Origin of the sequence: Haloferax sp. Atlit-48N, assembly GCF_003383015.2 — an archaeon.
Taxonomy (GTDB): Archaea; Halobacteriota; Halobacteria; order Halobacteriales; family Haloferacaceae; genus Haloferax; species Haloferax volcanii.
The window spans coordinates 598454-706630 of record NZ_CP137689.1; the positions used below are offsets into that span (position 1 = coordinate 598454).

Annotated in this window: 118 protein-coding genes and 2 tRNA genes (1 of these 120 running past the window's edge); 63 read left to right on the top strand and 57 right to left on the bottom strand. The window is 68.8% G+C overall.

Annotated features, from left to right (window positions below; translation table 11 throughout):
• The first annotated feature begins 157 nt into the window (after window positions 1–157).
• From DEQ67_RS03310 to DEQ67_RS03325, 4 genes are read left to right on the top strand one after another with little or no spacing between them, the layout of a single operon-like run.
• Window positions 158–1120, top strand: a complete 963-nt coding sequence (locus DEQ67_RS03310) for a DUF4129 domain-containing protein (RefSeq protein WP_004044300.1) — start codon at window positions 158–160, stop codon at window positions 1118–1120.
• Entirely contained in the window at window positions 1117–1689 is a 573-nt protein-coding gene (locus DEQ67_RS03315; RefSeq protein ID WP_004065091.1) for a DUF7269 family protein, read from the top strand. The genes DEQ67_RS03310 and DEQ67_RS03315 overlap by 4 nt, the downstream gene beginning before the upstream one ends.
• The gene (locus DEQ67_RS03320; protein WP_115891362.1) at window positions 1686–2954 is read left to right on the top strand and encodes a DUF58 domain-containing protein; all 1269 of its coding nucleotides are present in this window, start codon (window positions 1686–1688) and stop codon (window positions 2952–2954) included. The genes DEQ67_RS03315 and DEQ67_RS03320 overlap by 4 nt, the downstream gene beginning before the upstream one ends.
• The gene (locus tag DEQ67_RS03325) at window positions 2942–3448 is read left to right on the top strand and encodes a DUF7519 family protein (RefSeq protein ID WP_115891361.1); all 507 of its coding nucleotides are present in this window, start codon (window positions 2942–2944) and stop codon (window positions 3446–3448) included. Before DEQ67_RS03320 ends, DEQ67_RS03325 begins: the two co-directional genes overlap by 13 nt.
• A 33-nt stretch (window positions 3449–3481) precedes the next feature.
• Here DEQ67_RS03325 and DEQ67_RS03330 read toward each other — a convergent pair whose 3' ends face one another.
• Window positions 3482–4432: an AAA family ATPase gene (locus tag DEQ67_RS03330; protein ID WP_004044296.1), complete on the bottom strand. Its 951-nt coding sequence runs from the start codon at window positions 4430–4432 to the stop codon at window positions 3482–3484.
• 198 nt (window positions 4433–4630) lie between these two features.
• Here DEQ67_RS03330 and DEQ67_RS03335 point away from each other — a divergent pair.
• A tRNA-Ser gene (locus DEQ67_RS03335) sits at window positions 4631–4715 on the top strand.
• Window positions 4716–5041: 326 nt separating this feature from the next.
• On the opposite strand, the gene bluB is transcribed toward DEQ67_RS03335, so the two are convergent.
• Window positions 5042–5698, bottom strand: coding sequence for a 5,6-dimethylbenzimidazole synthase (gene bluB, locus DEQ67_RS03340; protein WP_004065082.1), 657 nt, complete (start codon window positions 5696–5698; stop codon window positions 5042–5044).
• A gap of 105 nt (window positions 5699–5803) precedes the next feature.
• On the opposite strand from bluB, the gene DEQ67_RS03345 reads away from it, so the two are divergent.
• Together DEQ67_RS03345 and DEQ67_RS03350 are read left to right on the top strand one after the other, a co-directional pair.
• Complete coding sequence (locus tag DEQ67_RS03345; protein WP_170076453.1) at window positions 5804–5953, top strand: hypothetical protein; 150 nt, start codon at window positions 5804–5806, stop codon at window positions 5951–5953.
• A gap of 137 nt (window positions 5954–6090) precedes the next feature.
• On the top strand, window positions 6091–6270 hold the full coding sequence (locus DEQ67_RS03350; RefSeq protein ID WP_115802221.1) for a hypothetical protein: 180 nt from the start codon (window positions 6091–6093) through the stop codon (window positions 6268–6270).
• A gap of 69 nt (window positions 6271–6339) precedes the next feature.
• Here DEQ67_RS03350 and DEQ67_RS03355 read toward each other — a convergent pair whose 3' ends face one another.
• Entirely contained in the window at window positions 6340–7878 is a 1539-nt protein-coding gene (locus DEQ67_RS03355) for a (R)-citramalate synthase (RefSeq protein WP_004044292.1), read from the bottom strand.
• A 207-nt stretch (window positions 7879–8085) separates the two neighbouring features.
• Window positions 8086–8433, bottom strand: coding sequence for a DUF192 domain-containing protein (locus tag DEQ67_RS03360; protein WP_004044291.1), 348 nt, complete (start codon window positions 8431–8433; stop codon window positions 8086–8088).
• A 102-nt stretch (window positions 8434–8535) separates the two neighbouring features.
• Between DEQ67_RS03360 and DEQ67_RS03365 the strand changes: the two genes are divergently transcribed.
• From DEQ67_RS03365 to DEQ67_RS03375, 3 genes are all read left to right on the top strand, one after another.
• The gene (locus DEQ67_RS03365; RefSeq protein WP_115860354.1) at window positions 8536–9078 is read left to right on the top strand and encodes a DUF7097 family protein; all 543 of its coding nucleotides are present in this window, start codon (window positions 8536–8538) and stop codon (window positions 9076–9078) included.
• A 100-nt stretch (window positions 9079–9178) separates the two neighbouring features.
• On the top strand, window positions 9179–9730 hold the full coding sequence (locus DEQ67_RS03370) for a GMP synthase subunit A (RefSeq protein ID WP_004044289.1): 552 nt from the start codon (window positions 9179–9181) through the stop codon (window positions 9728–9730).
• 176 nt (window positions 9731–9906) lie between these two features.
• Window positions 9907–11820, top strand: coding sequence for a DUF2070 family protein (locus DEQ67_RS03375; protein ID WP_115891360.1), 1914 nt, complete (start codon window positions 9907–9909; stop codon window positions 11818–11820).
• Window positions 11821–11931: 111 nt separating this feature from the next.
• On the opposite strand, the gene DEQ67_RS03380 is transcribed toward DEQ67_RS03375, so the two are convergent.
• From DEQ67_RS03380 to DEQ67_RS03405, 6 genes are all read right to left on the bottom strand, one after another.
• A complete protein-coding gene (locus DEQ67_RS03380; RefSeq protein WP_144860029.1) occupies window positions 11932–12138 on the bottom strand; it encodes an HVO_0649 family zinc finger protein in 207 nt (68 codons plus the stop codon).
• Between the two features lie 180 nt (window positions 12139–12318).
• A complete protein-coding gene (locus tag DEQ67_RS03385) occupies window positions 12319–12573 on the bottom strand; it encodes a DUF3194 domain-containing protein (RefSeq protein ID WP_115891359.1) in 255 nt (84 codons plus the stop codon).
• Window positions 12574–12957: a prefoldin subunit beta gene (locus DEQ67_RS03390; protein WP_004044285.1), complete on the bottom strand. Its 384-nt coding sequence runs from the start codon at window positions 12955–12957 to the stop codon at window positions 12574–12576.
• 43 nt (window positions 12958–13000) lie between these two features.
• Window positions 13001–13270 (bottom strand): KEOPS complex subunit Pcc1, encoded by a 270-nt coding sequence (locus DEQ67_RS03395; protein ID WP_115860352.1) that lies wholly within the window; start codon window positions 13268–13270, stop codon window positions 13001–13003.
• Between the two features lies 1 nt (window position 13271).
• Window positions 13272–13406: a DNA-directed RNA polymerase subunit P gene (locus tag DEQ67_RS03400; RefSeq protein ID WP_004044283.1), complete on the bottom strand. Its 135-nt coding sequence runs from the start codon at window positions 13404–13406 to the stop codon at window positions 13272–13274.
• Between the two features lie 34 nt (window positions 13407–13440).
• Window positions 13441–13710, bottom strand: coding sequence for a hypothetical protein (locus tag DEQ67_RS03405; protein ID WP_004044282.1), 270 nt, complete (start codon window positions 13708–13710; stop codon window positions 13441–13443).
• A 102-nt stretch (window positions 13711–13812) separates the two neighbouring features.
• Between DEQ67_RS03405 and DEQ67_RS03410 the strand changes: the two genes are divergently transcribed.
• Window positions 13813–14838, top strand: coding sequence for an NAD-dependent epimerase/dehydratase family protein (locus DEQ67_RS03410; RefSeq protein WP_115802225.1), 1026 nt, complete (start codon window positions 13813–13815; stop codon window positions 14836–14838).
• A gap of 38 nt (window positions 14839–14876) precedes the next feature.
• Here the strand turns inward: DEQ67_RS03410 and DEQ67_RS03415 are convergent, their stop codons facing one another.
• Window positions 14877–15602 carry a DUF2103 domain-containing protein gene (locus tag DEQ67_RS03415; RefSeq protein WP_008609097.1) on the bottom strand — a complete coding sequence of 242 codons (726 nt, stop codon included), beginning with the start codon at window positions 15600–15602 and terminating at the stop codon, window positions 14877–14879.
• A gap of 125 nt (window positions 15603–15727) precedes the next feature.
• Between DEQ67_RS03415 and DEQ67_RS03420 the strand changes: the two genes are divergently transcribed.
• Window positions 15728–16540 carry a hypothetical protein gene (locus DEQ67_RS03420; RefSeq protein ID WP_115891358.1) on the top strand — a complete coding sequence of 271 codons (813 nt, stop codon included), beginning with the start codon at window positions 15728–15730 and terminating at the stop codon, window positions 16538–16540.
• A 43-nt stretch (window positions 16541–16583) separates the two neighbouring features.
• On the opposite strand, the gene truD is transcribed toward DEQ67_RS03420, so the two are convergent.
• Both truD and pth2 read right to left on the bottom strand, forming a co-directional pair.
• On the bottom strand, window positions 16584–17975 hold the full coding sequence (gene truD, locus DEQ67_RS03425) for a tRNA pseudouridine(13) synthase TruD (RefSeq protein ID WP_115860350.1): 1392 nt from the start codon (window positions 17973–17975) through the stop codon (window positions 16584–16586).
• Entirely contained in the window at window positions 17975–18313 is a 339-nt protein-coding gene (gene pth2 / locus DEQ67_RS03430; RefSeq protein ID WP_004065043.1) for a peptidyl-tRNA hydrolase Pth2, read from the bottom strand. Before pth2 ends, truD begins: the two co-directional genes overlap by 1 nt.
• Before the next feature lie 95 nt (window positions 18314–18408).
• Here pth2 and DEQ67_RS03435 point away from each other — a divergent pair, with 95 nt between their 5' ends.
• From DEQ67_RS03435 to DEQ67_RS03455, 5 genes are all read left to right on the top strand, one after another.
• Entirely contained in the window at window positions 18409–19149 is a 741-nt protein-coding gene (locus DEQ67_RS03435; RefSeq protein WP_115802228.1) for a Yip1 family protein, read from the top strand.
• 128 nt (window positions 19150–19277) lie between these two features.
• Window positions 19278–19865 carry a dCTP deaminase gene (dcd, locus tag DEQ67_RS03440; RefSeq protein ID WP_004065038.1) on the top strand — a complete coding sequence of 196 codons (588 nt, stop codon included), beginning with the start codon at window positions 19278–19280 and terminating at the stop codon, window positions 19863–19865.
• Window positions 19862–20761, top strand: coding sequence for a thiamine-phosphate synthase family protein (locus DEQ67_RS03445; RefSeq protein WP_004065036.1), 900 nt, complete (start codon window positions 19862–19864; stop codon window positions 20759–20761). The genes dcd and DEQ67_RS03445 overlap by 4 nt, the downstream gene beginning before the upstream one ends.
• Window positions 20762–20773: 12 nt before the next feature.
• A complete protein-coding gene (locus DEQ67_RS03450; RefSeq protein WP_115891357.1) occupies window positions 20774–21505 on the top strand; it encodes a class I SAM-dependent methyltransferase in 732 nt (243 codons plus the stop codon).
• A gap of 66 nt (window positions 21506–21571) precedes the next feature.
• On the top strand, window positions 21572–22039 hold the full coding sequence (locus DEQ67_RS03455) for a hypothetical protein (protein ID WP_115802231.1): 468 nt from the start codon (window positions 21572–21574) through the stop codon (window positions 22037–22039).
• A 103-nt stretch (window positions 22040–22142) separates the two neighbouring features.
• Here the strand turns inward: DEQ67_RS03455 and DEQ67_RS03460 are convergent, their stop codons facing one another.
• Window positions 22143–23066, bottom strand: a complete 924-nt coding sequence (locus tag DEQ67_RS03460; RefSeq protein ID WP_004065032.1) for a sulfide-dependent adenosine diphosphate thiazole synthase — start codon at window positions 23064–23066, stop codon at window positions 22143–22145.
• A 90-nt stretch (window positions 23067–23156) separates the two neighbouring features.
• Between DEQ67_RS03460 and DEQ67_RS03465 the strand changes: the two genes are divergently transcribed.
• On the top strand, window positions 23157–24677 hold the full coding sequence (locus DEQ67_RS03465; protein ID WP_115802232.1) for a 2-oxo acid dehydrogenase subunit E2: 1521 nt from the start codon (window positions 23157–23159) through the stop codon (window positions 24675–24677).
• 54 nt (window positions 24678–24731) lie between these two features.
• Here DEQ67_RS03465 and DEQ67_RS03470 read toward each other — a convergent pair whose 3' ends face one another.
• The 3 genes from DEQ67_RS03470 to DEQ67_RS03480 are packed head-to-tail and all read right to left on the bottom strand — an operon-like array spanning window position 24732 to window position 27787.
• Window positions 24732–25745, bottom strand: a complete 1014-nt coding sequence (locus DEQ67_RS03470; protein ID WP_008605292.1) for an NAD(+)/NADH kinase — start codon at window positions 25743–25745, stop codon at window positions 24732–24734.
• Window positions 25746–26756: an alpha-ketoacid dehydrogenase subunit beta gene (locus tag DEQ67_RS03475; RefSeq protein WP_115802234.1), complete on the bottom strand. Its 1011-nt coding sequence runs from the start codon at window positions 26754–26756 to the stop codon at window positions 25746–25748.
• Entirely contained in the window at window positions 26753–27787 is a 1035-nt protein-coding gene (locus DEQ67_RS03480; protein ID WP_004065025.1) for a thiamine pyrophosphate-dependent dehydrogenase E1 component subunit alpha, read from the bottom strand. The genes DEQ67_RS03475 and DEQ67_RS03480 overlap by 4 nt, the downstream gene beginning before the upstream one ends.
• 250 nt (window positions 27788–28037) lie before the next feature.
• Here DEQ67_RS03480 and DEQ67_RS03485 point away from each other — a divergent pair, with 250 nt between their 5' ends.
• Window positions 28038–29018 (top strand): glutathione S-transferase family protein, encoded by a 981-nt coding sequence (locus DEQ67_RS03485; protein ID WP_115891356.1) that lies wholly within the window; start codon window positions 28038–28040, stop codon window positions 29016–29018.
• Between the two features lie 99 nt (window positions 29019–29117).
• Window positions 29118–30191 carry a molybdopterin-dependent oxidoreductase gene (locus tag DEQ67_RS03490; protein WP_115891355.1) on the top strand — a complete coding sequence of 358 codons (1074 nt, stop codon included), beginning with the start codon at window positions 29118–29120 and terminating at the stop codon, window positions 30189–30191.
• A 42-nt stretch (window positions 30192–30233) separates the two neighbouring features.
• Here DEQ67_RS03490 and DEQ67_RS03495 read toward each other — a convergent pair whose 3' ends face one another.
• The 6 genes from DEQ67_RS03495 to aspS all read right to left on the bottom strand — a co-directional run bounded on the left by DEQ67_RS03495 (window position 30234) and on the right by aspS (window position 34740).
• Entirely contained in the window at window positions 30234–30365 is a 132-nt protein-coding gene (locus tag DEQ67_RS03495; protein WP_004044263.1) for a hypothetical protein, read from the bottom strand.
• 57 nt (window positions 30366–30422) lie between these two features.
• Window positions 30423–30923 carry a hypothetical protein gene (locus DEQ67_RS03500; protein ID WP_223173880.1) on the bottom strand — a complete coding sequence of 167 codons (501 nt, stop codon included), beginning with the start codon at window positions 30921–30923 and terminating at the stop codon, window positions 30423–30425.
• Window positions 30924–30969: 46 nt separating this feature from the next.
• The gene (locus DEQ67_RS03505) at window positions 30970–31722 is read right to left on the bottom strand and encodes a 4-phosphopantoate--beta-alanine ligase (protein ID WP_115860329.1); all 753 of its coding nucleotides are present in this window, start codon (window positions 31720–31722) and stop codon (window positions 30970–30972) included.
• Between the two features lie 55 nt (window positions 31723–31777).
• Window positions 31778–32611 (bottom strand): pantoate kinase, encoded by an 834-nt coding sequence (locus DEQ67_RS03510; RefSeq protein WP_004064999.1) that lies wholly within the window; start codon window positions 32609–32611, stop codon window positions 31778–31780.
• Between the two features lie 54 nt (window positions 32612–32665).
• Entirely contained in the window at window positions 32666–33085 is a 420-nt protein-coding gene (locus DEQ67_RS03515) for an SHOCT domain-containing protein (protein WP_115860327.1), read from the bottom strand.
• Window positions 33086–33435: 350 nt separating this feature from the next.
• A complete protein-coding gene (aspS, locus tag DEQ67_RS03520; protein WP_115891354.1) occupies window positions 33436–34740 on the bottom strand; it encodes an aspartate--tRNA(Asn) ligase in 1305 nt (434 codons plus the stop codon).
• Window positions 34741–34899: 159 nt separating this feature from the next.
• On the opposite strand from aspS, the gene DEQ67_RS03525 reads away from it, so the two are divergent.
• Together DEQ67_RS03525 and DEQ67_RS03530 are read left to right on the top strand one after the other, a co-directional pair.
• Window positions 34900–35451, top strand: a complete 552-nt coding sequence (locus DEQ67_RS03525) for a cupin domain-containing protein (RefSeq protein WP_006600623.1) — start codon at window positions 34900–34902, stop codon at window positions 35449–35451.
• Between the two features lie 77 nt (window positions 35452–35528).
• Complete coding sequence (locus DEQ67_RS03530) at window positions 35529–36296, top strand: DUF4013 domain-containing protein (protein WP_188148137.1); 768 nt, start codon at window positions 35529–35531, stop codon at window positions 36294–36296.
• A 23-nt stretch (window positions 36297–36319) separates the two neighbouring features.
• Here the strand turns inward: DEQ67_RS03530 and DEQ67_RS03535 are convergent, their stop codons facing one another.
• On the bottom strand, window positions 36320–37042 hold the full coding sequence (locus DEQ67_RS03535; RefSeq protein ID WP_004044255.1) for a phosphoglycerol geranylgeranyltransferase: 723 nt from the start codon (window positions 37040–37042) through the stop codon (window positions 36320–36322).
• A gap of 147 nt (window positions 37043–37189) precedes the next feature.
• Between DEQ67_RS03535 and DEQ67_RS03540 the strand changes: the two genes are divergently transcribed.
• Window positions 37190–38152 carry a restriction endonuclease gene (locus DEQ67_RS03540; RefSeq protein WP_115860801.1) on the top strand — a complete coding sequence of 321 codons (963 nt, stop codon included), beginning with the start codon at window positions 37190–37192 and terminating at the stop codon, window positions 38150–38152.
• Here DEQ67_RS03540 and DEQ67_RS03545 read toward each other — a convergent pair.
• Window positions 38149–40671, bottom strand: a complete 2523-nt coding sequence (locus DEQ67_RS03545; protein WP_004044253.1) for a DNA topoisomerase I — start codon at window positions 40669–40671, stop codon at window positions 38149–38151. The two genes, DEQ67_RS03540 and DEQ67_RS03545, sit on opposite strands and share 4 nt — an antisense overlap.
• 294 nt (window positions 40672–40965) lie before the next feature.
• On the opposite strand from DEQ67_RS03545, the gene DEQ67_RS03550 reads away from it, so the two are divergent.
• A complete protein-coding gene (locus DEQ67_RS03550; RefSeq protein WP_115860325.1) occupies window positions 40966–41661 on the top strand; it encodes a hypothetical protein in 696 nt (231 codons plus the stop codon).
• A gap of 66 nt (window positions 41662–41727) precedes the next feature.
• Here the strand turns inward: DEQ67_RS03550 and gatB are convergent, their stop codons facing one another.
• Complete coding sequence (gatB, locus tag DEQ67_RS03555) at window positions 41728–43218, bottom strand: Asp-tRNA(Asn)/Glu-tRNA(Gln) amidotransferase subunit GatB (protein ID WP_115860323.1); 1491 nt, start codon at window positions 43216–43218, stop codon at window positions 41728–41730.
• A 169-nt stretch (window positions 43219–43387) separates the two neighbouring features.
• Between gatB and DEQ67_RS03560 the strand changes: the two genes are divergently transcribed.
• The 7 genes from DEQ67_RS03560 to DEQ67_RS03590 all read left to right on the top strand — a co-directional run bounded on the left by DEQ67_RS03560 (window position 43388) and on the right by DEQ67_RS03590 (window position 51905).
• Window positions 43388–44272, top strand: a complete 885-nt coding sequence (locus DEQ67_RS03560) for a DUF3100 domain-containing protein (protein ID WP_115860321.1) — start codon at window positions 43388–43390, stop codon at window positions 44270–44272.
• A 1-nt stretch (window position 44273) separates the two neighbouring features.
• The gene (locus DEQ67_RS03565; protein ID WP_006600620.1) at window positions 44274–44738 is read left to right on the top strand and encodes a hypothetical protein; all 465 of its coding nucleotides are present in this window, start codon (window positions 44274–44276) and stop codon (window positions 44736–44738) included.
• Between the two features lie 46 nt (window positions 44739–44784).
• Window positions 44785–46119 carry an amidohydrolase gene (locus tag DEQ67_RS03570; RefSeq protein ID WP_004044248.1) on the top strand — a complete coding sequence of 445 codons (1335 nt, stop codon included), beginning with the start codon at window positions 44785–44787 and terminating at the stop codon, window positions 46117–46119.
• 105 nt (window positions 46120–46224) lie between these two features.
• A complete protein-coding gene (locus tag DEQ67_RS03575; RefSeq protein ID WP_115802246.1) occupies window positions 46225–46548 on the top strand; it encodes a DUF7518 family protein in 324 nt (107 codons plus the stop codon).
• Window positions 46549–46631: 83 nt separating this feature from the next.
• Entirely contained in the window at window positions 46632–50354 is a 3723-nt protein-coding gene (gene smc, locus DEQ67_RS03580; RefSeq protein WP_115891353.1) for a chromosome segregation protein SMC, read from the top strand.
• Complete coding sequence (locus tag DEQ67_RS03585) at window positions 50347–51396, top strand: segregation and condensation protein A (RefSeq protein ID WP_115860799.1); 1050 nt, start codon at window positions 50347–50349, stop codon at window positions 51394–51396. The genes smc and DEQ67_RS03585 overlap by 8 nt, the downstream gene beginning before the upstream one ends.
• Before the next feature lie 32 nt (window positions 51397–51428).
• A complete protein-coding gene (locus tag DEQ67_RS03590) occupies window positions 51429–51905 on the top strand; it encodes a hypothetical protein (protein WP_115860317.1) in 477 nt (158 codons plus the stop codon).
• Window positions 51906–51912: 7 nt separating this feature from the next.
• On the opposite strand, the gene mtnP is transcribed toward DEQ67_RS03590, so the two are convergent.
• From mtnP to DEQ67_RS03605, 3 genes are all read right to left on the bottom strand, one after another.
• Window positions 51913–52773, bottom strand: coding sequence for an S-methyl-5'-thioadenosine phosphorylase (gene mtnP, locus DEQ67_RS03595; RefSeq protein ID WP_006600617.1), 861 nt, complete (start codon window positions 52771–52773; stop codon window positions 51913–51915).
• Between the two features lie 45 nt (window positions 52774–52818).
• Window positions 52819–53814 carry an AEC family transporter gene (locus DEQ67_RS03600; protein ID WP_004064954.1) on the bottom strand — a complete coding sequence of 332 codons (996 nt, stop codon included), beginning with the start codon at window positions 53812–53814 and terminating at the stop codon, window positions 52819–52821.
• Window positions 53815–53955: 141 nt separating this feature from the next.
• Window positions 53956–54669, bottom strand: a complete 714-nt coding sequence (locus DEQ67_RS03605; RefSeq protein ID WP_004044241.1) for a phosphoribosyltransferase — start codon at window positions 54667–54669, stop codon at window positions 53956–53958.
• Between the two features lie 210 nt (window positions 54670–54879).
• Here DEQ67_RS03605 and DEQ67_RS03610 point away from each other — a divergent pair, with 210 nt between their 5' ends.
• Entirely contained in the window at window positions 54880–55050 is a 171-nt protein-coding gene (locus DEQ67_RS03610; RefSeq protein WP_199522542.1) for a DUF7563 family protein, read from the top strand.
• Window positions 55051–55171: 121 nt separating this feature from the next.
• Window positions 55172–56071: a PhzF family phenazine biosynthesis protein gene (locus DEQ67_RS03615; protein WP_006600616.1), complete on the top strand. Its 900-nt coding sequence runs from the start codon at window positions 55172–55174 to the stop codon at window positions 56069–56071.
• Window positions 56072–56116: 45 nt separating this feature from the next.
• On the opposite strand, the gene DEQ67_RS03620 is transcribed toward DEQ67_RS03615, so the two are convergent.
• From DEQ67_RS03620 to DEQ67_RS03640, 5 genes are read right to left on the bottom strand one after another with little or no spacing between them, the layout of a single operon-like run.
• On the bottom strand, window positions 56117–56884 hold the full coding sequence (locus tag DEQ67_RS03620; protein WP_004064950.1) for a proteasome assembly chaperone family protein: 768 nt from the start codon (window positions 56882–56884) through the stop codon (window positions 56117–56119).
• A gap of 54 nt (window positions 56885–56938) precedes the next feature.
• On the bottom strand, window positions 56939–57130 hold the full coding sequence (locus DEQ67_RS03625) for an RNA-protein complex protein Nop10 (RefSeq protein WP_006600615.1): 192 nt from the start codon (window positions 57128–57130) through the stop codon (window positions 56939–56941).
• Between the two features lie 4 nt (window positions 57131–57134).
• Entirely contained in the window at window positions 57135–57935 is an 801-nt protein-coding gene (locus tag DEQ67_RS03630; RefSeq protein ID WP_004044236.1) for a translation initiation factor IF-2 subunit alpha, read from the bottom strand.
• 18 nt (window positions 57936–57953) lie between these two features.
• Window positions 57954–58148, bottom strand: coding sequence for a 30S ribosomal protein S27e (locus DEQ67_RS03635; RefSeq protein WP_004044235.1), 195 nt, complete (start codon window positions 58146–58148; stop codon window positions 57954–57956).
• A 3-nt stretch (window positions 58149–58151) separates the two neighbouring features.
• A complete protein-coding gene (locus tag DEQ67_RS03640; protein ID WP_004044234.1) occupies window positions 58152–58433 on the bottom strand; it encodes a 50S ribosomal protein L44e in 282 nt (93 codons plus the stop codon).
• A 202-nt stretch (window positions 58434–58635) separates the two neighbouring features.
• On the opposite strand from DEQ67_RS03640, the gene DEQ67_RS03645 reads away from it, so the two are divergent.
• On the top strand, window positions 58636–58896 hold the full coding sequence (locus DEQ67_RS03645; protein ID WP_004044233.1) for an HAH_0734 family protein: 261 nt from the start codon (window positions 58636–58638) through the stop codon (window positions 58894–58896).
• Here DEQ67_RS03645 and DEQ67_RS03650 read toward each other — a convergent pair.
• The gene (locus DEQ67_RS03650) at window positions 58893–61256 is read right to left on the bottom strand and encodes a DUF2298 domain-containing protein (RefSeq protein ID WP_115860315.1); all 2364 of its coding nucleotides are present in this window, start codon (window positions 61254–61256) and stop codon (window positions 58893–58895) included. The two genes, DEQ67_RS03645 and DEQ67_RS03650, sit on opposite strands and share 4 nt — an antisense overlap.
• Window positions 61257–61351: 95 nt before the next feature.
• Between DEQ67_RS03650 and DEQ67_RS03655 the strand changes: the two genes are divergently transcribed.
• The 4 genes from DEQ67_RS03655 (at window position 61352) to DEQ67_RS03670 (ending at window position 63499) form a co-directional block, all read left to right on the top strand.
• Window positions 61352–62137, top strand: coding sequence for a glycosyltransferase (locus DEQ67_RS03655; RefSeq protein WP_115860313.1), 786 nt, complete (start codon window positions 61352–61354; stop codon window positions 62135–62137).
• Window positions 62130–62597, top strand: a complete 468-nt coding sequence (locus DEQ67_RS03660) for a GtrA family protein (protein ID WP_006600612.1) — start codon at window positions 62130–62132, stop codon at window positions 62595–62597. The genes DEQ67_RS03655 and DEQ67_RS03660 overlap by 8 nt, the downstream gene beginning before the upstream one ends.
• Before the next feature lie 60 nt (window positions 62598–62657).
• Window positions 62658–62732: transfer RNA gene (locus DEQ67_RS03665), tRNA-Met, on the top strand.
• A 341-nt stretch (window positions 62733–63073) separates the two neighbouring features.
• Window positions 63074–63499, top strand: coding sequence for a Rieske (2Fe-2S) protein (locus DEQ67_RS03670; protein WP_004064939.1), 426 nt, complete (start codon window positions 63074–63076; stop codon window positions 63497–63499).
• A gap of 30 nt (window positions 63500–63529) precedes the next feature.
• Here DEQ67_RS03670 and DEQ67_RS03675 read toward each other — a convergent pair whose 3' ends face one another.
• The 5 genes from DEQ67_RS03675 to DEQ67_RS03695 form a co-directional block, all read right to left on the bottom strand.
• Complete coding sequence (locus DEQ67_RS03675; protein WP_115860311.1) at window positions 63530–64522, bottom strand: aminotransferase class IV; 993 nt, start codon at window positions 64520–64522, stop codon at window positions 63530–63532.
• Window positions 64519–65238 (bottom strand): anthranilate synthase component II, encoded by a 720-nt coding sequence (locus tag DEQ67_RS03680; protein WP_115860309.1) that lies wholly within the window; start codon window positions 65236–65238, stop codon window positions 64519–64521. Before DEQ67_RS03680 ends, DEQ67_RS03675 begins: the two co-directional genes overlap by 4 nt.
• Complete coding sequence (gene pabB, locus DEQ67_RS03685; RefSeq protein ID WP_115860307.1) at window positions 65235–66746, bottom strand: aminodeoxychorismate synthase, component I; 1512 nt, start codon at window positions 66744–66746, stop codon at window positions 65235–65237. Before pabB ends, DEQ67_RS03680 begins: the two co-directional genes overlap by 4 nt.
• A 93-nt stretch (window positions 66747–66839) precedes the next feature.
• On the bottom strand, window positions 66840–67622 hold the full coding sequence (locus DEQ67_RS03690; protein WP_115891352.1) for a helix-hairpin-helix domain-containing protein: 783 nt from the start codon (window positions 67620–67622) through the stop codon (window positions 66840–66842).
• Window positions 67623–67666: 44 nt separating this feature from the next.
• The gene (locus DEQ67_RS03695; RefSeq protein ID WP_115802256.1) at window positions 67667–68476 is read right to left on the bottom strand and encodes a shikimate dehydrogenase; all 810 of its coding nucleotides are present in this window, start codon (window positions 68474–68476) and stop codon (window positions 67667–67669) included.
• 174 nt (window positions 68477–68650) lie between these two features.
• Here DEQ67_RS03695 and DEQ67_RS03700 point away from each other — a divergent pair, with 174 nt between their 5' ends.
• From DEQ67_RS03700 to DEQ67_RS03720, 5 genes are all read left to right on the top strand, one after another.
• The gene (locus DEQ67_RS03700; protein ID WP_004064932.1) at window positions 68651–69622 is read left to right on the top strand and encodes a calcium/sodium antiporter; all 972 of its coding nucleotides are present in this window, start codon (window positions 68651–68653) and stop codon (window positions 69620–69622) included.
• 196 nt (window positions 69623–69818) lie between these two features.
• On the top strand, window positions 69819–71138 hold the full coding sequence (locus tag DEQ67_RS03705; protein WP_006600608.1) for a D-aminoacyl-tRNA deacylase: 1320 nt from the start codon (window positions 69819–69821) through the stop codon (window positions 71136–71138).
• A 158-nt stretch (window positions 71139–71296) separates the two neighbouring features.
• Window positions 71297–72436 (top strand): cell division protein FtsZ, encoded by a 1140-nt coding sequence (gene ftsZ / locus DEQ67_RS03710; RefSeq protein WP_004064924.1) that lies wholly within the window; start codon window positions 71297–71299, stop codon window positions 72434–72436.
• Window positions 72437–72616: 180 nt separating this feature from the next.
• The gene (locus tag DEQ67_RS03715) at window positions 72617–72790 is read left to right on the top strand and encodes a protein translocase SEC61 complex subunit gamma (protein WP_004044219.1); all 174 of its coding nucleotides are present in this window, start codon (window positions 72617–72619) and stop codon (window positions 72788–72790) included.
• A gap of 1 nt (window position 72791) precedes the next feature.
• Window positions 72792–73244, top strand: coding sequence for a transcription elongation factor Spt5 (locus tag DEQ67_RS03720; RefSeq protein ID WP_004044218.1), 453 nt, complete (start codon window positions 72792–72794; stop codon window positions 73242–73244).
• A 180-nt stretch (window positions 73245–73424) separates the two neighbouring features.
• On the opposite strand, the gene DEQ67_RS03725 is transcribed toward DEQ67_RS03720, so the two are convergent.
• Window positions 73425–73727, bottom strand: a complete 303-nt coding sequence (locus tag DEQ67_RS03725) for a DUF7565 family protein (protein ID WP_004044217.1) — start codon at window positions 73725–73727, stop codon at window positions 73425–73427.
• A gap of 98 nt (window positions 73728–73825) precedes the next feature.
• Here DEQ67_RS03725 and DEQ67_RS03730 point away from each other — a divergent pair, with 98 nt between their 5' ends.
• Window positions 73826–74590 (top strand): PHP-associated domain-containing protein, encoded by a 765-nt coding sequence (locus DEQ67_RS03730; RefSeq protein ID WP_188148151.1) that lies wholly within the window; start codon window positions 73826–73828, stop codon window positions 74588–74590.
• Between the two features lie 56 nt (window positions 74591–74646).
• Here the strand turns inward: DEQ67_RS03730 and DEQ67_RS03735 are convergent, their stop codons facing one another.
• The gene (locus DEQ67_RS03735) at window positions 74647–75171 is read right to left on the bottom strand and encodes a metal-dependent hydrolase (RefSeq protein ID WP_004064917.1); all 525 of its coding nucleotides are present in this window, start codon (window positions 75169–75171) and stop codon (window positions 74647–74649) included.
• 70 nt (window positions 75172–75241) lie between these two features.
• Window positions 75242–75772 carry a CinA family protein gene (locus DEQ67_RS03740; RefSeq protein WP_004044214.1) on the bottom strand — a complete coding sequence of 177 codons (531 nt, stop codon included), beginning with the start codon at window positions 75770–75772 and terminating at the stop codon, window positions 75242–75244.
• A 149-nt stretch (window positions 75773–75921) separates the two neighbouring features.
• Between DEQ67_RS03740 and DEQ67_RS03745 the strand changes: the two genes are divergently transcribed.
• On the top strand, window positions 75922–77151 hold the full coding sequence (locus tag DEQ67_RS03745) for an ArsA family ATPase (protein WP_115860303.1): 1230 nt from the start codon (window positions 75922–75924) through the stop codon (window positions 77149–77151).
• Window positions 77152–77214: 63 nt separating this feature from the next.
• Here the strand turns inward: DEQ67_RS03745 and DEQ67_RS03750 are convergent, their stop codons facing one another.
• The 4 genes from DEQ67_RS03750 to DEQ67_RS03765 all read right to left on the bottom strand — a co-directional run bounded on the left by DEQ67_RS03750 (window position 77215) and on the right by DEQ67_RS03765 (window position 80945).
• On the bottom strand, window positions 77215–78060 hold the full coding sequence (locus DEQ67_RS03750) for an SDR family oxidoreductase (RefSeq protein ID WP_004064910.1): 846 nt from the start codon (window positions 78058–78060) through the stop codon (window positions 77215–77217).
• An 87-nt stretch (window positions 78061–78147) separates the two neighbouring features.
• Window positions 78148–78984 carry an endonuclease V gene (locus DEQ67_RS03755; RefSeq protein ID WP_115891351.1) on the bottom strand — a complete coding sequence of 279 codons (837 nt, stop codon included), beginning with the start codon at window positions 78982–78984 and terminating at the stop codon, window positions 78148–78150.
• A gap of 1 nt (window position 78985) precedes the next feature.
• Window positions 78986–79894 carry a rhomboid family intramembrane serine protease gene (locus tag DEQ67_RS03760; protein WP_115891350.1) on the bottom strand — a complete coding sequence of 303 codons (909 nt, stop codon included), beginning with the start codon at window positions 79892–79894 and terminating at the stop codon, window positions 78986–78988.
• 517 nt (window positions 79895–80411) lie between these two features.
• Entirely contained in the window at window positions 80412–80945 is a 534-nt protein-coding gene (locus DEQ67_RS03765) for an inorganic diphosphatase (protein ID WP_004044208.1), read from the bottom strand.
• A gap of 336 nt (window positions 80946–81281) precedes the next feature.
• On the opposite strand from DEQ67_RS03765, the gene DEQ67_RS03770 reads away from it, so the two are divergent.
• Window positions 81282–81641 carry a PadR family transcriptional regulator gene (locus DEQ67_RS03770; RefSeq protein WP_004044207.1) on the top strand — a complete coding sequence of 120 codons (360 nt, stop codon included), beginning with the start codon at window positions 81282–81284 and terminating at the stop codon, window positions 81639–81641.
• A gap of 35 nt (window positions 81642–81676) precedes the next feature.
• On the opposite strand, the gene DEQ67_RS03775 is transcribed toward DEQ67_RS03770, so the two are convergent.
• On the bottom strand, window positions 81677–82237 hold the full coding sequence (locus tag DEQ67_RS03775) for a DUF7108 family protein (RefSeq protein WP_004064905.1): 561 nt from the start codon (window positions 82235–82237) through the stop codon (window positions 81677–81679).
• Window positions 82230–82823 (bottom strand): ribonuclease HI, encoded by a 594-nt coding sequence (rnhA, locus tag DEQ67_RS03780; protein WP_004064903.1) that lies wholly within the window; start codon window positions 82821–82823, stop codon window positions 82230–82232. The genes DEQ67_RS03775 and rnhA overlap by 8 nt, the downstream gene beginning before the upstream one ends.
• 118 nt (window positions 82824–82941) lie before the next feature.
• Here rnhA and DEQ67_RS03785 point away from each other — a divergent pair, with 118 nt between their 5' ends.
• The 3 genes from DEQ67_RS03785 to DEQ67_RS03795 all read left to right on the top strand — a co-directional run bounded on the left by DEQ67_RS03785 (window position 82942) and on the right by DEQ67_RS03795 (window position 85477).
• Entirely contained in the window at window positions 82942–83922 is a 981-nt protein-coding gene (locus DEQ67_RS03785) for a transcription initiation factor IIB (protein WP_013035638.1), read from the top strand.
• Between the two features lie 83 nt (window positions 83923–84005).
• A complete protein-coding gene (gene nreA / locus DEQ67_RS03790; protein ID WP_006600604.1) occupies window positions 84006–85268 on the top strand; it encodes a DNA repair protein NreA in 1263 nt (420 codons plus the stop codon).
• A 35-nt stretch (window positions 85269–85303) separates the two neighbouring features.
• Window positions 85304–85477, top strand: coding sequence for a hypothetical protein (locus DEQ67_RS03795; protein ID WP_199522541.1), 174 nt, complete (start codon window positions 85304–85306; stop codon window positions 85475–85477).
• Between the two features lie 32 nt (window positions 85478–85509).
• Here the strand turns inward: DEQ67_RS03795 and DEQ67_RS03800 are convergent, their stop codons facing one another.
• The 3 genes from DEQ67_RS03800 to DEQ67_RS03810 all read right to left on the bottom strand — a co-directional run bounded on the left by DEQ67_RS03800 (window position 85510) and on the right by DEQ67_RS03810 (window position 87006).
• Complete coding sequence (locus tag DEQ67_RS03800; protein ID WP_115891349.1) at window positions 85510–85965, bottom strand: DUF302 domain-containing protein; 456 nt, start codon at window positions 85963–85965, stop codon at window positions 85510–85512.
• Window positions 85966–86050: 85 nt separating this feature from the next.
• Window positions 86051–86722, bottom strand: a complete 672-nt coding sequence (locus DEQ67_RS03805) for a CPBP family glutamic-type intramembrane protease (RefSeq protein WP_004044200.1) — start codon at window positions 86720–86722, stop codon at window positions 86051–86053.
• 2 nt (window positions 86723–86724) lie between these two features.
• A complete protein-coding gene (locus tag DEQ67_RS03810) occupies window positions 86725–87006 on the bottom strand; it encodes a DUF5789 family protein (RefSeq protein ID WP_004064895.1) in 282 nt (93 codons plus the stop codon).
• Between the two features lie 171 nt (window positions 87007–87177).
• On the opposite strand from DEQ67_RS03810, the gene DEQ67_RS03815 reads away from it, so the two are divergent.
• Window positions 87178–88170 carry a DUF7139 domain-containing protein gene (locus tag DEQ67_RS03815; protein ID WP_115802259.1) on the top strand — a complete coding sequence of 331 codons (993 nt, stop codon included), beginning with the start codon at window positions 87178–87180 and terminating at the stop codon, window positions 88168–88170.
• Between the two features lie 53 nt (window positions 88171–88223).
• Here the strand turns inward: DEQ67_RS03815 and DEQ67_RS03820 are convergent, their stop codons facing one another.
• The 3 genes from DEQ67_RS03820 to DEQ67_RS03830 are packed head-to-tail and all read right to left on the bottom strand — an operon-like array spanning window position 88224 to window position 90972.
• Window positions 88224–88790 (bottom strand): Mut7-C RNAse domain-containing protein, encoded by a 567-nt coding sequence (locus tag DEQ67_RS03820; RefSeq protein ID WP_004064891.1) that lies wholly within the window; start codon window positions 88788–88790, stop codon window positions 88224–88226.
• Window positions 88787–90535, bottom strand: coding sequence for a DNA polymerase/3'-5' exonuclease PolX (polX, locus tag DEQ67_RS03825; protein ID WP_115891348.1), 1749 nt, complete (start codon window positions 90533–90535; stop codon window positions 88787–88789). Before polX ends, DEQ67_RS03820 begins: the two co-directional genes overlap by 4 nt.
• Window positions 90532–90972, bottom strand: coding sequence for a DUF5788 family protein (locus DEQ67_RS03830; protein ID WP_004044195.1), 441 nt, complete (start codon window positions 90970–90972; stop codon window positions 90532–90534). The genes polX and DEQ67_RS03830 overlap by 4 nt, the downstream gene beginning before the upstream one ends.
• A gap of 254 nt (window positions 90973–91226) precedes the next feature.
• On the opposite strand from DEQ67_RS03830, the gene DEQ67_RS03835 reads away from it, so the two are divergent.
• Window positions 91227–92576, top strand: coding sequence for an alkaline phosphatase family protein (locus tag DEQ67_RS03835; RefSeq protein ID WP_004064887.1), 1350 nt, complete (start codon window positions 91227–91229; stop codon window positions 92574–92576).
• A 15-nt stretch (window positions 92577–92591) separates the two neighbouring features.
• Here DEQ67_RS03835 and DEQ67_RS03840 read toward each other — a convergent pair whose 3' ends face one another.
• Together DEQ67_RS03840 and cetZ2 are read right to left on the bottom strand one after the other, a co-directional pair.
• Window positions 92592–93701: a glutamate-cysteine ligase family protein gene (locus tag DEQ67_RS03840; protein ID WP_115891347.1), complete on the bottom strand. Its 1110-nt coding sequence runs from the start codon at window positions 93699–93701 to the stop codon at window positions 92592–92594.
• Window positions 93702–93906: 205 nt separating this feature from the next.
• A complete protein-coding gene (gene cetZ2, locus DEQ67_RS03845) occupies window positions 93907–94989 on the bottom strand; it encodes a tubulin-like protein CetZ2 (RefSeq protein WP_004064883.1) in 1083 nt (360 codons plus the stop codon).
• Window positions 94990–95110: 121 nt separating this feature from the next.
• Between cetZ2 and DEQ67_RS03850 the strand changes: the two genes are divergently transcribed.
• The 12 genes from DEQ67_RS03850 to DEQ67_RS03905 form a co-directional block, all read left to right on the top strand.
• On the top strand, window positions 95111–95737 hold the full coding sequence (locus DEQ67_RS03850; protein WP_004064881.1) for a DUF7310 family coiled-coil domain-containing protein: 627 nt from the start codon (window positions 95111–95113) through the stop codon (window positions 95735–95737).
• Complete coding sequence (locus DEQ67_RS03855) at window positions 95734–96195, top strand: DUF7311 family protein (RefSeq protein WP_115802263.1); 462 nt, start codon at window positions 95734–95736, stop codon at window positions 96193–96195. Before DEQ67_RS03850 ends, DEQ67_RS03855 begins: the two co-directional genes overlap by 4 nt.
• A gap of 32 nt (window positions 96196–96227) precedes the next feature.
• Window positions 96228–98210, top strand: coding sequence for an ATPase, T2SS/T4P/T4SS family (locus DEQ67_RS03860; protein ID WP_115860291.1), 1983 nt, complete (start codon window positions 96228–96230; stop codon window positions 98208–98210).
• Window positions 98204–99967, top strand: a complete 1764-nt coding sequence (locus DEQ67_RS03865; RefSeq protein ID WP_115802265.1) for a pilus assembly protein — start codon at window positions 98204–98206, stop codon at window positions 99965–99967. Before DEQ67_RS03860 ends, DEQ67_RS03865 begins: the two co-directional genes overlap by 7 nt.
• 54 nt (window positions 99968–100021) lie before the next feature.
• Entirely contained in the window at window positions 100022–100492 is a 471-nt protein-coding gene (locus DEQ67_RS03870) for a DUF7283 family protein (protein WP_004064877.1), read from the top strand.
• Entirely contained in the window at window positions 100470–100862 is a 393-nt protein-coding gene (locus DEQ67_RS03875) for a DUF7285 family protein (RefSeq protein WP_115860289.1), read from the top strand. The genes DEQ67_RS03870 and DEQ67_RS03875 overlap by 23 nt, the downstream gene beginning before the upstream one ends.
• Entirely contained in the window at window positions 100859–101743 is an 885-nt protein-coding gene (locus DEQ67_RS03880; RefSeq protein ID WP_115860287.1) for a DUF7284 family protein, read from the top strand. Before DEQ67_RS03875 ends, DEQ67_RS03880 begins: the two co-directional genes overlap by 4 nt.
• On the top strand, window positions 101731–104796 hold the full coding sequence (locus tag DEQ67_RS03885; protein WP_115860285.1) for a DUF7286 family protein: 3066 nt from the start codon (window positions 101731–101733) through the stop codon (window positions 104794–104796). The genes DEQ67_RS03880 and DEQ67_RS03885 overlap by 13 nt, the downstream gene beginning before the upstream one ends.
• A 58-nt stretch (window positions 104797–104854) precedes the next feature.
• Window positions 104855–105274 (top strand): DUF5791 family protein, encoded by a 420-nt coding sequence (locus DEQ67_RS03890; protein WP_004064871.1) that lies wholly within the window; start codon window positions 104855–104857, stop codon window positions 105272–105274.
• Entirely contained in the window at window positions 105271–106167 is an 897-nt protein-coding gene (locus DEQ67_RS03895) for an SDR family oxidoreductase (RefSeq protein ID WP_115891346.1), read from the top strand. The genes DEQ67_RS03890 and DEQ67_RS03895 overlap by 4 nt, the downstream gene beginning before the upstream one ends.
• Window positions 106168–106268: 101 nt before the next feature.
• The gene (locus DEQ67_RS03900) at window positions 106269–107453 is read left to right on the top strand and encodes a DHH family phosphoesterase (protein ID WP_115891345.1); all 1185 of its coding nucleotides are present in this window, start codon (window positions 106269–106271) and stop codon (window positions 107451–107453) included.
• A 91-nt stretch (window positions 107454–107544) separates the two neighbouring features.
• A protein-coding gene (locus DEQ67_RS03905) for an aldo/keto reductase (protein WP_115802269.1) crosses the window boundary here: on the top strand, window positions 107545–108177 show its 5' portion. The gene runs 459 nt beyond the window's last position; the window shows 633 of its 1092 coding nt (coding positions 1–633); it begins with the start codon at window positions 107545–107547; its stop codon lies beyond the right edge, outside the window.

The window sequence follows — 108177 nt, forward strand, 5'->3', positions numbered from 1 at the left end:
GTCTGTCCAGTCGCGTCGTCCGTGACCCTTCGGCACCGCCGACACGGCGCGACCGACGCTCCGCTCGACTCGACTGGTCGACGGGGTGACAGTCGTCCCGCCGGCGACGGCCCCGCCCCTCGAAATGTCTTTACCTCGGATGCTGTTACCTACCCCCGTGGACCGTTCCGCCCTCCGCGCGCTCGCACTGGCCCTCCTCGCGGTCGTCGCCCTCTCGGTCGTCGCCGCCACCATCGATTCGACCGTCGTCTCAAGCGGCGGCCCAGTCGGCTTCGGTGGCGGCGAGACCGGCGGCGCGGTCGCTGGAGACACAGACGAGACCGGCACCCAACCGTCCGGTGATTCGTCCGGCAGTCTCAGCATCCCGACGCCGTGTTTCCCGTGGTTGCTCTCACCCGGAGTCCTCGCGGTCGTCGCCCTCGTCTTCGTCCTCCTCGGCGCGTACGCCTACCGGGAGACCGGCTCTCTGCTTCCGCCCCTCGCAATCTTCGCGGCGGTCGGGCCGCCGGTCGTCCTGCTTTTCGCCCTCCTCACGGGATGTCGCCGCGAGTTCTCGTTTTCGTCTCGTGCCGCGGCCGCCGCGCGAAACGTGTCGTTTCTCCCCGCCGGCGGCGGTGGTAGTCTCGGCCAAGGCGGGAACGCGGCGCAGAGCGTCTCACCGCCCACGGTGCTGTTCGGCCTCTTGCTCGCCGTCGCCCTCGCCGTCGCGGCCTTCATGCTCGTCACCGGGACCGGCGACTCGCCCGCGGCCGACGACGAAGTCACCCCCGCCGACGAGGACGAGGGGTCGAACGTCGCCGCCGTCGGACGGGCCGCCGGGGCCGCGGCCCAGCGCATCGAAGACGGCGACGCCGACGTCGAAAACGAAGTGTTCCGCGCGTGGGGTGAGATGACCGCGCTCCTCGACGTGCCGAACCGTCGCGCTGCGACGCCCGCCGAGTTCGCCCACTCGGCCGTCGACGCCGGGATGGACCGCGACGACGTGGACGACCTGACGACGCTGTTCGAGGAAGTCCGATACGGCGGCTTCGAGGCGACGCCGGAGCGGGAGCGCCGGGCGGTCGACGCGCTCAGAAGCATCGAACGCGCCTACGCCGACTCACCGGAGGGCGACCGATGACGCTGACGCGTCGGCTGTTCTTGCTCGTCGGCGTCGTCGCCACGACCGCCGGACTTGCGGTCGTCGCAGGCGTCTCCTTCGGCCTCGAACTGACGGATATCTTCCTCGGACTCGTCGCGGCGCTCGCGGCGCTCCAGGGGCTTCGGTACGTCCAGTGCCGCCGCGATACGCCCTCGAACACCACGGTTACCGACGACCCGGAAGCGCGGATTTCGGTCCCGGTGCCCGGAGCCGACTTCGACGACGACCTCGTGTCTGCGATGGGTCAGGGCACCCGCTGGGCCGCCCGCGAGCGCGTCGTCGACCGCCTCGAAACGCGGGCCAAGGAGGCGCTCGTCGCCCGCGGCGGTCGCGCTCCCGAGGAAGCGGCCGCGCTCCTCGAAACCGGCGGGTGGACCGACGACCCGGTCGCCGCGCGCTTTCTCGGCGCGTCCGTCTCGATTCCGCTCCGACAGCGCGTCCGCCTGTTTCTGTCCGGCCGGTCGTCGCTCACCGACCGCGCCGAGCGAGCCGTCGCCGCGATAGAACAAGTCGGCACTACCGACGGCCCCGCGGGTGAGCGCCGATGAGCCGCGGGTTCGACACCGAACGCTGGACCGGCCTCGACGGTCTCGTCCTCGTGGCGGCCGCCGCGGGCGTGTTCACCCGCGAATCGTCGCTGCTCCTCGCGGCCGGCCTCGGCGTCGTCGTCCTCGGTTACGTCCGGGTCGCGGCGATTCCCGAGGTGTCGCTCCGAATCGAGCGCGACCTCTCGGACGCGACGCCCGACCCCGGCGACGAGGTCGAAGTCACGCTCCGCGTCACCAACGAGGGGTCCAGCACGCTGTTCGACCTCCGCGTCGTCGACGGCGTGCCGCCGGCGCTCGGCGTCGTCGACGGTTCCGCCCGACTGGGGACGGCGCTTCGACCGGGCGCGACCGCGACCGCGACGTACACGGTCACGGCCGTCCGCGGCGAGCATTCGTGGGACGAGACGGTCGTCGTCGTCCGCGACCCGAGCGGGGCCGTCGAGTCCCGCGAGACGGTCGACGCCGAGACGACGCTCCGGTGTGAGCCCGAACTCGCCGCGACCGCCGACCTGCCGCTTCGGGGCCTCACCTCGAAGTACGCCGGCCGCGTCGAGACCGACGTGCCGGGGTCGGGACTGGAGTTCGCCTCCATCCGCGAGTACCGCCACGGCGACCCGATTCGGCGCATCGACTGGAACCGCCGCGCCCGCACGGGCGAACTCGCCACGGTGGAGTTCAGAGAGGAGCGCGCGGCGTCCGTCGTCCTCGTCGTCGACACCCGGTCTGAGGCGCACGTCGCCCCCGACGACGAGGGGGAGACCGCGGTCGAGCGCTCCGTGGACGCCGCGAGCGTCGCCTTCTCGGCACTCCTCGACGGCGGCGACAGCGTCGGCGTCGCCGCGTTCGGCCCCGACGAGTGCTGGCTCGCCCCCTCGTCGGGCGTCGACCACCGCGCCCGCGCCCGCCGGCTGTTCGCGACCCACCCGGCGTTCGCGCCGACGCCGCCGGACGGGGCCTTTTTCCCCTCCGTGGCCGTGCGCCGACTCCGGCGTCGACTCGCCAGCGACGCGCAGGTCATCTTCTGCTCGCCGCTCGTGGACGACTACGGCGTCTCGGTCGCCCGTCGGTTGGAGGCCTACGGCCACGCCGTGACGGTCGTCTCGCCGGACCCGACGACGACATCGACCGTCGGCGCGCGCCTCGCACGCATCGAGCGCGACCTGCGGCTCCGCGAACTCCGGGGGAGCGGCCTCCGCGTCGTCGACTGGGGTGACGAGTCCCTCGGTGTCGCGCTCGCGCGGGCCGAAGCGGGGTGGTCGCGGTGAGCGAAATCACCCGCCAGCCGACCCGGACGGGGACCGCACTGGCGCTGTCGGCCGCCGGGTTCACCGTCCTCGCGCTCGGCTTCACCACGTCGACGGCGGCGGTCGGCGGCCTCGCCGCGACGGTCGCGCTCGCCGCCGGACTGTTCAGCGGCTCGCGGCGCGTCGTCGACGCCGCGGGCGGGCTGTTCTTCCTCTCGCTCCTCTTTGCGGGCGCGAGCGGGGCCGGGACGGAGGCGCTTCTGCTCGCCGCGGTCGGGTCGATACTCGCGTGGGACCTCGCGGACAACGCGCGCTCCGTCGGCGCACACCTCGGCCGCGAGACCGACACGCTCCGGCTCGAACTCGTCCACGCGGCGGCGACGCTCGTCGTGCTCGCGGTCGGCGCGGCCGTCGTCTACGGCGCTGACCGGGCGGCCGCCGGCGGCCAGCCCATCACGGCCGTCGTCTTACTGCTGGTCGGCGTCGTCGCGCTCGTGGCGGTCGTGGCGCGCTGAGCCGTGTCCGCTCCACGCCTCACGTCTCCCGCCTTACTCCAGCGTCGGCACGGTCACTCGACCGAGCACGTCGTCGACGACGTCCGATTTCCGCACGTCTTCGACCCGCGCGTCCGGAGTCAGGACGAGGCGGTGAGCGAGCACGGACTGCGCGACGCGCTTTACGTCGTCGGGCGTGACGAACTCGCGGCCCTCGATGACGGCGCGGGCGCGGGTCGCCTCGAACAGCCGTTGGGTCCCGCGGGGGGAGACGCCGATGCGGACCCGGCGGTCGGTTCGGGTCTCCCGCGCGAGCTTCGCCATGTATTCGAGCAGGTCGTCCTCGACGCGGACCGATTCGGGCGCGCGGCGGATGGCGGCGACGGCGTCGCGGTCGAGGACGCGCTCGACGCTCGGGCTCTGATCGCTCCGGCCCGCACGCCGGTGGAGGAGTTCGACCTCGCCGTCGAGGTCGGGGTAGCCGATGGCCGATTTCACGACGAACCGGTCGACCTGCGCCTCGGGGAGGGTGAACGTCCCCTCCTGTTCGACGGGATTCTGCGTCGCGATGACGAAGAAGGGGCTCGGGAGCTGGTGTGTCTCGCCGTCGACGGTCACCTGTCCTTCCTCCATCGCTTCGAGGAGGGCGGCCTGCGTCTTCGGCGGCGCGCGGTTGATTTCGTCGGCGAGGACGACGTTGGCGAAGATTGGCCCCGGCGAGAACTCGAAGGTCCGCTCGCGCTCGTCGTAGATGTTCGTCCCGGTCACGTCGGCGGGAAGCAGATCCGGGGTGAACTGCACGCGGGAAAACGACAGCCCGAGCGCGGTGGCGACGCTCCGCGCGGTGAGCGTCTTTCCGGTTCCCGGAACGTCTTCGAGGAGGACGTGGCCGCGGGCGAGGACGCCCGTCAGGACGGTTTCGAGGAAGGCTCGGTCGGCGATGACGGCCTCCGAGATGGCGTCGAGCACCTCGGAGCACGTCTCGCTGGCCGTGTCGATGTCCATACACCACCCGGGTCTGCGTGCGACTTATTCCCATTGGTCGGTGGCGCTCTGGTCGGTCGCTCGTCGGTCGTCGACTCCGCCCGTCCCGCCCGGACGCAGTTGGGCCAGAGACCCGCCGACCGCATCCGTGTGACTCTCCGCCGCGGCCCTCGGAAATCGAAACGGATTAAACTATCCGCGAGAGAGACAACGATGGAAGCCGAGGTAGCCTAGCCCGGCCAAGGCGGTAGATTCGAAATCTACTGTCCATTCGGACACGTGAGTTCAAATCTCACCCTCGGCGCTTCTCGCGGCCACAACGTTCCGAGCGGCGCGTCTCGTCGCGCCGCGACTCCGTGGCCGCGTGTGCAACGTCCTGAGATTTGAATCAAGGAGCGACCGCATGGGAGCGACTGCGGTTCAAATCTCACCCTCGGCGCTTCTTCCGAACGTCACCCCGCGAGAGACGTTCATGTCTCTCGCTCCGCGTGACGAGGCTGTGCGACGACCCGAGATTTGAACCAGCGAGCGAACGCAGTGAGCGAGTGAGGTTCAAATCTCACCCTCGGCGCTTCTCGCGGCCACAACGTTCCGGGCGGCGCGTCTCGTCGCGCCGCGACTCCGATTCTCTCAGTCCGACGTAGACTCCCACTCTCCCCAGTGAACGAGTTCGCTCGTGTCGATGCGCTCGCGCCAGCCCTCTCGTTGGAGGACCGGCTCCTCGGGAAAGCCGTCCTCGGGATAGCCGACGCAGAGATACGCAATCGGCTCGACGTGGTGCGGAATCCCGAGTACTTCGCGGACCTCGTGGGGGTAGAGAAACGACACCCAGCCGACGCCGACGCCTTCGGCCCGCGCGGCCAGCCAGAGGTTCTGCACGGCGAGACACGTCGAGTAGGCGTCCATCGCCTGCATCGTGTTGCGCCCGAGGACGTGCGGGGCGTCCCGCGTCGGGTCGCACGTGACGCAGACGTTCACCGGGGCGTCGGTGATGCCTTCCAGCTTCAACCGACCGAACTCCGACTTTCGAGGCTCTCGATAGCCCTCGCGGGCCGCCGCAATCGCACGCTCCGCGATGGACGCGACGGCCGCTTTCGTCTCGTCGTCCTCGACGACGACGAAATCCCACGGCTGCGAGAAGCCGACGCTCGGGGCGTGATGCGCGGCATCGAGCAGTCGCGCCAGCGTCTCCTCGGACACCGTATCGTCGCTGAACCGCCTGATGTCCCGCCGTGCGTAAATCGACTTGTACACGCCCGACCGCTCGCGCTCCGTGAACCCAACCATCGTTTCGATAGTCCTGACTGGCTCGCAAATCGGTTCTGATACGCCCGACGGAGCGCGCTTCACGCCACCAAAACAGTTACTAATTAGACACGAATGCCGGTCCGTATGGACACCGCGCTCAAATACAGACTCGACGTCATCATCGCCCTCCTGTTTTTGCTCGTGCTCATCGAGAGTTACCGGGTTGCCGGCTACTTCGGCGCAGCGTTCGTCGTGGTCGTCACCATCGTTCTCGTCGCCTTCGCGCCGGAGTGAGCGCTTCGAGACGCTTGCTTCGAGTGTCGTCCTCGCGTAAGGTGTGCGACACAGTGTCACGGGGCCGCGAAGTCCCTCGATTTCACTTTCACTCTCCTAGGATGCGATACATATCCCCTGCCCGCGTCAGCGAGAGTATGAGTGCGAACGCAGTAAGCGCGGACACGAGCGAACGGGACGGGACGCGACGCATCGACGTGACGACGGTCCGGACCGGCCGCGTCGCCGACTTCGCGGAGACGGAGCTCGGCGACGACGCTATCGGGTTCGAGCGCCGCGGCGGCTGGACCTACCTCGTCGCCAAAGAGACGCGGTAGTCCGGGTTCGGATTCAGTCGTCCCGGGAGCGGGAGAAAAACGCGGCCGCGACGCGACAGGGTCGTCTTCTCAGTCGTCGGCCGACGCGGGCGTCGGCGACGTGTGGTTCGGCGCGAGCAGTCGGTCCAGCGCGTCCACCATCGCCTGGACGCTCGCCCGCGTGATGTCGGCGTGCGACGCCGCGACGGAGACGCTTCGGTCTCCGAGCGACATCGTCACCTCGACGGTCACGACGGCGTCGGTGCCGCCGGTGATGGCGTCGACGTGGTACTCGTCGAGTTGGGCGTCGGCGTCGGGGCCGAGCGCCTCGCGGACGGCCTTCACCGCGGCGTCGACCGGGCCGGACCCGGTGCCGGAGGCGACGCGTTCCTCGCCCTCGACGCGGAGGCGGACGCTCGCGGTCGGCGTGCCGCCGCCCGAGGCGGCCGTGAGGTCGAGCAGTTCGACCTGTCGGGCGCGCTCGCGGCCCTGAACGTCCTCTGCGAACGCGAGGAGGTCGGCGTCGGTGACGCGCTTGCCGCGGTCCCCGAGTTCCTTCACGCGCTCGACGACGGCCGCGACTTCCTCGTCGGTGGCGTCGACGCCGTGTTCGTCCAGCGCGGCCTTGACGCCGGCGCGCCCGGCGTGTTTCCCGAGGACGAGGCGGCGCTCGCGGCCGACCGTCTCCGGCGGGTACGGCTCGTACATCGCGTCGTCCTTCAGCGTCCCGTCGGTGTGGATGCCGCTCTCGTGGGTGAAGGCGTTCTGGCCGACGACCGCCTTGTTCGGCGGGAGCGAGACGCCCGTGGCCTGTGCGACCTTCTGGGCCAGCGCGTACAGTTCGTCGAGCTTCACCGACTCCACGTCGTAGCAGTGGTCGAGCGCGATGGCGACCTCTTCGAGCGCGACGTTGCCGGCGCGCTCGCCGATGCCATTGACCGTGGTGTGGACGAGGTCCGCGCCCGCGGCGAGGCTGGCGTGGACGTTCGCCATCGCGAGGCCGAGGTCGTCGTGGGTGTGCGTCGAGGTCGGGCCAAGCTCGGAGAGTCGGGAGACGACCTCGTAGGTGTGTTCGGGGCTCGTGTGGCCGACCGTATCGGCGAAACAGAAGCGGTCGGCACCGGCGTCGTGGCTGGCGCGCGCGAGCGATTCGAGGAACTCCGGGGCGGCCCGCGAGCCGTCCTCGCCGATGACCTCGACCCAGAGGCCGTGGTCCTTGGCGTAGGCGACGAGTTCGTCGGTCGTCTCGACGACGTCCTCGCGGGTCGTCCCGACTTTCGACTCGACGTGGCGGTCGCTCGCCGGCACGACGAGCGTGACGCCGTCGACGTCGCAGTCGAGCGCGAGGTCGACGTCGTTCTTGACGCCGCGGGCGAAGCTCGTCACCGTCGCGTCGAGGCCGAGCGACGTGACGCGCTTTATCGTCTCGCGCTCGCCGGGGCCGGTGCAGGCGCTCCCGGCTTCGATGTAATCGACCTCCGCGCGGTCGAGCGCGCGGGCGATGTCGGCCTTCTGGGTCGGCGTCAGCGAGACCCCGGGGGCCTGCTCACCGTCGCGGAGCGTGGTGTCTAAGAGCTGTACTGAATCAGAAGTGCGTAGCTCGGGGGTCTTCCCGAATCGTTCGTTCACGGTAGAATCGTGTCCTTGTGGGTTAGAACCGTCGAATTTCACAGCCAGCCGTCTCGCGACGACTTACTCTATCCTCCGTCGGTGTGGTAGGTTCCGACATAGTAGTTGAACACATTTGTCGATGAAGGGATAAAAGAGATGGTTCCGACAGAAATTGGTGTCTCTCCGGGGACCGCGCTGGACGAGCGTTGCTTCGAGACCGTCGAGTCACTCCGCAATCTCGACCAGGTCGCCGGGTTCGACGCCGTCGGCCGCGCCCGCGGGGAGTTCGACGACGGTGTCGGCCATCCCGAAGCCGATACCCGTCCACGCCGACAGCCGCTTTTTCTTCGTCACCTCGTCGCCGACGAGCCAGAGCGCGTCGATGTCGAACGGGACGAACACCATGTGGAGGCTGTGGCGGTCGGCGTCGTCGAACCGGAAGACGAGGGCGTAGTCGTCCGGCACGGAGCCGCGGAACATCAGCCCGCGCGCCTGCGAGAGAAACGAGTCGGCAGTCTCGACGTTCGACGCGAGGGTCGATTGCGCTCCGTTCTGTCGGTGAACGAGTCTCACGGAGCCGGCTTCGACGGCGGACGTGATGAATCCACCGCCGGGCCGTCGGTTCGTCCGCCGTCGAGAGCAACGTTTAGGCCCGCCCCGCCCCGAACCCGGTCCATGGAGCGGACGCCGACAGGGACGCCCGTGGGGGTCGACGACCCCTACGACCACGCCGGCCGCTGCGACCACCTCACGAGCGACGGCGCGTGCCGGCTCGCCCGCGAGTACGCCGACCGCGACCCGGCGTTCGCCCGCGAGCGCCGCCGCGCGGACTACGACTGCGTCGCGGCCGCGGAGGGCTGTGACTTCCGCGACTGCCCGCACTACGCCTCGACGACGAGCGGCCGCGAGTGCGTCCGCTGCGGCCTCGAAGAGGTCCGCATGGCCCACGATTCGACCGCTCGCCCGCTCCTCGAAGCACACCACCTCTCGTACGGCGGCCGCGGCGGTGACGGCAGCGGCGACGGCGACGAACCATCCCACGAAATCACGGTCGCGCTGTGTCGGTGGTGTCACACGAAGGTTCACAAGTCGTTCGCCCGCATCGACGACGACGCCGCCCCGGACGTCGAAGCACTCGCCGAGCGAGAGGGCCGCCGGACGAAGGAACTCGACGAACTCGGGTTCCAGACGGCGCGGGACCGCGCCGGCGACGAGTGAGGCGCGACCCGACCGGCCCGACGCGCCAATCTGATGCACGGATACGCGCATCTCGACCGTTCTTCGATTGACTTTTAGGCACGGTGGTCCAATCCGGGACATGACCCGCATCGTCGTCATCGACAACCACGGGCAGTTCACCCACCTCGAACGGCGCGCGCTCCGCGACCTCGGCGTCGACACCGAACTCGTCGACAACGACACCGACCCCGCGGACATCGACGCGGACGGTATCGTCCTCTCCGGCGGCCCCGACATGGACCGCATCGGCCGCTGTCCCGACTACCTCGACCTCGACGTGCCCGTCTTGGGCATCTGTCTCGGCATGCAGATTCTCGCGGAAGAACTCGACGGCCGCGTCGGCTCCGGCGACTACGGCGGCTACGCCGACGTGGACGTGGAAATCCTCGACGAGGACGACCCGCTTATCGGCTCGCTCGCCCCCGAGACCCGCGTCTGGGCCAGTCACGCCGACGAGGTCAAGGAGGTCCCCGAGGGCTTCACCCACACCGCCACGAGCGACGTGTGTACCATCGAGGCCATGAGCGACGCCGACCGCGACCTCTACGGCGTCCAGTGGCACCCCGAGGTCGCCCACACCGCCGAGGGCGAGGAAGTGTTCGAGAACTTCATCGACATCTGCGAGCGGTAACCGGTAGCCGAGCGGTCGGTCGCCTTCGACCGCGACCGGGTGCTCCGCGACGACTGGCTTTTTGCTCCGTCGCCGAGGCGGGAAACCGCAATCCGGCGACACGATGAAGTCTCTCACGGTCGTTCCTCGGAAGCAAGCCGAGACATTTACCGGCCTCCGTTCTGTCTGTTCGGGAAATGACCTCCACCCAGAGCGACCTCGCCGGGCTCTCGCGGTTCATCTTCCGCGCGCCCAGCTGGTACACGAGTCTCGGGTTCGCCCTGCTCGTCGCCGCGATGGCGGGTATCGGCGCGTTCGACTCCGGGGACCTCGCCGGCTCGTGGCGGGGCATCTTCTTCCTCGGGAGAGACGCTTGGGAAGGCATCTTCTTCATCGGGATTCCGACCGTCGTCGCGGCGTTCGGCACCACCGGCGTCGACCGGTTCGTCGGCGGGAAGCTGACGCACAACCGCTCGTCGCTCCTCGCGCTCGCCGGCGAGGTGATTATCGTCACGTTCCTCACCGGGGCCGCCATCGTCTCCGTCTTCACCGGCCTCGGCCAGACGTTCATCTTCGACGCGCTCGTAATCGCTCTCGCGTCGGTGTTCGCCTTCCGCCTGCTCATCGTGATGGCCGTCTCGCGGTCGTCGCTGCTCATCGCGGCGGTCCCGGCGAGCATCCAGACGCTCACGTCAGCCGCGCTCCTGTTCGTTTACAGCGGCACGCTCCGGTTCTTCGAGGTCGGCGGTCCCATCCTCGACGCCTATCTGATGCCGTATCTCGCCCGCCCCGACCGGGCACCGCCGGAGCTGTCGGCCATCGCGCTGAGCCACTTCCAGCTCCTCGCGATTACCTGCGTGATGTACGCCCTCGGGGTCTACGTCTTCCTCCGCATCGTCGACCGCCCGTGGCGTCGCGGCCTCGGCGTGTCGGTCCTCGACTTCATCCGCGGCTTCATCGGCCACATCGCCGAGGGAACCCGCGAACTGGAGGACTTCTTCGAACAGCTCGGCCAGGAGGCAATCGTCCCCGTCACCGTGCTCTCGTTCGAACGCGACGACGGAACCGAGAAGGCCCGGTTCGTCCTGCCGATGATTCACCCCGGTCCGATGGGCGAAATCGGCGGCGGCAACTTCCCCGAGCGCGTCGCCCGCCGGGCGGAGGGGCTCGTGTTCCCGCCCCACGCGACCGCGGGCCACGACTTCAACCTCGTGACCGAACGCGAGGTCGACGTGGTCCTCGACGCGGCCGACGACGCCTACGAGCGCGTCGAGTACAGCCCCGACGTGACCGAAAGCGTCCGCGTCCAGTCCGGCGACGCGAAGATGCTCGGCCAGCGCTTCGGTGACGACGCGCTGCTCGTCTCGACGTACGCCCCGCAGTTCGCCGACGACGTGGAGTACGCGGTCGGCCTCTCGGCGTCCGCCGAGGCTCGCACCACGGGCCTGCGGGACGTGCTTCTCGTCGACGCCCACAACTGCAACAACGGGCTTCAGGGACCCGACCTCGGCCACGTCACGCCGGGGAGCAAGCGCTCGTTCGACATGATTACCGCCGCCGGACTCGCGGGCGAAGAACTCTCCGCCTCGTTGCGCGGGTCGCTGTCGTTGGGAACGTCGTTCGACCCGACCGACTGGACGCCGCGGGAGGGTATCGGCCCGCTGGGCATCCGCGTGGCCGCGACGACCGTCGGCGACCAGACGACCGCGTACGTCCTCATCGACGGCAACAACATGGAACCGGGCCTGCGCGACCGCATCGTCGAGGGGCTGACGACCGGGCCGAACGCGAAAGCCGACGTGGCCGAGGTGATGACGACGGACACCCACATCGTCAACACCGTCGAGGCGGAAAATCAGGTCGGCGCGGCCATCGACCACGACGAACTCCGCGAGACCATCGACCGCCTCGTCGACGAGGCGCTCGCGGACACCGAACCGGTCGTCGCCGGCATGGCGACCGAGCGCGCCGAGGTGACCATCTTCGGCAACGACCGCACCGAGACGCTCGCCAGCCACGCTAACGTCGTCGTCTCGATGGGCGGGGCGCTCGCGCTCGCGCTCATCCTCGCGGCGATGGCCGTCAGCCTGCTCGTGTTCTTCCTCGCGTAGGCGACGCTGGCGGCGCGTCGCCGTCCGGCGCTCCCGCTCTCCTCTCGTTCTCTGCGGTTCCGGCGTCGCCACTCGCGAGTCGATTCCAGCGACGAGCAACCCCCCGCCGCACTACTTCAGCGAGAGCGTCCGCGTCTCGATTGCGCCGCAACTCGGACAGACCCGCCGGTAGAACACGCTCGACCCGGTCGTCTTGGCCGACCACTCGCCGTCGTCGTCGGTGAAGCCACATTTCGAACAGGTGAGGTCGGCGTCGCTGTATCGCTCCCGCAACCGGTCCAACGCGGTCGTTCCTCTCGGCGTCCTTCTAATTGACATACGGTACCATACATCACTATCATGTTTAATTGTGTCGGGCGGCTCCGCACCGAGTCGTGGTGATACTTGCGGAATGCGAAACCGATGTCCGACTCTCTCGTTCGGTTCGCGCGCCGGCCGGCACAGCGCCGCCGCTCACCGGACAACATCGAGTGCGGGGGGTGCCCGCGAGAACGTCCCTTACTCCTCGTCGGCGGCCGCGAACAGTTCGTCGACGGCCTCTTGGGCCGTCAGTGCCGCCTCCTCGGCGACCGCCTTCGCGTCGTCGGCGTCGTCGGGCGCGTTGACGTACACGTCAACGTCGAGGACGCCGTCTTCGAACGTCACGGTGACATCGAAGTCCTTGACGCGCGACTGCTTGAAGCGGGCGAAGATGAGGCCTTCAGCCGCCTCCGCGGCGGTTTCGACCACTTCTTCGTCCGTCGGCTGTGACATTTACGCGCCGCCGGGGCCCATCGGACCCGCGCCGCCCGCGCCGCCCTGAAGCATCTGCTGGAGCTCTTCTTGCAGGCTCTCGAACTTCTCCTGCACGCGCGTCTCCTGCTTCGTGAGCTGCTCGACGCGCACTTCGAGGCTCTCGACCTTCTCTTCGAGGTCGTCTTTGGCCGACTCGTAGTCGGTCTCGATGAGGAGTTCGCCGACTTCGCGGTACATCTGCGAGTCGCCGTCGATCTCTTCGAGCGTCGTGAGCGCCGTCTGCGCCTCGTTGAGCGCGCTCTCGGAGGACTGCTTCTGCTCGGAGACGTTCTGGGCGGTCTCCTGAAGGTTCTGCAGTTCTTCGAGCTTCTCTTGGGCTTCCGGCGGTAGGCTTCCCTGCATACCCGAACCGACGGGACGCCGGCCCTAAAACACCCGCGGTCTCCTACGCGGACTCCGACAGCGCTCTCCCCGCCGAAGCGACGCGCTCTGCGGTCTCTACGAGGCGTATCCACGAGTTCACGCCCGCGCGGAGCGCGACGAGGTCGTCGGCCTCGACGGTGACGACGACGGTCCGTCCCTCGCGGGCGACGTGCGCGCCGGACCGGGCGTCGTCTATCTCGCCTTCCTCGACGGCGACGCTCCGCTCGACGACGCGCGCGCGCCGCTCGTCGGGGTAGTCGAATTCGAGCGAAGCGCTGTGCGCGGGGCGCACGCTACTCGACGGCGACTTCTTTGACGTTAGGCGACCGCTCTTTCAGCAGGACGCGGTGGCCGCAGTACGGACAGCGGACGCCACCGAACTCGTCCAGTTCGACATCGCGCTTGCACCGGGAACACTTGTAGCTCATTGTGAAGATGTAAAGCGTCGAGGCTACTTGTGGGTTATTCGTCCTCGCCGGTGAGCGCGGCGCGGATGGAACGACGGACCTGCTTGCCGGCGGGGGTCTGCGGGCGGTAGGTGCCGCCGGTGAAAATCTCGCCGGTCTCCTCGTTCTTCCAGACGCCGGTTTCGACGCGAGTGACGTCGTCGCCGTCGACTTTGGAGTTGCGCATCTCTGCTTCGATTTCCTTGACGCGGCGTCGAGCGACGCGGCCGTACCGAGCGCCGAAGCGCCCGGAACTACCGACGGATCGTGCCTTCTTGTCGGCCATAGTACCGCGAACTACCTCGCCGGTATGGATAAACCCTACGAGTCGTCTCGGGACCTGACGGGCCTAGACACCGCTTTGTCGCCGGCGCGCGTACGGGGGACCATGACACAACACGTGGTGGTGGGTGCCGGTCCCGTCGGACTCGCGGTGATGGAACAGCTCCGAGAACGCGGGGCGGACGTGGCCGCGGTGACGCGTCACGACCCCGACTTCCTCCCCGAGGGCGTCGAGAGCCGCCTCGCGGACGTGCTCTACCCCGACCGCGCCGTCGCCGCGTTCGCGGACGCGGATGTCGTCTATCACTGCGCCAAACCGCCGTACGACCAGTGGCCCGAACTGTTCCCCGACCTCACCCGCGGCATCGTCGCGGGAGTCGAAGCCGCCGGCGCGCGCCTCGTCGTCGCCGAGAACCTCTACATGTACGGCCCGGTGCAGGCTCGTCTCTCCGAGGACCTCCCGTACGCCGCCACCGGCCCGAAGGGACAGGTCAGAGCCGAGTGCGCCGACATCGTCCTCGACGCCCACGAGGCGGGTCGCATCGAGGCGACCATCGGCCGCGCCAGCGACTTCTTCGGCCCGCGCGTCCGCGAGTCGGTCGTCGGCGAGCGGGTGTTCGGGGCCGCCGTCGCCGGCAAGCGCGCGAAGGTGTTCGGCGACCCGCGACTCGCCCACACCTACACCTACGTCCCCGACTTCGCGCGGGCGCTCGTCCTCCTCGGTGAGCGCGACGAGGCGCTCGGCGAGGTCTGGCACGTCCCGAACCCCGAGACGGTCTCGACGCGCCGCTTCGTCAACCTCGTCTACGAGGCCGCCGACGTCGACCCCGGCTTCCCGCACATCATCGCCGCGCCGGGGGTCGCGCTGACGCTCGGCGGCTACCTGGGCGCGCCGCTGAACTACCTGAGCGCGCCGCTGAAGGAACTCTCGGAGATGCGCTACGCCTTCGAGGAGCCGTACGTCGTCCGCGACGCGAAGTTCCGCGACACGTTCGGTGACGCGGTCGAACCGACGCCGCTGGAGGACGCCATCGCCGAGACGGTCGCGTGGTTCGAATCACAGCGCGAGGCCGACGAGACGGAGCCGATTCACATCGAGACGGCTCCCGAGGGCGCGACCGAGTCGGCCTGAGTCGCCCACTCGATTCCGGCCTCGGCGCGCTCACCCGCCTACTCGTCTTGGAGCCCGTCTTCGCGCAGCGCCTCGTTCAGGTCGTCGCGGACGCGCTCGCCCGTCTCGCGGTTCATCGCCGTCGTGACGATGCGGTTCTCTTGGACGCTCGACCCGTCGCGGAGCAGGAGCCTGACGTTCCCGTTGCCGTCGGCGCGGGTGACCTTCGCCCGGAGGCCCGTCCGCGACCCGGTGCCGCCGGCGTCGATGGGGCCGGGGATGACCTTCTTGACGTGCGGATGGCCGGCGACGACGCCGATTGCCCGGCGGCCCCGTCGTCCGCCGATGAGCGTGCTGTGGCTCCCGCCCAACTTTTCGGCGGGCGGGATATCGACGACCTCCAGCGCCCGCTCGCCGCGGGTGTCGAGGACGCGCTGGACGGGGTCGTCGTCGGAGACGCGGTAGAACTCGTGGTGGAGTTGCGCGCGCGTCTCGCGGAGCGGGGCGCGCTCGCCCGCGGCGTACACCGTCTCGGGGCGCTTGCGCCGAATCTCGTCGGCGACGAGGCCGGCGAAGTTCCGGAGTTGGACCACCTTCGTCTCGTCGTCCGACTCGGGTATCGTCGTGACCGTCGTCTCGCCGAGCACGTCTTCGTCGTCGAGGAACGTCAGCGTCGCGCGGTCGGCCGCGAAGACGGCCACGACGGCGTCGCAGTTGGCGGTGTTGCAGGTGAGACAGTAGTCTCCCGGCTTCTCTAACGGATTTCCACACCGCCGACAGTGCATATCGACGTGTCGGTCGTGCGCGTACAAAAGGCCGTTTATGCGGGTCGAGATGGACGCACCGCGATTCCCGCCGCGGACTCGCCCGGCGAAACATATTCGTTCCCGTGTCCGAGACTCCACTTCGTATGCGCCGCCGGGCCCTTCTCGCGTCGCTGTCGCCGCTCGCGCTCGCCGGTCTCGCCGGACTGGTCGCGCTCGCGCTCGACCCCGAGACGACCGTCCGTCTCGCCACGCAACTTGGCCAATCGGCGCTCGATACGGGCCGGGGTGTCGCCTCGTATCTCGGTCGGGCCGCGCCGCTTTCGACGGCGCTGTTCGCCGCCCTCGCGTGGGTCGCCGCCGGGGGCTTCCGCGCCTTCGTCGCCCACCGCGACCCCTCCGATACGCGGACGACCGCCGAACACGCGTTCGCGCTCGTCGCCTCGGCGACCGTCCCGCTCGTGGCCATCTTCGCCCGCGACCGGCCGGTCGTCGTCGCCGGCGCGGGCGTCGCGCTCCTCGCCGGCGCGGGAGCCGTCTTCGCCGGCCGCTCGAACGCCAGGGGCGTCGTCACCGGGTCGCTGTACGCGGTGGCTCCCGTCGCCGTCGGCGGTGTCATCGCGCTTCTCGCCGCCGGTCCCGCGGTCGCCCGAACCGCCACGCTGGCGCTCCCGCTGGCCGTCGGCTACGCGCTCGGCGTCGCCAGCGCCCGCGGCCGGCTCCGCCTCGGCGCGGCGGTCTCGGCGCTCGCCTTCGCCGTCCCCGCGTGGACGTACTTCCCGCCGGCCGCGGAGGCTGCCGGCTTCCAGCCGGGAATCGTCGGTCTCGCTCTCGGCTTCGCGGTCGCCGCGACGCTCCTCTCGCTTCCGTTCGCGGCCATCGGCTACGCGACCACGCGCACCGCGGACGCCGAGCGACAGGCGGGAGCCAGCCCCGCCGCGAGCGCCGTAGAACAGTAGATTCGCGTCTCGGTTCGATTGTACGTTCGGTCTCGATCCGTTTTCAGAGGTCCAGCGGGCCGGCCTTCAGATACTCGCGCATCACGGCCGTCGCGTACGAGCCGTGGGGAAGCGCGAAGTCGAAGACGAGGTCGTCAGCGCCGCCAGCGGCGTCGGTGTCGGCGTCGTCGTCGCCGCTCTCGCGCTCTACGTCGAGGTCGGTGCGGACGAGAATCGCCCGGCGCGTCCCGGTCGATCGGAAGTTGCCGGGGAGGTCGAAGTCGCCCGGTTCGAGGTCGAGGTCGTCGAGGACGGCCCGCTCGATGTCGCCCTGTTCGCCCTCCGCGAGTTCGGTGTCGGTGCCGACGAGCGGGGCCGTGACGAACGCGCGGCCGCGCTCGATGTGGCGGCTCATGACGTCGACGCGGCGGCCCGTCGCGGTCTGGAGGCGGCTCACGTCGGGGAGTTCCAGCCCCTCGGGCGCGTCGCGGTCGGCGAAGCAGACCACGTCGCTCTCGACGGGTTCGTCGAACGGGAGGCCGCGGTCGAGGCGCTCCGAGAGCATCCGGTTGAACGCGTAGGACTGCGCGGCGTTGACGAACAGTCGCTGGAGGTTCGACGGGACCGATTCGAGCGCGTTGCGCCAGTCTTCGTCGGTCTCCGCGCCGTCCTCCGCGAGGCGGTGGAGCATGCCGCGCTCGTAGCCGAGGTAGCCCGGAATCCGGTCGAGCGCGCGGTGCCAGTCCGGGTCGGCCGACGCGGCTTCCTCGTCGACGACGGCGCGACCCGCCTGTGTCTCCTCGGGTTCGTCCTCGGTCGGTCCGCCGCAGTACGCCAACACGGCCTCGCGCCACTCGCCGCGGACGACGTGGAGACCGACTGTGTGGGTGATGGGGCGGATGCTGCCGAACCGCTGGTGGCCGAAGAAGTTCGGAACGCCCACGCGACCCTCGCGGCCGCCGAACTCGGTGAGCGCGTCGGTGACGGCCGCGGCGTTGTCGGGGGTCTCGGGGTCGCGGACGCGGATGCGGAAGCCGTTGCCCGCGAGGTCACCGAAGTCAAGCGTGCGGCCGAGGCGACCGACGACCTCGATGTCGGCGTTCGGAATCTCCGGCACGTCGGCGGCGTCGCCGCCGTTGACGGTGAACAGCTGGGTCGTCACGGCGTGTTTGTCCTTCGTGCCGGCCCACGAGACGCGCTCTCTGCTCGCGTCGAGTTCGTCAGAGAGCCGGCCGGCGAAGTCGTTGGTGTCCCAGCCGCGGAGCGTGACGCGGAGGACGAGGTTCGGGAAGTCGCCGGTCGGCGCGTCCGGCGGGCGGACGTTCAGCGAGCCGAGTTCGAGTTCGCGCACGCGGAAGTCCTCGGGGGCGACGCGGAGGCGGCCGCCGACGCCGTCGGCGTCGCTCACGTAGCTGTCGATGCCGACCGCGCGCTCGAGCGGGTGTGCCTCGCGCATCAGTACAGCGAGAGGTCGCCGGTCACGCGGTCGATGTCGTCGTCCTCGGCGGGGCCGACGGCGAGCGCCGTCACCGTGCCGGGGTCGAGTTGCGTGTGTCCCGCGTCGCGGATGATGGCGTGGGGGATGCCCGCCCGCTCGGCCTCGTCCGCGAGTTTGAACAGTTCCGACTCGCCGTTGGCCTTGAGGACGACCTTCTTCTGTCCGCCGCCCTTCCAGCGCTTCCGGGTCTGCGAGTCGGTGTCCTCGTAGGCGGACAGCGAGGCGTGGGCGACCTGCGCGGCGAGCTTTCCCCGGCCCATACCGAGGTCGGCGCGTGCGACGATGGCCTGTTTCATGCCCGCTACTCCCCGCCGACGCGGTAAATGTCCTCCCATCGCGGGCGTCGCGCACGAGCAAAAGACATTTCAGCGACATCTCCGTGGTCCGACCGATGGCAGGTCCCCGAACCCCCCTCCGCAAGCCGCGCGAGTACTTCGCGTCGCGGCCGCGACCGCTCGACACCGGGCGGGCGCTCGCCGTCGTCGCGCTCGTGACGCTCGTCGTCGCGGCCGCCACCGGCGCTATCCTCGTCACGTTCACCCAACAGCTCGACCAGCGTGTCAGCGTCGACAACCCCGAACACGCCCCCGAGTTCATGTGCGAGAACTACGAGGAAGGCGGCCCGTTCGACGACATGGACGCGCCGGCGGGCTGTGACCCCTCGGTGCCCGAACAGCTCGACGAGCGCCTCGGCGACCTCGTCTGGGACGAAATCTCGTGGGTCCCGTGGGCGATGCTCCTCGGCGTGCCGCTGTTCTGGCTGTTCGAGGGGGCGATGCTCCACCTCGGCACGTCGCTCGTCGGCGGCGAGGGCGGCTTCGCGGAGTCGCTAACGGTCGCCGCGTGGGGGATGGTCCCGAGCGCGGCCCGCGCCCTCGCGCTCGCCGGCTACCTCGCCTACGTCCTCCCGCGAATCGACCTCCCGTCGACCCCGGACGCCGCGGTCGCCGCGATGCAGTCCGCGCTGTCCGGCTTCGGCCTCGTCAGCGGGGCCGTCGTGGTCGTCACGGTCGCGTGGGCGACGTACGTCCGCACCTACGGGATGGCTCGCGCTCGCGACCTCGACGTGGAGTCGGCCGCGGTCGTCACCGTCGGCCTGAGCCTCGTCGGTCTCTTGTTCGAACTCCTCTGAGTCGCGTCGGGTGGATGCGTCGCTCCGGCGTCCTCCGTTGCGTCGGTGGCGCTGCCGGCCCGCCGAGACGGGGTGTCGTCTCCGGTCGAAAGGTGGATTTACTTGTCCGCGTCGCGCTCCCTTCGAGTATGATACTCTCCGACTCGGACATCCTTTCGCGCCTCGCCGAGGGTGACCTCGTGGTCGACCCGATAGACGACGTGGATATGCAGGTCCAGCCCGCGAGCGTCGACCTCCGTCTCGGCACCGAATTCCTGGAGTTCCAGCGCACCAACATCTCCTGTATCCACCCGAACCGCGAAAGCGAGGTGTCGGAGTACGTCCGCGAGACGCACGTCCCGGAGGGCGACGACTTCATCCTCCACCCCGGCGATTTCGTCCTCGGAACGACCAAAGAGCGCGTGGAGATTCCCGCCGACCTGCTGGCGACCGTCGAGGGCCGGTCGTCGCTCGGCCGCCTCGCGGTCGTCATCCACGCCACCGCGGGCATCGTCGACCCCGGCTACGAGGGCCAAATCACGCTCGAACTGTCGAACCTCGGCACCGCCCCGGTCGCGCTCACCCCCGGCATGCGCATCTCGCAGCTCGTGTTCACGGAGATGAAGTCGCCCGCGGACCGCCCCTACGGGGTCGAACGCGGCTCGAAGTATCAGGGCCAGCGCGGGCCGCAGGCGTCGCGGCTCAGTTCCGACCCCGAGTTCGGTGGTGACGAATGAAGTTCATCGAAGAAATCGTCGTCGACGCGTTCCTGCCGACGTTCCGCGCGCTCCTCGCGGAGGACCTCCGCGACCGCGGGTTCACCCAGTCGGAGGTCGCCGAGGCGCTCGGCATCAGCCAGAGCGCCGTCTCGAAGTACGCCCACGGCGAGGTCGCCACGAACGAGCGGGTCGCCACCGACCCCCGCGTGGTCGACCTCGTCTCCCGCGTCGGCGACGGTCTCGCCACCGGCGACATGACGCCCGTGCAGGCGCTCGTCGAGGCCGAGGTCCTCATCCGCCAACTGGAGGAAGGCGACCTGCTTTCGGACCTCCACGAGGAGGAGATGCCCGAACTCGCCTCCCACGACGGCTTCCGGAGCATCCACGACCCCGAGGGTCGCCTCCGAACCGTCGAGCAGGTCCGCTCGTCGGTCCGCCGCGGCCTCCGCATGCTCACGAACACCTCCGGCTTCGCGGGGCTCATCCCGAACGTCGGCTCCAACCTCGTGGAGTCGCTGCCGGACGCCGACAGCGTGGACGACGTGGCCGCCATCCCCGGCCGCATCTTCGACGTGAAGGGGCAGGCGACCGTCCCCGGCGAACCCGAGTTCGGCGTCAGCGGCCACGTCGCGGGCGTCCTGCTTTCGGCCCGCGCCGCCGGAGCCGACGTGAACGCCGCGCTCAACATCGTCTACGACGCGGGCGTCATCGAGGACCTCGAAGCCGCGGGCTACGAGTGCATCGAGTTCGACCCCGACGCGCCGACCGACCCGGTCCGCGAACTCCTCACCGCCCGCGACCTGCCGGAGACGTTCGTCGTCTACCAGAGCGGCGGCTACGGCATCGAACCCATCACGTACATCCTCGGCCCCGATGCGCCCGCCGTCGCCGACGTGGTCCGCGTCCTGCTCTGAGGCTCCCGTCCCATGACAGCCGAACAGTCCAACTCTCGCTCTCGTTCTCGTTCCGGTTCTCGCCCGCGCTCGCCGTCGGCTGTCGCCCAGTCGTTCTACACTCGGTGGGCGACGCTCTACGACGCGCTCGCCCGTCGCGCGCCCGGTGTCGGGAGCGTCCGAACCGAAGCCGCCGACGCGCTCGCGCTCGACCCGGGCGAGACGGTCGTCGAGATGGGCTGTGGTACGGGCGCGAACCTCCCGTATCTCGCGGAGCGCGTCGGCCCCGAGGGGAGCGTCGTCGGCGTCGATTTCTCCCCCGGCGTCCTCGACGTGGCCCGCGAGCGGACCCGCGAGTACCCGAATGTCCACCTCGTCCGCGCCGACGCGACCCGACCGCCGGTCGCGCCCGAACTCGAAGAATCGCCGGACGCCGTCCTCGCCACCTTCGTCTCGGGGATGTTCGACGACCCCGCGGCCGTGATTTCGTCGTGGGCCGACCTCGTCGGCCCCGGCGGGCGGCTCTGTCTCGTCGACCTCGCGGAGACGACCGACTCGCGGTGGCGGCCGCTCAATCCAGCGTTTCGGGCGCTCGTTCGCGTCACCGCGCCGCCGGGGTCGCGCACGATGCGCGCGTCGCCGACGAAGCTGCTGAACCGGCGGCTCGTCGCGGCCCATCGAGCGCTCGAATCGCGGTGTCGGGTGACCCACGAGACGACCCACGCGCTCGGCTTCGCGCGGGTTCGTGCGGGCGTCGTGGAGTAACGACCGTCGCCGCGTGACTCGATTAGCCGACAGAAACGATATGTCGGCTCCGTGTCAACCGACGGTATGGCCTCGTTCCTCGCGGCGCTTCTCGGCGCGCCCTTCAACGCGTTTCACCTCTTGTTCTTGGCGCTCGTCGGCTACTGGGTGTCGCTCGACGCCGCCGAGCGGGGGAGCGACGCGAGTCTCCTGTGGGCGCTCGGATGTGTCGTCTTCCAGCCGCTCGTCGTCGGGTATCTGCTCTACCGGAGTCGAATCGGCGGGCGGCCCGACCCGGCGGGCGTTCAGGAGCGACTCGTCGGCACCTTCGTCATCGGTCACTTCGTCGCGGCACAGCTCTGGTTCGCGCTGCGACTCCTCGACGTACTCGCGTCGGTGACGTACCCGCCGGTCGTCGAGTTGCAGTACTATCTCGCGTTGCTCGCCGTCGGTGTCCTTCCCGGCACCCTGCTCGTGTGGAATCGCGGGTGGGCGCGAATCCGGCGAACGCTCGGCTGGGTTCACGAGCAGGAACGCGAGGCGGTCCAGCGGTAATGGAAGTCGAACCGGGTCGGATTGGGTCGGACTGGGTCGGGAGCGACCCAGAACAAGTGTCAGAGGCGTCGGGGGAACCGACAGTCGGACCGCCGGGAGGCGGTCAGTCGTCGGCCGGCGCGGGACCGGAGATGCTCACCTCGGGCGCGTCGCGGCCGAGTTCGTCGAGACAGGACTGCGCCGCCTGACGCCCGGAGAGCAGCATGGCACCGAACGTCGGCCCCATGCGCGGCAGGTGGTGGGCCGTGGCGACGGCCATGCCGGAGGCGACGACGCCGGGGTGGACGACGCCCGTCGCGTCCACGATGCTGTCTTCGCTCTCCGAGACCCACATCGAGTCGTGGCCGGGCGAGTCGTGGCCGGGCGCGCCGTACTCGCCGTCGGCGGTCTTGTCCATGCCCGTGTTGTGTTCCTTGGCGTGTTCGATGCCGTTCACGTCGAGGACGCCGCGCTCGGAGAGCTTCGAGAGGACCACCGCGTCGTGGCCGGTCGCGTCGAGGACGAGGTCGGACTCGACCGCGATGGGGTCGACGCAGGTGAGTTCGCGCGGGAGCGCGTGGACCGGCGTCCAGTTCATGACGATGCCGCCGACGCGGTCGTCCTCGCGGAGGACGACGTCGGTGAACTCGGTCATGTTCTGTATCTTCGCGCCGGCGTCGCAGGCGGCCTTGATGAGCGCGGAACAGGCGTGCGGGCCGTCGGCGACGTACAGCCCCTCGGCCTCGTCGCTCTCCTCGTAGGGCACGCCGAGTTCGTCGAGGACGCGCTGGGCCGGGTCGCGGACGGTCACCTTGTTCATGAGGAAGCCGCCCAGCCAGAAGCCGCCGCCGAGGTAGTTGTTCTTCTCGACGATTGTCACGTCGACGCCGCGCTCGGCGAGTTCCTTGGCCGCGACGAGCCCGGAGGGGCCGCCGCCGACGACGATGACCTCCGTGTCGGTGCGCTCGCGGAACTCCTCCATCCACGAGTCCGAAATCGCGCGCGTGACCTGTGCTTCCGTCGCGTCGGTGAAGCCGTCGAACGACATACTATCTAGTGGTACCACCTAGTAGTAAAATCTGGTGGTCGCGCACGCGGCGACCTAGATATATCACGGACTATTGTGTATGTTACTGTCATGGCGTACGTAGTCAAAATGCCCAAACTGGGGTTGGAGATGAAGTCCGGCGAGCTTTCGGCGTGGCTCGTCTCGGAGGGCGACGAGGTCACCGAGGGCGATCCAATCGCCGAAATCGAGTCGGAGAAGACGACCGCGGAGATAGACGCCAAGGAAGACGGCGTTCTGCGGCGCGTCGTTCTCGCGGAAGGCGAGTCGACAGCGCCCGGCGGCGCACTGGCAATCGTCGCCGGCGCGGACGAGGACATCTCCGGGCTGGAAGCTGACGCGGGCGTCGGTGAGGGCGGGAGCGAACCCGCCGCGACCGACGACTCCGCGGTCGACCCGTCCCCGACCGAGGCGACCGAGACGACGGAGACGGCGGCGACCGGCGGCGGGGACGCTTCGTCGGTCGCGCAGTCGCGCTCGCGCGGGTCGGACGGGGCGTCGGAGAACGGCGAGGTGCGCGCGTCGCCGCGCGCGAAGCGACTCGCGGACGACCTCGGAGTCGACCTCACGACCGTCGAAGGCACCGGGCCGCAGGGCGCAATCACCGAGAGCGACGTGGAAACCGCGGCCGACTCCGCGACGCCTGCCGAGGCCGACGACGCCGGAACCGCGACCGCGACCGCGGCCGAAAAGCGCGTGTTCGCCCCGCCGAGCGCCCGCCGCCTCGCCCGCGAACTCGGCGTCGACATCGAGGCCGTCGAGGGGACGGGACAGAACGGCCGCATCACCGAGTCCGACGTGCGGGCGGCGGGCGGCGCGACCGCGGCGGCGACCGACTCGTCGGCCGCCGGAGCCGCCACGACCGCTGCGACTGACGCGACTGCCGCGAGCGAACCGGCCGAAACGGAGCGGCCGCTATCCGGGATGCGCCGCACCATCGCCGACCGCCTCGGCGAGAGCTACCGCGAGGCGGTCCACGTCACGGTCGACCGCCGCGCCGACGCGGAGGAACTGTTGGCCGCGGCGAACGCCGCCGACGACGCTCTCGGCGTGGACGTGTCGATAACGGACGTCCTGCTCCTCGCGCTCTCGGCGTCGCTCGACGAGCACCCCGAGTTCAACGCGACCTTCGAGGACGGCGTCCACCGACTCCACGGGGAACACAACGTCTGCATCGCGGTCGACGTCGACGAGGGGCTCATCGCACCGGTCGTCCGCGACGTGGCCTCGCTGTCGCTTTCCGAACTCGCCGAGACCCGCGCCGAGGTCACCCAGCGGGCGCTGTCGGGCGACTTCACGATGGACGACCTCTCGGGGGGGACGTTCACCGTCTCGAACCTCGGCGTCCTCGGCGTCGAGTCGTTCGACCCGGTCATCAACCCGCCGCAGGTCGCCATCCTCGGCGTCAACACGATTCGCCGGGAGGCCGTGCCGACCGACGACGGCGACGTGGCCGTCCGGCGGGTCATCTCGTTTTCGCTGTCGTTCGACCACCGCATCGTCGACGGGGCGGACGCCGCCCGCATGCTCGGCACGCTCGTCGAACACGTCGAGAACCCGTGGCCGCTCGTCATCGCCGCCGGCGGACGGTGAAAAAACCGGGGGCCGAACTGGTCGGTCAGGCCGGTTCGAGTCGGGGCCGCCGGCTCACCCGAGTCTGAAGCGCCCGTCGTCGGCCGCCCGTTCGAGGACCGCCTCGACGTCGACCAGTCGCGGGCCGTCGCTTACCGGGCGGAGGCGGACGGTTCCGTTTCGCACCTCGCGTTCGCGCTCGCCGTCGACGCTTATCACCCCGCGGTCCACCTCGAACGCGTAGCCCTCGCCGTCGTCGAGGACGCGGTGTTCGGCTACGTCGACCGTCGAGAGGCGTCCGGGGACGGTAATCGCTCTGACCGTCGTTGCCGGGCTTGTCGCTCCGCTCTCGCCGCCACGGGCCAGTCGGAAGCCGACGCCGCCGGGTTCGTCCGGTCGGTGCGTGACGAGACCGCCGGCGATACCCGACAGGCCGATTTCCGCGGGCGACGACCGCGAGACGACGCCGCCGACGATGTCGCTCGGGTCGAGAATCGCCCGCGTGCCCACGAAGGGGCGGTCGAGGACGCCGACGGTGGCGAGGCCGCGGATGACCGTCGTCTCCTCGGACCGGACGACATCGACCTCGATGGTTCCGTGGCGCGTGGTCGCCTCCGCGGCGGGGATTGCTCCGCTCCCGACGAGCGCGGCGGCCGCGCCCGCGACGGTGCCGTCGACGGGCGTCGGGACGACGTTGTTCGTCCCCGTCGAGATGCTCACGACCGGCACGTCGTCGATGGTCTGGGCCACGTCCCGCGTCGTGCCGTCGCCGCCGAGGACGACGACGGCGTCGGCGTGCTCCGCGAAGTGGGCCGCGGCCGTTCGGCTGTCTTGACCCGACGCGGTGACCGTCATGTCCACGAACTCGACGCCGATTTCGTCGGGCGCGTCGTCGACGATACGGCCGGCGAGGCCCGCGTTGTCGGGCATGACGAGTACCTCCGCGTCGTCGACGAGCGTCAGCCCCGCGAGGACGCAGCCCGCGGTGCGGCGTTTCGCGTAGTTGTTACTGACGCTCGCGCCGCCGGTGAGTCGGCGGATGTCGCGGCCGGCGGCGGGGTTGACGACGAGTCCGATAGTGGTCGTCACTTACACGATGCGGTTGATTGCGGCTTCCACGTCGGAGCCGTGGGGGAGCACCTCTTCTTCGAGCGCGGGGCTGAAGGGGATGTGAACGTCTGCGACGCCGACCCGCTGGATGGGCGCGTCGAGGCTGTAAAACGCGTTTTCCATGACGCGCGTCGCCACCTCGGCGTGGGTCCCGTACGACAGCGGGCTCTCGTCGGCGATGACGAGGCGGCCGGTCTTTTTCACGCTCTCGACCAGCGTCTCGGTGTCCATCGGGTAGAGCGACCGGAGGTCGATGACCTCGACGCTCGTCTGTCCCGCGAGTTCCTCCGCGAGTTCGACCGACTCACCGACCATGCGCTGGGTGGCGACGACGGTCACGTCCTCGCCCTCGCGCTCGACGCTCGCGGTGCCGATTGGGATAGTGAACTCGTCGTCCAGCGGCACTTCGCCCTTCTGCTCGTATATCTGCTTGTTCTCGAAGACGATGACCGGGTCGTCCGACCGGATGGCCGACTTCAGGAGTCCTTTGGCGGACGCCGGCGTCGCGGGCGCGACGGCCATCACGCCGGGGAAGTGGGCGAACCACGTGTGAATCGTCCCGGAGTGCTGGCTGGCCGCGCCGCTCCCGCCGCCTTCCGTCGTTCTGACGGTGACGGGCATCTCCGTCTTGCCGCCGAACATGTAGCGGTTCTTCGCCATCTGGTTGATTATCTGCTCGGAGCAGACGCCGATGAAGTCCGAGAACATGATTTCGACGACCGGCCGCGTCCCGGTTGCCGCCGCGCCGACCGCCGCGCCCATGAAACCGGCCTCGCTGATGGGCGTGTCGCGGACGCGCTCCTCGCCGAACTGCTCGACGAGGTCGCCCGTGACCTCGTAGACGCCGCCGAACGCGCCGACGTCCTCGCCCATGACGAACACGTCGTCGTCGCGTTCGAGTTCCTCGCGGAGGGCGAGCCGAATCGCCTCCCGGATGGTCATCTCCTCCGTCCGGTCCGGGCCGGTTCCACTGCTGGTCTCGGTGCTCATCGGTCCTCACCCCCGTCGGCCCGCATCCCGGTCGAAAAGTCGCTAATCTCCGGGACGGCCGCGTTGAACATGTCTTCGTACGCCTCGCTCGGGTCCGGGTACGCCGCGTCTTTCGCCTTCCCGACGGCGTCCTCGATTTGCTGGTCGATTTCGGCTTTCATCTCGTCGAACTCGGCTTCGGTTATCGTCCCCGCGTCCACGAGCCGTCGCTTGAACGTCTCGATGGCGTCGCGGTCCTTCCAAATCGCCACGTCCTCTTCGGTCCGATACGGCTGTTGGTCGCCCTCGAAGTGGCCGTGGTATCGGTACGTCTCGGCCTCGATGAACGTCGGTCCCTCGCCGTCGGCGGCCCGCTTGCGCGCCTCCTTGACGGCCTCGTAGACCGCGGTGATGTCCATCCCGTCGACGGTGAAGCCGGGGATGTTGTACGCCTCCGCGGTCTCGCTGAGGTTCTGGACGTTGTGCTGTTTCTCGACGGGCGTCGCCTCGCCGTACTGGTTGTTCTCGACGAGGAACACCGCCGGGAGGCTCCACGTCGCCGCGAGGTTGATGGCCTCGTGGACCTGTCCCTGCGCGACCGCGCCGTCGCCGAAGAACGCCAGCGCGACGGTGTCTTCGCCCTTCAGGTGCGACGTGAGCGCGGCCCCCGTCGCCAGCGGCGGCCCCGCGCCGACGATGCCGTTCGCCCCGAGCATCCCCGCGTCGACGTCCGCGATGTGCATCGACCCGCCTTTGCCGTTACAGTAGCCGTCGGCCTTCCCGAACAGTTCGGCCATCATCAGGTCCGGGTCGAGTCCCTTCGCAATACAGTGGCCGTGTCCCCTGTGGGTGCTCGTGATGTAGTCGTCCGATTCGAGGGCCGAACACGCGCCGACCCCGACCGCTTCCTCACCGACGTAGAGGTGGACGAACCCGGGGAGTTCGCCGTCGCTGAAGAGGTCGGCCGCCTTCGTGTCGAACGCCCGAATCGTGAGCATCCGGCGAAGCGCCTCGCGCTGTCCATCCTCCGTCTCGATATCTAGTACCACCATGTGACGACCCAACAATTACCATGAACTATGATGACTTTTACTCAAACTGACAGCAACTGGGTTAGTCACGCGGAACAGATAGTATAATCAACTCACACCGAACTGAGCCGATTCTAACGAAATTCTGATATGTGGTGGCGACGCGCGTTGCCGCCCCCTGATAGCCGACCGGTTACACCGATGTCGCCTCTCCACTTTTGGTGGTCACGTCCCAACGGACGGCTATGCAAGCACTCCAGGTCGTGGTAGCATGAACATGCTCTACGAAGGCGAGTGGCGAACCGACAAGTTCGTCGCCAACAACGAAGACGGCGAGTTCGAGCGCCAGACGACCGACTTCCGCAACTGGGTCGGCGAGGACGAGCGGTTCCCGGTCGAGGCCGGGCGGTACCACCTCTACATCTGCCGCGCGTGTCCGTGGGCACACCGCACCGCGATGACGCGCGCGCTGAAGGGCCTCGAAGACGCGATTTCGCTGTCGCTCGTCGAACCAGTCCGCATCGACGACGGCTGGGAGTTCTCCGAGGACCTCCCGGACCCGCTGTACGGCGAGGAGTTCCTCCGCGACATCTACCTCCGCGCCGACGACGAGTTCACCGGGCGCGTCACCGTCCCCGTGCTGTGGGACAAACAGCGCGAGACCATCGTCAACAACGAGTCCCGCGAGATTATGCGGATGCTCGACGAGGCGTTCGACCCCCTCGCCGAGCGTGACGTGGACCTCAACCCCGACGGCTACGAGGAGGAGGTCGACCGCCTCATCGACGAGATTTACGAGCCGGTCAACAACGGCGTCTACCGCGCCGGGTTCGCAACCACCCAAGAGGCCTACGAGGAGGCCGTCGAGGAACTGTTCGACGCGCTCGACCACTGGGACGAGGTGCTCGACGACCAGCGGTTCCTCGCCGGCGACGTGCTCACCGAGGCGGACATCGCGATGTTCGCGACGCTGATTCGCTTCGACCACGTCTACCACACGCACTTCAAGTGCAACAAGAAGGCCGTCCACGAGTACGACAACCTCTGGAACTACACGAAGGAGCTCTACCAACTCCCCGGCGTCCGAAAGACGGTCAACATGGACCACATCGTCCGGCACTACTTCGTCAGCCACGGCGACATCAACCCCAAGCGCATCTACGGCGTCGGCCCCGACCTCGACTTCGACGCCGAACACGATCGCGACCGCCTCCCGGCCGACCTCCCGGCGGCGCTGACGGCCGACGACTGAACCGCCGCTCGGTTTTCGCACTCGTCTCCGTCTCCGTTTCGTCTCCGTCTCGTCGCCTCCCGCGACACCCTATTCCCGCTCGAAACGCTATTATCTCTCATGGCAAGCCGCGCGACCCGCGCGCTCCGGCGATTCGAACCGCCGCCGCGGGCGGTCGACTGGTCCATCTTCGCGCTCGTCGTCTTCGAGACCCTCTCGGGCGTGCTGAGCCTCGGGGCCGGTCACCCGGCCAACGGCCTCCTGTTCGTCGCCCACGGCGTCGCCGGTCTCTCGCTGGTCGCGCTCATCGGCTTCAAACTCTATCGGGTCCGCCACCGGGTGCTCGACTCGCGGCTCCGGGACCGCCACACTGCGTTCTCGGTGCTTCTCGCGGTCGTCGCGCTCGCGGCCCTCGGTACCGGCGTCGCGTGGGTGCTCGGCGTCGAGGTCCGAATCGCCTTCTGGACGCTTCTCAACGTCCACATCGGCTTCGGCCTGCTCGTGCTCCCGATTCTTTTTGTCCACCTTCGGGCGCGCTTCCGCCCGCCCCGCCGGGTCGATTTCGCGGAGCGACGCCGGGCGCTCCAGTACGGCGCGATACTCGTCTTCGGCGCGGCGACCTACCGGGCGACCGAGACGGTCGGGGCGCTCCGCGGCGTCGGCCGTCGGTTCACCGGGTCGCGGCCGCTCCCACCGGGCGAGGGTAACGACGCCTTTCCGGTGACGAGTTGGGTCGCCGACGACCCCGACCCCGTCGACCCCGCCGACTGGTCGCTTTCGGTCGCGGGGCTGGTCGACCGCCCGCTCGAACTCGACCGGACCGACCTCGCGCCCGACGAGACGCGGTCGGTCCTCTTGGACTGCACGAGCGGGTGGTACACCGAGCAGCACTGGACCGGCGTCAGACTCGGTGACGCGCTCGATGCCGCCGGTGTTCACTCGTCGGCGCGGTGGGTGACGGTCCGGTCGGTGACTGGCTTTCGGTGGTCGTTTCCCATCGCGGAGGCCCACGAGATGCTGCTTGCGACGCACGTCGGCGGCGACCCGCTCTCGCACGGCCACGGCGCGCCGCTCCGACTGGTCGCGCAGAACCGCCGCGGGTTCCAGTGGGTCAAGTGGGTCGATGCGGTCGAGGTGCGCCGGCGGCGCGACCCGGCGCAGTGGCTCGCGGTGCTTGTGAGCGGGTTCGGATAATGGCTCGCAGTGCTGGTGAGCGGGCTCGGATAGCGGCTCACCTCACCACGGGAGAATCCACAGCACGTCGACGAGGCGGTCCAGAATCGTCTTCTCGGCCTCGTCGGTCGTGTCGTCGGTCGACGCGTTCGTCGCCTCGCCTTCGTCGGGCGCGCTCGAATCGGAGGTGGTCATACTGGCCGCTATTCTTGTCAACGTGAAAATAATTCCTGTGGGCGGGGTCGCTGGTCATCACTCATCGCGGAATCCCGCGAGATGCTGTTTTCGTCCCGCGTCGGTGAACCCTCGTACAGTCGCGGCGCGTTCGCCGTGAGTTCGCCACGCGACGACGCCGGCACCGAGGAAGAGGAGGCCGCCGGCGACGAGCAAGAACGGCTCCGCCCCGAGGATAAGTCGCGTCGTCCCGTCGAACGTCTGGACCGTGGTGTAGAGTCCCGGCTCCCGGACGTAGTGGGACACGGCCACGAGCGAATAGCCGACTTCGACTCCACCGACTGCTACGGGGAGAACCGCGGCGTACTTCCACCGGAATGCGGCCAGCGTCCCGACGACACCGACGCCCCCGAGCCGCGCCAGCAGGTACTCCTCGTGGTTGAGTCGGCCGCCCCATCCCGTCGTTATCGTCCCGTCGTATCCGGGTGCGACGTGGAGCAGTTCCTGATGGATGCCGGCGACGACGGCTCCGAAACCGACGACCGCCATCACGACTGCGAGGGCTCGCTGACGGTCCATATCGACACATCTCGTGTCGCTCAGCAAATAGCCTTGCTCCCTGTCTTCACTCGTCGCCGGCGCGAATCGCCCGCTCGGCCGCGTCGAGGGCGGCGTCGGCGTCGAAGTCAGCGACGATAGCTTCCAGTTCCTCGCGTGTCGCGCCGGAGCCCCGCAGGTCGCGGGCGTGAGCCGCGATGTTCGGAACCGCGCGCATGATGTTGTCCACGATGGGGACCGTGGCGACCTGCGCCGACCGCGACATCGGGTTGAGGTCGACGACGATTTCGACTTTGTCCATCGCACCGAGCGCCTCGGCCCGGTCGCCGTCCTCCAGCGGAACGACCACCACGTCGGCGCTCCCGATGCCGTCGGCGTCGACCTTCGCGCGCTCGTGGTCGATACCCGGAATCCGCCCGTCGGCGGTGAGCCCCTTCACCTCGTCCGCGCCGTGGTCGCGCAGGTGGGCCGCGATGGCCCGCATGCGCTCGTCGGTGCGGTTGAACAGGTTCACCTCGATGTCGGCGTCGACGGCGGCGGCGAGGTCGACGACTTCGCCGGGGCAGAGCGCCGCGACGTTCCCGTTGACGGAGATGACCGGCTGGTCCGCGAGCAGAAGGTGCGCCGCGGCCGCCCGCGCCGCCTCGTCCGAGCTCGGAAGCGTCCGCTCGCCGAGGAGGTAGTCGAACGCCTCGCCGCGCCCCTGCGCGATGAGTCCCTGCCGGCTCGTGATACCCTTCTCGACGCCCTCCTCGATGCGGTGGCGGGTGAGAAGCGACTGGTATCTCGGGTGGCTCTCGGGAATCTCGATGTCGCTCATTGGTGGTGGGTCGTCGCCGCGGCAGTAACACGTTTTCTCATCTCCGACGCGGAACTCACGCGGAGTCGAGCGTCGACCCCGCGGGGTGGATGCGGCATCGCTCGGCGTCGTACCCGGCGTCCGAAAGGCCCGTTCCGACGGCGAACACCGTCTCGCCGAGCATCGCCATCGCCGCGTCACCACCGGCGTCTCGCACGTCTGCGATGGCCGTCTCGACACGGTCGGTGAGCAGGCCGGCGTCGCGTGCGAACTGCCGTGACTCGGCGAGGAATCGCTCCACCGTCGGCTCTTCCGCGAGTGCGTCGAGTGCCGCCTCGCCGGCGGCGGTGAGCGTGCTCGTGTCGCCACCGATGATGTCGGCCGTCGAGAGGCCACCGAAGGTGACGTACTCGATGTGTGGGCGTGCGGGAATCCCGTCCATGTATCCGTGTCGCGGTGCCCCGGGGTCGATGCGGAGAGGCATCCCACCACGGGCCTGCGCCACTACGTCGCCGAGGCCGGTCCCCGCTCGAACCTCTGCCTCGTGGGCTACCGTGACGAGTTCGTTCTCCGACCGGCCACACGAGAAGACGGCGTTGGTCGCGAGTGCCGTTCCGAGCGCCATCGCACCCGAGACGCCGAACCCCGCGCCGAGCGGTAATTCGCTCTCCGCGTCGACTGCGGCGGTCACACCGAGCGCTCGAAGCACGCCTACGACCGGCGGCATCTCGACCGCTTCGCCGTCGAGAGTGATCGCCGTCACCGGTGCCGGTTCGACCGTCACGGAGACGCCGTGAGAGAGTGTCAGCCCCGCCCCGCGAGAGCCGGCGACCGCCGGGTCGTCGTCGGGGTGGGCGCTGAAAAACCCCGTCACGTGCCCGGGCACGAACGCCGTCGCGTCGTCGCTCATCGGTGTTTCTACGACGGGGGTCGGTTAACGGTGTTGCGTTTCGTCGCGTCCGCGTCAGTCGCGGTCGAACGCCGTCTCCCGCTCCGTCTCGCCCGCTTTGCCTTCGCGTCGCCGCGAGGCCATCGACTCCCGGGCGTCCGCGACCGTCTCCGTCTCCAACAGTCGCTCGACTTTCGCCTCGAACTCCTCCTCTGCGAGTTCGCCGGTCGCGTAGCGCCGCCGGAGCGTTTCGAGCGCGTCTTCGGTCTCGGTCGTCATCGACTCGGACGCGTCGTCGCCGCGGCGGGACTCGTAGATGCGGACGAGGGCGAGTGCGGCGGGGAGCACGCCCGCAAAGCCGACCGGGAAGACGATCCAGAACCACCACTCCCCGAGCGCGAGCAGGCCGAAGCCGACCAGAAAGATGAGCGCCATGACGACGCCGGCGACCAGTTCTTCGAGCGCCGAGTCCTCGTCGTCGGCCGCGTCGGTCATCGGTCTCCCCCGCGACGACGGTCGTACATAGTGCTCTAACGTATCCGCGAGCTAACGACTGTTTCGCAAAAATGGGGTCGCGTCGGCGGGGTGCGCCGTCGCCTAGGGCGACAGGCGCTGGCGGTCCGACGAGACTCGCGTGCGCTCGTCTCGTTGGCTCGCCACGTCTTCGCCCTTACGGGCTCAGACGCTGGCGATCGCGCGGGAACTCGGTCGCGGCAAAGCCGCTCCCGGCTCCCGCGCTCGTGTTGCGCCGTCGCCTAGGGCGACAGGCGCTGCCGGTCGCGCGGGAACACCGTCGGACTCACGTCGTTCGTCCGACGAGCACCCACTCGAAGAAACGCCTTCGTCTACGGACTCAGGCGTTGTCTGTCTCGCGGGAACAGCACAGCTTCTCGGATGTTCTCCAGTCCGAGCATCGTCATGATGAGCCGCTCGCCGCCGAGCCCGAAGCCGGCGTGCGGGGGCATGCCGTATTTGAACATCTTCGTGTAGTACTCGAACGCGTCGGGGTCGAGCCCCTGCTGCTCGAAGCCGGCGACGAGGTGGTCGAAGCGGTGTTCACGCTGGCCGCCCGAGACGAGCTCCATGTTCGGGTGCATCATGTCGAAGCCCGTCGAGAGCGTCTCGTCGTCGTCGTGGTCCTTGATGTAGAACGGCTTGATTTCGCTGGGCCAGTCGGTGATGAAGTAGTGCTCGCCGACGTCCTCGCCGAGCGCCTTCTCGCCCTCGGTGGGGAGGTCGTCGCCCCAGACGAGCTGTTCGTCGAGTTCGCCCGTCGCGTTGATGCGCTCGATGGCCTCCTCGTAGGTGAGCCGCGGGAACTCGCCGGACGGCGCTTCGAACTCGTCTTCGAGACCGAGCGCTTCGAGCTCGTCCTGGCAGTTCTCCTCGACCGCCTCGTAGGCGGCCGTGACGACGGCCTCACACACGTCCATCGCTTCCGTGTGGTCGATGAACGCCGACTCGAAGTCGATGGAAGTCGCCTCGTTGAGGTGGCGGGGCGTGTTGTGCTCTTCGGCGCGGAAGATGGGGCCGACCTCGAAGACGCGTTCGAGTCCGGAGCCGACCATCAGCTGTTTGAACAGCTGCGGCGACTGGTTCATGAACGCTTCTTGGCCGAAGTAGGTGATGGGGAACAGTTCGGTGCCGCCCTCGGTCCCCGTGGCGACGATTTTCGGCGTGTTGATTTCGGTCGCGCGGAGGTCGCGGAACGTGTCGCGGACGGCGCGCTGGACCTCGGCGCGAATCTCGAAGATTGCCTTCACTTCGTCCTTGCGGAGGTCGAGCGTGCGGTTGTCGAGGCGCGTCGAGAGCTCGGCGTCGACCTTACCGGAGGGGTCGAGCGGGAGCTGCGCCTCGGCCTCGGCGATGACGTCGAGGCTCTCGGGCGTGACTTCGACGCCCGTCGGCGCGCGCGGCTCTTCGTCGACCTCGCCGGTCACGGAGATGACGCTCTCGCGGTGGACGCCCAGACCCGTCTCGACGAGGTCGTCGTCCATCTCGTCTTTCTCGAACTTGACCTGAATCTTGCCGGAGGTGTCCCGGAGAATCAGAAACGCGATGCCGCCGAGGTCACGGACTTCGTGGACCCAGCCGGCGACGGTGACCGTGTCACCGGGCTCGGCGTTGGCCGTGTACGTTCGGTTTCGCATACGACGTGGTTCCCGACCGTTCGTCTTAAACATCGTGTCTTCGCCTCGCTCGGAGGCGTTCGACCGTCCACTCTCACGCGCGTCGGGGCGAAACCGAGCCACGAGTTCGCGTGGTAGTCGGCACCGCGGTACTTAGTCCGAGGCGCACGTCGCTCCGGTATGGCTCCCGACCCACCCGACGCAGAATCGACGCCCGACCCGGCACCGACCGCCGCTCGCGCCGCCGACCTCGACTGGGCCGAACGCGGGCGCGGGGACCGCTTTGCGTTCCGCCGGAAGCGACTCGCGGACCGCGCCGGCGGCCGCGACCTCGGCTGTTCGCTCTACGAAGTGCCGCCCGACAAGCGGCCGTGGCCGACGCACTACCACGAGGGCAACGAGGAGGCGCTGTACGTCCTTTCGGGGTCGGGCACGCTCCGGACGCGCGAGGGCGCGGCCGACCTCGACCTCGAACCGGACACCTACGTCGCGCTCCCCGCGGGGGCCGACTACGCCAGGCAAATCGAGAACGACGGCGACGAACCGCTCCGATACCTCGCGCTCTCGACGATGAACCACCCCGACGTGACCGTCTATCCCGACTCCGACAAAGTCGGCGTGTTCTGCGGCGCGCCGCCCGGCGGCGACGGCGACGCCCGAACGCTCCACGGTTACTTCCCGCGGGACGCCGCCGTAGACTACTGGGACGGCGAACCGACGACCGAGGAGTGAAACCGGCCGCGCGCGGTCGCGGCGACGGCTCCGGCGCTGAGATTTATATACGAACCCGCGACCATCTCGCCTCGGACATGGACGTTTCAGACCTCGAAGCCGCGTTCGCACTCCCGCTCGCCGAAGACACCTCGGTCGATACGACCCTCCTCGGCGTCGTCTCGACGCTCGCGTCGCTCGCCACGCCGCTTGCGGGCATCTTGCTTGCGGGCTACGTCGTCCGCCTCGTTCGCGCCGGCGACCGTGAGGCGGCCGCGCTCCCCTCGTTCGACGACCTCACCGGTATGGCCGTCGACGGCGCTCGTCTCTCGGCCGCGCTCGTCGCGCTCCAACTCCCCGCAGTCGGCCTCGCGACCGTCGCCCTTCCGGGTTCCAGGCCGTCGATTGCGATGCTCTCGTACGCGACCAACCCCGTGATGCTCGGGTCTTTCGGCGTCACCGCGCTCGACACCGCCGGCCTCGTCGCCGCCGTCCTCGCCTCGCTTTTGGGGTCGTATCTCTCGCTGGTGGCGACCGTCGCTCTCGCCCGCGAAGCGTCGCTCGCCGCGGCGATTCCGGCCACGCGCGACCTCGCGTCCGACCGCTCGTTCGTCCGCGTCGCCTCGGCCGTCGCGCTCGTCGTCTTCGTCGCCCGTCTGTTCGTCGCTCTCTGCGCCGCGGTTCCGGTCGCCGGAACCCTTCTCGCCGCGACCGCGTCGTTCCTCCTTTTGGTCGTGTCGGCGACGCTCCTCGGTCGCGGCGCACCGGATGCGTCGTCGCCCGGTGCCGACGCGACCCGCGAGTCGCACGCCGACGGCGTGAACGCGGAGTCGGTGGAGTCAGCGGAGTCGGTACCGTCGGCGTAGAAACAGAAACCGCGCCCGTGGGATTACTCTGCGACGAGTTCGGCCGTCGCGTCCTTCGCGCCCTCGACCGTCTCGCGCACCGCGTCGACGCCCTCGTCGTGCAGGAGGTTGCCGACGACGACCGCGTCCGCGTGCTGGCCCATCTCGTAGGCCGACTCGTAGTCGTGGATGCCACCGCCGTAGAACAGCGTCGCGTCGTCGAGCGCGTCGTGCGCCGCGCCGACCTTCTCGGGGTCGCCGTAGGTGCCGGAGTACTCGACGTAGATGATTTTCTGGCCGAACATCTTCTCGGCGACGCGGGCGAACGACGCCACGTCCTCGGCGGACTGGTCGGTGTCGGCGTCGGTGTACTCGGCGACCGACGACTCGGGGTTCAACACGATGTACGCCTCGGTGTGGGTACGGTCCCAGTCGAGGCCGTCTTCGATGCGGACCCACTCCTTGTGCGCGCCGGTGATCCAAAACGAGTCGCTCGCGTTGAACACCGTCGGGATGAGGTAGCCGTCCAGCGCGTCGTCGTCGATGACGACGCCGGGGTTCGACGGCTCCTGATAGATGGGTACGTCGTACTTCGAGGTGGCCTCGATGACGCGCTCCATCTTCTCCTCTGTGATGTCGAGCGTGCCGCCGATTTCGAGGGCGTCGGTGCCCGTCTCACACACGTCTTCGAACGTCTCGCCGTCGACGAGGTCCTTGTCAGGGTCGATTTTGGTGATATGGTCCCAGTCTTCCCACGGATAGCTCATTGGTCGCTCTATGCTTGAGGGGGCGTAAAAAGCGTGCGGATGGAACGGGTCACACGCATAGCCGGGAGTGAATTTTAACCCACCTGTCACCAAACCCGGTGTACGATGGACGCTGCCGCCGCGACCGAGTATGTAGAAAGTCGAGCGATGACGCTGTCCCCGGAGGAGTTCGAATTACTCTGCGAGTCGGTACTCTCCGAGTCACTCCCCTCGGTGCGGTTCTCGGTGACGGCGTTTCGACAGGACGGCGGTATCGACATCGACGGACGCATCAGAAATTCGCTTTTGGACGTTTCGCTGGGCGTTCAGGCGAAGCAGTACGGCTCAAGCAACACGGTCGGTTCGCCCGAAATACAGCGATTTCAGGGGGCGCTGGCCGACACGGGATGCGACACCGGGACGGTCATCACGGCGAGTTCGTTCACCACACCAGCCGTCGAAAGCGCCGAACGAGCTGGGATTCACTTGGTGAATGGTTCCGAGCTGTTCGACTCGATGATCGACCTTCGCGTCGGCGTTCGCCGGCAGAGTACTCGGTTCGAACCCGACGAAGAGTTCTGGAGCCTGTTCGGAGAGCCCGGTGAGGCGGGCGTGATACCATCTAAGCGAGTCCCACTCGCCAATTCGTTCGAAACGCTGGATACCGTTCTCTCGGCTATCGGTGACTCCCGTGGCGAGAAAGACGATATCGTCGAGTCCGCGGGCGCGTCGCCCCGTCACGCGGACCTGTACGCGATTGCGGGCTGGGTTCTCGGGTTCGTTCACCAAGAGTGGCCGGACGAGGAATCCCACAGACAGCGCCGCTGGTCGCTCACCCGAAGCGGCGCTCGGTACGTCGCCTATCGAGCGGCGGGCCTCGACGACGAGGCCGAAATCCTCCTTCTCGACGGGATTCGAAACGCAGAGATAATCGAACGACTCGTAAACTCGCTCTCGAAGGAGAGGTCATTCGGACACGGCGTGCTCGTCGACTTCATCGCGTCCGAGTCGGAGCTATCGCGGAGTAGCGCGAAACGCCGGGGCAGTTCGGTCGGCGTTTGGCTCGCCCGACTCCCCGAAGTCTCGGTCGAAAACGGACGCGAAAAACGATACGTTTGGAACGGGAATTAATCCGCCGCCGTCTGCCACTTCCGAACCGTATCCGCACCAACGCCTTCGACTTTCGCCGCGATGTCGTCGGGTTCGGACGCCTTCAGCGTCTTCACGTCCTCGATACCGGCGTCTTTCAGTTTCTCGGCGGTCTTCGCGCCGATGCCGTTGATGCTCTCTAACTCGGAACCGCCCTCGCCGTTCTGCTGGGCTTGGTACTCGCGGTAGTTACAGATGGGACAGCCGAGTTCCCACGGCTCGCGGTCGCCCTCGTACGTAATCCGGAGTTCGGGAAGGTCGTGTTCCTCGCAGGACTCGTCCGTCACCTCGATGTCGCCGCGACGGGGTAGCGGCAGCGAGTAGTCGCAGTCGGGGTAGCGGGTACAGCCGACGAGCCGGGAGCCGGAGCGGAGGCGCTTGATGGCGAGTTCGCCGTCGTGTTCTTCGCCGCACTCGGGACACGTCCCGATGACGAGGTCGTCTTCCTCGTCGGCCTCCTCGGCCTTACAGAGCGGACAGCCGTGGACGAACGTCTTGCGCCCGGCGAGCATCTTGATGTGGTGGAGGTCGTGGTCCTCGCAGGACTCTTCCATGATGAGCGGCTTCCCCGTGGAGGGAAGCGGCAGCGTGTAAGTGCAGTCTGGGTAGGAGTCACAGCCGATGAAGTACGAGCCGCGACGGCTCTTTCTGACGACGAGGTCGCCGCCGCAGTCCGGGCAGGTGCCGACCGTCTTGTCGGCCTTCAGCGAGTCTTGGAGCTGCTTGCCGAGTTCCTCGCGGGACTCCATCAGCCCCTCGAACACCTCTCCGAGCATCTCTTTGGACTCCTCGGTCACGTCTTCGAGGGTGGCTTCGCCGCGGGCGATAGCCAGCATATCGGATTCGAGTTGCGAGGTCATCTCCTCGCTGACGATGAGCTTCGCGAAGTCCTCGGAGGCCTCCACGACGGCCCGCGCGAGGCGGGTCGGTCGCGGCGGGTCGCTCTCGATGTAGCCGCGGTCGTAGAGCTTCTGAATCACGTCGTGGCGGGTCGCCTTCGTCCCGATGCCCATCTGTTCCATCGTTTCGATGAGCCGCGACTGGCCGTAGCGCCGCGGGGGCTGGGTCTGCTTGGCGTCGAGGTGCGTGTCGGACAGCACGAGCGACTCGCCTTCCTCGACGTCCGGCACGAACGACTCGCTGGAGTTGAAGTACGGGTACACGTCGTGGTAGCCGGCTTCGAGCAGGCGCTTGCCGTTTGCCTTCAGCGAGAGCCCCTCGACCTCGGCGACGACGCGGAGGTGCTCCCAGACGGCGTCCTCGGCGACGGTGGCGAAGAAGCGCCGGACGACGAGTTCGTACACGTCCCACTCGTCGTCTGAGAGGTCGGACGCCGAGGGGAGTTCGCCGGTCGGGTGAATCGGCGGGTGGTCGGTCGTCTCGTTGTCGCCCTCGGTCGGCTCGATTTCCTCCTGTTCGAGGAGGGATTCGGCGTCCTCCTTGAACCGGCGGTCGCCCTCGAACGCGCCGAGCAGTTCGCGCGGGTCGAGGTCGTCGGGGTACACCGTGTTGTCGGTCCGCGGGTAGGTGATGTAACCGGCCGTGTAGAGGTCCTCGGCGATGCTCATCGCCCGCTGGGCGGAGTAGCCGATAGAGCCGGCGGCCCGGATGAACTGCGTGGTGTTGAACGGGGCGGGCGGCGTGTCGGTCCGCGTGCGGCGGTTGACCGACGAGACCTCGGCGGCCTCGACGCCGAGGAGCGTCTGGTAGGCTTCCTCCGCGTCGTCTTCGTCCCAGATGCGCTCGGCTTCGGTGCCGTCGTCGTCGAGATAGAAGTACTGCGCCTCGAACGACTCGGCGTCACCGTCGGCGTCTTTCGTCAGTTTGGAGAACAGCTCCCAGTAGTCTTCAGGGTCGAACGCGTCGATTTCGCGCTCGCGGTCGACGATGAGTTTCAGCGTCGGCCCCTGCACGCGGCCGACCGAGATGAAGTCGTTGCCGAGCTGGCGGGCCGAAAGCGAGAGGAAGCGCGTGAGCGCCGCCCCCCAGACGAGGTCGATAATCTGTCGGGCCTCGCCCGCGGCGGCGAGGTCGAAGTCGAGGTCGTCGGGGTTCTCGAACGCCTCCGTCACCTCGCGGTTCGTAATCGAGGAAAACCGAACGCGGTCGACGGGCACGTCCTCGTTGACGTCGCGGACGAGTTCGTACGCCTCCTTGCCGATGAGTTCGCCCTCGCGGTCGTAGTCGGTCGCAATGGTAACCTTTCCCGCGCGGCGGGCGAGCCGGCGGAGCGCGGCGACGATGTTCTCCTGCGTGGGGTGTTTCTCGACGGGCGCGCCGATGAGTTCGACCGGCTCCACGTCGCGCCAGTCGTTGTACTCCGGCGGGAAGTCCACGCCGACGACGTGGCCCGACAGCCCGATACAGCGCTTGCCGCCCCACTTGTAGACGTTCACGCCGTTCATTCGCTCCGCGGAGGCGGTCTCGCCGCTCAGGATGTCGGCGATGCGCCTCGCGGCGTTGTCCTTCTCCGTGATGATGAGTTCCGGACCCCTGCTCATTGAGCGGCGATATGTCGGGGGTTGTCCTAAACCTTTCGTGCCGAATTCGAAGCGTAGCGGCCTCAACGCGCGCGGATACGGGCGGGCGGGTGAGCGCCCTCGCGCGCGAAGGTGTGTCTGCCGACGCGTCCGCGACACGCCGCGTCTCCCGTCGGATTTCACCGACTCGCTCCGCCGACCCGACGCTAGGAGCGACGACGATACCCGAGACGACTGCGACACGGGAACCGATAACAGCCGCCCGCCGAACCTGACAGCAGAACGACTTTCTCCGACGGCTCGGAAGGGAGCGCCATGCGACAGCCCTCCACCGAACACCTCCGCCTCGGCCTCGCGGTCCTCCTGATATTCACGCCGCTTTGGGGGCCGGCGCTCGGGCTCACCGGCCCGACGTACACCTACGAGTCCGCCGAAATCAGGGTCGAGGATAACCGTCTCGTCGTGCCCGACCGCGACGCTCGCTCGGAGTTGCGGCACGGCATCGACGGGTTCGCCTGCTCGGTCGGGTCGTCGGCGACGCGCTACTGCGCGCTGGAGGCCGCGACCCTCAACGAGACGCTCGCAGTCGACCACCCGGACGTGAAATTCAGTTCGTCCGGGCATCTCGACGCCGACGAACTGTATCTCGCCTACTACGACGGCCGTGTCTTCGAGCGCGAATCGACGTGGGAGGACGGCCGGTACGTCCTCTCGACGGCGCGCGTCCCGGCCGCGGCGGCGCTGGACCATATCGCTCGGCCCCCGGACCGATACCCGACCGCGTGGACGGCTATCGAGAACGGGTCGGGGACCGCGGACCGCGAACTCTGGCCGACGGACGCGGGCGCGAGAGTGTTCGAAGTCGACGGCGACTACTACCTCGTCTACCGGACCGGCGTGGACCGCCCGCTTCCGTCGTCGCCGGCGGCGGAGGAGGCACTGACGTGGTTCGCGGTCGTTCTCGGGTCGGCGATGCTGTTCGGCCGCGGCGATGACGACGACTGGTCGTAGTCACGTTCTCCGGGGCTGACAGGAAACGGCCGCCCGTCGCGGAGAAGAGGAATCGAAGTCAGTCGGTTATTCGTCCAGTCGCTCGCGGAGCAACCGGTTCACGGTGCCGGGGTCGGCGCTTCCCTGGGACTTCTGCATGACCTGCCCGACGAGGAAGTTCAGCGCGCCGCCCTCGCCGTTGTGGTAGTCCTCGACGGCGTCGGGGTTCTCGTCGATGGCTTCCTGGACGAAGCCGCCGATTTCGTCGTCGTCGGCCTTGCCCAGCCCCGCTTCGTTGACGATGGTGTCGGGGTCCTTGCCCTCGTCGAGCATCTCGCGGAGGACGATTTCCTCGGCGTTCTTCGTCGTCACCTCGTCGGCGGCGACGAGTTCGACGAGCCGCGTGAACTCGTCGAGGCGGTCCGACACGTCCGTGATGTGCATATCGCGGTAGTTGAGTTCGCCGAGGAGGTTGTCGGCGACCCACGTCGCGGCGAGGTCGGCGTCGAACTCGGCGGCTACGTCCTCGAAGAAGTCCGCGACCTCCTTGGTCGAGGTGAGCTTCGAGGCGGACTCCTCGTCGATGCCGTACTCGGTATGGAAGCGCTCGCGGCGGGCGTCGGGAAGCTCCGGAATCGGAATCTCCTCCTTCCAGTGGGCGACCTGGAGCGGCGGGAGGTCGGCCTCGCGGAAGTAGCGGTAGTCCTTTTCTTCTTCCTTCGAGCGCATCGAGACGGTGATGCCGCGGGACTCGTCCCAGTGGCGCGTCTCCTGTTCGACGGCGCGGCCACGCTGGATGGCGTTCTTCTGGCGGGTGACCTCGTAGGCCAGCGCCTTCTCCGCGCCCTTGTGGCTGGAGATGTTCTTGACCTCGGTGCGGTTGGCCGCTTCGAGCGCCTCGTCGGAAATCGCGCCGTCGTCGTCGACCTCGTCGGCGGGGACGAGCGAGATGTTGGCGTCGATGCGGAGCGAGCCGTCGCGGGTGGCGTCGAACACGCCGAGGTATTCGAGCACCTCTTCGAGCTTGGCGAGGAACGCGCGGGTCTCCTGCGGGCTTCGGAAGTCGGGTTCGGTGACGATTTCGACCAGCGGCGTGCCGGCGCGGTTGTAGTTGACGAGCGTGTAGTCCGCCGTGTCGATGCTGCCGCCTTTGTGCTGGAGGCTCCCGGGGTCCTCTTCGAGGTGGGCGCGCGTGATGCCGATGTCGCGGCGGGTACCCTCGACGGACACTTCCAGCGTCCCGTCGGCGCAGATGGGCGCGTCGTACTGGGTAATCTGGAAGTTCTTGGGCAGGTCGGGGTAGTAGTAGTTCTTCCGGTGGAAGCGGGTGTCCTCGGCGATGTCGGCGTTCAGCGCCTTGCCGATTTTGACCGCCGACTCCACCGCCGCCTCGTTGAGCACCGGGAGCGCGCCCGGCAGCCCGAGACAGACGGGGCACACGCGGGTGTTCGGCTCCTCGTCCTCGGCAGGCTCGGTCGAACAGCTACAGAAAATCTTCGTGGCCGTCTCGAGTTGAACGTGGACCTCCAACCCGATGACGACCGCGAGTTCGCGCTGTTCGAGCGCTTGCGCAGTCATTGGCCGGGCTTCGACGGCGGTGGGCTAAAGACTAACGGGACTGGTCGCGGTGGACCCCGTTCGCGGGTCGGCGGCCCGACACCGAGCCCTGTGACACCCGACAGACAATCACTAACGAGGTTTTATATACTGGCGTTTCATCACCACGATTTACGGAATTCGTTCACATATGACAAACGATACCACCTCGGATAGATGGGCACCGATTCGGACCGCCGGCCGGCTCTCGGCGCATCTCCGGACGCATCTGACGGTCCTTCTCATCGTCGTCGTCGCGGAACTCATCGGGACGATAACGTTCCCGCTCGGACCGGGCCAGGTCGTGCTCCTGCCGCTTCTGTACGCGGTCGTTCTCGGCCTCGCCCTCAGTTACAGCGTCCTCGGGTCGGTCATCGAACCGCTCCGGTCGGTCGTCGACGAGGACGTGAGCCGCATCGCCTCGCCGCTTCTCGTCGTCGCGCTGATGCCGCTCGGCGTGAAATACGGGACGCTCGTCGCGCCCTCGTTCTACGACCTCGTGGCGGCCGGGCCGGCGTTCGTCCTCCAGGAGTTCGGGAACCTCGGCACGATTCTCATCGCGCTCCCGCTCGCCCTGCTGTTGGGCCTCAAACGCGAGTCCATCGGCGCGGCGGTCAGCATCGCCCGCGAACCGACCCTCGGCGTCATCACCGACAAGTACGGCATCGAGTCGCCCGAGGGCCGCGGCGTCCTCGGCACCTACATGACCGGAACGGTCCTCGGAACCGTCTTCTTCGGCCTGCTCGGCGGCTTCGCGCCCGCGACGGGGCTGCACCCGCTCGCGCTCTCGATGGCCTGTGGCATGGGGTCGGCGAGCATGATGACCGCCTGTTCCACGTCGCTGGCGGCCGCCGTCGGCGGTGCGGGCGTCGCCGAGGACCAGATTCTGAGCTTCGCCGCGACGAGCAACCTCCTGACCGGCATCACGGGGCTCTACATGGTCATCCTCGTCGGCCTCCCGGTCATCACGCGTCTGTACGCGGTCCTCGCGCCCGTGTTCGGCCGCGACACCGCCGCGGCCGATGGAGGTGAGTGAGATGTCGATGTCGACCCCGGAGTTCTCCGTCGAGTCGCTGAAGATGCTGCTCGTGGTGGCGTTCCTGACGCTGACGGCCAACTTCATCGCCACCGGCACGGGCTTCGTCGCCGCGCTCCCCGGCATGGCGCTCATCGTCGTCCTCGGCCTCGTCGCCCTGCTCATGGGGCGGCTGATTCCGCTGGACCTGCCGGCGTTCGCCTACGCGATGGTGCTCGCGTTCGCGCTCGCACTGCCGTTTTCGCCGGTGCAAGCGCCGTTTCTCGCCGCGGTCGGAGAAATCGATTTCCTCGCCACGACGACGCCGATTCTCGCCTACGCGGGCCTCTCTATCGGCCTCCAGACCGGGAAGATGAAGGAGGTCAGCTGGAAGCTCGTCCTCGTGGCCGTGTTCGTCTTCTTCGGTACGTTCTTCGGCTCGGCGCTCATCTCGCAGGCCGTGCTGTCCGCACAGGGGATTATCTGATGTCGCGCCTCACGACCGCCCGCCGTCCGCGCCGGGGTGAGACGCGATGACCGACGACCGCGTCGCGGCCCTCAAAGCCCGCGTCTGCGACGCTATCGACGACCGCGCGGACGAGATTATCGACTTCGCGAAGGACGTGCAGGCCGAACCGGAACTCGGCTACAAGGAGGTGAAGACGACCGAGAAGGTCGTCTCGCTGTTCGAAGACCTCGACCTCGACGTGGAGACGGAGCTGGCGATTACCGGCGCTCGCGCCCGCGCGGGGTCGGGCGACTTCGTCGCGGCCGTCCTCGGCGAACTCGACGCGCTCGTCAACCCGGACCACCCGATGGCGGACCCCGAGACCGGCGCGGTCCACGCCTGCGGCCACAACGCCCAACTCGCGAACCTCGTGGGGACCGCCTTCGGCCTCGTCGGCAGCGGCGTCGTGGACGACCTCGACGGCGCGGTCGAGTTCGTCGCCGTCCCGGCCGAGGAGTATCTCGACCTCGACTACCGGCGCGGCCTGCTCGACGCCGGCGACATCGAGTTCTTCGGCGGCAAACAGGAGCTCATCCGCCGCGGCTACGTCGACGACTGGGACGCCGCCGCGATGATGCACGCCGGCAGCGACACGCCCGAGCGGACGATTACGAGCGACTTCTCGACCAACGGCTTCGTCGGCAAGTTCGTCACCTACCGCGGGACCGAGGCGCACGCCGGCGCGGCCCCCGAGGAGGGCGTCAACGCGCTCAACGCCGCGATGCTCGGGATGAACGCGGTCCACGCCCAGCGCGAGCGCTTCCGCGACGAGGACCACGTCCGCGTCCACCCCATCATCACCCGCGGCGGCGACGGCGTCAACGTCGTCCCCGCCGAGGTGACGATGGAGTCGTACGTCCGCGCGGCCTCGGTCGAAGCGGTCGCGGACGCCAACGAGTCGGTCAATCGGGCGCTCGCCTCGGGCGCGATGGGCGTCGGCGGCGATGTGGAAATCGAGGACTACCCCGGCTACATGCCGCTTCGGACCGACGAGACGATCGTCGCGTTCTACGACGAGAACGCCCGCGACATCGTCGGTCCCGACGCGGTCACGCCGGGGACGCCGCACCTCTCGGGGTCGACCGACATGGGCGACATCACGCAACTCGTCCCCGGCATCCACCCGTGGACCGGCGGCTTCGAGGGCGCGGTTCACGCCCGCGACTTCCGCGTCGTCGACGAGGAGATGGCCTACGTCATCCCCGCGAAGCTCACCGCCTGCACGCTGGTCGACCTGCTCACCAGCCCCGAGGCGATGGCGGCGGTCCGCGAAGCGAAAGCCGAAAAGCGCAGTCGCGAAGAGTACCTCGACGCGGTCCGGTCGCTCCGGGCGACGACGACCGAGTCGTACCGGGACTGAGATGTCAGCGATGGGGGTTCCGCCCCGGGACCCCCTTCACACGTATCACATTTTCGGTGATTGTCTGACGCACATTTATGTCTCACGCGCGGGGCTATGTTACCCATGAGTAACCGGGTGGAGGAACTCGAATCCAAAGTCGCAGAACTTCAGGCCGCCGTCAACGGGCTCACCGAGGAGCTCGTCGAGACCAAAGAACGGCTCCGCCAGCTCGAAGACGCCAACGACGTGCAGGTCCCCTCGCGGGCCGCGACCCGTCGCGGCGACTGGGAGACCGAAGACGAGGCCGACGCGGAGGCCGCCGCCGCGGAGCCCGCCGACGCCGACGAGACCTCGCCGGCCGACGCCGACGAGACTAAACCGGACGAGGCCGACGAGACTGACGAAGGGGACGGCGAGACGCCCGACGACGATATCATCGTCGCGTAATCGGGCGCGCCGTCCGAGCGAGCGCGCCCCGTGTTCATGCGGCGCGTTCCACCTGCGGGCGTCGCCCGCGTGAACACCAACCCATGCACATCAAAGAGCTCGTCCTTGACGGTTTCAAGAGCTTCGGGCGGCCGACTCGCATCCCGTTCTACGAGGATTTCACGGTCGTTACGGGCCCGAACGGTTCCGGCAAATCGAACATCATCGACGGCGTCCTCTTCGCGCTCGGCCTCGCCCGCACTCGCGGGATTCGCGCCGAGAAGCTGACGGACCTCATCTACAACCCCGGCCACGCCGACGGCAGCGACGAGGCCCCCGACAAGCCCAAGGAGGCCAGCGTCACGGTCGTCCTCGACAACTCCGAGGGGACGCTCGACCGCTCGCAGGTCGTCAACGCCGCCGGCACCGACAAAGTCGGCGGCGTCGAGGAGATAACTATCAAGCGCCGCGTCAAGGAGACGCCGGACAACTACTACTCGTACTACTACCTCAACGAGCGCTCGGTCAACCTCTCGGACATCAAGGACCTGCTCGCGCAGGCGGGCATCACCCCCGAGGGCTACAACGTCGTCATGCAGGGCGACGTGACCGAAATCATCAACATGACGCCCTACCAGCGGCGGGGCATCATCGACGAAATCGCGGGCGTCGCCGAGTTCGACGAGAAGAAAGACGCCGCCTTCGAGGAGTTGGAGGCGGTCGAAGAGCGCGTCGACGAGGCGGACCTCCGCATCGAGGAAAAGGAGACGCGACTCGACCAGCTCGCAGACGAGCGCGAGACGGCGCTCACCTACAAAGGACTCCGCGAGGAGAAAGAAGAGTACGAGGGCTACCTGAAGGCCGCGGAACTCGAAGACAAGCGCGAGGACCTCTCGCGGACCGAATCGCGCATCGAGTCCACCGAAGCCGACCTCGAAGCGTTACAGGCCGAACTCGACGAGCGACAGGGGAAAGTCACTCGCCTCGAAGAGGACCTCGAAGACCTCACCCGCGAAATCGAGCGCAAGGGCGAGGATGAACAGCTCCGCATCAAGTCGGAGATGGAGGAGATAAAGGGCGACATCTCCCGGCTGGAGAACGCCATCGAGGCCGCCGAGGAGAAGCGCGACGACGCCGAGGCCGAGCGCCGCAAGGCGTTCGTCGACATCGACCGCAAGCAAGAACAGATTGACGACCTCGAAGACGACATCCGCGAGGTCAAAGTCGAGAAGGCGTCGGTCAAAAGCGACATCCAGTCCAAGCGGGTCGAACTCTCCGAGGTGCAGGCCGAAATCGACTCGGTGGACACCGAGTTCGACGAGCTGAAGTCCGAACTCGCGGAGCGAAAGGAGACGCTCGACGAGCTCAAAGACGAGAAGAACGACCGCCAGCGCGCCAAGGACCGCCTGCTCGACGACGCGCGCCGCCGCTCGAACCAGATTTCGGAGACCCGGGACGAACTCGAACGCGCCCGCGAGCGCATCCCCGAACTGAAGGCGACCGTCTCCGACCTGCACAGCGAACTCGACACCGCCGAGAAGAACGAGGCGAAGATAGACGGCGTCATCGAGGACTTGCAGGCCGAGAAGGCCGACCTGAACGACGAACTGTCCGAGGTCACGGACGAACTCCAGACCAAGCAGTCCGAGTACGCCCGCCTCGAAGCCCGAGCCGGCAAGGACGGTGATAACTCGTGGCCCCGCGCCGTCACGACCATCCTCAACGCCGGCATCTCCGGCGTCCACGGCGCGGTCGGCCAACTCGGCTCCGTCGACGGCGAGTACGCGAAAGCCTGTGAGACGGCCGCCGGCGGTCGCCTCGCCAACGTCGTCGTCGACGACGACGGCGTGGGGTCGTCCTGTATCGACCACCTGAAGTCCCGCAACGCGGGCCGCGCGACGTTCCTGCCCATCACGAAGATGGACAACCGGAGCCTGCCGCGCGAGCCCGACAACCCCGGCGTCGTGGACTTCGCGCGCAACCTCGTCGACTACGATTCGCAGTACGAGTCGATTTTCTCGTACGTCCTCGGGTCGACGCTCGTCGTCGAGGACATGGAGACCGCCCGCGACCTGATGGGCGACTACCGCATGGTCACCCTCGACGGCGACCTCGTGGAGCGCTCCGGCGCGATGACCGGCGGCTCCGGCGGCGGCTCTCGCTACTCGTTTTCGAAGTCCGGCGAGGGCAAACTCGACCGCCTCGCGAAGGAGATTACGAAGCTCGAAGACCGCCGCCGCTCGCTCAACGAGGAGATTCGCGACATCGATGACGACCTCGACGACGCCCGCGGGCGGGCTTCCGACGCCGCCGACCGCGTTCGGACCATCGAGCGCGAAATCGAGGACGCCGAGGAGGATATCGAGGAGGCCGAAGCCGAAATCGACCGGCTCGAAGACCGCCTCGACGAACTCCAGTCCGAACGCGAGTCGGTGGACGAACAGATGTCCGACCTCGACGACGAAATCGCCGACCTCGACGACGAAATCGAGACGGTCGAGGCCGAAATCGAGGACATCGAAGCCGAACTCGCGGACTCCGAGATTCCGGAACTCACCGCCCGCGCCGACGAGATTCGGGCGGCGCTCGACGACCTCGAAGACCGGATGTCCACGCTCGACGGCCGGCTCAACGAGATTCAACTCGAAAAGCAGTACGCCGAGGACGCGGTCGACGACCTCCACGACACGGTCGAGGCCGCCCAGAACCGCAAGGCCGAGGCTCGGGAGTCCATCTCCGAGGCGGAGTCGAAAATCGAGGAGCGCGAGGACGACCTCGAAGCCAAGCGCGAGGCGGTCGCCGAACTCGAGGAGGAACTGGTCGACCTCAAGGAGGACCGCACGGAGCTCCAAGACGACCTCCGCGAAGCTCGGAGCGCCCGCGACGAGAAGAAAGACCGGGTGAATGCGGTCGAATCCAAGCTCGAAAGCATGCGCTCGGCCGCCGAACGGCTCGAATGGGAAATCGACGAACTCCAGTCGCAGGTCGGAGACTACGACCCCGACGAGATTCCCGACCACGACACGGTCGAGTCGGAAATCGAGCGACTCACCGAGGAGATGGAGGAACTCGAACCGGTCAACATGCTCGCTATCGACGAGTACGACGACGTGAAAGCCGACCTCGAAGCCCTCCAGGAGCGCCGCGACGTGCTGGTCGAAGAGCGCGACGCCATCGCCGACCGCATCGACCAGTACGAGTCCCAGAAGAAGGCGACGTTCATGGAGTCGTTCGACGCCATCGCCGAGAACTTCACGGACATCTTCGAGCGCCTGTCGAACGGGACGGGGCACCTCCAGTTAGAGAACCCCGACGACCCCTTCGAGGAGGGCCTGACGATGAAGGCCCAGCCGGGCGACAAGCCCATCCAGCGCCTCGACGCCATGTCCGGCGGCGAGAAGTCGCTGACGGCGCTCGCGTTTATCTTCGCCATCCAGCGGCACAACCCCGCGCCGTTCTACGCGCTCGACGAGGTGGACGCCTTCCTCGACGCCGCGAACGCCGAGCGCGTCGGCCAGATGGTCGACGACCTCGCGGGCGACGCCCAGTTCGTCGTCGTCTCGCACCGCTCTGCGCTCCTCGAACGCGCCGAGCGCGCTATCGGCGTGACGATGCAGGGCGACAACGTCAGCGCGGTCACGGGTATCCAGTTCGGCGGCGACGGCGGGGCTGGAAGCGACGGCGGTGACGGCCGCGACGCGGACGGCTCGGGCGGCGACGACTCCGGCGACTCCGACGGCGGCGACCGCCCCGACGACGACGCGGACGGTGGTGACGGCGGCGAGGCCGACGCGGACGTGGAAGCGGAGGTTCCGGCGGATGACTGACGACATCCCCGAACTGAACCTCTCTCGCGGGCGCGGCGAGCGAGACGGAAGCGACGGCGACGACGATGACGACGGGGTCTTCTCGTTCGCCGGCGACGACGCCGCGCCCGACTCCGAGGCAGACGCCGCCCCCGCCGAACCCGACGCGATGGACGAGGTACTCCCGGAGGACGTCTCCGAGTCGGACGACGACGAGGTCGAACCGGTCGAACTCCTCGTCCAACTCGCCAAGGAGGGAACCATCGACCCGTGGGACATCGACATCGTGGAGGTCACGGACGCGTTCCTGAACCGCCTCGACGCGATGGACCTCCGGACGACCGGCCGGGCGCTGTTCTACGCGAGCGTCCTCCTGCGCATGAAGTCGGACGAACTCCTCGCCCCGGACGAACCCGACGAGGAGGAACTCGAACCGTGGGAACTCGCCTTGGAGAGCGGCGGCGACGAGGGCCACCCCGGCGACGACGGCGAGGGGCCACCCGGGTTCGACCCAATCGACGCGCTGGAAGACGAGATGGACCGTCGGCTCGAACGCAAGCACGCCCGCGGGTCGCCCGAAACGCTGGACGAACTCGTCCGCGAACTCCGGGAGGTCGAACGCGGGTCGTGGTGGAAGCGCCGCCGAGAGTACGACACCTCCGAGTCGCCCCGCGGCTTCTCCCGCGGGACGCAGACGCTCGACTACCACACGCCCGGCGAGATGCGCGGCGCGGGCGAACCCACCGAAGACGACGTGACCGGGACCGCCCACAACGAGGACATCGAGGCGGTCGTCGAAGCCGTCGGCGACGTGCTCGCCACCCACTACGAGAAGGGCCGCGACGAGGTGCTGTTCGCCGAGATACGCGACGTGGCCGACACCGTGATGACGACCTATCTCGCGCTCCTGTTTCTGTCCCACCGGGGCACGGTCTACCTCAAGCAGGACGACCTGTTCGGCGACCTCTGGATTCGGAACCCCGAGGTGTTCGACGCCGACGACGCCGACGACGCCGACAGCGACGACCCCGAACTCGAAGCCGAGGCCATCGCGGACGACTAGCTATTTTATCGGGCCCGCCGTCACTCTCGGACGTGCCCCATCCGACCCTGCTCTCCAGCACGCTCCGACGACTGACGGTCGCGGTCTCGCTCGTCACGTCGACGCTGTTCGCGGCGCTCGCGGCGGCTATTTTGTTCCCCCAGTCGGCCATTTGGACGTGGGCGCTCCTGTTTTTCCTCCCCATCTTCTGGCTGCACTGCTACTTTCCCGGCTACGTCTCGTACAGTCCGACCGCGTTCGGTCGCGTCCGCGAGGTGGTCACGTCGCCGCGGGCGGTCCGCGAGTGCGTCGTCTGCGGCGAGGCCGACGACCGGGGCGTCGCCCGGGCGTTCAGCACGCAGTTCGTCGTCGCGGGCATCCCGCTCGCGACGACCGACCGCGGGGAAAACGAGTACTGCACGCGCTGTCACGGGGTCGAGTTCTCACCGACCGATGAAGCGGCGCGTGGCGAACGCGAGGTCGGGGAGTCGGAAGGCGACTCGGGCAAATCCGCAGAACTGAACGACTGAGACCGGCTCAGTCGACGTACTCGTCGATGAGTGGCGCGAGCTTTGCTTTCGTCTCGGCGGGGATGGCCTCGTCGGGCGTGTTGATGGTCCCTTCGAGCGCGGAGTGACTGTCGGTCTCGTGGCCGTCGGGAATCTTGCGGATGGCGGCCTCGACGGTCTCCTTGATGGCCTCCTCGTTGGCGGCGGCGTTCTTCAGCACCTCGTCGAGGGTGACTTCGCTGTCGTCCTTCCAGACGTCGTAGTCGGTGACGCCGGTGATGGTCGCGTAGGCCATCTCGGCCTCGCGGGCGAGTTTGGCCTCGGGGATGGTCGTCATGCCGATGACGTCCCAGCCCTGCGCGCGGTAGTGTTCGCTTTCGGCCTTCGTGGAGTACGACGGCCCCTCGATGCAGACGTAGGTGCCACCTTCTTGGACCTGCGCGTCGGTCGCCTCTTCGGCGGCCTCGGCGAGGATGGAGACGAGTTCCTCGTCGTACGGCATCGCGAAGGGCTGGTGGACGACGATGCCCTCGTCGAAGAACGTCAAGGGGCGGTGTTTCGTGCGGTCGTAAATCTGGTCGGGGACGACGAGCGTCTGCGGCGGCAGGTCCTCTTTGAGGCTGCCGACGGCGTTGCTGGCGAGGACGTGGGTGACGCCGAGCTGCTTCAGCGCGAAGATGTTCGCGCGGTAGGGGAGCGTCGTCGGCGAGTGCTGGTGGTCCGGGCCGTGTCGCGGGAGGAAGACGACCTCGCGGCCGGTGTCACCGAACTCGCCGACGACGGGCGTCGTCGAGGGTTCGCCGAACGGCGTCTCGACGGGTTCCTCGCGGGTGTTCTCCAGCGGGAGCGCCTCGTAGATACCGCTGCCACCGATGAATCCGATTTTCATACTCGAAGGTCGGGGAGGGCGCACAAAATCGTGGCGAAACGGGCGCTACACCACGAAGCCGTGGTTCAAGAGGTAGATGAGCACCGAGAGCGCGGGCACGCTGAGGAGCGTCGTCGCGAAGACGGCCGCGGAGACGAACTCGGCGAGCGAGGTGGCAGAGCCGGTTCCCGAGGCGTCGCCGAACTCCGCGACGAGGATGAGCGGCGTGACCGCGGCGGGCATCGCGGATTCGAGGACGAACGTCCGCGCGACCGTCGGGTCGCCGAAGCCGGCGACGAGCGCGACGCCGACCGCGACCGCGGGCGCGACGACTATCTTGAGCGCGGCGACGACGCCGACCTCCGAGAGCGTCGAGCCGAGGTCGGCACCCGCGAGTTGGATGCCGAGGATGAGGAGCATCATCGGAATCGACGAGTCGCCGACGAGCCTGAGCGTCTCCATCGCGGGGACGCCCGTCGGCGGGACGACGCCGAGCCAGCGAGCGGCGAGCGCGGCGACGACGGCGTAGACGAGCGGGATTCGGACGATGCGTTCGAGGCCGACGCGCCACCCCGGCGGGGCGTCGTCGCGGTCGGCTCCGCGTCCGGCGATATACACGCCCAGCGTGTAGATGAGGACGCTCTGGACGGCGAGGTAGACGACGGCCGTCGAGCGGCCGGTATCGCCGAAGGCAAAGGAGCTGACGGGGATGCCGTAGTTCCCCGAGTTCGGGAAGGCGGCGACGAGGACGAGCGCGCCGAGGAGGGGGTCGGAAATCCCCGCGAGTCGGGCGACGCCGCCCGCGACGAGGAGCATGGCGACGTGGTAGGCGACGACGCCGGCGGTGAGGGCGGCCAGCGTCTCGCCGGCGAGTTCGGTCGTCGCGAGGCTGTAAAACACGAGGACCGGCGCGAGGACGTACACCGTGACCGTGTTGAGCGGTTCGGGGTCCACGTCGCGGACGCGACCGAGGAGAAAGCCCACCGCGCCGATGGCGAGAATCGGCAGGAGCGCGCCGGCGAAGATAGAAAACAGCGACATGCGCGTGCCGAAGCGCGTCACGCAAACGAACGTTTCGCTTCGAGCGAGTCCCGACGGAACTCGGACGCAGGCGGCCGGAGAGACAGCCGAAACTGGGTGTCGAAGCGGACCCGAGAAGGAGCGCGAGGTCGAACGAAGCCGGGCGGACCGAACGAGCCGGTTTCAGGCCCCGACGCCGTCGTTTTCGAGGAGACGCCACGCGCCGTCGCCGGTGGACTCGACGTAGCCGCGGCGCTCCATCTCGGACATGACTTCCGGCATCCGGTCGGGTTGGGCGATTTCCATCTCGATGCGGTCCACGTCGTGGAACTCCGCGAGGTAGTGGCGGATGTCTTCGAGTTCGAACGTGTCGTCGTCGGCTTTCGCCATGACGCCCGAGGTGAGGTCTATCATGTCCTCGATGAAGTTCCACGGGTAGACGACCCACGCCCACTCTTCGAGGCGCTCGCCGACGTAGTCGGGTTCGAACTCGCTGGTCTGGAGGAGTTGGAGCGTCGCGGTCCGGACCTCGCCCGCGTTGCGCTCGTTGACGTACTCGTGTGCGCGCTTGATGGAGCCGCCGGTGTCGGCGATGTCGTCGATGATGAGCACGTCCTTGCCCTCGACGCTGCCTTCCGGCATCGGGTAGCGGACCTCCGGCTCGTTCGACTTCTGGGCCGTCCCGACGTAGTGTTCCATCTTCAGGCTCGTCAGGTCGTCCAGCCCGAGGAAATCGCAGATACACCGGCCCGCGAACCAGCCGCCGCGGGCCAACGCGACGATGACGTCGGGTTCGAACTCGGACGTTTTGACCTCGTCGGAAACGTCGCGGCAGAGGCCGTAGATGTACTCCCAGTTCGTGATAGTACAGTTAAACTCGTCGGGGAGGTCGCCCATATCTTCCGTTCACCGTGCGTACTGCCGCGCCTGACGCCCTTTAATCTGTACGACTCGGCCCGCCCGTGTGTCGGCGTGCCAAAACCCCCCGAACCGACGTTATTCGGTGACTAACCGGAGAACCAGACGTTCAGGCGGATACTAACGCATGTTAACAAGGGACATAGTTATATCGAGTGCCGGAGTATGCGGATTTGTAGGTGAAATAGAATGCACACGTGTGGTAACTGTGGTGAGTTCGTCTCCCGCGATTTCGTCCGCGTCTTCGGCAACGACATGGACGAGGTCGTCGGGTGTCCAGCCTGTATGAACATGCGCGAAGTGACGCAGGGCGACGGCGCAGCTCAAACGAGCGGCCGCGTCCGGTGGACCCGCGCGTGAATCGGTCGCGGTCGACCAACTCGCGCCCGGACCGCGCCCGCTCGTATCGCCCTCCTCCCTTCTCATACGACCCGACCGCCGACCCGCTGGTTTGATACATCGCCGTGTAGTGCGCCTTTCCATGGATAGCCGACGCGCCCTCCTCGTCGACGCCTTCACGACCGAACCGCTGTCCGGTAACGCGGCCGGAGTCGTCCCCGACGCCGACGGACTCGACGCGGAACAGATGCGCGCCATCGCCGCCGAACTCGGCGCGAGCGAGACGGCGTTCGTCTGCTCGTCGGCCGCCGCGGACCGCCGCATCCGCTATTTCACGCCCCAACAGGAAGTCGACCTCTGCGGCCACGCGACTATCGCGGCCCACGCCCACCTCGCGGCCGAACGCGACCTCGAACCGGGGACGCACACCTTGGAGACGAACGTCGGCACCCTCGACATCGAACTCGGTGACCTCGGCGAGGTGTGGATGACGCAGGACGCCCCGACGGTCCGGCCCTTGGAGGTCGACTACGACCGCCTCGCGGCGGCGCTCGGCGTCGACGACGCCGCCCTCCGCGACGTGGGCGCTGACCTCCCCGTCGCGGTCGCCTCCACCGGGCTTCCCTTCCTCGTCGTCCCGGTCAACTTCCTCGAACACCTCTCGGCTGCGGACCCGGACGACGCCGCCATCGCAGACCTCGCGGCCGAACACGACGCGGCGGGCGTCTACGCCTACACCTTCGACGCTATCGACGGCGACTCCACGCTTCACGCGCGGTGTTTCGCTCCCGGCATCGGCATCTCCGAGGACCCCGCGACCGGAACCGCCGCCGGCGCGTGCGGCGCGTACCTCCGGCAGGTCGGCGCGTTCGACTCGATGCCCGACGAACTCCGATTCGAACAGGGCCACTTCGTGGACCGACCGGGAACCGTCCGCGTGCAGGTCGGCGCTGAGATACGCGTCGGCGGCCGCGCGGTGCAGTCGCTCGACGGCGAAATCGTCGTCCCGGAGTTCGCGGACGACGACATCATCGAAGCCTGACTCTCCGGGCTGAAAACGAGACGGGCCGCGAGGGCCGAGGCGGCCTCAGCCGATGTACCGGAGGTCGTCGTCGCTGGCGATGCTCCCCTGCTGTTGCTGTTGCATCTCCTGAATCTTCGCGGCGACTTCCTTCATCTCCTCTGCGCGCTCTTCGAGCGACTCGAAGTCGACGCTGAACTGGAGGAGGTCCTGTAAGACTTCGATGACGACTTGCGCGCTCTGGGGGTCGACGAGGTAGCCGCTCGTCTCGCCCATCAGGCAGGTCGCGTCGAGGCCGCGGCGGCCGCCGAGGCCGAGAAGGAGGCCGGAGACGCCGACGACGCCGCCGGCGGGTTCGCCCTCGCGGAACTCGATGCCCGCCTCGTCGAGTTCGTCGAGGCGGGACTCGTCGGCGACGGCCCCGAGGACCGACGGCTCGTCGACGAGTTCGCCGGTCGGGACGCCGCCCAGCGCGAACAGGCGCTCGACGCCGAACTCCTCGGCGATGTCGAGGAAGGTGTCGGTGAGGTGGTAGTGGCCCTCGTTCGACTGCGCCTGGTGGTCGCCCGTGAGAAGCAGCAGGTCCGGTCCCTCGCCGGGCGTCTCGACGGCGTGAATCGCGACGTGGGTCAGCTCGGCGACGCCCTCGTCGATGCTCACCTGCGGCGGGAACGCGTCGGCGTAGACGCGGCGGACCAGCGTGGCCTCCTCGAACTCCTCCAGCAGGTGCTCGACGGCGAGTTTGCCGACGTTGCCGACGCCCGGCAGCCCCTCGATGAGGACTGGGTCGGTGAGGTCGACCTCCTCGACAGCCTCGATTTCGATGTCGTCCATGCACGTAGTGGCGGCCGCGCCGGTTAAGAGAGCGTCGGTAGCCGAAGACGGAGGCTACTCCGACTCCTCGGCGAGGCGGCGCTTCCGCGCGCGGCGGTACTCGCCGTGGGGGTCCTCGGGATTGTAGGGTGCGGGCGCGCTGTTCTCGGTGGCGGCGCCGCACTCCGGACAGGTCTCAGAAAGCGAGTACACCGGGCGGTCGTGGCGGTCGCGCCACGCGCTGCACACCCGGATGTCTGATTTCATTCGATTACTCTTCGTCGCCGCTGCGTTCGCGGTGGTACTCCGCGGTGCCGCCCGCGGCCTCGATGGCTTCGCGGGCCCGCGCGACGCTCGATTCGAGCTCCGTCTCGGCGGTCTTGTAGTCGGGCGCTTTGACCTTGACGCGGTACTCGGGCGCGCCGACGTACGTGACCGACAGTTCGATTTCGTCGCCGATTTCGCCGTCGCCCTCGGCGGCCTTGAGGGCCTCCTTCACGTCGTCGACGCCGTCGCCAGCGGGCGAGCGCAGGTCGACGTAGCCGGTGACGTTGACGTAGGGGACCGACACGTTCTGACGCGCGGTCTCGACGATGGTTTCGAGTTCGTCGTCGTCGAGTTCGACGCCGTCGAGCGCCTCGATACCGTGAATCGCGGCCTGCTCGAAGCCGTCGTACAGCGACTCGAACTCCGCGAGCAGGGCGTTGGCGATGGACTGGTAGCGGTCGTCGGCGATGTCCTCGCCGAACGCCAGCGCCATCCACTTGTCGGCCTTCTGCTCGTTTTTCCACTCCTGAATCTTCTCTTTGCGCTGGTGCTCGTTGACGTCCTTAATCGAGAGGTCTATCTGCTGGGAACTCTCGTTGACTTCGAGCACTTTAGCGACGACTGTCTGTCCCTCGCGGACGTGGTCGCGAACGTTCTTGATCCATCCGCTGGCGACCTCGCTGATGTGGCAGAGGCCGCGTTTGTCTTCGTACTCTTCGAGGTCGACGAAGACGCCGAAGTCCGCGATGTCGTCTACCTTTCCGACGACGAGTTCGCCGGGGTCAGGCCATCCGCTGTACTTCATACGAGGTCCTCCAGGGAGTTACGCCTCAAGTTCGTCGCTGTCGCGACGCTCGACCGTCTCGACGACCTCGCCGTGGAACTCGGCGTTGCCGCCGGTCGGCGTGGCGAGGGTCGTCCCGCAGACGGCGCAGTTGACGACCGAGGAGGCTTTTCCGAAGACGACCTGTTCGTTCTCGCAGTCGCTGCACGCGACCTTGTAGAAGTTTCCTGCCATGATTTACTCCTGGAACTCCAGGCGACCGGCGCGCCAGCCCTCGCGCATGTGGGCCTTGCCGCAGTCGGAGCAGATGTACTTCAGGTGGGTCTTCTTCGTCGGCTTGTCGCCACCGGGCACCTTGGAGAACTTACCGGCGTTACCGATAGTGGCTTTGCCGCGTCGCGTCTGACGGGCGTTCCACTTCATTCCGGTCGGGCGTCCCGTCCGGACCTTCTCCACTTCGTGTTCGTGGTGACCCTTGCAGTTCGGGCAGTACGTGTTGAAACGGCGTGGCATCTGCATAGATATCGACCTTGTGGTGGGTTTTGGTGTGGCCCGTTAAAACCCGTTTGGTTCGACGCGGCCCCTGAACCCGCCGTGACCGGGCGTTCGCCGTGTTACGTGTGGGCAGCCCACGGTGACTGCACCGTCCGCGGTCTCCCCCGTCGCACACCGCACGCCGGAAGCCGAAGCGATTAAGCGGTGACTGTGCCAATCCCGGCACATGAAGAAGCTCATCATCCACGGCGACCCCGGCGTCCGGCGCGACGGCGTCATCGAGTACGACGGCGAGGAGTACGTCCTGTTTTCGGTCGACCGGCAGGGCGACTGGCACGGTCCCGACCGCGTCCAGCTGTGGTGTACCGCCGGCACGGAAGACGAGCGCGAGACGTTCGAAAAGCGCGAGTTCGTCCCGCACTGGCTCGAAACCGAGGGCGTCGACGCCGAGGCCGTCGAGGTCGTCCGCGAGCGCGGCGCGGCCTAAGGTAGTCTCGCTTCTTCTACCTCGTAGACCGCGACCGACCCCGACCGGTGGACCGGCGTCAGCCACGCCACGTCCGTCTCTATCTCCCCGTAGCGGGCGCGCTCGCCCGGCCCGACCCACACGTACTGCACGTCGTAGCGCTCGACGAGCCGCGCCCGCGTCGACTCGTTGCCGACGTACATCGCGTCCACGTCGCGCACGCGGTCGTAGTACGCGTCGGGGCCGCGGTAGCCGACTTCGTGCGCCCAGCCGGCGACCGTCGGGACGCCCGTCAGGCTCGATTCGGGATTCCCGCGCCAGTCGTACATGACGTCCTCGCGTTTGTCTGTCACCGCCTCGGACCACTTCGTCCCCGGCGCGGTGAGCATCGTCGGGTTGCCCTCGACGGTCTCGTCGAGCCACGCGATGGCCGTCGACTCGTTTTCGTGCCGCCAGTCTGCGAAGGCCGTCGCGTCCAGCGTCGCCTCTTCTCTGGCCGAGCCGGTGTGTTCGGTGACGGCCAGCCCGCCGTACACCGACGTGGAGGCCACGAGGAGAACGACGAAGCCAACGCCGACGGCGCTGACCGCGCCTCCGCGGACGCCGAGGTCGACCCTCGGGAGCGACACGTCGCTCGCGGCGACCGCGTCGCCGACGAAGCCGGCCAACACGGCCCCCATTACGCTCCCCCAGAGCACCCACACCTGCATGTACGTCTTGAACACCGTGTTCATCCGCCCGGGCCCGGCCTGCTCGTTCACGTAGACGAGTTCGACGAGCATCACGAGGCCCGCGCCGGCGACGACGAGCACCGTTTCGAACCGCGGGTCGTCGGCGAACCGGAGGAGCACCCAGCCGACGGCGACGAGGGGCGCGACGAGCGCGAGCGCGGCGAACGACTGGGCGGCCGCGACGACGGTCAGCGCCGCGAAGCTCCCGACGAGGACGGCCCACTCGCGCCCGCCGAGTCCGTCCTGCGCGCCGAGGCGGCGGACGTAGTAGCCCGCGAACGCCGCGAGGAACGCCCCGTGGACGAGCGCCAGCGCGCCGAACCCGCTTCGCTGGTCGGGCGACAGAAGCTCGACCGTCCGGGCGCTTCCCCCGCCCGCGACCGCGCCGAGGAGGAACGGACTGGCGAGGACGGTGGCGGCGACGCCCGCGAGTCCGACCGCCGCGACCGTGCCGCCGAGGCGGGCGAGTTCGCCCGCGACCGCCGAGCCGCCGACGGCCGAGCGAACGCGCTCTCGCCCCGGAAATAACGTCCACGGGCGTGCGGGCGCGAAGACTATCCCGAGAAACAGCACGCCGAACACCGACGGGAAACTCCACGTGTCGACGACGACTTGGAACGCGCCGACGAGCGTCGTCGCGGCGACGAGGCGTCGGCGCTCACCGACCGCCTCTTCAGGCGTCCGGAAGTACGCGAAGGCGAGGCCGGCCGCGAGGAGCAGAAACGGCGTGCCCATCATGTGGGCGTGGAGGTCGCCGTTGAGCCACGCGAAGAGCGGGAACTCGTTGATGGTGCCCGGAATCACGCGGCTCGCGCTCCAGTACGAGAAGTTCGAGGCCCCGGCGAGCACCTGCTCGACGGTGTATTGCGACCGCTCGGCGACGGCCCGCGCGACGGGCCGGCGCAACCCCTCGGGGAGCGCGGCGAGGAGAAACCGCCCCGCGGTGACGAGGTTGCTGGCGAAGCCGACGAAGAACGCCGACAGCAGGCCGCCGAGCCGACCGTTCGCGCCCGCGGCAGTTGCGACGCCGCGCCCGAGTTCGAACGCCGCAGTGACGAGGACCCCGAAGAAGCCGGCGAGCGCGAGGTTGTAGGCGAACGACGGGTCGGTGGCGGTGAGCCGCGCGAGGAGAATCGACGCGAGGTGACCGCCGTAGTAGTAGCGGACCGGCTCGCCGGCGAACCACATATCCTCCGGCGGGAGGACCGACGCGCGGGCGAGCGACTGGAGGAGGCCGAAGTCGAGGAACTTCTCGCCGCCGCCGGCGTGGACCGCCGGGTCGAGCGCGCGGAGCGCCACGGCGAACAGGAAGGCGACGAGGAACACCGCGGCCGCGTCGGCGACGGCGCGTCGGTCGATGTCGAGGCCGAGTGCGAGTCGGCGGTCGCCGCGGCGAAGCGCGCCGAAGTCGAGGCCCGCGACCGCGGACGCGACGAGGAGCGTCCCGACGCCGGCGACGAGGGCGACGGGGCCGAACGAGAGGTGGCCGACGTAGTAGGCTGGGAGGGTCAACGCGACGAGCGAGACGGGGAGGGCGAGTCCGGCGCCGCGGCCGGGGAGGCGGCGAAACAGGCGGGCCGAGAGGGGAAGGCCGACCGCCCAGAGGGCTGCGAACAGCAGTAACCACCGGACAACGAGGGCGTACTCCATCTATCCGTTGACTGCGCCGCGGATGCAATACGTTTTGTGATGGCCGGTGCGGCCAGAGCGGTTCGCTTTTTACCCCATTGAGTGAATGGTCGTGCATGTCGCAGTCTGTCGGGGTGGTGGTCCCCGCCTATCGACCAGACCCCGAGCGTCTGGTCCCCTACGTCCACGCCCTCGTCGAGTCGCTGGACCCCGATGCGGTCCGCGTCGAACTCGACGCGCCGCGGCCCGAGACGCTCGACGCCCTCGACGCCCTCCCCGCCGTCGCCCGCGTGAACGACGTCGACACCCGCCGCGGCAAGGGCGCGGCCATCACCGCCGGGTTCGAATCGCTTCGCACGGATATCCTCGCGTTCGCCGACGCCGACGGGAGCACGCCGGCCGCGTCGATGGCCGATGTCGTCGCCGCCGTCCGCGACGGTGCCGACCTCGCGGTAGGGTCGCGCCGCCACCCGAACGCGACCGTCGCCTCCCATCAGACGGTCGCGCGGCGCTACCTCGGCGACGGCTTCGCGTGGCTGGCCCGCCACCTGACCGAGGTCCCGTTGTACGACTACCAGTGCGGCGCGAAGGCCGTCACCGCCGCGGCGTGGAACGACGTTCGGACCCACCTGTACGAGCCGGGGTTCGCGTGGGACATCGAACTCATCGCCGTCTCGGGGGCGTTCGGCCACCGCGTGGCCGAGGTGCCGGTCGTCTGGGAGGACCAGCCGAACTCGACGGTCTCGCCGGTCGACACGACGGTCAAGATGGCCCGCGGGTTGCTCCGGTCGCGCCACCGCGCCCGGACGATTCGCGAGGACCGCCTCCACGAACTCATCGACGCGCGGAGCGACGAACGGACCCTCGTCGAGCAGTTCTCGACGGAGGTCGCGGATGACTGACCGGCTCTCGGCGCTCGTCTCCGGCACTCGCTTCGGCAAATTCGCCTCCGTGGGTGCGGTCGGCGCGGTGTTCGACCTCTCTCTGAGCAGTCTCCTCATCGTCTTTTTCGGCGTCGCCAACGAACTCGCGAAGCTCGCCGGCGCGGAGTTGGCAATCGTCGTCATGTTCGTCATCAACGACCGCTGGACGTTCGCGGGCGCGGGCTCGGACCTGCTCACCGCGAAGGTCCGGCGCTTCGTGAAGTCGAACCTCGTGCGGAGCGGCGGCCTCCTCGTGCAGGTGCTCGTCGTCCGGGCGCTCGGGGAGGTACCGCTGTCGATTCAGGTCGCCGGTATCGACCTCTGGGAACTCATCCCGCTGCCCCTCGCTATCGGCGCGTCGATGCTCCTGAACTACGTCGCAGAAAGCCTGTTCACGTGGCGCATCGCGACCCGTTCGAGTCAGCGCGACTCACGGTGAAAATTGACACACGGCTCCCGAAACAGAAGTCTTAACAATAGCAGACTCGTTTGTTGATTCAGCGGGATGGGATAGCCAGGAGATTCCGCCGGGCTCATAACCCGGAGATCGGTAGTTCAAATCTACCTCCCGCTATGGTTTTGCCGACCTCAACTCCTAAGCGCCGAGTCTCGGCTCGGCGCGGCCCACGAGGTCGGCCTCATAGCGCAGTAGATTTGAACCGGGGAGCGTCAGCGACCGGGGTTCAAATCTACCTCCCGCTATTCTCCTGAAAACGACGCCCCAAGCGGGGCGGTTTATCGCGCTGCGGCGGCCCGTTTTCCGTGGTACTCGCAACAGGTAGTTTGAACCAGAGACTCGAACGAAGCGAGAGTCGCGTCGTTCAAATCCCCCCTTCCTTTCTCACAACAAGAGCGACTGCCCACCAGTTGACCGCTTTCGAAGGAGATTTTCGACCCCGACCCAACGAGAGCACAATGAGCGACCTCGAACGAATCTGCGCGGTGGGCGACGTGCCCGACGACACGACCTTTCTCTTTCGGGTCCGCGCGGCCGACGACGCCGACGCCGAGGAACGCGAGGCCATCCTCGTGCGCACCGACGACGGCATCCAAGGCTGGCTGAACTACTGCATGCACTTGACGCACATCAAACTCGACAAGGGGTCGGGCGCGCCGATGCGCAACGGCGAGGTCATCTGCCAGAATCACGGCGCGTACTTCGAGGCCGACACGGGCTACTGCAACTACGGCCCCTGCGAGGGCGCGGTGCTCGACGACCTCGATATCACGGTCGACGGCGACCACGTCTTCCTCTCGGACGACGAGTTCGACTACGTCGGGCAGGGCGAAATCGAGACCGACCCGGCCGACCGGAGTTCGAGTTCGAACGTCGAGTTCTGAGGGCGAGCGCGGCGGGAGCGACAGCAGTTCTCAGTTCTCGTCGCCGCCGACGCTGTCGGCGTCGCCACCGTTGTCGGCGTCATCGCTGCCCCCGTCGCCGCCGTAGTGGCGTCGCTCCACGTAGTCGTCGTAGAGCCGCGAGAGCAGTTTCGTCACCGGGCCGTCACCGACTTCGATGCCGTCGACCGTCTCTACGGGTCGGAGTTCCCACGTCGAGTTCGTGAGGAACGCCTCGTTCGCGTCGCGCACGTCGTCCGGCGTGAAGCGCCGTTCCCGAATCGGGATGCCCTCCTGCCGGGCGAGGTCGAGGACGACGCGCCGGGTGATGCCGGGGAGGACCGGCCCGTCGAGACTCGGCGTGCAGAGCGCGTTATCGTCGACGAAAAAGAGGTTGCTCGTCGCGCCCTCGGTGACGTAGCCGTCGGCGTCGAGCATGAGCGCCTCGTCCGCGCCGGTGACGCGGAGTTCGACGCGGGCGAGGATGCCGTTGAGGTAGTTGTGCGTCTTCGCCCGCGTGGGGAGCGACCGGTCGGGGATGCGCCGGGTCTTGACCGTCTGGACCGTCGCGGGGCCGTCCCACACCGGGTCGGAGCCGCGGCCGCCGCGGGAGAGCGGTTCCACGATGACGACCACGCGGGGGTCGACCGCCTCGGCCGGCGTGAGGCGGCCACCCTGACTGCCGCGGGTGACCGAGAGCCTGACGTACGCCTCGTCGAGGTCGTTCGCCGCCAGCGTCTCGTCGATTCGCGCGCGAAGGTCGTCGTCGGACAGGCCGTGGTCCATCCCGAGCGCGTCGCACGTCTCGGCCAGTCGGTCGGCGTGGGCGTCCCAGTGGAACACCTCGCCGCCGTAGGCGCGGAGCGTCTCGAAGGCCGCGTCACCGTAGAGGAAGCCGCGGTCCGTGACCGGAATCGACGCCGACTCGGCGGGGACGAGCTCGCCGTCGACGTGGTAGCGAAGCGACCGCCCACCGGTGTCGGCGTCGGCGTCGCCATCGCCGTCTCCAACTCCGTCGTCGCTCATCGCTCTCCCTCCCACGCCGCTGCCGCCGGGCCGTCGCCCGCGGCGAGCGCGACGAAGTTGCGGACGATGTCCTTCCCCGAATCGGTGAGGATGCTTTCGGGGTGGAACTGCACGCCGACGTGGGGCTTCTCGCGGTGGCGAACGCCCATCACGACCGCGGGTTCGTCGCCCTCGGTTCCCGTGTCGCCGTCCGAACCCCCGGCCTCGGACCCTTCTGCGACCGTGTAGGCGGTCACCGCCAACTCGGGTGGGACGTCCTCGTGTTCGACCGCGAGCGAGTGGTAGCGGCCGACCTCGATTCGGTCGGGCAGCCCCGAAAAGACCCCTGCGCCGTCGTGTTCGACGAGCGAGGGCTTCCCGTGGACGACGTGGGGCGCGTGGCCGACGCGACTCCCGAGGGCGGCACACAGCGACTGGTGGCCGAGACAGACGCCGAGCGTCGGGTAGTCGAGGTCGCGGAAGACCGACACCGAGACGCCGGCCTCCGCGGGGGTGCCGGGTCCGGGCGAGACGACGATGCCGTCCGGGTCGATGTCGCGCACGTCGTCGGTCGAGAGCGCGTCGTTGCGATAGACGAGCACGTCGTCTGAGCCGTCCGAACTGCTCCCATCCGCGCTCTCGTCACCACCCCGCGCCTCGGAGACCGCCTCGCCGACGTACTGCACGAGGTTGTAGGCGAACGAGTCGTAGTTGTCGACGACGAGGATGCGCGTCATCGCTCCGTCCCCACGGTCATGTTCGCGCGCTCGCCCAGCGCCTCGTCGATGGCGGTGATGAGCGCCCGCGCCTTCGCCAGCGTCTCGTCGTACTCGCGTTGGGGGTCCGAATCGTGGACGATGCCCGCGCCGACGCGGAGGTGGTACTCGTCCTCGAAGCGGACGAGCGTCCGGATGACGATGTTCAGCACCGCGCGGTCGTCGAAGCCGACGGCGAACATGCTCCCGGTGTAGGGGCCGCGCCGGGTGGCTTCGAGCTCGTCGATTATGTCCATCGTCCGGGGCTTCGGCGCGCCCGTGATGGTCCCACCGGGGAACACCGCGGCGATGGCGTCGGCCAGACTGGTCCCCTCGCGGCGGGTCCCCTCGACCAGCGAGACGAGATGCATCACCTCCGAGTAGCGGTCTACCCGGCGGTACTCCGTCACCTCGACCGACCCGTATTCCGAGACTTTCCCGAGGTCGTTGCGTTCGAGGTCGACGAGCATCGCGTGTTCGGCGCGCTCCTTCTCGTCGGCCGTCAGGTCGGCCTCAAGCGCCTCGTCTTCCTCGGGCGTCGCCCCCCGCGGGCGGGTGCCGGCGATGGGTTCGGTGACGAGGCGGTCGCCCTCGACGCGCAAGAGGAGCTCGGGGCTGGCGCTCACGAGGTCGACGCCGGGGAGTTCGAGTAGGCCGGAGTACGGCGCGGGGTTGACCTTCCGGAGCGCCGCGTAGGCGTCCACCGGATGGACCGCGGCGGGCGCGACGAGTCGCTGCGAGAGGTTCGCCTGAAACGTGTCGCCGTCGCGGACGTACCCCTTCGCGGCGCGGACGCGATCAGCGAACGCCTCCCGGCCGCAGGCGCTCTCGAACGTCGCCTCGTCGGCCTCGACGGGCGCGGAGACGGGCGCGGGGTCGCCTTCGACCGCTTCGACGGCGAGGTCGGTCGCGCGCGCTCGGGCTTCGTCGTAGACGGCGTCGAGGTTCTCGTCGGCCTCGACGGCCGGACAGCAGGTGACGCGAAGCGTCGTCTCGCCGTCGTCGGGCCGGGGTTCCGCCCACGACGCCACGAGGTCGTACAGGCCGAGTTGCAGGTGCGGGAGTCCCCGGTCGTCGGTCGTCTGCTCGGGGAGCGATTCGAGTTCGCGGGCCGCGTCGTACGAGAGCCAGCCGAACAGGCCGCAGGGGTACGGCGCGTCGCAGTCGCCGCGGACGAGCGTCTCCGAATCGACGAACGATTCGAGCGCGGCGAGGCTCGGTGCGGTGTCGACGCCGGGGTCTCCCCAGTCGTCGGTCGGGGCGTCAGCGGTCAGGCGCTCCGCGGGGTCGACGCCGAAGGCCCCCCAGCCGGGTTGCCCGCCGGTCGTCTCGTAGAAGAAGCCGCCGGCATCCCGGCGGGCGCGTCGATAGGCGTCGAAGGGGTCCGAGACGGCGACGCGGACCTCGACGGGGACGCGCGCGCCGGGTGACGCGACCGCGGCGGTCGCGCGAAAGTCGTCGCGGTCGGTGACGACGGTCGGTGCGGTCATTACCCACACCAGTCCGTCCGCCGGGTAAACGGTTTCGCGACGTATCGACGAGCTGTCGAAAGCGGTCGTCAGTCGGGAGAACAGCCGCGTCGGTTACGCCTCGCCGGCGCGGTCGATCCAGCGCTGGACCCGCTTCGGTGACACGTCGATTTCGTCGCCGACCTCGTCGGCGTCGGCCGCCGCGAGGTCCGCGATGGTCTCGATGCCGATTTCCGAGAGGCGTTCGGCGTACGCCGGGCCGATGCCGCGAATCGTGTCGACGGTGGGCGCGTCGGCGTCGTCGGCCGTCTCGTCGTCGGACTCTTCGTCTTCGACCTCCGCGCCGTCGGATTCCTCGTCCTCGGTCGCGTCTTCCGCTTCGGTCCCTTCTTCGTCCGATTCCTCGGGTTCGTCTTCGTCCTCGTCCTCGTCCTCGTCCTCGTCCTCGTCGGCGTCGGCGGATTCAGACTCGTCCTCGTCTTCGAGTTCCGGTTCGCCCTCGACCTCAGGTTCGCCGTCGACTTCGACTTCGACCTCGGACTCGGACTCAGGCTCCGGTTCGACTGCTTCGTCCTCCGGTTCGGCTTCCTCGATGGCGTCGGCCGCCACCTCGGCGTCGTCGCGGGTGTCCTCGTCGTCCGCGTGGGGCTCCGCGTCGGCCTCGGGTTCGACCGCGTCGTCGGCCTCTTCGTCCGCCGTCTCGTCCGCCGATTCTGTCTCCTCGACCGACTCTTTCACCGCGGCCTCGGTTTCGGTGTCCGGCTCCTCGCGCTCGGTTCTGGTGTCGCGTTCGACCGTAACGGTCGCCGTGTCGTCACGTCCGTCCGACGAGGAGGACGACGAGTCGCCACCAACGAGGGATTTCAAGAACGACGAAATAGTGTCAAGCAAGCCCATGTTACCTTCTCCTATGCAATCCCGTTATTTAAAAACCGGCGGCCTCAGTCGCTTTCGAGGTGGTTCCGGAGCGCGGCGTTCATCGACTCGACGGGGGCGTCGCGGCCGGTCCACAGTTCGAACGCTTCGACGCCCTGCAAGAGGAGCATCCACGCGCCGTCGATGGTGACCGCGCCGGCCGCGGCCGCCTCGCGGAGGAGTCGCGTTTCAAGCGGCGTGTAGACCGCGTCGAGCACGGCGAGGTCGCCGTGGAGGTACTCCGCGGAGACGGGCGTCTCGTCGGGCGACTCCATCCCGACGCTGGTCGCGTTGACGAGGGCGTCCGCCTCCCGAATCCGGTCGAGCGTGTCCAGTCCGCCGCCGGTCGCACCGGGGACGGCCGCGGCGAGTTCGACCGCGGTTTCGGCGGTCCGGTTGGCGACGTGGACCGACGCGCCGGCGTCGGCGAGGGCGAACGCGGCGGCGCGACCCGCCCCGCCGGCACCGACGACCACGGCGTCCGTCCCGTCGAGGTCGACGCCGTGGCGCTCGAACGACCGGGTGACGCCCGCCGCGTCGGTGTTGTAGCCCGTCGGCGTCTCCCCGCCGAAATCGACCGTGTTGACCGCGCCGATGCGTTCGGCCAGCGGGTCGGGGTCGACCAGTTCGAGCACGTCCTGTTTGAACGGGATGGTGACGTTCAGCCCCGAGACGCCGAGGGCGTCCGCGCCGCCGACGGCGGCCGCGATGTCGTCGCGGGCGGGTTCGAACGTGACGTACCGCGCGTCGAGGCCGGTTTCCTCGTAGGCCGCCTCGTGCATCGGCGGCGACAGCGAGTGGCCGACCGGGTTGCCGACGAGACCGTAGACTTGCATGGGCGGGAGGTGACCTGCCGACGATATAACTCGCCCGCCCGCGTCGGATTCCGCCGGGACTCGGACCGCGCTTGCGAGACCGGTAGGCGGCCGGTTTCGCGCTCCCGTGAGAGTTCGTCGCGGGCGTACCGTGTACCGGCGCGCTTTTGGTCTCCCGTGGGTCTACTCCCGCGTATGTCGGCACTCGCAACCTTGCTTTCCTTCGATACCGCGCTCCTCGTGGCGGGTATCGTCGGGCTTTATCTCGGGGCCGAAGCGCTCGTCGAGGGCGCTTCCCGACTCGCAATCGGTCTCGGTCTCCGGGCGGCTATCGTCGGTGTGACTATCGTCGCGTTCGCGACGACGACGCCAGAACTGTTCGTCGCGGTCCTGAGCGGGTTGGGATACAGCGCCGACCTCGGACTCGGTGCCATCGTCGGCTCCAACATCGCCAACATCGGTCTCGTGCTCGGCATCTCGGCGCTCATCCAGCCGATGGGCGTCTCGACGACGACGCTCCGCCGACACGTCCCGTTTATGATCGCCGCGGCGGTCGCGCTCGTCGCGCTCGGCATGGACGGAAACCTCAGCGCCGCCGACGGGGTCGTCCTCCTGCTCATCCTCGTCGCGTTCACGGGCTATCTGCTCTACCGCGCGCGGTCCGCGAAGGCCGACGCCCTCGGCACGGACGAAATCGACATCGAAGACGAAGACGAGGTGTCCGCGCAGTTCAAGGACGTGCTCTATCTCGGTCTCGGGTTGCTCCTCCTGTTCGTCGGCTCGAACTGGCTCATTCAGGGCGGGCAGGGACTGCTCGAAGCCTTCGGGTTCGGTCCGCGATTCATCGGGCTGACCGTCCTCGCGTTCGGCACGTCGCTGCCCGAACTCGCGGCGTCGGTCATCAGCGCGGTCCGCGGCGAGTCGGAGTTCAGCATCGGCAACGTCGTCGGCTCGAACATCTACAACGTCGTCGCCGTCCTCGGCATCCTCGCCATCATGGTCCCCGTGAACGTCCCCGCGAGCACTATCTCGCTGGACTTCCCGGCGCTCCTCGCGTTCACTTTCGGGGTCATCGCGCTGATGCTCCGCAACCACAACGTGTCCCGATTCGACGGCGGCATCCTCGTCGGCGGCTATCTCGTCTTCTTCTGGCTCATCCTCCCGTAATCGGTGTCTGTCGCGGTGACATTCGTCACTCGCGCCCGTCTCGGGAGAGTTCGGGGCCACGACCTCCGCGGTCGCCAATGACCGGCGCGTCCGCGGCGACGACGGCGCGACCGAGGTCCCGGCCGCGGTCGAGGACCGACCGGCCGCCCTCGCCGCTTCCGACGCCCTTTTCGCCGCCCTCGGCGACCCTCGTACCGTGATTGGAATCGTCGTCAGCCGCGCCGACAGCGCATCGGTTCACATCGGCGAGCACCTGCTCGAACTCGCCGACTGGGACGAACGAACCGACGGGGACCGACCCGACGCCGACGGCGGCGGCACCGTCTTCGCCCGGGACGGCTTCGAACTCCGCGAGTTCGACGACCTGCACATCGACCTCGACGACCCCGCCGCGGCGTTCGACGCCGACCTCGACCTCCTCGTCGTCGTCTCCCGGCACGCCGGCGAGACCGGCCCGCTTCTGACCGCGCACTTCACCGGGAACTTCGGCCCCGCCGACTACGGCGGCGACCCCGGTCGATTCGCCCGCGCGTGCCCTAACGCCCAGCGCGCCGTCATCGAGGCGCTCCGCGACCGTGCCCCCGACGGCTACGAAGTCGGCATCGAGGCGACCCACCACGGTCCGACCGAGCCGACGGTTCCCTCGATGTTCGTCGAACTCGGCAGCGACGAGGCGCAGTGGGGCGACCCCGAGGGAGCCCGCGCGGTCGCGGCGGCCGTCCTCGACATCGAGGGCGTCGCGCCCGACGCGGACCGCCAACTCGTCGGCTTCGGCGGCGGCCACTACGCCCCGCGGTTCGAGCGCGTCCTCAACGAGACCGACTGGCGCGTCGGCCACATCGCCGCCGACTGGCAACTCAAGGCGATGGGCGCGCCCGAGGACAACCGCGACGTGCTCCGCCGGGCGTTCGAGGCGTCGGCGGCCGACCTCGCGCTGGTCGACGGCGACCGCGACGACCTCGCGGCCGCCCTCGAAGCCGAGGGGTTCCGGGTCGTCTCCGAGACGTGGGTCCGCGAGACCGCGGGCGTCCCCCTCGACCGCGTCGCCGCCCTCGAAGCCGACGTGACGACCGTCGAGGAGGGCCTCCGCTTCGGCGCGCGCGTCGACGCCGACGACTACGAGGTCGTCTCGCTGCCCGACGGCCTGCTCGGCGAGGCGCAGGGCATCGACCTCGACGCCGCGCTCTCCGCCGTCCGCGAGACCACCGTCGCCTTCCACACGACCGAGGGCGGCACGCGCGCGGTGGGCCGCGCCGCGGTCGCGGGCGACGGCTACGACGAACTCGTGTCGCGGCTCTGCGACGTGCTGCGCGAGAAATACGACAGCGTCGTCCGCGACGACGGGGCGGTCACGGCGACCACGCGCGCCTTCGACCCCGCCGCCGCACGCGAGTTCGGCGTCCCCGAGGGGCCGGCGTTCGGCAAGCTCTCGGCCGGGCAGTCCGTCGAGGTCGACGGCGAGACCGTCGCGCCCGAGGACGTGTCGAAAGAGCGGCTCGTCGAGTTCTCGGTGTAGTCGCCATCGGGAGGCGGCCGACCGATTTCGGCCGGAGAGACGGTCTGTGCCGCGGGCTCACATGTCACGTTTCGGCACGAATCGACGGCGCGTCGGACAGATGTCTGACGCAAGGGGGAAAGATAATTAGTCGTCCTCCGTAAACCGTCTCCATAAATATGGACTCTATCGTCGGCGACGCAATTGACGAGGCCGAGGCCGAGGACATGGGGGATGAGTCGGCTCAGGTCGACGGCGCGGCCAACATCAACCGGTCCGGGACGATGACTGACGACGAACTGAAAGCGGTTCTCAAAGACCTCCAGACCAACATCACGGTGGTCGGGTGCGGCGGTGCCGGCGGTAACACCGTCAACCGGATGCACGAGGAGGGAATCAAGGGGGCGAAGCTCGTCGCCGCCAACACCGACGTGCAGCACCTCGTGGAAATCGGGGCCGATACGAAGATTCTCATGGGCGAGCAGAAGACCCAGGGCCGCGGCGCGGGCTCGCTCCCGCAGGTCGGTGAGGAGGCCGCCCTCGAATCCCAAGAGGAGATTTACGACGCCATTGAGGGCTCCGACATGGTGTTCGTCACCGCCGGACTCGGCGGCGGCACCGGCACCGGTTCGGCTCCCGTCGTCGCCAAGGCGGCCCGCGAGTCGGGCGCGCTCACCATCGCCATCGTCACGACGCCCTTTACGGCCGAAGGCGAGGTGCGACGGACGAACGCCGAGGCCGGTCTCGAACGGCTCCGCGACGTGTCGGACACGGTCATCGTCGTCCCGAACGACCGCCTGCTCGACGCCGTGGGCAAACTCCCCGTCCGGCAGGCGTTCAAGGTCTCCGACGAGGTGCTGATGCGCTCGGTCAAGGGCATCACCGAACTCATCACCAAGCCCGGTCTCGTCAACCTCGACTTCGCCGACGTGAAGACCGTCATGGAGCGCGGCGGCGTCGCCATGATCGGTCTCGGCGAGTCCGACTCCGAGTCCAAGGCTCAGGAGTCCGTCAAGTCCGCCCTCCGCTCGCCGCTTCTCGACGTGGACATCTCCGGCGCGAACTCCGCGCTCGTCAACGTCACCGGCGGTTCGGACATGAGCATCGAGGAGGCCGAGGGCGTCGTCGAGGAGATTTACGACCGCATCGACCCCGACGCGCGCATCATCTGGGGGACCTCCGTCGACGACGAACTCGAAGGCATGATGCGGACGATGATCGTCGTCACCGGCGTCGAGTCGCCCCAAATCTACGGCCGCAACGGCGAGGCACAGGCGCAGGCCGAAGAGCGTCTCGAAGACATCGACTACGTCGAGTAGTCGAGTCGTCCCGCACGCACCGCGCTCGCGGTCTCGACGCGCTTCCTTTTCGCTCCGCTCAGGTTCCGCACAGCGGCGTCACGCCGTCGAATCCGGCGTTTTCGCCCGCGTTCGGCTCCGAATCCCACCCGCCGGTGCATCAATAGATAGAAAAAGCCCGACGCCGTAGGCCCCAGCAACATGGACGTCAAGTACGATCTGAACAGCTACGTTCGCGTGTTGAAACTCGCGAGCACCCCGTCCTGGCAGGAGTTCTCCCAAATCTCCAAAATCGCCGGCGCGGGTATCTTCCTCGTCGGACTGCTCGGCTTCATCATCTTCGCGGTCATGAGCTTCCTCCCCGGAGGGGTCTGAGATGCCCATCTTCGCCGTGAAGACCACTGCTCGCCAGGAGCAGACGGTTGCGGACATGATCGCGACGAAGGAGTTCGAACAGATTCACGCCGTCCTCGCGCCCGACTCGCTCACGAGCTACGTGATGGTCGAGGCCGACGACGACGGCATCGTCACGCGTGTCCTCGAAGAGATTCCCCACGCTCGCGGCCTCGTCGAGAGCGGCGGCGCGGTCGGCACCTCCAGCATGGCCGAAGTCGAGCACTTCCTCTCGCCGACGCCGGACGTGGAGGGTATCGCGGAGGGCGACATCGTCGAGCTCATCGCCGGCCCGTTCAAAGGCGAGAAGGCGCGCGTCCAGCGCATCGACGAGACGAAAGACCAGGTCACCGTCGAACTGTACGAGGCGACGGTTCCGATTCCGGTCACCGTCCGCGGCGACCAGATTCGCGTCCTCGACTCCGAAGAGCGGTAAGCGTCCGCCCCGACGAAGGGTTCTTCTCTCTCAGTTTTCGGCTCGACGCAGCGCGTGACGAGCGGTGTAGCCGCGCGTCCCCGGCGACTCCCATGTCCCCCGACAGTCCCCGACGAGCGCCGTCTCGGGCGAGCAGCGTCGCGTCCCACCGCGACCGCGACCCGCCGGTCTCGCGTGGTCTTACAGCGCGCCCCGCTCGCGGAGCGTCTCGACGACGCTGTTGAGGTCCGCGTCCGCCTCGACGGCGTCTTTCACGTCCTCGCGGATGCGGACGGCCGAGGAATCGGCGTCGTACGCGCGGACGAACTCGGCGCGGGTGTGCTCGTCGAAGGCGTGGCGAATCGCGAAGTAGCCCTCGGGAACGACCGTCCCACACACCTTGCACTCGTGGCGCTCGTGGTCCACCGTCTGGTGGATGACCGCGCTTTCCACGTCTTCGAACCGACCGTCACACCCTTCGATGCCGCACTTCCACCGGGACATGTTCCCCCCGACGGCCGTGAGCCACAAAACCGTTTCTTCGACCGGCCGCCGTTCGACAAATAGCAACCACTAACTGGTGGCTGACCCGACCGTATCGTGTGAGCGCGACCACGACGACGCGGGTCGATATGCACGTGAAGATTCTCGACGAGCGGGTGGTCTCTCGCGCGAAAGCCCGCGGCATCGACGTGCTCGTCTACGCGCCGCACTTCGTCCGCCTGCCCGACGCTCGCGCCCGCGCGGCGCGATTCTCCGACGACGACCTGCTCGTCGTCCCCGCCCGCGAGGTGTTCACGGGGTCGTGGCGCGACCGCAAACACGTCCTCGCGGTCGGGCTCTCGGACCCCGTTCCCGACTTCATCACTCTCGACGGAGCCTTCGCGGAGTTCGACCGGCAGGGCGCGGCGACGCTCGTCCCCCACCCGACGTTCCTGACGGTGAGTCTCACCGCCGAGGACGTGGCCGCCCGCCGCGACGACATCGACGCCGTCGAGACGTACAACACGAAGGCCCTGCCGCGGGACAACCGCCGCGGGCGCGACATCGCCCGCGAGACGGGGCTGCCCGGCTTCGCGTCGTCGTACGCGCACCTCCGTGGCACCGTCGGTGAGGCGTGGACCGAGTTCGACCGCGACATCGACTCCGAGGCCGACCTCGTCGCCGCGCTCCGCGAGGGGGCCGAACGTCGGGTCGTCCGCCGCACCGGCGTCTCCCACGGGTTCCGCGGCGCGGCCGAGTTCGCCCACCTCGGCTACGAGAACTCGTGGGGGAAAATCGACCGACTCCTGCTCTCGGGGATGGAGCCGACACACCCGAATCACATCGCCTACGACGGCCGGTTCGACGACGTGAGCGTCTACTGATTCGCAACATATCTTCGAGCGCGCCCGACCGCGCCAGCGTTGCGGCCGCCCCGCCCTCAGACCACCGCGGTGAACGACGCCGCGGCGTCCGCGAGGGACACGTCGAGCGAAAAGAGGAAGTAGTGGACGCCCGCGAGAACGCCGAGTTCGGCGACCGTGACGACGACGGTCACCGCGTCGGCGTGTTTCGAACTGGTCGCCACGCCGGTCGGCAGGTCGTACTCCTGCGGCGACAGCGGGTAGAACAGCGCGATGCCGCGCTTCGAGCCGACCATGTCGAGGACGTAATGGGTGGCGACGCCAATCCAGACGAACTGGAGGTTGTCGAAGACGAGCGGGAACGCGAGGAATATCACCAGCACCGGGAGGTTGTGGAGCGTCTTGCGGTGCTTGCCGAAGGCGGTGTCCACGTCGGGAAACAGCGCGCCGAGGACGACCGGAAGCGACAGTTGGCCGATTTTCTGAGCGAGGAGGAACGCCGAATCCATCGTCGGTTCGAACGACCGCGGGTCCACGGTGAGGATGACGCCGAGCCCGAGCGCCAACAGGATGGCGTTGAGCACGTGTCCCTTCTTGTTCATGGATGCAGACTGGTCCGGCGGGATACAAAGCTTTCCCACGGAACCGACCGACGGCGGCCGTGCGGCCGGCTCAGCCGGTCGTGACGGACTCGGATTCGATTTCCTCGCGGAGGAGCGCCAGCGCCCCGCGCGCAATCCGTTCTTTCACCTGCGTCCGCGACCCGTCGTACTCGAAGCGCTCGACGCGGGCGTAGGAGTCGCCGGACCCCCACGGCGCGGCGAAGGCGACGCCGACGAAGACGGTGCCGACCGGCTTGCCGGGGAGGCCGCCCTCCGGCCCGGCGATGCCCGTCGTCGCCAGCCCCCACGTCGCGTCGGCCACGTCGCGGACGCCGGCGGCCATCTCGCGGGCGACGGCCTCGGAGACGGCCCCGTGTTCGTCCAGCGACTCCCGCGAGACCGCCAGTTCGTGGCGCTTGGCGTCGTAGGAGTAGGTGACGAGCGAGCGGTCGAAGTAGTCGCTGGAGCCGGGCACGTCGGTCAGGAGCGACCCGATGAGGCCGCCGGTACAGGACTCCGCGACGGCGACGGTGTGGCCCGCCTCGCGGAGGGCGTCGCCGGCGCGGACCTCCTCGGGCGGGTCGGATGCGAACTCGCGCATACGACCGACCACGGGCGGTCGGGACAAAAGCGGACGGGGAGGCCATCTGCGGGGGTAGTGCCGCGGTCGGGACCGGCGCGACCGGGCAAAAGTCCTCCGGCGGTTCCGAGACCGAGAAGTACACAAAGCCCCGCGGTGTCGGGTCCGACATGGACATCGACGTTGAGCCGACGGAGCGACCCGACGCCGACGAAGACGACGACGCCGGCGACGACGGGCCGGCCGAAATCGAGGTGGAAGTCACCGACCCAGACGAGGTCGCCTCGACCGACACCGAGGGCCTCCCCGATGGTATCGACGCGCCCGACTACGTCCTCTACGGCGGCAAGGGCGGCGTCGGAAAGACCACGATGGCCGCGGCGACGGCGCTCGCCAGCGCGGCCGACGGCACCGCGACGCTCGTCGTCTCCACGGACCCCGCGCACTCTCTGTCCGACACGCTCGGCGTGCCGGTCCCGGACAAGCCGAGTCGCATCCGCGAGGAGATTCCCCTCTACGCGGCCGAAATCGACCCCGACGCGGTCATGGAAGGGCCGTTCGCCGGCGGCGACGGCGCGGACGAGGGCTTCGACGACGAGACCGACTACGACACCGGCGAGTACGACGACGACAACCCCTTCGCCGGCGGCGGCTCGGGTGACGCTGACTCCCCGTTCGGCGGGATGGGCGGCGGCATGGGCGGTCTCGAAGACCTCCTCGGCGGCGACGGGCCGATGGGGATGGGCGGACCGATGCCCGGCGCGGACGAGGCCGCGGCGATGCAGCAGCTTCTCGAATACATGGACGACCCGCGGTTCGACCGCGTCGTCGTCGACACCGCGCCCACGGGCCACACGCTCCGATTGCTCGAACTCCCCGAACTGATGGACTCCATGCTCGGCCGCATCGCCCGCATGCGCCAGCGCTTTTCCGGCATGATGGACAACCTCAAGGGGATGTTCGGCGGCGGTCCCGACGACCCGCAAGCGAGGATGGCGGACCTCGACGACCTCCGCGAGCGCATCGAGCGCCTGCGCGCGGTCCTCCGGGACCCGACGCGGACCGACTTCCGCGTCGTCATGATTCCCGAGGAGATGAGCGTCGTGGAGTCCAAGCGACTCGTCTCGCGGCTCGACGAGTTCGACATCCCCGTCCAGACGCTCGTCGTCAACCGCGTCATGGAGTCCGTCGAGGACGTGGCAAACGTTGACCCCGAGTGGATAGAGTCGCCGGACTTGGAGAACTGCGGCTTCTGTCAGCGTCGGTGGCAGGTCCAGCAGGACGCGCTGCGCTCGGCGACGAACCTCTTCCGCGGCCGCGACGTGAAGCGGGTGCCGCTGCTCGCGGAACAGGTACAGGGCGAAGACGCCCTTCGGGTCGTCGCGACCTGTCTCGACTGACGCCGAGACGAAACAAAACGAAACGAGACGAACGATTTCGAAGGCCGACCGCGACGGCGCGTTTCAGGGCAGTTTACGAGCGAAACCGTAGAGCGCGTCGCGCCACGCGTCGGGGAGGAAGCGCGCGAGGACGCCGACGCGGGCGACCGTGCCGGGCTGGTAGCGCGCCCGCGGCTTGGTCGAACTCGCGGCGTTGACGATATCCTCCGCGACCCGTTCGGGTGGAATCGCGCCGGGGCCGCTACCGCCGAGCGCCTGCGAGTCGTCGAACAGTTTGTAGAGTTTCTCGTACGCGCCCGAGCGGTCGAGGCCGTCGGCCTCGTCGCCGTTTCCGTTGACCTCGGCTTCGACGCGATTCGAGAACTGCGTCTCGACCGGGCCGGGTTCGATGAGGACGGCGTCGATGCCGTACTCCTCGACTTCGGTTCGGAGCGCGTCGGTCATCGCTTCGAGGGCGAACTTCGAGCCGGCGTAGACGCCGGTGCCGGGGAAGGCGACGCGGCCGACGACGCTGGAGACGTTGACGATGGTGCCGTCGCCCTGCGAGCGCATGTGGGGCAACACGGCGCGGACGAGTCGGTGCGGGCCGTAGACGTTCACGTCGAACTGGTCGTGGACCTTCTCGGTCGGCACGTCCTCGACGGGGCCCATCTGGCCGTAGCCGGCGTTGTTGACGAGGCAGTCGATGCGGCCCTGCTCGTCGACGATGCGGTCGACGACGCGGTCGACGTCCCCCTGGTCGGTCACGTCGAGCGTCGCGATGTTCGCGCCGCGTTCCCCCAGCGTCTCGATGTCGGCCGGGTTCCGGGCGGTGGCGTAGACCTCCCACTCCTCGTCGAGGAAGTCGAGCGCCGTCGCGCGCCCGATTCCCGAGGAGCATCCGGTGATGAGGACCGTCTTTTGATGCACGTCGGTAGGTCGAACCGCGCGCTGTTAAGTGTACGCGGTTCGCCACGATTGGGGTTGTCGCCCGCCGCGACACCTCCCGGAATCGTCTCAGTCTTCGTACTGGGCCTTCGCCTCGTCGGCGTACGCGTCGGCCAGTCGGGTCGGCTCGGGGAGCTTGTACGACCCCGACAGCTGGGAAACGAGGTCGACTGTCGTCGCCGCGGAGAGGCGGTGGCCGGGGCTGACGTACAGCGGGTTCACGACGGGCCGCGAGTCGTACTGCCGCGACTGGAAGGCGTAGCCGATGGTCGTCTCCGAGCCGGCGGGGTGGCCGCCGACGGCGTCGACCGAGTCGTCGGCGCGAATCGGCGTTCGCCAGCCCTCCGGCCGACCGTCCACGTCCTCGTCCGGCGTCCCGCAGAGGAGGGACTTGGCGACGCCGATGCTCGGCGCGTCGCAGACGACGCCGAGGTGGGTGGCGAGCCCGGCCTGCCGGAAGTGGATGCGCCCGGAGCCGTCGAAGACGAGCAGGTCGGGGTCGCAGTCGAGTTCGGCGAGCGCGTCGAGGATGGGGTCGCCCTCGCGGAACGAGAGCAGGCCGGGGATGTACGGCAACTCGAGGTCGGAGACGGCGTGGGCGCGCTCGACAACCTCGCCGCCGCGGAGGACGACGACGGCGCTCAGCGCGCGGTCGTCCAGAAACGACTGGTCGATACCGGCGACGAGCGGCGGCGAGTCGGCGGCGGCGTCGGCGTCGGCGTCAAGCGCCGTCGCCTCCGCGAGCGTCTGGTGCTCCGTCTCGGGGGACGCGAGCGAGACGGCCGCCGGGTCGAACGGGAGGTCGTCCGCGAAGACGGCCGTCTCGGCGACGCGGCGCTGGAGCGACTCCATCTCGTCGCGCGAGAGGCCGGGGCGGGGCGCGAGGTCGGGACGGGCCGGCCGCATCTCAGAACCGACCGCGGCCGGGGCCGCCGGGACCGCCGGGACCGCCGGGGCCGCGCCCGCCGAGCGACATCTGCGAGGGGACGCTCCGGCGACCCTTCACGCGCTGGCCGTAGGCGAGGCCGATGACGAGCCCGATGAGGTGCGCGAAGTGGGCGATGCCGTCGGCGCTCTGGCTGACGAAGAAGAACACCGAGATGCCGGCGAACCCGAGCGTGAACAGCCACAGCGGCACGGGGATGATGAAGTACAGGTAGATACGGAGCCCCGGATTGAGCACCGTCAAGACGCCGAGGACGGCCATGATGGCTCCGCTCGCGCCGACGACGGCGCTCAGGCTCCCCGGCGACAGGAGCATCGACGAGCCGACCTGCGCGAGTCCGGCGAGCATCCCGCTGACGAGGAACAGCGCCGCGAACTTCCGCGAGCCGACGTAGCGCTCCACCAGCGGGCCGAAGAAGAACAGCACGATGGAGTTGCCGACGATGTGGTAGAAGCCGCCGTGGGCGAATATCGAGGTGACCCACGTCCAGACGTACTCGGGGTGGATGCTCGTGAGGTAAAAGGCGCTAATCGAGAGGTCGGACAGTCCGAGGAACTGCTCTAAGACGAGCTGTGAGAAGAACGTGAGCCACATCAGCGCGAGGAACAGGTAGGTGACGTTCCCGCGGAAGTAGCCGAACACGCCGCCAGCGCCCGTGAGCGAACTCAAGAGGCCGCCGCCGCGGCCGCCCTCATTGTTCACGGAATCGTCGAAAGAGCTATCGAAGACGCCGGCGGGGTCGTCCCAGTCGGAGAGCCCCGTGCAGTCGTGGTTCTCGGGGAGGCGGTGTTCGGAACAGAACGTCCCGCCACACCGCGAGCAGCGGTACGGCAGACTCTCGTCTTTGCCGCACACGTCGCAGATAGGCATTACCAACGCCTTACGGCGGCGAGATAAAAAGGGGTTCCCTCATAGATGGGGCGTGTTGACGCACCTCTTGGTTAGGAGACGAATTCGAACCGCAGACGCCCCAGGCGGCCGGAATAGCCGGTTTCCAGGATGACTGTTGTCTCTCGTCGGCGCGGGCGACGCTGTCGCTCTCGGCAGTCGTCGCGCGAGAAATGCGAGATTACGCGTCTTCGTCGGACGCTTCGTCGGCGTCTTCGGCCGCCTCGTCGGCGGGCGTGAAGTTCGTGGGAACGACGGTCGGGTGCTGAAGCCCGAGGCGGGGTTGCTTGGCTGCCATACTCGTCCCAACGTAGCCGACACAGGGACTAAAGATTACCCATGCGCATAATTCATCGGTCGGTGCGCCGGCCATAACTGTCGGGTATCTGTGGCGACGACGGCGGTCGGTCTCCTGCCCGGACGGTTCTCGGGGGCCGCGGACGGGCGCGGCGGCTCTCGGTCGAAGGCGGCGTCGAAAAAAGCGCGTGGTTGAAGTCGCTTACGCGAAGTTCTCTTCGTAGAGGTCCATCGCGTGTTCGATGGCGTCCTTGGCGGCCTGTTTGTCCTCCCAGCCCAGCGTCTCGACTTCCTTACCGGCTTCGAGGTTCTTGTAGGTCGCGAAGAACTCGTCAATCTCGTCGAGCGTCTGCTGCGGGATGTCGTCGAGGTCCTCGATGTGGTCGTAGCGGGGGTCCTCGACGGGGACGGCGATGACCTTGTCGTCCTGCTCGCCGTCGTCGTCCATCTTCATGAGCGCGACCGGGCGCGCCTCGATGACGCAGCCGGGGAACGTCTGGTCCTCGACGAGGACGAGCACGTCGAAGGGGTCCTCGTCGTCGTAGTACGTCTGCGGGATGAAGCCGTAGTCCGACGGGTAGTGGACGTTGGAGTGGAGCACGCGGTCGAGGACGACGCCGGGGATGTCCTTGTCGTACTCGTACTTGTTGCGCTCGCCTTTGAGGCACTCGACGACTGCGTAGATTTCGTCCGGCGCGTTCGGGCCGGTCTCCATATCTTCCCAGAGGTTCACCATACCGAATCCATCCTCGATACGGGCAAAAGTCCTTTCGGGATTAGTCTCGTATCGCCGTCGTCCGGATTTCGTCGGCGGCTTTGAACCCCTCTATATGTAGAGGTATTATCGACAGAACCCCGCGACGTTACCGCTATGCGTGTGAGATATTCCCCGGGTATGACCGCTCGACTCCCGCGCGCTGTCTCTCGGTTCTCACCCGTGGCTCGTCTGTGTGCAATACTCGCCACTCGTGTCCGCTCCGCCCCGATTTCTTCGTATAATGGTACCTCGATTGGTAGTGAAACAGACTGCGCGTTGACAAAGTTTAAATAGGCCGATGACATTTCCATATGCATGTCAGAGGCACAAACAATTGGCAACGAATCCGGTGCGGCTCGGGACCTCACCGCGTTCCAACAGAACATCCTCGTCATTCTCGCCGAGGAGCCGATGTACGGTCTGGCTATCAAGCGTCACCTCGAATCGTACTACGACACCGAGGTCAACCACGGGCGTCTGTACCCCAACCTCGACGACCTCGTCGAGATGGGTCTCGTCGAGAAAAGCGAACTCGACAAGCGGACGAACCAGTACGAACTGACCGACGACGGCCTCCAGGCGGTCCTCGACCGCTTCGACTGGATGCTCGCGAAGTTCGTCACCGACGACGAGCGCGCCGAGATGGTCTCGGAACTCGTCGAAAACAAGCTGTAATCGGCTGCGTCCACCGCACGAACCGCGGGGTTCGCTCAGTTGTATTCGGGCACTTCGGCGTCTGCGGCGTCGAAGAGCAACTCGAGCGACTCCGGTAACAACGACCGCTGTTCAGCGGTCGGCCACGCGTTGCGTGGATAATATTCTTCGACGAACTCGCGCACCTCTGGAGCGCCGGCTGTCTCGATTCGCCGGACGTAGTGGTTGCCGAGGAAGTCCGCGAACGCCCGGGCGTTCGCCGCGTGGGCCGCGCCGTGTTCCTCGGCGACGGCCGCGACGCACGCCGCGTTGTGTTCTTCGACCGCGCTCCACTCGTGGTCCTCGCCGGTCCCCGACAGCGGGCGTTCGATTCCGCGGTCAACGTCGTCTATCTCCGCCGGGTCGACGATTCCGTCGTCGTCGACCCACTCGTCGGGGTGGAGCACCAACACGTCGTCTTCCTCGCGGTGTCGCGCGCGGAACTCGTACTCGCCCACGACGTCGTCGCGGGCGGACCGATACGCCGCGGCCTCGTCGGGGTCGACGGCGTCGCGGGCCAGTCGCGTCAGCCGCTCGGCTTCGGAAACCACGTCTTCGGGGAGTTCTGACTCAGGCATCGTCGAGGGCCTCGTTGGCTAGGGAGTCGGCGCGGTCGTTTATCTCTCGCGGTACGTGCTCCAGCGACCAGCGGTCGAACGCCGACAGCAGCTCTCGGGCCTTCACGCGGCGCTCTTTGAGCCCGGGGTCGTTCGTGTTCCACTCGCCGCGGACCTGCTTGACGATTAACTGCGAGTCTCCGCGCACGTCCACCTCGTCGTAGCCGTACTCTTCTGCGACCGATAGCGCCTCCACGAGCGCCTCGTACTCCGCGCGGTTGTTGGTGGTCTCGCCGATTCGCTTCGAACCCTCGGCGACGATGCCGTCGCTCGTTACGATGGCCCAGCCGATGGCGGCGGGTCCGGGGTTCCCCCGGCTCGCGCCGTCGAAGTAGACGTGCGCGCGACCGCCTTTCGGCCGGATGAGCGCGAGCAGGTCGGTGGGCCGCGACCCCTGTACGACGACTTTCCCGTCGTAGGCGACCGCGCTGGCGTCGCCGCGCTCGGCGCGCCAGCGCTCGTGGTCGGTGTTTCCGGGCGAGACGGACACGCCCGCGGCTTCGAGTCGTCGTCGGGCTTCGTCGGGGTCGCACTCGACGGTCGGCATACCGTCACCTCGCCGGGGACTCGGTAAAGGCGCTCCGTTCGTCGTTGCGGCCGCGGTGACACACCGACGAACGCCGCCAAAGGTTGAAGTGCAAGGAAATAGACAATATATAAATGCGATGAAACGGCCTACCCGCCAGCGGGAGCGTGAGCACGACCGGACTCGATGGGGAGACGAGTCACAGGACGACGAGACATCCGAAGAAGAGTTGGACCTCGACAACCTCGACCCCGAGGAAGTCGTTCGGACCGGCGACGGCGAGTTGATTCACGAGGAGACCGGCATCATCATCGAAGAAGAGCGCATCGACCCCGGCCCGGAGTGGCGGGCGTTCAATCACTCCGAGCGGCAGTCGAAGTCGCGCGTGGGCGCGCCGACCACGCAGACGATGCACGACAAGGGGCTGACGACGACCATCGACTGGAAGGACAAAGACGCCTACGGCCGCTCTATCTCCTCGAAGAAGCGGTCGCAGATGCACCGCCTGCGCAAGTGGCAAGAGCGCATCCGGACCAAGGACGCCGGCGAGCGCAACCTCCAGTTCGCCCTCAGCGAAATCGACCGCATGGCCTCGGCGCTCGGCGTCCCCCGGTCGGTCCGGGAAGTCGCCTCGGTCATCTACCGCCGGGCGCTCAGCGAGGACCTGATTCGCGGCCGCTCCATCGAGGGCGTCGCCACCTCGGCGCTGTACGCCGCCTGTCGGAAGGAGGGAATTCCCCGTTCCCTCGAAGAGATTTCCGAGGTGTCGCGCGTCGAGCGCAAGGAAATCGGGCGCACGTACCGCTACATCTCCCAAGAACTCGGCTTGGAGATGCGGCCGGTCGACCCCAAGAAGTACGTGCCGCGATTCTCCTCCGAACTCGACCTCTCGAAGGAGGTCCAGTCGAAGGCCAACGAGATTATCGAGACGACCGCGGAACAGGGGCTTCTCTCCGGGAAGTCGCCGACCGGCTTCGCCGCCGCCGCCATCTACGCCGCGTCGCTTCTCTGCAACGAAAAGAAGACCCAGCGCGAGGTCGCGGAGGTCGCGCAGGTGACGGAGGTCACCATCCGCAACCGCTACCAAGAACAGATCGAAGCGATGGGCATCCACACCTGACGGTCGCCCGCGCGAGTCGCATCCCTTTCTGATCCGGACCCGTCGCCGAAGGTTCATATCCGCGGGCGACCCACGTCCGGTGAATGCGGCTCGACGAGTACATGGACATCGAGCGGGACGAGCGCGCCGAGCGGCGGCGACTCGCCGAGGAGAAGTCCTACGGCATCCTCGACCACCTCGAAACGTTCCAAGACCGGTTCGAGGAGACGGTGCAGGGGGACTCGCTGTACGGCGGCGTCTCCCCGTCGATTTTCGTCGGTCGGTCGAACTACCCGAACGTCTCGACGGGCATCCTCTCGCCGGTCGGCCACGACGAGGACGCCGCCTCGTTCGAGACGAGCGCCGCGTGGTACGACGAGGGCGTGAGCATCGACGACGTGTTCCAGCGGCGCACCTCGCTTCTGAACTCGAATCGCGGGACGAAGGTGACGAACGTCGCCGACTCGTGGGACGGCTTCCTCGGGACGCAACGCGAGGTCGCCATCGCCGACCGTCCCGTGACGGTCGAAATCGGTCTCGACGGGAAGCCGTCGCTCGACCTCGACGCCAGCGCCGACGACGTGGCGACCCCCGTCGGCCCGCGGGCCCGCGCCCGGTCGGCCGACCTCGCGGAGAACCCGCACGTCCCCAAACTGGTGCAAAAGACGCTCGAAGACGACGACTGGAACGCCGAGGGCGCGATGACGTATCTCTACCGCCGCGGCTTCGACGTGTACGACATCAACACCATCCTCTCTGCGGGCGCGCTCGGCCAGACCGAACAGCGCCGGCTCGTCCCGACGCGGTGGTCCATCACCGCCGTCGACGACACGCTCGGACAGTACCTCCGCGGGCAGGTCAAACACGCAGAGAGCGTCGACGGCGTCGAAATCTACCGCAACGAGTTCATCGGCAACGCCTTCTGGGTCATCCTCGCGCCGGGGCGCTGGGAGTTCGAACTCATCGAGCTGAAAGCGCCGGGGAGCGTCTGGAACCCCGACCCCGAGGCGGGGATGTACCTCGCGGCCGACCGCGAGGGCTACGAGGGCCGGACCGGCTACGTGAACGAGACGGCCGGCGCGTACCACGCCTCCCGCCTCGGCGTCCTCGAACACCTCCAAGAGCGCGGTCGACAGGCGAAGGCGCTCGTCATCAGACACGTCTCCGACGACTACTGGGGGCCGGTCGGCGTCTGGCAGATACGCGAGTCCATCCGCCACGCCTTCGAGGGCGAGATGGCCGACGCCGAGACGTTCGGTGACGCCGTCCGCGACGTGACGGAGTACCTCCCGGTGTCGCTCGCGGACCTCCGCCGGAAGTCCACGATGGCCGCCGGTCTCCAGACCGACATCTTCGACTTCGCCTGAGCAACTATTTTGACAGCCGGGCGATACGTTCTCGCATGGTTCCGTTACAGGTTCCCGGCGGTCCCGAACTGCTCATCATCATCCTCATCTACGGCATTTTCGCGCTCCTCCCCGTAATCGCGGCGCTCGTCGCGCTGTATCTGCTGTACAAGATTCGCGGCGACGTGAAGCGCATCGCGGACGCGCTCGACGCACGAGACGGAGTGTAAGTCGAGCCACCCGAGGGCGCTCGGTATCTCGCCTACGCGTCGGCCGCGTCGAGGTTGGCGAGCGCCTGTTCGACGAGTTCGCCCGTGTCCGCGATGATGTCGGCCATCTCGTCGTCGTCGGGTGCGATGCCGATGAGCCGGGCGACGCGCATGATGCTCAGGTGGTAGACGACCTGCTTACCCGGCTTTTCCTCCCAGATGACCACGTTGCACGGGAACAGCCCGCCCATCTTCTTGTCGGTGGCGTCGAGCGCGCGGTCCGCCATGTTCGGGTTACACGCGCCGAGGACGTAGTAGGGGTCGCGGCCGGCGTCGACCTTCTCGTTGAGCATCTCGGAGGGCGAAAATTCGGTGGCGACACCGAACCCGGCGTCGGTGAACGCCTCGCGGACGCGCTCGATTGCCGCCTCGTGTTCCATCTCGAGAACGACGCGTTCCTCGCCGATGTCTTCCGGTCTGATGGCGCTGGGGTCGATTGGGAGTGCCATGCACTTCTCTTGACTCTCCGGCGAGGAAAAGGTATGGTAGTGTGCCTACCTCACATAACCAACTCGCCGTCGCCGTCGCCGTCGCTCATAGCGGAATCGGGAGCCACTGGAGCGCCGTGGCGACTCGCTCGGGCGGGAACAGCGGCGGGTGGAGCACGAGCCAGTCCAAGAGGATGAGGCCGCCGCCGTGGGCGACGATGGAGGGGAGAATCGAGTCGCTCTCGTAGTCGACGAGGCCGAACAGCACGTCCGTCGGGGCCGACAGGAGAATCTCTATCGGGGGTTTGCCGACGTGGTGAAACGCGTAGAGAATCGGACTGATGAGGGCGCTCTTCCGACCGATTTCTCGGACGCCGACGCAGAGCAGGCCGCGGTAGTACGTCTCGGCGGCGACGACGACGAGCAGCTGCTGGGCGGCGTGCGGGAGGAAGTCAGCGAGCGCGGTCGAGGTGTGCCACATCGGGTAGTACGCCCGAATCGACGGCAGGCTCGACCCGACGAGGTAGAAGGGGAGGACGAACAGCGCGAGCAAAAGCGTGTTTCGGAGCGCCGCGCGGTCGACGTTCCAGCCGAGGTTTCGGCCGTGGGCGAGCGCGAGCGCTCCGGGTACGAGGATGAACAGGAGGGCGTCGTGGACCGCGCGGTAGGTGAGGTCGCCGGCGGGAAGCGGCCAGAGGCTCCACGCGGCCCCGACGACGCCCCCGACGATGAGGGCGCGGTAGAGCCACGGGAGGCGGGCGAGCCGGCGGCGTAACACCGCTATTCCGTCTGGACCGGGTCGCGGCCGACGATGTCGAACACGTCGTCGAGGAAGGCCTGTCGCGTGTCGAAGTAGGTCTCGTCGGCCTCGGCGAGCACGTCTTCGAGGCTCTGGGGGCCGTCGGGCGTGCGGATGACCGCGTCGCCTTCTTTGTTCAGGATGCTGCTCTTTTCTTGGGGCCACGTCAGTCGGGAGGCGACGCGCGCGAGCGGCGCACCTTCGACGGACGCGCCCGTGCCGAGTTCGACGGCGGGTTCCTCGTCTGCTTCCTCGTCAGCCATGCGCGAGGGTTAGCCACCGCGCATGATAATCCCTTCGAGATTCGCATGCGACCGCGACGCACCGCCGGCGCGCCGACGGGACGACGCGCCGATATCGATAGCCCGCGACGTGTCGAGAAGCAGACAATCGTCTGACGCATCGTTTTAGGGGCTGGTTTCGTAGTCGGGGCCATGACCAGTCTTTCGGAGGCGTACCACGGTGGCCGGGGCGGGCCGAGTCTCCGACGGCTGTCCCTGGGATTCGGGGGGTTCCTCCTCGGCGTGCTGCTCGTCGTCGCGGGCATCGTCGTCGCGACCACCGACGTGTACACGTCCGGCGGGGCGACCCTCGGCGAAGCGCGCGAACTCGGGGGCATCCTCGGAGGCATCGGCGTTCCCGCCGTCTTCCTCGGCGTCCTCGCGGTCCTCCCCGCGAGCCGTCGAACCCGCGCCGCGTCGCTCATCGGCGCGAGCATCGCCGTCCTCGGCGTCGCGCTCTTCTCGCACGCGTACCCGTGCCAGTGGACCGGCGCGACCTGCGGGGCCGGCCTCCCCGACCTCACGCTCGAAACCGTCGCCGTCTACTTCTTCGGCACGGTCACGACGTTCTGGTGTCTGTTCGTCGGCGTCGCCAACTTCAAGACGCGGAACGACCCGGGCGGCACGGCCACGGTGCAGGTGACGAAGAAGGGCGAGACCCGCGTCGTCGAAGTCGAGAACTCCGGCGGCGGCGGACTCGGCGGCATCGGCTTCCTCGGCGGCACGCCCGACGGCGACGTCCAGACGCAGACGAACCAGTCGACCTCGACCGCGAGCGCCGGCGCGACCGACGGCGGCGCGTCGACGCAGGACATCACCCCGCTCGACGTCGAGCCCTCGGCGTCGCCCTCGTCCGACGGGGCGGACGCGACTCAGTCGGCGGGCTCGGCGGGCGCGGCGACGAACCGCTCCGGCGTCGACACCGTCCAGTCCACCGAGTCCGCGCGCTCGCCGGCCGGCGCGGCCGACCACCCCGACGCCGACCGCCCGGCGAACGCCACCGTCGGCGACCGCTACTGCGGCAACTGCACGTACTTCGAGTACGTCCGCACCTCCGACGGGCTCAAGCCCTACTGCGCGGCCCACGACGAGATGATGCAGGACATGGAAGCCTGCGACGAGTGGTTCCCGCGCCGCCGCGAGTAGTCTGTCGACGACTCGGACGGCCCGTCTGACCCGACCGCCCCGACCGTTTCCGCTTACTGTTCTCCGCCGTTCAATCTCGTTTCCACGTCGCGCCAGTGGCTCCCGCGCCAGAACACCTGCCCGCAGTCCCGACACCGCCACAGCGCCGTCTCCCCCGGGTCGGGCGCGTAGTCGGGAACCGGCTCGTCGCGGCCGACCGCCTCCACGCGGCCGTTACAGACGCCACACCGCGACGGCTCCTCGTCCAGCGACACCGCGAAGCCGACCGCTTCGAGTTCGCGGAGTTGCGCGAGTGGTTCCCGCTCGGCGAGGAGGACGTTCCGCGGGGCTCGCTCGGCAAGTCGCACGTCGCGGGTGAGGAGGACGCGCCCCTCGGCGTCCGCCCGCGCGAGGAGGTTGTCGTCGCCGGGGTCGGTTCGGGGGTCGCGCGCTCCGTCCGCTCCGTCTTCTGTTTCGTCCCCGCCGTCGAGCGCGTATTCGGCGTCGTAGCCGCACATCCGCAGGTACGTGGCGAGTTTGCCGAGCATCACGTCCAGAAGGAGCGCCGTGTCGCCGGGCGCGGCTCGCTCGACGCCCGAGGCGACCGTGCCGGGGTGGCCGGCTCCAACGTCGTCGGTCACGCGAGGAAGTCGGACAGTTCCTCGACCGACCGCGCGTTCAGCACGTCAGCGGTCTCGACCCAGCCGCGACGGGCCGTGTGGACCCCGTAGCGGGCGTGGTCGAGTTCACCCGGTCGGTGGGCGTCGGTGTCGATGGCGACGGTCGCGCCCGCCTCGACGGCGATTTTGAGCGCCTCGCCGTTCAGATCGAGACGGTACGGGCTGGCGTTGAGTTCGAGCGCGACGCCGTTGTCGACGGCGGCCTCCGCGAGTCGCTCGTAGTCGAGGGGGAGGCCGGGCCGTTGGTTGATGAGCCGACCGGTCGGGTGGCCGAGGATGTTCACCGCGGGGTGTTCCATCGCGGTGACGAGTCGCTCGGTGGCCGTCTCGCGGTCCTGGTCGAGCGCGCTGTGGGGCGAGGCGACGACCACGTCGAGTTGGTCGAGCACGTCGTCGGCGACGGAGATGCCGCCCTCGGCGTCGATGTTGGCCTCGACGCCGGTGAACACCGCGATGTCGGCGTCGTCGGCGACGGCGCGGACCTCGGCAATCTGGTCGAGCAGGTCGTCGTCCGCGACGCCGACGCCGCCGACCATGCCGGGGCCGGTGGCGTGGTCGGTGACGGCGTGGTAGTCGTAGCCGCGTTCCGCCGCGGCCGCGACCATCTCAGCGATGCTGTTGTCGCCGTCGGACCAGTCGGTGTGGGTGTGGAGGTCGCCGCGGAGGTCGCCCTCCGCGAGGAGGTCCGGCAGGTCGCCGTCGGCGGCGCGCTCGATTTCGCCGGTGTCCTCGCGTAGCTCCGGCGGGACGAGCGGGAGGTCGAGCGCGGCGTACATCGACGCCTCGGTGTCGCCGGCGACGCGCGTGCCGGCCCGCGGGCCGTCGTCGGGGTCGTCCACGTCCGAGATGTCGAACATCCCGTACTCGTTCATCTTGAGGCCGCGGTCGATGGCGATGTTGCGGAGGTGGACGTTGTGGTCCTTGCTCCCGGTGAAATACTGGAGCGCCGCGCCGTACTCCGAGGGCTCGACGACGCGGAGGTCGACCTGCATCCCGTTCACCCGGACGCTCGCCTTCTGCTCGCCCGCCTCGATGGTGTCGCCGACGAGGTCCCACGCGAGGAAGCGGTCGATGACGGCTTCGGCGTCGGCGCTCTCGGCGAGCACGTCGATGTCGCCCACCGTCTCGCGCCACCGCCGCATCGACCCCGCGGGTTCGACCCGCCCGACGGCGTCGTAGTCACCGAGGTACGTGAGCAGGTCGTCGGCGACGGGCCGCGCCCTCCCGAGCAGTTCGCGGCCGGTCGCCTCGCGGGCGAACTCGATGCCGTCGAGGATGTTCGCCTCCGTCTTCGCGCCGAACCCCTTGACCGCCTGTATCTCCCCGTCGCGAGCGGCCGCTTCGAGGTCGTCGAGGTCGGACACGCCGAGCGCCTCGTACAGTTTTCCGACCGTCTTCGGGCCGACGCCCTCGACGCTCGTCAGGCCGGCCATATCGACCGGGAGGTCCTCGCGGAGGTCCTCCAACTCCTCGATGCGTCCCGTTTCGACGTACTCGACGATTTTCGCGGCGATGGCGTCGCCGACGCGGTCGATTTCTTGGACCGCGTCTTCGCCCGCCTCCGCGAGTTCCTCGACGGGCGTCGGGTGCTCGCGGACGTTCTCGGCGGCGCGGCGGTAGCTCGACGGCTTGTAGGCCACGTCTTTCGCCTCCAGCAGGTCGGCGAACTCCTCCAGCAGGGTCGCTATCTCGTCGTTTCGGCTCATCGGCCGCCCCGTTTGCCCTTGCCGCCGTCGCGGCCCAGCGCCTTCTTCAGGAAGTTCATCCAGCGCTTCTGGTCCGCGGCGTTCTGGCGGTGTTCCTCCTGTTCGAGGTCGACCGGCCGAAGCTGTTCGAGGGCGTTCAGCGCCCGGTCGATGCCGACGATGTCCTCGGCCAGTCGCCGCCCCTCGTCGTAGCTCACCTCGTTGTCCTCGATTCGTTGGAGCCGTTCGAGGCGCTCGCGGCGGAGGTTCCGCTTCGCCCGGTCGACGCGCTCTTTCTCCCCCGACGGGATGGTGTCGCGACGCTTTATCTCGAAGACGAACTGCCTGAGGTCTATCTCCTCGCCTTGGACCTCGATGCGGTCGGGAATCTGCGTGCCGACGGTCGCACCCTCCCGATTGACGCGCTCCAAGAGCTGTTTACGCTCGAACTCCTTCACGTCCTGTCGTTGTCCCGCGCGGCACTTCGCTCCTTCGCCCGGTTCGGTGTGTGCCTCGACTGGGCCACGCGTCCGGCGTCGTCGTTCCTGCGGGCCTGCTTCGACGTTGACAGGTCATCGACGGGCCAGCGCCCCGCGGTCGCCCGGAGAGATTCGCCGCTTTCTCCGACAGCGGCCGCGTCTCCGTCGTCTCTCGTCGCAAGCCCCGGCGGAGAGACGAACCTTCTTATGGTTCGTCTTGGATACCGTGAGGTATGGGTTTGTTCGACCGTCTCCGCGGCAAAGACCACCCCCGCGTCGCCTTCATCGGTATCGACGGGGTTCCGTTCACTCTCCTCTCTGAGCATCCCGACGAGTTCCCCAACTTCGCGGCGCTGGCCGACGAGGGCTCTGCGGGCGACATCGACAGCATCGTCCCGCCGGAGTCCTCGGCGTGTTGGCCGGCGCTCACGACCGGCGTCAACCCCGGCGAGACCGGCGTCTACGGCTTCCAAGACCGCGAGGTCGGCTCCTACGACACGTACGTCCCGATGGGACGCGACGTGCAGGCCACCCGCGTCTGGGACCGCGTCACCGACGCCGGCCGCAAGGCCACCGTCATGAACGTCCCCGTGACGTTCCCGCCCCAGCGCAACGTCCAGCGCATGGTCTCGGGCTTCCTCTCGCCCGGCGTCGACAAGGCCGCCTACCCCGACGACTTCCGCGACACGCTCTCCGAGATGAACTACAAAATCGACGTGAACGCGAAGCTCGGTCACGACGAGGACAAGACCGCGTTCATGGAGGACGCCCGGAAGACGCTCGACCGGCGCTACGAGGCGTTCGAGCACTACATCGACCAGGACGACTGGGACCTCTTTTTCGGCGTCTTCATGACGACCGACCGCGTCAACCACTTCCTGTTCAAGGACTACGAGCGCGACGGGAAGAACAAAGACGCCTTCATGGAGTTCTACCGCACCGTCGACGACTACCTCGGCCGCATCCGCGACGCCCTCCCCGAGGACGTGACGCTCATCGTCGCGTCCGACCACGGCTTCACCTCGCTCGACTACGAGGTCCACTGCAACACGTGGCTCGAAGAGAACGGCTGGCTCTCCTACGAGGACGACGACCACGACGCGCTGTCGGACATCGACGAGGACTCGAAGGCGTACTCGCTCATCCCCGGCCGCTTCTTCGTCAATCTCGAAGGCCGCGAGCCACGGGGGTCGGTCCCGCAGTCCGAGTACGAGGCGGTCCGCGACGAACTCAAGGCGGAACTCGAAGCGCTCGAAGGTCCCGACGGCAACAAGGTCGCAGACCGCGTCGTCGTCAAGGAAGACGCCTTCCGCGGCGACCACGACGACATCGCCCCCGACCTCGTCGTCATCCCGAACCACGGCTTCGACCTGAAGTCCGGCTTCAAGGGCCACGACGACGTGTTCGGCGTCGGCCCCCGTAACGGGATGCACTCGTTCGACAACGCGACGCTGTACGTCGACGACCCCGGCGCGGTCATCGAGGACGCCGACCTCTACGACATCGCCCCGACCATCCTCGACCTCATGGACGTCGAGTACAGCCGCACCGAACTCGACGGCGCGAGCCTCATCCAGCAGTAAGCGGTCGGCGGTTTCTCACTCTCGTTGCCGGACCGCGTTCCGAACGTCCCGTTCGAGCCGGTCGGCGTGGGTCAGTCGCAACTCCCGCGCCTCCGCGGCCGTGACCGTCTCGCGGCCGTCGATTTCGTGCGACACCGGGCTGTACGCACCCACGTCGAACCCCATCCGGTCGAGATACGACCGCACCGTCTCGGAGTCGAGGCCGTCCTCGATGGCGGCGTTGACGTACCGGAGCACCGCGTCGAACTCGGGGAGCACGACCCGGTCGTCCGTCACGCGCCCCGTCTCGCCCTCGATTCTGAGCGTCGCGTCGTCGAGACGGTGTACCACGTCGCCCACGCTGTTCGCCAGCCTGAGCGCGTCGCTCGGGAGCGAACAGTCCGGCGAGCGCCACTCGACCGTGCCGAACTCGGCCCTGAGTTGCACCGGCGTCCAAATCGCGCTCTCGGGGTCGAAGTTCGCCTCGATGGTCGCCCGGTCGACGCCCTCCTCCTCGGCGCGCACGAGGAACTCCTCGAACCGGCGTTCGAGGCGGCGCGACCACTCCCGCGTGTCGTCGGCGTAGCGCCACAGCCGACCCTGATGCGGCACGTCGTCGTAGGTCATCCGGCGGTACAGCTTCGACCGCGCGCCCGCCGCCAACCGCTTCCCGTCGTAGTACGGCGAGGAGTTCACGAGCGCCAGCGCGGGGTCCAGCGCCACGAGCGCGTTGTACTGGTCGATTTCGCGGCCGGGGCGCTGTTCGACGTGGACGTGCGTCCCCACGCAGTGCCGCGCGTACTGGAAGTCCGACCCGACGACGCGGTTCTGGATGCGCGTCCGGTCGCTCTCCAGTTCCGTCACCGTCTCGTCGCTGACCGGCGTGGCGAGCGGGACGAGTCGCTTGCCGACTTCCTCGGCCCGCGAGAGCACGTCGCCGAGCCGTTCGTACAGCTCTTTGCGCAACTCGGCCGCCGAGTCGCACGGCGTCGTCTTCACCTCCAACACCGGCTCGACGAACTCCCGTTCGGCCCCGGGTGAGGCGTCGACGAGCCCACCCGGGTCGGTGAACGACCCGTCTTCCTCGACGACCCAGTACTCGACTTCGATACTTCGCCGGAGCGGGTCCGAGGCCGACTCAGACATGGCGACTCCGGCGTTGTGCCGAGTCAGTTCTCACGTGCATCGTTTCGCGCCCCCGAGAGAAGATATTGTTAACACATACCACGGATGGGAAGGGAGACGGAAAAAGTATTCGCAGACTGGGCAGTCGTCGCGGAATCGATGGACAACCGTCTTTAAAATGACTCGTTTGTTGGTCGTTCGTGTCGCAAACGACAGGGGTCGGTTGTCACAGCAGGTCGTCGAGGTCGTCGCTGTGCCACATCCCTTTGGGGTCTTCTCGGGGTTCGGTCTCCGCCTTGTCGATGGCCTCGCGGGCGCGCTCCATGAACGACTCGACCCGCTCGGAGCGCTCGACGCCGCCGAGGAGGACGAGCGACGCGAGTCGGCCGCTCTCCAGCGGGAAGTCGCCGCCGCGGACCTGCATACTGCCGGTCTCGTCTTCGACCCAGCGACGCGCTCGCTCGACGCCCTTCCGCGGGATGGTGTCGGGCTCGCCGGCGATGACGACCAGCGCGGCGTCCGCGTCGCTCGCGTCGGGCAGGCTCGTCCCCGTCAGGACGGCCCGGCGGGTCGTGCTCATGACCGCGTTGATGTTGTCCTCGGCGTTCGGGGAGGCCTCGGCGCTCGCGTAGCCGAGCGCGGCGATACCGCCCGAACGGAGGGTGTTGATGACCTCGGAGGTGTCGACGACGCTCTCGCCGACGCCCTCGGTGGCTTCGCCGGCCGCGAGAAGCAAGCCGACGCGGCGAGCGATGGCCTCGTTGATGGCGTCGTAGCCCTCGCTCATCGATTCGCCGGCCGAGCGGAACGCGTCGTTGTCGACGAGGAGGACGGCGTCGGCCTCGCGGGCGACGGTCTTGAGCGACCGGCCGGCGTTCACCTGATACAGCGCCCCTTCGTCCGCCCCGGGCAGGATGCCGAGGACGTACACCGGCACGTCGTAGACGCCGGCGAGCGCCTTCGCGAGGACGGGCGCGCCGCCGGACCCGGAGCCGCCGCCGAGGCCGGCGACGACGAAAATCGACTCCGCCTCGGCCGTCACGCGGCCGTCGAGGGCGGACATGACCTCGGTCTGGTCCGACTCCATGACCGCGGCTCCGAGTTCGTTGTCGCCGCCGACGCCGTGGCCGTTGACGCGGTCTTGGCCGATGAGCACGGTTTCGACGGGAAGCGACTGGAGGTCCGCTTTCGCGGTGTTCACCGCGACCGCGTCGAGCACCGCGCCGAAGCCCATCTGCCGGTCGAACGACTGGAGCGCCGACGCGAGCTTCCCACCCGCCTGCCCCACACCAATCAGGACGGTTTTCATACATGATTCACTCCGGCGACCCCCTTGAACATTCCTCACATGGGGACTGTTATCTCATCTGGCTGTTCGACTCGGGTGCTGGCCCGGAGCTTTATGACGGATGGCGGGACCACGCCGGTCTATGACGACCGACCCAACTCGCTCCGACGCCGCTGTCGACACCGAACTCGGTTCGCCCGCTTCCAGCGCCCCGCCCGCGGCGGACCGTACGGCCGACCGCACCGCCGACCTCGCCGCGCGACTCGACGCGGTCGAGCGCACCATCACCGACGGCGACGCCGACTTCTCGTCGCTCGAAGACCTCGCGGCCATCGAACGCCGGGTCACCGAACTCGAATCGGCGGTCGAGTCGCTCACCGACCGCCTCGACGAGATGGACGCCGCGACGCAGGCGATGCGCGGCTACCTCGGCGGCGTCCGCGCGGTCAACGAAGACGTCGAACGCCGGGCGAACGCCGCGCTCGCCAAGGCCGAGTCGCTCGAATCGGAACTCGTCGACGAGACGGCGTCGCCCGCGCCCTCGCGGTCGACCGACGCGCTCGCCTCGGAAGCGGCGTCGCACGCCGGACGGACTACCGACGGTGGTGACGGTAGTGGCTCCCAGCGCGCCGCGGAGACCGGTCTCGGAACCGGCACCGCCACCCCCTCACCCGAGTCTCGCGCCGCTCCCGATTCCGGCGCACCCACCGATTCCCGCGGCGACTCCGCCGACCGTGGACTGGCCGCCCGCCTCCGCGACGCGCTGTGATTCGCGTCGTTCTGACGTGTCTGCTCGCGGTCGCCATCGCGGGCGTCGTTTTCCCGGCGGCCGACGCGGCGAGAGCGGACGCGACCACGGTCAAAATCGGCTCGCTGGCCGACGATATCGCGCACGCCGCCACGACGCTTTCGGCCGCGGAAGACCCGACGCCGGCCGGCGTCGCGGGCGCGCAGCGGCACGTCGTCCTCGACGTTCCGTCCGGGTCGTGGCGGGCCGCCGGTGTCTCCAACCTCACGGTTCGCGGCGGCGACGGCGTCGAACTGTCGGCGAGTGTCACCACCGGCTCGACTGTCGTCCGTCGCGTCGGCGGTCCTCGGACTCGCGTCGCCGGCGACCGACTCGCCCTCGGACCGGGCGAGCATCGACTCAGACTGACGCTCGAAGCCGCTGCGGGCGGTTCTGTCGTCGTCATCGCCCCCGCGACGGCCAACCAGTCGGCGGCGTAGGTTCAAATACCCGGACGGGACCACGACCCCGTATGCCCCTCGGCTCACCTTCCATCGACTCCCTCTCCGAAACCGTCGCCGCGGCGCTCCCGGACGCGCTCGGCGACCGGCTCGCCGACGCGACCGGCAGCCAGCGCGACTCCCGTGACTCCGCCGGCGACTGCGGCTGTGAACCCGCCTTCTCGACGCCCACCGACCGCCCCGACGACGACACCGTGACGCTCGCGGTCGACGCCGGCGACTGCCCGCACCGCGGGTCGCTCTCGACTTCGGCCCCCTGCCGCGCGGCGGTCGTCGAGGCGCTCGAAACCCGCGACGCCGACCGACTCGTCGTCCGCGCCGACGGACTCGAACGCCGGTACGACGCCGACGCGACCGGCTTGCTCGTCGCCGCCGGCCGGTTCGCAGAGCGCGTCCGCTTCCGCGACGACCGCCTCGCAGACCGCGCCCGCGAGGACCCGCTCGGAGCCGCCCACGAGGCGACGGGTCGCGCCGGGCCGGTCCGCCGCGCCGCCGTCGAGACCGGGCTCGCGGAGGGCGCGTCCCGAAGCGCCGACTACGGCGACGCACTCCGGGCGGTGGTCGGACCGACGCTCGCACGCTCTCGCGTCGACCCCCGTCCACCGGCCGACGGGCGGCTCGTCGAGGCGACCGACCTCGACACCGGCGCAGTCGCCCGCCGCTACGAGTGCCCGCGCGGCCCCGTCTACCATCTCACGCCGCCCGAATCGACGCTCGACCAGCGCGCCGCGCGGACCCTCGAAGCCGCCCACGACCGACTCGCCCGCGGCATCGTCGACGCCGGCCCCCGCGCGCCGGGTCGCGCCGTCCGACTCGCCGCGGACGCGGACGCCCCGGTCGAGACGCTCGCGGCGATTCTGGCGAAGCACACCACGGGTAACGGCGTTCTCGACGACCTGTTTTCGGACCCCGCGGTCTCGGACGTGTACGTCTCGACGCCCGCCGACGAGAACCCGATTCGCGTCGTCGCCGACGGCGTCTCGATGCCGACGAACGTCCGCCTCGCGCCCGGCGGCGCGGAGTCGCTCGCCTCCCGCCTGCGACGCGTGAGCGGCGCGTCGTTCTCCCGCGCCGACCCGACGCTCGACACCGTCGTCGAGGCCGGCGGCGCGAACGTCCGGGTCGCGGGCGTGACCGCGCCCGCCAGCGACGGACTGGGCTTCGCGTTCCGCCGCCACGACGAGACGCCGCTGACGCTCCCCGCGCTCGTCGCCAACGGGACGCTGTCGGCCGACGCCGCGGCGCTCTGCTCGCTCGCGGTCGAACGCGGGGCCTCGCTCCTCGTCGCCGGCTCCCGCGGGGCCGGCAAGACGACGTTCCTCGGCTCGCTCCTGTGGGAACTCCCGCGCGACGTTCGCACGGTGCTCATCGAGGACACGCCGGAGCTGCCGGCGTCGAGCCTGCTTGACGCCGACCGCGACGTACAGTCGCTCCGAACCGACACGACCGGCGGCCCGGAGCCGACGCCGCAGGAGGCGCTCCACGCGGCGCTCCGACTGGGCGACGGCGCGCTCGCGCTCGGCGAAGTCCGGGGCGAGGAGGCCGCCGTCCTCTACGAGGCGATGCGCGTGGGCGCGAACGCCAACGCGGTCCTCGGAACCATTCACGGCGACGGGGCCGCCGACGTGCGCGAGCGCGTCGTCTCCGACCTCGGCGTCCCGGCGTCGTCGTTCGCCGCCACCGACCTCGTCGTCACCTGCGAACACGCTGACGAACACCGCGTCGCCCGCGTGGAAGAGGTCCGCCCCGTCGGCGACGACGCGGCGTTCGAGACGCTGTTCGAACACGACGGGCGCGCCCTCGAACCCACGGGGTCGGTCGCGCGCGGCGACAGCCTCGCGGTCGAATCCCTGGCCCGCCCCGGCGAGTCGTACGCGGACGTGCTCGACGCGCTCGACGCCCGCGCCACTCACCTCGCCTCGCTCGCCGAGACGGAGCGGACGGCTCCAGACGACCTCGCCGCGGCCCGCGCGGAGCGTGGTTCGAGATGCTGAACCCGGACACGGATGCGCCCGCGGACCCCGACTCGAATCCGGCGGTCCGCACGGCCGCGACGACGCTCGCGCGGCTCTCGCCCGACTCCATCGACGCCGAGCCGAGCGACGAACTCCGCCGCTCGCTCGCGTTTCTCGATTCGGACCTCGCTCCCGAGACGGTCGTCGCCGCGGGCTACGGCGCGGCGCTCCCCGCCGGACTGCTCGGCGGACTCGTCGCGCTCGTCGCTCGACTTCCGACCGTCACCGTCGTCTTCGTCGCGCTCGCGGCCGCGCTCGGCGCGACCCACGCGGTTCACACGCTCCCGGTCTGGCTGGCGACGCTCCGCCGGACGCGGGCGCTCGGGAACGCGCCGGAACTCGTCGGCCGCATCGCGCTTCGGATGCGCATCGAGCCCTCCGTCGAGCGGGCCAGCGCGTTCGCCGCGCGCGGCGGCGACGACCCGCTTTCGACCTCGCTCGCCGCGCACACCGACCGCGCCCGCGGAACGCCGACCGCGGGACTCTCCGCGTTCGCCGACGCGTGGCGCGCGTGGTTCCCGGCGCTCGACCGTTCGACCGCGCTCTTGCAGACCGCCGCGGACGTTCCCGCCGGCGAGCGCGACCGCGCCCTCGACCGCGCCCACGAGGTCGTTCGCGAGGGAACCCGCGACCGCCTCGCCGACTTCGTCGGCTCCGTCCGCGGGCCGGTGACGGCGGTCTACGCCTTCGGCGTCCTGCTCCCGCTCGCGCTCGTCGGCGCGCTCCCCGCCGCCCGCGTCGCCGGCGTCGGCGTCACCGCCGCGCACGTCGCATTCGTCTACGACGTGGCGCTTCCCGCGTGCCTCCTCGCCGCCGTCGGGTGGGTGCTCGTCCGCCGGCCGGTCGCGTTCGCGCCGCTCTCGGTCGATGCGTCCCACCCCGCGGTCGATGACCACCGACTCCTCGGCGTCGCCGGTGGCGCGGTCGCTGGCATCGTCGGGTTCGTCGCCGCCGACGCGCTCGTCGCACCGTGGCTCGCGCCGCTCGCCGCCGCCGGCCTCGGGACCGGAACCGCGCTGTTCGTCGCGGCCCGCCCGGTCGTGGCGCTCAGAGCCCGCGTCCGCGCGGTCGAAGACGGCCTCCCCGACGCGCTCTACCTCGTCGGACGCGCCGTCAGCGAGGGCGAAGCCGTCGAATCCGCGCTCGCCCGCGCGGCGACCTCGGTCCCGGGCGAAACCGGCGACCTGCTCGACGAAGCCGTCGGCGTCCAGCGTCGCCTCCGCGTGGGCGTCGTCGAGTCGTTCCGCGGCGAGTACGGCGTCCTCGAATCGACGCCGAGCCCCCGGGTCGCGGGCGTGGCGACGCTCCTCGGCCTCGCCGCCAGCGAGGGCCGCCCCGCCGGCCGCGCCATCGTCTCGATGGCCGACCAGCTCTCCGCGCTGTCCCGACTCGACGCCGAGGCCCGCCGCGAACTCGCCTCGGTCACGGAGACGCTGTCGAACACGGCCGCCGTCTTCGGGCCGCTCGTCGCCGGCGCGACCGTCGCGCTCGCCGACGGGATGGCCCCCGCGAAGACGCTCGACCAGACCGCCGTCGCAACGCCGCTTTCGACCGCCGACCTCGGACTCGCCGTCGGCGCGTACGTCCTCCTCTCGGCGGTCATTCTGACGACGCTCTCGGTCGGCGTCGAACACGGCCTCGACCGCCACCTCGTGGCCTCCCGCGTCGGCCGCGCGCTCGTGTCGGCGACGGCGACGTTCGCCGTCGCGTTCGCCGCCGCGGGGACGCTCGTCTGAGCCGCCGCGAGTTCGTGCTGAGGTTTATATACCCGGACGGGACCACCCCGGTCTATGCTCGACGCACCGCTCGATACGCTTTACACGTGGACCGCGCTCTCGGTGGCCGCGACCGTCCTCATCGGGACGGTCGCCGGCCTCCCGGTGACGCCCGCACCCGACGCCTCGGGGGTCGCGGACGCCGTCGATACCGTGGCCGTCGCCGACTACGACGCGACCGCCGAACACGACCTCGACGCCGACGCCGTCCGCATCGGCCCGCACCGCATCGGGCTCCGAAACGACGGCGGCGCGGCGCACGCCACGTTCGGATTCGGCCCGGTCACGCCGGCAACCCCCGACTCTCGACTCGGCTCGGTCGCCCGCGGCGCACCCCCGAGCGCCGTCTTCGACACGGCCGCCGAGTTCGACGCCGCGGCCGAGACCGCACGCGACCGGGACGCCTCGTGGCGGCCCGCCAGCGAACTGCTCGTCGTCCGCCACGTCAGTTGGGAGGGAACGGATGTCACCGTCGTCTCGGCGTAGAGCACAGGCCTCGCCCGTCGCCGCGCTCACCGCGTTGCTCGTCGTCTGCGCGGCGATTTCGGGCTACGCGACGGTGCTCGACGAGTCGATGCCGACCGCCGACCGCGACCTCGCGTTCGCGACCCTGTCGAACGTCGAGTCCGCGCTCGAAGACGACTCGGGCGTCGTCGTCCTCTCGCGGCTCTCCGACGCCCGTGACGCCTGTCCGGACGGCTTTTCCTGCCGCGTCGTCGTCGCCGTCGACGACGACCGCCGCGCCGTCGGCCCCGACGCGCCCGCCGACGCCGACACCGATTCGACTCGGGTCACCGTCCGCGCCGAGCCCGGACGCGTCGGCTTCGGCACGCTCCGCGTCGAGGTGTGGCGATGACCGACCTCGTCTTCGACGTGACGGTGTGTCTACTCCTCGTGAGCGCGAGCATCGGCCTCGTCGTCACCGCGGACGCCGGCGCGGACACCGGCCTCAACGGCGATGCCGCCGTCGACGCCGACGGGGTCGCCTCGTCGCTGGCCACGAGCACCGCGACGGTCAACTACTCGCTTTCACCCGGCGTCGACGCGGCCGACCCGTCGTTGCTCGATGCCGACGACATCGACGCCCGCGAACTCGAACGGACCGCCCACGGCAGCCTCGCCGGACTCCTCGCCCGCTCGACGCTCGGCGCAGTCACCGTCGACGGCGTTCGCCTGACCCGCGCCCGCGACGACTTCCGGAAGCGGGCCGCCGCCCGCGCCGCCTCCGAACTCCCGACGCGCGGCGTCTCCGTCGCCGTCTCGTGGACGCCGTTCCCCGGTTCGTCCGTCCGCGCGAACGACACGCTCGGTCCCGAGCCGCCGTCCTCGGCGACGGTTCACTCCGCGACGCTCGACGTGCCGAGCGGGTTCCCCGCAGCGCGCGAAGACGCCATCGCCGCCAGCGACGACGGCTTCGACGCCGTCGCTCGGCTCGTCGCGGACCGGACCGTCGCCGGGCTGTTCCCGCCGACGCTCGCCCGGCTCGCGCTCCGCGGCGACGAGCCGGTATCGACGCTGATGGCTCACCGCTACGAGCGGGCCGGCGCGCTGGCGGGGGCCTCCGTCGCGCCCGAGGTCGCCCGCGAGGAGACTCGCGCCGCCAACGCCGACCTCGCCGCGGCGCTGAATCCGCGGTTCGCAAAGACGATGCGCGCCCGGTACGACACCCCGCGCGCCGCCGCCGAGGCCGTCTCCGCGGGACGCGTCACCGTCGTCGTCAGGACGTGGTCGCCGTGAGACTCGCCGCCGACGACCGGGGGCGGGTTCCGTTCGCCCTGCTCGGCGTGTTACTGCTCGTCGGGAGCGCGACGTTCTCCGGCGCGCTCTCGGCCCACGACCCCGTGGCCGACCGCCGCGTCGACGACGCGATGGACCGCGCGACCGCGCAGGCCGACGCCGCCGTCCGCGCGGCCGTCGGCGACGCGGCGCGCGAGGCCGCGGCGAACCCCGTCACCTCGCCCGCGAACACGACCGCCGGGCGACTGCTCTCGGACGAGCACACCTTCCGCGACTATCTTCGGCTCCGCATCGCGCTGGCCGCGACGGAGCGGCTCCGCGCCGTCTCGGTCGGCCGCGGCGACGTGAACGCGACCGCGACCCTGCCGCGACCGACGAACGAGTCGAGCCTGCGAGACGCGATGGACCGCGTCTCCATATCGAGTCGCGAGAACGGAACCGTCCTCGTCGCGACCGTCGAGAACGTCTCCGTCGAAGTCGCCCGCGGCGGCCGCACCGTCGCCGCCGACTCAGTCACTACGACGGTCGGCGTCCGGACGCCGGTCCTCGCGCTCCACGACCGGACCGAATCCTTCGAGCGCCGCCTCGACGCGAACGCGCTGGACGGCGGGACGCTCGACGCGACGGTGACGACCGCGCTGTGGGCCTCGGCGTGGACCCGCGGCTGGAGCCAGTACGCCGGCGCGCCCGTGGACAACGTCGTCTCGAACGACCACGCCGCGCTGGCGACGAACGCCGGCGTCCTCCTCGCCGAACAGCAGGCGTTCGGGGCGACGGACGCCGACGCCCGCGGCGCGACCGGCCGCGACGCCGTCCGCGTCGGTGCCCAGAGCCTGCTCTCGCAGACCGGCGCCCCCGCCGCGCCCGAACTGGCGAACGCGCTCCCCGCACCGAACCCGGACGCGGAGTCGCCCGCGAGCGAGGTCCCGACGAACCGGACCATCAACGCCTCCGTCGGCTCCGCCGCCGACCACGCGCTTGTCGGCCTCCTCGACGGCCGCGGCGACGCGCCGGCCTACGACGACGTGGTCGCGGACGCCCACCGCGCCGGGGTGGAAATCGACGCCGAAACGGACGTTCTCTCTCGGACCGAAGACCCGCCGGAGAACTCCGGACGCGGATGGACACTCGTCAGCATCTCGACCGACACGTCGTCGTCGGCCGAGACGGTGCCGACGCGAACTCCGGCGGTCGACGCCGACACCGTCGTCGTCGACGCCGGCTCCCGCATCGTGACGACGGTCGAGACGACCACTCGAACGTTCCGCCGGGGCAACGAAACGCTCCAGACCGAAGCGCGAACGGAGACGAGGACGCGCGTCGACCTCGCGGCCGTCGTCGACCCGGCCGCCGTCTCAGCCCCCGTTCGACCCATCGACCCCGCGGCCACCTCCGGCGGCGCGCTCGACGGCGAAAACTTCGCCGCGGCCGCCGACGCGGCCGCCGACATGGTCGTGACGCGCGGCGGCTTCGACGACATCGCCTGCGATGTTGTGACCGGCACCCCGCCCGAACCGCGACAGACGACCGCACCGATGGCAGCCGGCCTCGACCGCTGGGTTCGCTCGGACCTCATCGCGCTCGCTGACCGGGTCAGAGACCGGCGCGTGACGGTGTCTGCGCGGCGAGTCGCCGCGGGCGAGGTGAACCCCGCCGCAGAGCTCGCGTCCGACCTCCGCACCGACCGCAGCGACCTCGTGGACGCGCCGGCCGCCTACGACGGCGTCGCGGACCGGGCTCGCGTCGCGGTTCGCGCGACCTACCTCGACCGCGTGCTGGCGACGCTCGACCGCCGGGCGAACCAGACCGCGGCGGCGAGCGACGCGGCCAACAACGAGAGCAAGGACGCGGAGTTCGGCTCGCTCTCGGAGGCGGTCCGCGCCGAGGAGGTCGCCCGCGCGGCGCTCGGTGACTCGCGAGCCGACGGCGCGAACGGAACTGCCAACGAAAGCGGCGTCAGATTCGTCCCCGACGCGGACCCGATGTACCTCTCGCTCGGCGGCCTCGATGGCGCTGCGGTCCCCACGGTCGCCCGGGGCGGCACGTATCACCCGCTCGTCGCCCGCAACACGAACCTGTTTACGCTCCCCTACGGCGACGCCGCCGACACGGTTCTCGAACCGCTGTTCGGCGCGAACCGCCGCGTTCCCCTCCGCGTCGCGGCCCGCACGCTCCTCGCGGCCGACTCGACGCTCGAAAACACGAACGCAACGAACGAGACGCTTGCCGACCGCCGCGACAGGCTCGAAACCGCGGTCGACCGGTCGGTCGTTCCCGCGGAGGAGGCCGCCCGCCACACGCTTCGCGACCACACCAACCACTCCGTGACGGAGCGCCAGCGAATCTTGGAGCGCTCGCTCGGCGCGTGGGACGACCCGGCTCATCGGGCGCTGGCGATTACGAACGGCTCCGCGGCGCGCGCAATCGCCGTCGAGGCCGCCGCTCCGGGAACCGTCGAGGCCGACCTCCTCGAACTCCGCCTCGACGATGCGTTCCGAGCCGTTCGCAGCGACCGCTCGACGACGGTCCCACAGCGGCTGACGAACCGGACCGTCGAGACGACGCGGACCGCCCGCCAGCAGGCCGTCTCCGACACCGCGACCGATGCGGCGATGAGCGCGACCGAGGACGCGGTCGCAGACCGCCTGAACGACACGCTCGACTCGCGGTTCGACACGTCGTTCAAGCGCATCCCCGCCGGAATGCCGGTCGCGCCCGTTCCCGGCTCCTGGTACGCCACGGTCAACGTCTGGGACGTGGCGGTCGCCGGCGAGTTCGCGCAGTTCCGCGTCCACGCCCGCGGCGACGCCGAGTCGCTGACGTACGCCCGCGACGGCTCGACGGTCGCCCTCGACTGGGACGACGACGGCACCGCCGAGACGGTCGGTCGCGGCGACCGCGTCTCGTTCGACGTGGAGACGACGATCGTCGTCGCGGTGCCGCCGTCGGGCGTCGGCGTCGGTGACATCGACGGCGACGCGGACGAGCGCTCCGAGGGGTGGCAGGGCGGCCCCGGCTGTACCGTCGCGGCCGACTGCCCGCTCGACGAGTAGCCGCCAATACGACCCGAGTGGCAACCGTTTTGCCGCCGGAACGCCGAACCCGCGGTGTATGTTGCACGACGCCGCCGCGGAGCCCGGAACCCTCTCGGCCGACGAGTTGCGGGCCGCCTACGAGGACGAGATTCGCCGCGCAGTCGACGCCGCCGGACCGGAGACGGCCGCCGAGGCCGCGGGCGTCTCGGAAGCCGCGCTCTCGAACGGCGTGTTGGACCTCACGCTCGAACAGGCCGCCGCCGTCCTCGAACTCGCCGACGACAACCCCGACGCCGACGCCATCGTCTGGGAGTTCCGCGACCACCTCCTCATGGGCATGACGAGCGGCATCCTCGACGTGGACACGCTCGCGTCCGAGGTCGACCTCGACCTCTCCGGACAGGAGATTCAGCAGGCCATCGAGGGCCGCACCGCCGCCACGCTGAACGAACTGGCCGCCATCCACCACGTCATCGCCGTCCGAAACGAGCGATGAGAGTCGCCGTCCTCGGCTGCGGCTACGTCGGCCTCGAACTCGCCCGCACGCTCGTCGCCGACGGCCACGACGTGTGGGGCGTCCGCCGCTCCGACGACGGCCTCGACGCCGTCGAAGCCACCGGCGCGGAAGCGGTTCGCGCCGACGTGACCGATGCCGACTCCCTCGGAGCGGTCCCCGACGTGGACCACGTCGTCTTCGCCGCGAGTTCCGGCGGCCGCGGGGCCGACGCCGCCCAGACCGTCTTCGTCGAGGGCCTCCGGACGGCAATCGACCAGTTCGCCGCCCGCGACTCGCCGCCCGAGCGCCTCGTCTACACGTCGAGTACGGGCGTCTACGGCGACCACGGCGGCGACTTCGTCGACGAATCGACGCCGCTGAACCCGACGACCGACAAGACGCGCGTCCTCGCGGAGGCCGAGCGCGTCGCCCGCGAGCACGCCGCCGAGCGGGGAATCGAGGGGACCGTCACCCGGTTCGCCGGCCTCTACGGCCCCGGCCGCTACCGACTCGACCGCTATCTGACCGGCCCGGTCACGGCGGGCTACCTCAACATGGTCCACCGGGACGACGCCGCGGGCGCCGTCGCGTCCCTCCTCGAAACCGACCGCGCCCGCGACGACACCGTCCTCGTCGTCGACGACGAACCCGTCTCGAAACACGAGTTCGCGGATTGGCTGGCCGACGAGTGCGGCGTCCCGCGCCCCGAAAAGCGCACGAAGGAAGAACGCCTCGACGCGGGCGACCTCTCGGAGGCCGCCCGTCGCCGCATCCTGACGAGCAAGCGCTGCTCGAACGACTACCTCCGCGAACTCGGCTATTCGTTCGCGTATCCGACGTATCGGGAGGGTTACCGGGCGGCAATCGACGCCTACCGAGCCGACGGCGACTGACCGTATTCGGGGGACGACAGGTTCGAACCGCCGAAATTCTGTCACTCAGGACAGCTCGATTAGGGGGAATATTCATACGGTAGGCCCCGGTCGTGTTGTGTATGTTCGGTCCGGTGGGGCAGTTCGACACGGGTGCTATCTTCGAGTCTCTCGACTCGTTCGTGCGCACTCACCCCGAGGTCGCGGCGGCGCTCGTCGTCGCGCTCGGAGCCCTCGCGCTCGTCGTCTACGCCGCGATTCGGTTCAAGCGGCCGATGGGCACGCGCTTCGCTGAGGCGCTGGAGGGCGTCGACGAAATCGCCGTCCTCATGCACCCGAACCCGGACCCCGACGCCATGGCCGCGGCAATCGGCGTGGCCTGTCTCGCAGAACAGGTCGGCACCACACCGACCATCCAGTTCGCCGGCCAGATTCGACACCAAGAAAATCGCGCGTTCCGAACCGTTCTCGACCTCGACTTAGACCCAATCGACCACGTGAGCGACCTCGCCGCCGAAGCGGTCGTCCTCGTCGACCACAACGAACCGCGCGGCTTCGCGGGCGCGGAGGGCATCCTCCCCTACGCCGTCGTCGACCACCATCCCGGCGACGGGACCGGCGAGGCCTTCACGGACGTGCGGACCGACTACGGCGCGTGTTCGAGTATCGTCGCCGAGTACTTCCGCGACGTGGGCGCGAAACCCGTCCCGCCGGACATGCACGCAAGCGAGGTGAACGCCTCGTACACCGTCCCCTCGCAGGTCGCGACGGGCCTCGTTTACGGGATTCTCACGGACACCAAACACCTCACTGCGGGCTGTTCGGCCGCCGACTTCGACGCCGCCGGCTTCCTCTTTCCCGGCGTCAACGAGGACCACCTCGACCGCATCGCCAACCCCGAGGTCTCCCGCGAGGTGTTGGAGGCGAAAGCCCGCGCCATCGCCGGCCGCGACGTGCGCGGCCCCTTCGCCGTCGCCGACATCGGCACCATCTCGAACGTCGACGCCATCCCGCAGGCGGCCGACGAACTCATCCAACTGGAGGGCGTCACCGCCGCCGTCGTCTGCGGCGAACGCGAGAGCAACGTCTACCTCTCGGGGCGCTCCCGCGACGACCGGGTCCACATGGGCCGGACGCTGGAATCCGCGCTCGACCACTACCGCGGGGCGAGCGCCGGCGGTCACGCCCGGATGGGCGGCGGCCAGATAATCCGGCCCGACGCCGTCACCGACGGCGGCAACGGCGAGTCCGTCCCCCGCGACGAACTCGTCGAACACATCTTCGAGGCGCTGTCGGGCGATATCTGACTCTCGGACCGGACCGAATCGGACCGGACCGGGACCACTATCGCGGACCCGGACCGGTGGCCCTTAACAGCCGGCCGCCGTAGCCCCGCCCATGGCAACAGGACGGGCGACGTGGGCCTACCGCGACCGGTTCGGCGACAGTTTCGGCCGCACCTTCTACCGCCGGTTCGGCCCCGGCGTCGTCTCCAGTATCGGCATCGGAACCTACCTCGGCGAGCCGACCGACGCGGTCGACGACCGCTACCGCGAGTCGCTCGTCTCCGCGCTCGAACACGGCGTCAACCTCGTCGATACCGCGTCGAACTACCGTCACGGGCGCGCAGAGCGGGTCGTCGGCGACGCGGTCCGCGGGGCCGACGTCGACCGCGACGCCGTCGTCGTCGCCTCGAAGGCCGGGTTCGTCCCCTTCGACCGCGAGCGCCCCGACGACCCCGGCGCGTACGTCCGCGAGACGGTCCTCGACGCCGGCCTCGCCGACCCCGACGAACTCGCACACGGCAGTCACACCATCGCGCCCGCCTTCGTCGACGAGATGGTCGACCGCTCGCTCGACCTGACGGGACTGGACCACGTCGACTGCTACTACCTCCACAACCCCGAGACGCAGTTGGCCGTCACCGACCGCGAGACGGTGTACGACCGCGTCGAGGCCGCCTTCGAGGTGCTCGAACGCCGGGTCGCCGCCGCCGACATCGGTCGGTACGGCGTCGCAACGTGGGAGGCG

Excerpts from the sequence above, each read along its gene's own strand:
- DEQ67_RS03315 (WP_004065091.1), top strand. The coding sequence starts at position 1,117 with ATGACGCTGACGCGTCGGCTGTTCTTGCTCGTCGGCGTCGTCGCCACG.
- DEQ67_RS03320 (WP_115891362.1), top strand. The coding sequence starts at position 1,686 with ATGAGCCGCGGGTTCGACACCGAACGCTGGACCGGCCTCGACGGTCTC.
- DEQ67_RS03330 (WP_004044296.1), bottom strand. The coding sequence starts at position 4,432 with ATGGACATCGACACGGCCAGCGAGACGTGCTCCGAGGTGCTCGACGCC.
- bluB (WP_004065082.1), bottom strand. The coding sequence starts at position 5,698 with ATGGTTGGGTTCACGGAGCGCGAGCGGTCGGGCGTGTACAAGTCGATT.
- DEQ67_RS03345 (WP_170076453.1), top strand. The coding sequence starts at position 5,804 with ATGGACACCGCGCTCAAATACAGACTCGACGTCATCATCGCCCTCCTG.
- DEQ67_RS03350 (WP_115802221.1), top strand. The coding sequence starts at position 6,091 with ATGAGTGCGAACGCAGTAAGCGCGGACACGAGCGAACGGGACGGGACG.
- DEQ67_RS03365 (WP_115860354.1), top strand. The coding sequence starts at position 8,536 with ATGGAGCGGACGCCGACAGGGACGCCCGTGGGGGTCGACGACCCCTAC.
- DEQ67_RS03370 (WP_004044289.1), top strand. The coding sequence starts at position 9,179 with ATGACCCGCATCGTCGTCATCGACAACCACGGGCAGTTCACCCACCTC.
- DEQ67_RS03375 (WP_115891360.1), top strand. The coding sequence starts at position 9,907 with ATGACCTCCACCCAGAGCGACCTCGCCGGGCTCTCGCGGTTCATCTTC.
- DEQ67_RS03380 (WP_144860029.1), bottom strand. The coding sequence starts at position 12,138 with ATGTCAATTAGAAGGACGCCGAGAGGAACGACCGCGTTGGACCGGTTG.
- DEQ67_RS03385 (WP_115891359.1), bottom strand. The coding sequence starts at position 12,573 with ATGTCACAGCCGACGGACGAAGAAGTGGTCGAAACCGCCGCGGAGGCG.
- DEQ67_RS03390 (WP_004044285.1), bottom strand. The coding sequence starts at position 12,957 with ATGCAGGGAAGCCTACCGCCGGAAGCCCAAGAGAAGCTCGAAGAACTG.
- DEQ67_RS03400 (WP_004044283.1), bottom strand. The coding sequence starts at position 13,406 with ATGAGCTACAAGTGTTCCCGGTGCAAGCGCGATGTCGAACTGGACGAG.
- DEQ67_RS03405 (WP_004044282.1), bottom strand. The coding sequence starts at position 13,710 with ATGGCCGACAAGAAGGCACGATCCGTCGGTAGTTCCGGGCGCTTCGGC.
- DEQ67_RS03410 (WP_115802225.1), top strand. The coding sequence starts at position 13,813 with ATGACACAACACGTGGTGGTGGGTGCCGGTCCCGTCGGACTCGCGGTG.
- DEQ67_RS03415 (WP_008609097.1), bottom strand. The coding sequence starts at position 15,602 with ATGCACTGTCGGCGGTGTGGAAATCCGTTAGAGAAGCCGGGAGACTAC.
- DEQ67_RS03420 (WP_115891358.1), top strand. The coding sequence starts at position 15,728 with ATGCGCCGCCGGGCCCTTCTCGCGTCGCTGTCGCCGCTCGCGCTCGCC.
- truD (WP_115860350.1), bottom strand. The coding sequence starts at position 17,975 with ATGCGCGAGGCACACCCGCTCGAGCGCGCGGTCGGCATCGACAGCTAC.
- pth2 (WP_004065043.1), bottom strand. The coding sequence starts at position 18,313 with ATGAAACAGGCCATCGTCGCACGCGCCGACCTCGGTATGGGCCGGGGA.
- DEQ67_RS03435 (WP_115802228.1), top strand. The coding sequence starts at position 18,409 with ATGGCAGGTCCCCGAACCCCCCTCCGCAAGCCGCGCGAGTACTTCGCG.
- dcd (WP_004065038.1), top strand. The coding sequence starts at position 19,278 with ATGATACTCTCCGACTCGGACATCCTTTCGCGCCTCGCCGAGGGTGAC.
- DEQ67_RS03445 (WP_004065036.1), top strand. The coding sequence starts at position 19,862 with ATGAAGTTCATCGAAGAAATCGTCGTCGACGCGTTCCTGCCGACGTTC.
- DEQ67_RS03450 (WP_115891357.1), top strand. The coding sequence starts at position 20,774 with ATGACAGCCGAACAGTCCAACTCTCGCTCTCGTTCTCGTTCCGGTTCT.
- DEQ67_RS03455 (WP_115802231.1), top strand. The coding sequence starts at position 21,572 with ATGGCCTCGTTCCTCGCGGCGCTTCTCGGCGCGCCCTTCAACGCGTTT.
- DEQ67_RS03460 (WP_004065032.1), bottom strand. The coding sequence starts at position 23,066 with ATGTCGTTCGACGGCTTCACCGACGCGACGGAAGCACAGGTCACGCGC.
- DEQ67_RS03465 (WP_115802232.1), top strand. The coding sequence starts at position 23,157 with ATGGCGTACGTAGTCAAAATGCCCAAACTGGGGTTGGAGATGAAGTCC.
- DEQ67_RS03475 (WP_115802234.1), bottom strand. The coding sequence starts at position 26,756 with ATGAGCACCGAGACCAGCAGTGGAACCGGCCCGGACCGGACGGAGGAG.
- DEQ67_RS03480 (WP_004065025.1), bottom strand. The coding sequence starts at position 27,787 with ATGGTGGTACTAGATATCGAGACGGAGGATGGACAGCGCGAGGCGCTT.
- DEQ67_RS03485 (WP_115891356.1), top strand. The coding sequence starts at position 28,038 with ATGAACATGCTCTACGAAGGCGAGTGGCGAACCGACAAGTTCGTCGCC.
- DEQ67_RS03490 (WP_115891355.1), top strand. The coding sequence starts at position 29,118 with ATGGCAAGCCGCGCGACCCGCGCGCTCCGGCGATTCGAACCGCCGCCG.
- DEQ67_RS03495 (WP_004044263.1), bottom strand. The coding sequence starts at position 30,365 with ATGACCACCTCCGATTCGAGCGCGCCCGACGAAGGCGAGGCGACGAAC.
- DEQ67_RS03500 (WP_223173880.1), bottom strand. The coding sequence starts at position 30,923 with ATGGACCGTCAGCGAGCCCTCGCAGTCGTGATGGCGGTCGTCGGTTTC.
- DEQ67_RS03505 (WP_115860329.1), bottom strand. The coding sequence starts at position 31,722 with ATGAGCGACATCGAGATTCCCGAGAGCCACCCGAGATACCAGTCGCTT.
- DEQ67_RS03510 (WP_004064999.1), bottom strand. The coding sequence starts at position 32,611 with ATGAGCGACGACGCGACGGCGTTCGTGCCCGGGCACGTGACGGGGTTT.
- DEQ67_RS03515 (WP_115860327.1), bottom strand. The coding sequence starts at position 33,085 with ATGACCGACGCGGCCGACGACGAGGACTCGGCGCTCGAAGAACTGGTC.
- aspS (WP_115891354.1), bottom strand. The coding sequence starts at position 34,740 with ATGCGAAACCGAACGTACACGGCCAACGCCGAGCCCGGTGACACGGTC.
- DEQ67_RS03525 (WP_006600623.1), top strand. The coding sequence starts at position 34,900 with ATGGCTCCCGACCCACCCGACGCAGAATCGACGCCCGACCCGGCACCG.
- DEQ67_RS03530 (WP_188148137.1), top strand. The coding sequence starts at position 35,529 with ATGGACGTTTCAGACCTCGAAGCCGCGTTCGCACTCCCGCTCGCCGAA.
- DEQ67_RS03535 (WP_004044255.1), bottom strand. The coding sequence starts at position 37,042 with ATGAGCTATCCGTGGGAAGACTGGGACCATATCACCAAAATCGACCCT.
- DEQ67_RS03540 (WP_115860801.1), top strand. The coding sequence starts at position 37,190 with ATGACGCTGTCCCCGGAGGAGTTCGAATTACTCTGCGAGTCGGTACTC.
- DEQ67_RS03545 (WP_004044253.1), bottom strand. The coding sequence starts at position 40,671 with ATGAGCAGGGGTCCGGAACTCATCATCACGGAGAAGGACAACGCCGCG.
- DEQ67_RS03550 (WP_115860325.1), top strand. The coding sequence starts at position 40,966 with ATGCGACAGCCCTCCACCGAACACCTCCGCCTCGGCCTCGCGGTCCTC.
- gatB (WP_115860323.1), bottom strand. The coding sequence starts at position 43,218 with ATGACTGCGCAAGCGCTCGAACAGCGCGAACTCGCGGTCGTCATCGGG.
- DEQ67_RS03560 (WP_115860321.1), top strand. The coding sequence starts at position 43,388 with ATGACAAACGATACCACCTCGGATAGATGGGCACCGATTCGGACCGCC.
- DEQ67_RS03565 (WP_006600620.1), top strand. The coding sequence starts at position 44,274 with ATGTCGATGTCGACCCCGGAGTTCTCCGTCGAGTCGCTGAAGATGCTG.
- DEQ67_RS03570 (WP_004044248.1), top strand. The coding sequence starts at position 44,785 with ATGACCGACGACCGCGTCGCGGCCCTCAAAGCCCGCGTCTGCGACGCT.
- DEQ67_RS03575 (WP_115802246.1), top strand. The coding sequence starts at position 46,225 with ATGAGTAACCGGGTGGAGGAACTCGAATCCAAAGTCGCAGAACTTCAG.
- smc (WP_115891353.1), top strand. The coding sequence starts at position 46,632 with ATGCACATCAAAGAGCTCGTCCTTGACGGTTTCAAGAGCTTCGGGCGG.
- DEQ67_RS03585 (WP_115860799.1), top strand. The coding sequence starts at position 50,347 with ATGACTGACGACATCCCCGAACTGAACCTCTCTCGCGGGCGCGGCGAG.
- mtnP (WP_006600617.1), bottom strand. The coding sequence starts at position 52,773 with ATGAAAATCGGATTCATCGGTGGCAGCGGTATCTACGAGGCGCTCCCG.
- DEQ67_RS03605 (WP_004044241.1), bottom strand. The coding sequence starts at position 54,669 with ATGGGCGACCTCCCCGACGAGTTTAACTGTACTATCACGAACTGGGAG.
- DEQ67_RS03610 (WP_199522542.1), top strand. The coding sequence starts at position 54,880 with ATGCACACGTGTGGTAACTGTGGTGAGTTCGTCTCCCGCGATTTCGTC.
- DEQ67_RS03615 (WP_006600616.1), top strand. The coding sequence starts at position 55,172 with ATGGATAGCCGACGCGCCCTCCTCGTCGACGCCTTCACGACCGAACCG.
- DEQ67_RS03620 (WP_004064950.1), bottom strand. The coding sequence starts at position 56,884 with ATGGACGACATCGAAATCGAGGCTGTCGAGGAGGTCGACCTCACCGAC.
- DEQ67_RS03625 (WP_006600615.1), bottom strand. The coding sequence starts at position 57,130 with ATGAAATCAGACATCCGGGTGTGCAGCGCGTGGCGCGACCGCCACGAC.
- DEQ67_RS03630 (WP_004044236.1), bottom strand. The coding sequence starts at position 57,935 with ATGAAGTACAGCGGATGGCCTGACCCCGGCGAACTCGTCGTCGGAAAG.
- DEQ67_RS03635 (WP_004044235.1), bottom strand. The coding sequence starts at position 58,148 with ATGGCAGGAAACTTCTACAAGGTCGCGTGCAGCGACTGCGAGAACGAA.
- DEQ67_RS03640 (WP_004044234.1), bottom strand. The coding sequence starts at position 58,433 with ATGCAGATGCCACGCCGTTTCAACACGTACTGCCCGAACTGCAAGGGT.
- DEQ67_RS03645 (WP_004044233.1), top strand. The coding sequence starts at position 58,636 with ATGAAGAAGCTCATCATCCACGGCGACCCCGGCGTCCGGCGCGACGGC.
- DEQ67_RS03650 (WP_115860315.1), bottom strand. The coding sequence starts at position 61,256 with ATGGAGTACGCCCTCGTTGTCCGGTGGTTACTGCTGTTCGCAGCCCTC.
- DEQ67_RS03655 (WP_115860313.1), top strand. The coding sequence starts at position 61,352 with ATGTCGCAGTCTGTCGGGGTGGTGGTCCCCGCCTATCGACCAGACCCC.
- DEQ67_RS03660 (WP_006600612.1), top strand. The coding sequence starts at position 62,130 with ATGACTGACCGGCTCTCGGCGCTCGTCTCCGGCACTCGCTTCGGCAAA.
- DEQ67_RS03670 (WP_004064939.1), top strand. The coding sequence starts at position 63,074 with ATGAGCGACCTCGAACGAATCTGCGCGGTGGGCGACGTGCCCGACGAC.
- DEQ67_RS03675 (WP_115860311.1), bottom strand. The coding sequence starts at position 64,522 with ATGAGCGACGACGGAGTTGGAGACGGCGATGGCGACGCCGACGCCGAC.
- DEQ67_RS03680 (WP_115860309.1), bottom strand. The coding sequence starts at position 65,238 with ATGACGCGCATCCTCGTCGTCGACAACTACGACTCGTTCGCCTACAAC.
- pabB (WP_115860307.1), bottom strand. The coding sequence starts at position 66,746 with ATGACCGCACCGACCGTCGTCACCGACCGCGACGACTTTCGCGCGACC.
- DEQ67_RS03690 (WP_115891352.1), bottom strand. The coding sequence starts at position 67,622 with ATGGGCTTGCTTGACACTATTTCGTCGTTCTTGAAATCCCTCGTTGGT.
- DEQ67_RS03695 (WP_115802256.1), bottom strand. The coding sequence starts at position 68,476 with ATGCAAGTCTACGGTCTCGTCGGCAACCCGGTCGGCCACTCGCTGTCG.
- DEQ67_RS03700 (WP_004064932.1), top strand. The coding sequence starts at position 68,651 with ATGTCGGCACTCGCAACCTTGCTTTCCTTCGATACCGCGCTCCTCGTG.
- ftsZ (WP_004064924.1), top strand. The coding sequence starts at position 71,297 with ATGGACTCTATCGTCGGCGACGCAATTGACGAGGCCGAGGCCGAGGAC.
- DEQ67_RS03715 (WP_004044219.1), top strand. The coding sequence starts at position 72,617 with ATGGACGTCAAGTACGATCTGAACAGCTACGTTCGCGTGTTGAAACTC.
- DEQ67_RS03720 (WP_004044218.1), top strand. The coding sequence starts at position 72,792 with ATGCCCATCTTCGCCGTGAAGACCACTGCTCGCCAGGAGCAGACGGTT.
- DEQ67_RS03725 (WP_004044217.1), bottom strand. The coding sequence starts at position 73,727 with ATGTCCCGGTGGAAGTGCGGCATCGAAGGGTGTGACGGTCGGTTCGAA.
- DEQ67_RS03735 (WP_004064917.1), bottom strand. The coding sequence starts at position 75,171 with ATGAACAAGAAGGGACACGTGCTCAACGCCATCCTGTTGGCGCTCGGG.
- DEQ67_RS03740 (WP_004044214.1), bottom strand. The coding sequence starts at position 75,772 with ATGCGCGAGTTCGCATCCGACCCGCCCGAGGAGGTCCGCGCCGGCGAC.
- DEQ67_RS03745 (WP_115860303.1), top strand. The coding sequence starts at position 75,922 with ATGGACATCGACGTTGAGCCGACGGAGCGACCCGACGCCGACGAAGAC.
- DEQ67_RS03755 (WP_115891351.1), bottom strand. The coding sequence starts at position 78,984 with ATGCGGCCGGCCCGTCCCGACCTCGCGCCCCGCCCCGGCCTCTCGCGC.
- DEQ67_RS03760 (WP_115891350.1), bottom strand. The coding sequence starts at position 79,894 with ATGCCTATCTGCGACGTGTGCGGCAAAGACGAGAGTCTGCCGTACCGC.
- DEQ67_RS03765 (WP_004044208.1), bottom strand. The coding sequence starts at position 80,945 with ATGGTGAACCTCTGGGAAGATATGGAGACCGGCCCGAACGCGCCGGAC.
- DEQ67_RS03770 (WP_004044207.1), top strand. The coding sequence starts at position 81,282 with ATGTCAGAGGCACAAACAATTGGCAACGAATCCGGTGCGGCTCGGGAC.
- DEQ67_RS03775 (WP_004064905.1), bottom strand. The coding sequence starts at position 82,237 with ATGCCTGAGTCAGAACTCCCCGAAGACGTGGTTTCCGAAGCCGAGCGG.
- rnhA (WP_004064903.1), bottom strand. The coding sequence starts at position 82,823 with ATGCCGACCGTCGAGTGCGACCCCGACGAAGCCCGACGACGACTCGAA.
- DEQ67_RS03785 (WP_013035638.1), top strand. The coding sequence starts at position 82,942 with ATGAAACGGCCTACCCGCCAGCGGGAGCGTGAGCACGACCGGACTCGA.
- nreA (WP_006600604.1), top strand. The coding sequence starts at position 84,006 with ATGCGGCTCGACGAGTACATGGACATCGAGCGGGACGAGCGCGCCGAG.
- DEQ67_RS03795 (WP_199522541.1), top strand. The coding sequence starts at position 85,304 with ATGGTTCCGTTACAGGTTCCCGGCGGTCCCGAACTGCTCATCATCATC.
- DEQ67_RS03800 (WP_115891349.1), bottom strand. The coding sequence starts at position 85,965 with ATGGCACTCCCAATCGACCCCAGCGCCATCAGACCGGAAGACATCGGC.
- DEQ67_RS03810 (WP_004064895.1), bottom strand. The coding sequence starts at position 87,006 with ATGGCTGACGAGGAAGCAGACGAGGAACCCGCCGTCGAACTCGGCACG.
- DEQ67_RS03815 (WP_115802259.1), top strand. The coding sequence starts at position 87,178 with ATGACCAGTCTTTCGGAGGCGTACCACGGTGGCCGGGGCGGGCCGAGT.
- polX (WP_115891348.1), bottom strand. The coding sequence starts at position 90,535 with ATGAGCCGAAACGACGAGATAGCGACCCTGCTGGAGGAGTTCGCCGAC.
- DEQ67_RS03835 (WP_004064887.1), top strand. The coding sequence starts at position 91,227 with ATGGGTTTGTTCGACCGTCTCCGCGGCAAAGACCACCCCCGCGTCGCC.
- DEQ67_RS03840 (WP_115891347.1), bottom strand. The coding sequence starts at position 93,701 with ATGTCTGAGTCGGCCTCGGACCCGCTCCGGCGAAGTATCGAAGTCGAG.
- cetZ2 (WP_004064883.1), bottom strand. The coding sequence starts at position 94,989 with ATGAAAACCGTCCTGATTGGTGTGGGGCAGGCGGGTGGGAAGCTCGCG.
- DEQ67_RS03850 (WP_004064881.1), top strand. The coding sequence starts at position 95,111 with ATGACGACCGACCCAACTCGCTCCGACGCCGCTGTCGACACCGAACTC.
- DEQ67_RS03860 (WP_115860291.1), top strand. The coding sequence starts at position 96,228 with ATGCCCCTCGGCTCACCTTCCATCGACTCCCTCTCCGAAACCGTCGCC.
- DEQ67_RS03865 (WP_115802265.1), top strand. The coding sequence starts at position 98,204 with ATGCTGAACCCGGACACGGATGCGCCCGCGGACCCCGACTCGAATCCG.
- DEQ67_RS03870 (WP_004064877.1), top strand. The coding sequence starts at position 100,022 with ATGCTCGACGCACCGCTCGATACGCTTTACACGTGGACCGCGCTCTCG.
- DEQ67_RS03875 (WP_115860289.1), top strand. The coding sequence starts at position 100,470 with ATGTCACCGTCGTCTCGGCGTAGAGCACAGGCCTCGCCCGTCGCCGCG.
- DEQ67_RS03880 (WP_115860287.1), top strand. The coding sequence starts at position 100,859 with ATGACCGACCTCGTCTTCGACGTGACGGTGTGTCTACTCCTCGTGAGC.
- DEQ67_RS03890 (WP_004064871.1), top strand. The coding sequence starts at position 104,855 with ATGTTGCACGACGCCGCCGCGGAGCCCGGAACCCTCTCGGCCGACGAG.
- DEQ67_RS03895 (WP_115891346.1), top strand. The coding sequence starts at position 105,271 with ATGAGAGTCGCCGTCCTCGGCTGCGGCTACGTCGGCCTCGAACTCGCC.
- DEQ67_RS03900 (WP_115891345.1), top strand. The coding sequence starts at position 106,269 with ATGTTCGGTCCGGTGGGGCAGTTCGACACGGGTGCTATCTTCGAGTCT.